Genomic DNA, 110,570 nt, shown 5'->3' on the forward strand with positions numbered 1-110,570 from the left:
TTTCGGCGCAGCGATCATCGCTTCGCTGGTCACGCATGGCGACTGGACTCATTTGCTGTTGGTGATCGGCGTATTCGTCATCGGCCAGCTGCTGGAGGGCTACGTGTTGGTGCCGCGACTGGTTGGCGAAAAGATCGGCCTGCATCCGGTGGCGGTGATCTTCGCGGTGCTGGCAGGGGGTTATCTGTTCGGCTTCCTCGGTGTGCTGTTGGCGTTGCCGGCGGCCTCGGTGATCCTGGTGGTGCTGCGTTATCTCGCCGAGCGCTACAGGATGAGTGATCTGTACACCGAGCAAGGTTCGCTCGATGCCGTACTCGCCGAAGCCGTAGCCGACGATCAGAGCGCCACCGAGCCAACTTCAACCCACGTTGCCAAGGGCGACGACACTCACGAATCATGACCGCGCAGTTGCCGTTGAGTTTGCGCTGGCCACGCCGCCAGCGTTTCGAACATTTCTTTGCCGGCGCCAATGCGGCCGCCGTCGATGCCGCACAATCGCTTGCCCGGCAAGCGGGAGCGCCATGGGTTTACCTGAGTGGGCCTGCCGGCAGCGGCAAAAGCCATTTGCTGCTTGCCGTTTGTCAGTCAGCCCACGAGGCCGGACGCACCGTGCAGTACCTGCCGTTGAAGACGTTGCGCGAACCTGCCGTGGCAATTCGCGGCGTGTCGGGAAGTGAATGCATCGCGCTGGACGATCTGGACACACTGGCCGGTGATCGCGAAGCAGAGCATGCTCTGTTCGATCTTTACAATCGTGCTCGCGCCGAAGGCACTGCGCTGATCTTTGCGGCAGAGGTGGTGCCCACTCAGTTGCCGCTGGCGTTGCCCGATCTGCGCTCGCGCCTGGGTGCATGTACCCAGTTTGCCTTGAAGCCGCTGGACGATGCCGAGCGCCGCGAGGTGCTGAAAAGCTGGGCCGCATCGCGCGGTATCGAGCTCGAAGACACGGTGCTCGACTGGTTGTTCGCACGCTATGCGCGCGATCTGGGCGCCTTGCTCGATCTGCTCGATCGCCTGGACCAGGCGTCACTGGCGGCGCAGCGCCGGGTTACCGTACCTTTTTTGCGCGGGTTTCTGCGCGAAGCGAATCACGCATCCGATTGAGCAGGCGCGGTCGGTGATGCCTTGGAAGGATGATTCGAGCTTCGGCGGTCATCGACTTCGTGGCTGAAATCTCAAGGAGAACAGAATGATCGACCACACCGGCATCATCGCGAGCGACTTTGCCGCGAGCAAGGCGTTCTACACGCGGGCGTTGGCTGCCATCGGCTATGCACTGCTGGCGGAGTTTCCTGCATCGGTCACCGGGCATACGGATGTGGCCGGCTTCGGCGAACCGCCCAAACCGGATTTCTGGGTCAGCCAGGGCACGCCGAACCAGCCGCCCATGCACGTTGCCTTTCGCACTGCCACGCGCGCCCAAGTGGATGCTTTTTATCGCGAAGCCATGGCCGCAGGCGGTCGCGACAACGGTCCGCCCGGCGTGAGGCCGCATTATCACGAGCATTACTACGGGGCTTTCGTGCTCGACCCGGACGGGCACAACATCGAAGCGGTATGCCATTCGCCGCAGTGAGGTAGCCACCCATGATTTGCCGTATCTGGCATGGCCGAACCACCCGCGAAAAAGCGGACGCCTACGCTGCGTTCCTGGAGCAGCGGGCGATTCCGGATTACCGCTCCGTGCGCGGCAATATCGACGTCGCCGTATTGCGTCGCGAAGACGGTGCCGTAACGCACTTCCTTACCGTGACGTACTGGATATCGGAGCAGGCGATCCGTGATTTTGCGGGCGAAGACCTGCTGAAGGCCAAGTATTACCCCGAGGATGCCGACTTCCTGCTGGAGTTCGAGCCGGAAGTCCGCCATTTTGAAGTTGTCGCAAGACAGGCGGTTACCTGACTTAAGCCGCGATACGGTTGTCGGAAAGCGGTTGCGTTCCAAAGCACGGCGCATAAAAAAAGGCGCCGGTGGCGCCTTTTTCTTACGTGCGAAGCCGATCAGGCTTTCAACAAGGACGGCGTTGCATGCGCGCCGATGATTTCGGTCATCGCCTTCACCACATGCAGGTTGCCGGCTATGACGTTGCCGCTTTCCGGGATGCCGTCGCGGCCGGCGAAATCGCTGTACAGGCCGCCTGCTTCACGCACCAGCAACAGGCCGGCAGCCATGTCCCAAGGCTTCAGGCCGGTTTCGAAGAAGCCGTCGTAACGGCCGGCAGCGGTGTAGGCCAGGTCCAGTGCGGCAGAGCCGGAGCGGCGGATGTCCTCGGCCTGGCTTAGCAGGGCGCGGGTCATGCCCAACTGCGCATCCAGATGGGCGCGCTGGCGATACGAGAAACCGGTGCCGATCATCGCTCCGGCCAGGCTTTCGCGCTTGCCGACGCGGATACGGCGGTCGTTGAGGTAGGCGCCATCGCCCTTGCTCGCGGTGAACAGCTCGTCGCGCAGCGGATCGAAGACCACGGCATAGACCGGTTCGCCCTTGTCGAGCAAGGCGATCGAGACGCTGAAATGGGGGATGCCGCGAAGGTAATTGTGCGTACCGTCCAGTGGATCGATCACCCATACCAGAGGCCCTTTGCCCGTGGCTCCGCTTTCCTCGGCGAGGATGGCGTGGGTGGGGTAGGCGCGGCGCAATTCCTTGACGATTTCCGCTTCGGCCAGGCGGTCGACTTCGGAAGCGAAGTCCAGGCGTTGCTTTTCCACGACGTTGAGCCCGTCGATGCGGTTCATGTAACGCAGGATCACGTTACCAGCGGAGCGCGCGGCGCGTACCGCAACGTTGACGGCGGGTCTGGTCATGGCTTTGGCTTGGCAAAAGAGCGGGTTAGCGGCCGGAGATTCTAGCAGAGTGCGGACTGGGGCGGGATCGGCCACACGCGGCCGGGCGGTCTCTACTATCCTTTTCACTGTTTAGCCGCCGAATCCTTGCCGAATGACCCTCTCCCCCGACCTTCTCAACCGCTTCCGCTTCGTGCTGGTGCGCACCTCTCATCCCGGCAATATCGGTAGTGCCGCCAGGGCCATGCGAACCATGGGGTTCGAGCGGATGGACCTGGTGGCGCCGCACCGCTTTCCCGATCGCGAAGCGTCGGCGCTGGCTGCCGGCGCCGACGAGGTGCTGGCGAGGGCGGGGGTGCATGAGCATCTGGTGGAGGGGCTGGCCGGCAGCAACCTGGCCTTCGGTCTGTCGGCACGCAGGCGTGGCGTCAATCTCCCTGAGCTGACACCGCGCGAAGCGGCCATGCAGGCGCTGGCGGCGGCCGAGCGGGGCGAGCAGGTCGCGCTGGTGTTCGGCAATGAACGCACCGGGTTGGAAAACGAGGAATTGGCACGTTGCCACGCGATGGTACGCATTCCCAGCGTGGACGATTTCAGTTCGCTCAACCTGTCCCAGGCCGTGCAGGTGATGGCCTATGAATTGCGCATCGCTTTGCTGGGTGAAAGCGTGCCTGCGCCACCACCCCTGCACGACGAGCCACCCGCGGACGCCGCGCAGATGGAGCGCTTCTTCGAGCACCTGGCGCAGATGCTGGACGATATCGATTTCCACAAGGGGCGTGCGCCCACCACCATCATGTTGCGTTTGCGCAAGCTGTTTCAGCGCGCACAGATGGACGAGCGCGAACTGCGCATGCTACATGGCATTTTTGCCGATGCGCAGCGCATGGCGCGCCTGGCCGGCGAGAAAGAAAAGAAGTAGCGAGGCTCGTTCTACTGTTCGTCGTCTGCCGCTTCGATGCGTGGTGCCGGCGTGACCAGCAGCTTGTCGATGCGCGCGCCGTCCAGATCCACCACCTCGAAACGGATCCCGTGCCAGGCGAATACCTCGCCGGTTTGCGGGATGTGGCCGAGCGCGGCCATCACCATGCCGGCGGCCGTGCGAAAGTCGTGCTCGTCTTCGCCGGGGAGGTGATCCACTTTCAGCAACTCGCGCAGGTCGTCGGTGGAAATGGCACCGTCCACCAGCCAACTGCCGTCTTCGCGTTGCACGATGGGGGAGCTTTCCTCGTTGCCGTGGCCAAGCTGGCTGGCGCCGACCACTGCGGCAAGCAAATCGTTGAGCGTCACTACGCCTTCGATGTCACCGTACTCGTCCACCACCAGGGCCATAGGCGTTTCGGCGTCGCGGAATTCTTCCAGTAAATCCAGCGCGCGGGCGGTGGCGGGTACGTACAGCGGCTTGGCCAGCGTGCGAAACAGATCCAGCTTGCCCGTGGCCATGCCGCCCAGCAGGCTCTTTACCTCGACCACGCCGACGATGTCGCTTTCGTCGCCGCGATAGACCGGGTAGCGGGAATACGGTGTTTCGCGCAGCACCTCCAGGTTTTCCGCCAGGGGGGCATTGATGTCCAGCCAGGCGATGCGGGTGCGCGGGCTCATCACGCTGTCCACGGTGCGATCGCCCAGGCGAAGCACACGGTTCACCATGGCCTGCTCGTCGGCATCCAGCACGCCTTGCTCGGTGCTTTCGGCCACCAGCAGGCGGATTTCTTCTTCGGTAGCGGCGCTCTCGCCGCGGTCTTTCACGCGCAACAGTTTCAGCAGGAGGCTGCTGGATCGGTTGAGCATCCACACGAACGGAGCGGTGGAGCGCGACAGCACCAGCATGGGCATGCCGACGATGCTCGATACCTTTTCCGGCGCCGACAGGGCCAGCCGCTTGGGGACCAGTTCGCCGATCACGATCTGGATGAACGAGATCACCACGAAACCCAGCACGATGCCGATGATCCGCGTGTAGGGCGCCAGCCAACCGATGCTGCCGTCGTGCAGCCATTCGGCGATGCGCGAACCTACCGCATCGCCCGCCACGGCGCCGGTGGTCAGCATGACCAGCGTGATCCCGACCTGGACGGTGGACAGGAAGTGCTCCGGTGCCTCGGCGTGGCGCAGGGCGACCTTGGCGCGCCGGCTGGTGCGGGCCATTTGCTTGAGCCGGCTTTTGCGCGAGGCGACCAGCGCCATTTCCGATAGCGCGAAGAAACCGTTGCACAGGGCGAGGATGAGGACGAGCGCGAGTGTGGTCAGCATCGCGACGGGGGTGTCATTGCGGGCATGGCCCCAGTGTAAGGCACGGCGGCCCGCCGGTGCGGGGCTGGGGGATGGGCAGGACTGCGTGATGCAGCCTTACGAGGCAGTCCTGTAACATGCGCGAAATATTCGTCCTACTACGCCCTCCAAGGCCTTACCTGCATGTTTTCACTCCAGACGATTTTCGGCAAAGGCGACAAGTTTTATGGCCTGCTCGAACAGAGCGCCGACGCCGCCCGCGAAAGCGCCAAGGCCCTGCATGAGCTGGTGACCCAGGCCGACCGCGCCCCGGTCATGGCCGCGTTCGCCGCGGCGCGGGCGCGTGAAAAGGCCCTGGCGGGGCAGATCAGCGAAGAGCTGGTGAACACCTTTGTCACCGCGCTTGACCGCGAGGACATCGAGGCCCTCAACAGCTCGCTGTACAAGATTCCCAAGAGCGTGGAGAAGTTTGCCGAGCGCTATGAAATCGTGGGCAGCCGACTGGCCGGCGTGGATTTCGGTCAACGCGCGCTGGTACTGGCCCAGGCCACCGAGGTCGTGGCGGAAATGATCGGCCAGTTGCGCAAGGGCCTGCACATCGATCCCGTGAAAAAACTGCAGGATCGCCTGCAAACGCTGGAGTCGGAGGGTGACCGCATGCTGCTGGCGCCTTATCGAACGCTTTACATCGAGAGCAATGACGCCATGCGCGCCATGCTGGCGAAGGACCTGTTCGAGCTGCTCGAGAAGGCCATCGACAAATGCCGTGACGTTGGCAACATCGTTTACTCCATCGTTTTGAAGAACTCCTGAGGGAGTGGACGCATGAGCTTGGGTCTCGTGGCCACGGTAGTGCTGATCGCACTCGTCTTCACCTACATCAACGGCTTTCACGACACAGCCAATTCCATTGCCACCGTCGTGGCCACCAAGGTGCTCTCGCCCGGGCAGGCGGTGTTGTTGGCTGCAATTACCAACATGATCGGTGCGCTGTGGGGTACCGCGGTAGCTGCGACCATCGCGGCGGGCATCGTCAATACGGGGGTGGTCGAGGCCGGCCCGCAGTTGTTGATCTGCGCCCTGTTGGCCGCGATCGTGTGGAACCTGATCACCTGGTGGCTGGGCTTGCCATCCAGTTCCAGCCACGCCTTGGTGGGTGCCCTGGTCGGCGCCGCCATTGCCGAATCGGGCGGACGGTTCTCGGCGGTCATCTGGGCCAACGGTGGTGCGCATTGGTGGGAAGGCAAAGGCGTATTGCCGAAAGTGGTGATGCCGATGGTGGTGTCGCCGTTGATGGGTTTCGTGCTCGGCTTCCTGTTGATGGGCAGCCTGTATGCCTTGCTGGCCTGGCTTGCCAGTCGCAAGGGCTTCCTGCGCTATCTGGGGCGCACTCCCTTCGTGAACAGCCTGTTCGGCAAGGCACAGATTCTGTCGGCCAGCGCGATGGGCTTGGCGCACGGCATGAACGATGCGCAAAAGAGCATGGGCATCATTGCGCTGGCACTTGCCGGCGCCACGGCAGCGGGTGATTTCGACGGCCTGCCGTCGTGGCTGTCGTTCCTGCGTATCCATGCCTCGACCGCAGGCGGATTCGTAGTGCCGTCGTGGGTGGCGATAGTTTGCGCGCTGACCATGGCCGCGGGTACTGCCGGCGGCGGCTGGCGCATCATCAAGACACTGGGTCACAAAATGGTGCGGCTGCATCCGATCAACGGCTTTGCCGCCGAAGGCAGCTCGGCGCTGGTGATTCTGGGGGCGTCGGTATTCGGCCTGCCGGTGTCGACCACGCACGTGGTGTCGTCGTCGATCATGGGCGTAGGCGCGGCCAAGCGGTTCAACGCCATCCGCTGGTCGGTGGTCGAGCGCATGGTCTGGGCGTGGATACTCACGCTGCCGGTGACGGCGCTGGTTGCTTATGCGTTTGTTCGCGTGGCCGAATATTTCGGTTAAAAGCTGTCGCCATCGCTGACGATGGCTTGCTCGAGCTGGTCGCCAAGGCTGCCCAGCTCGCCGATCAAGCGCCGCAATTCCTGCTGGTTGAGCAATTCGTAGGGGCGGTTTTCGCACAGGTGCAAATACGGCGAACCGTCCAGGTCGGCAACGGCCAGGAAACCCTTGCGCTGTTCCCAATTGAAGCGCAGGCAACGTTTGGGATCGGTCCCCGAGAGAGGGCCGATGGGCGTGGAGATGCGCAGGTAGCGGCGGCCGCCCTCATCCTCCAGCTCAGTGAGGTAAATGCCCTGATGACGGCCATGCGGCAGCGCCAGGTCGAAGCTGATCAGGTAGGGGTCGTTCTGTTTCAGCGGGTGCAGGCCGCCAATCAGTGAGCGCACGGCTTCGAAGTGATGCATACGGCTGCTCCGGAATGCTTGGATCTCTGCCGGGAGACGGATGGCTGTTACTCTGCCACGACAGTCCAGCTTATGCACTTGTCATGAAACCGGAATACGCGAAGGTTTTCCAGGCGATCGCTGCCATTCCGCCTGGCCGGGTCGCCAGTTACGGCGCCATTGCCGCGCGCGCCGGTCTGCCGGGGCGCGCACGGCTGGTCGGCCGATTGCTGGGCGAAGTGCCTGACGGCATGGTGCTGCCCTGGTTTCGCGTGCTGCGCTCCAGCGGCCACATCGCCATGCCGCCCGGCAGCCGTGGCTTTCGCGAGCAATGCCGGCTGCTGCGCGCCGAGGGGGTGGAGGTGAAGAACGGGCGCGTGCCGTTGTCCCGCTTCGGCCTGGATGCGGATGTGGATCGCGCCGTGTGGGGCATGCCCGGCAGTTGATGGGTAGCGCCGCCGACGTCCTTTGAGGGAAAGATGGGGGTTCAGCTGTCGCTTTGCGAAAGTGAAGCGTTCGATGCGGTTTGCTAGCATGCCAGCGATGCCTGCCAGTCCCCTCGATATCCTCCAGAGCGTTTTCGGTTACGCCAGTTTCCGCGATCCGCAACAAGCCATTGTCGAGCACGTCACCGAAGGTGGCGATGCCTTGGTACTCATGCCCACCGGCGGCGGCAAATCCTTGTGTTACCAGATTCCGGCCTTGCTGCGGCAGGGTACGGGCGTGGTCGTGTCGCCGTTGATCGCCTTGATGCAGGACCAGGTCGACGCTTTGCGGGAAGCCGGGGTATCGGCTGCCTATCTCAACTCCAGCCTCGATGCGCAGCAGCAGCGCGAGGTGGAGCGCCAGTTGCTAGCCGGTGAGCTGAACCTGCTTTACGTCGCGCCGGAACGCCTGCTCACGGTGCGCTTTCTCGAACTGCTCGAGCGCACCGAAGTGGCATTGTTTGCCATTGACGAAGCGCATTGCGTTTCGCAGTGGGGGCACGATTTCCGGCCCGAATACCGCGAATTGACCGTGTTGCACCAGCGCTTTGCGCAGGTGCCGCGCATCGCTCTCACCGCCACGGCCGATCCGCGCACGCGTGAGGAAATTGCCGAGCGGCTGGCGCTGCAGGATGCACGGCAGTTCGTCTCCAGTTTCGATCGCCCGAACATTCGCTATGCGATTGCCTTGCGCCACAACCCGCGCAGCCAGTTGCTGGGCTTCCTCGATGGGCATCGCGGCGACGCCGGCATCATCTACTGTCTCAGCCGCCGCAAAGTCGATGAAACGGCGGCGTGGTTGTCGGAGGCCGGGATTGAGGCGTTGCCGTATCACGCCGGACTGGATGCGGCCACGCGCGCCGCCAATCAGCAACGGTTCCTGCGTGAAGACGGCATCGTGATGGTGGCTACGGTGGCGTTTGGCATGGGTATCGACAAGCCGGACGTGCGCTTCGTTGCGCATCTGGATCTGCCGCGCAGCATGGAAGGGTATTACCAGGAAACCGGCCGTGCCGGCCGCGACGGACTCCCCGCCGAGGCGTGGATGGTCTATGGGCTTGCCGACGTGGTCACGATGAGCCAGATGATCGCCCAGTCCGAATCGGGTGACGATCGCAAGCGTATCGAGCGCTCGAAGCTGGATTCGCTGCTTTCCTATGCCGAAGCCACGCAGTGCCGGCGAGAACTGCTGCTGTCGGCTTTCGGCGAACGTTTTGCGGGCCCATGCGGGAATTGCGACAACTGCCTGCAACCCCCAAAGACCTGGGACGCGACGGTTCAGGCGCAAAAGGCGCTCTCGGCGGTTTATCGCAGCGGGCAGCGCTACGGCTCCGGCCACGTCATCGACATCCTGCGCGGCATTGAAGGCGAGCGCATGAGCCAGCTCGGCCACGACCGGCTCACCACCTTCGGTATCGGCGCCGACATGGACGAAAAGCAGTGGCGTTCGGTATTTCGCCAATTGCTGGCGGCGGGGTTGCTGGCGACCGATCCGGAAGGCTTTGGAACTTTGCGCCTTACGGCGGCCAGCCGCGACGTATTGGTCGGGCAGCGCGCGATCCACATGCGCGAGGAAACCCGGCCTGCTCGCCGGGCCTCGCGTCGCCGCGACAGTCAATTGATCACCGGCGCCAGCCTGGGTATCGAGGCCTACGAGCAGCCGTTGTGGGACGCACTGCGCGCCTTGCGTTCACGCCTGGCCAAACAGCATGGTGTGCCCGCCTATGTCATTTTCCACGACGCGACGCTGCTGGCGATGTTGCGCGCAATGCCTGAGAGCGAAGACGACATGGCTTCGATCAGCGGCATCGGCGATGCCAAGCTGAAGCGTTATGGCCGCGATTTTCTCGATGTGATCAACGCGAAGGAATGATGAGGCAGTGATCGATCATCTTTGATCGGTCGCGCCAAGGCTCGGTCGGCACGGCGTACGGCGCGACCGGCGCGCGCGCATCGAGCCGAGGTCGACACCCGATGGCCTGAAGGTGGCGGTGGCGCGCGCCAGACGAGCACGCGGTAGATCGGGGGACTGGGCCAGGTAGCGCCACCCGCTCAGAAATTGCGGCAGACGCGCCTGGGGCCAGGCGATGCGCAGCGCATCCAGCGCCGCTTCGGCGGTATCGTGGCGCGCCAGTTCGCGAGCCTCGACCAGCGACCGCCACCGATGCCCGTGCCGAACGATCCGGAACAGACCTCGGCTGGTGGGGAAAACGTACTGCGACATCACCGGGAAATACTCCACATCCGACAGTCACAGGATGCGCCGTGACAATGACGCCACGATTATTCCCATGCGTCATTACGATGGCGGCCCGCGGTCGCCCCGATGACGAATGTGGCGCAACCGTTAGGACGGTGTGAAATCAGTCTGTGTGGCACGCCGTCCCAGGCGAGCTGGCAATGCCTTCGCCCGGCGCCAGTGGCGAAAGCATTCCGTCGTGCATGCCCTTTGTCCACCATTGCCAGCCATCGCCGATGTAGCGTGCGCCACTGCCGGAAATGGCAACGTGCAAGGTGTGCGCGCCGCCCTGGATTTTCAGCAGCGCAGTGTCGGTATCAGGGTACGTTGCCTGGACCGTTTGCCCATCCTTGCAGAGGTAACGGGTCCACTCGGGTTGCCGAGTGCCGGCGGGGCCTGATGGTGCGGATGCACAGGCGCTAACGCCCAGTACCAAGGCGGCGAGCGCGTGGTGTCGAATGTTCATCGCAGGCCTCCGCTTTTTCCTGCCATCAGCATAGCTCGCTCGGAATGGCCGGAACTACAGCATGTCCGGTGGCGACGCTTCGGCGAATTCGTCGGCGGATGCTGGGTCGATTTGCGTTGAGGACTGCTTGCGTGCCGGTGCGCCATCGGCGACGTAATAAGCCGTATCGACGCGCGGTAGCGGTTCGCGGCCACGGATCGCATCAGCGATTTTTTCCGCGATCATGATCGTCGGCGCATTGAGATTGCCGGTCGTCACCTGCGGCATGATCGAAGCATCGACGACGCGCAAACCTTCGATGCCGTGTACGCGGCCCTGGCCATCCACGACGCACATATCGTCGTTGCCCATTTGATTGGAGCAGGATGGGTGGTAAGCCGTTTCGGCGTGCGCACGCACGAAAGCATCCAGCTCGGCATCGGTTTTCAGGTTGGCGCTGGGGGAAATCTCGCGCCCGCGATAAGGCGCAAGCGCTGGCTGCTGGAAGATTTCGCGGGTAATGCGGATGCCTGCGCGGAATTCCCGCCAGTCCTGTTCGTGCGACATGTAGTTGAACAGGATGCTCGGATCCTGATGCGGATCTTTCGAACGCACGTGGATGCGACCACGGCTGGGCGACCGCATCGAACCGACGTGCGCCTGGAAGCTATGCACCTTGATCGGATTGGAGCCGTTGTAGTTCACTGCGATCGGCAGGAAGTGATATTGCAGGTTCGGCCATTCGAATTCCTCTCCGCTGCGGATGAATCCGCCAGCTTCGAATTCGTTGCTGGCGCCTATGCCAGTACCGTAGAAAAGCCACTCCGCGCCGATCTTCGCCTGGTTATGCAACTTGAGCGCAGGCGCCAGCGATACCGGTTGCAGGCACTCGTACTGGATATACATTTCCAGGTGGTCCTGCAGATTGGCGCCGACGCCCGGCAAATGGTGTACGAGCGGAATATCCAGGCCGCGTAGCAGCTCGGCCGGGCCAACGCCGGACCGCTGCAGGATTTGCGGAGAAGCGATGGCGCCGCTACACAACAGCACTTCGCACCGCACGTGCGCCTGTTCCACGGCTCCTCGCCGTAGCCAGCGAACACCTACGGCACGTTTACCGGAAAACAGAATGCGGTCGGTCAACGCATGCGTAACGATGGTGAGATTCGGGCGGCCGCGCGCCTGATCGAGATAACCGCGCGCCGTGCTGGCGCGTCGACCGCGCGGCGTGACGGTGCGATCCATCGGGCCAAAACCTTCCTGTTGATAGCCATTGAGGTCGTCGGTGCGTGGGTAGCCTGCCTGAACGCCTGCTTCGACCATGGCGTGGAACAACACGTTGTTGCCTTGCCTGGGTGTGGTAACACTGACCGGCCCGTTGCCACCGTGGTAAGCGTTGGGCCCGATATCGCGTGATTCAGCCTTCCTGAAATACGGCAGGCAATCGAGATAACTCCAGTTCTTCAGGCCCGGACGTTTGGCCCAATGGTCGTAGTCGAGCGCGTTGCCGCGGATGTAGCACATGCCGTTGATCAAGGAGGAGCCGCCCAAGCCTTTGCCGCGTCCGCATTCCATGCGACGGCTATTCATATGCGGCTCCGGATCCGTCTGATACGCCCAGTTGTAGCGGCGCCCCTGCAAGGGATAGGCGAGGGCCGCGGGCATCTGCGTACGAAAGTCGAGCCGGTAGTCCGGGCCGCCGGCTTCCAGCAACAGCACGGTCACGTGGGCATCTTCGGTCAAGCGAGTGGCCAGCACATTACCCGCCGAGCCGGCGCCGATGATGATGTAATCGTATTCCTTGATTTCGGCCACGTTGATTCCTCGTGTAATGGCACGGATTTTTCGTCGCACTGACGAACAGCTTCAAAACACTGATGCGAACGGCCCCAGCTCTACCTGCACCGATTTCACGCGGGTGTAATGCGCCAGCGTGGCGATGCCGTTTTCCCTGCCGATGCCGGATTGCTTGTAACCGCCCACCGGCATTTCCGCGGGGGATTCGCCCCAGGTATTGATCCAGCAGATCCCGGCCTCCAGGCGGTGGATCACGCGGTGAGCGCGTGCCAGGTCGTGGGTGACGACGCCGGCAGCGAGACCGAAATGGGTGGCGTTGGCGCGTGCGATCACTTCGGCTTCGTCACGCCACGAAAGGATGCTCATGACCGGTCCGAAAATCTCCTCGCGTACGATGGTCATGTCGTCCGTGCAATCGGAAAAAACGGTGGGTTGCACATACGCGCCACGTGCGAAAGCGCCATCGACGATGCGATGCCCGCCGGCCAGAAGGCGCGCACCTTCGCGTCGGCCTTGCTCGATCAGCGAAAGCACCTTTTCCAGGTGTGGGAAGCTGGTCAAGGGGCCGAAATTGGTGGAGGGGTTTTGTGGGTCGCCCACGCGGATGCGGGCAACGCGCTCGAGCACGGCCGACTCGAATGCCGGGCGAATGGCCTCGTGCACGAATACGCGCGTGCCGTTGGTGCAAACCTGCCCCGAACTGAAGAAATTGGCCATCACGGCGATATCGGCCGCGCGTTCGATGTCGGCATCGGGAAAGACGATCAACGGGGATTTGCCGCCCAACTCCATCGTCACGTCTTTCAAGGACGAGGCGGCTGCGCTGGCCATCACTTTCTTGCCGGTATCCACGCCGCCGGTGAAGGAAATTTTCTCGATGCGCGGGTGTTCGGTAAGCCATTGGCCAATGGTTCGGCCGGGACCCTGCAAGACGTTGAAAACGCCGGCGGGTACGCCGGCCCGGGTATATATCTCCGCCAGTTGCAATGCGCTGAGCGGAGTGACCTCGCTGGGTTTGAAGATCATCGCATTGCCGGCCGCCAACGCCGGTGCGGATTTCCACAGCGCGATCTGGATCGGGTAATTCCATGCGCCAATACCCGCTACAACACCCAACGGCTCGCGCCTCGTGTAGAAGAAGCTCGATTCGCGCAAGGGAACCTGTTCGCCTTCGATGGCGGGCGCCAGGCCTGCGTAGTACTCGAGCACATCGGCGCCGGTGACAATGTCCACCGTTGAGGTTTCTGCGTAAGGCTTGCCGGTGTCGAGAGTTTCGATGAGGGCGAGCTCGTCGTTGCGCTCGCGCAGCAGATCCACGGCACGGCGCATGATGCGCGAGCGCTGCATGGCGGTCAGTGCGGCCCATTCTTGCTGGCCCTGCTCGGCACTTTGTACGGCAGTTTCTACATCCGCTTGCGAAGCACGCTGTACTTCTGCCAGAACGTCGCCGTTCGCAGGATTGACGGTTTCGAAGGTTTCGTTGCCGGTGGCGTCGACGCGCGCACCGTGGATATAGAGTTGTTGCAGTTCGTAGCGGGGCATTTGCTCATCCTTGATTTCGCCGTTGGCGCGTCAATGCGTGTCGTTTGGCAGGTGGTGATCCAGGTATTCGTAGGCGATTCGCTTGGCTTGCGCGACGTCGAAAGCGCCGCCAGCGAGGCTGCCGCGCAGCCAAAGGCCATCGATCATGGCGGCCAGTCCGCGTGCTGCCATGCGCGCGAGCTCCCGTGGCAAGGTGCGTTGAAACTGGTAACAGAGATTGGAATACAGGCGCCGGTCGTTGGCATGCTGCAACCGGCGCAGCGATGGGTCATGCATGCTGGCTGCCCAGAAGGTGAGCCACACGCGCATGGCGGTGGCGCTGGTCTGGCTTGAATCGAAGTTGCCATCGATGATGGCCCGAAGCTGTGCTTTGGGCGCTGCACCGGCAACCCTGGTGCGGCAGGCCACGGCATCGCGCAGTTCGCGCAGGATCTGCCGCATGGCGGCGTTGAGCAGACCGTCCTTGCCACCGAAGTAATGACTGATGATGCCGGTGGAAAGCCCGGCGCGCCCGGCAATTTCCACGATGGTGGCATCGGCCAGGCCGACCCGGTCGATGGTTTCGAAAGTGGCGCGGATCAATTGCTCGCGCCGGATCGGGGGCATGCCGAGTTTGGGCATCAGTGTGATCTGGTCGAAATGAGGACCTGGCGAGCATATTTTATTTTGATTGAACGTTCAATTATGAAACACTGGGCCAGCTCGGGCCTTTCTACGACAGACCTCGGGCAAGGATCGCTGCGTCCGCTTGCCTTCCAGGAGGCTGGGCGCCCGACGTTGGTTCGCCACGGAGTGCAGGCGCATGAACAAAAAGCACGAGCAAGGAGCGCTGAGGGAAGGGGTGAGGCTCAACCGTCCCGTCTTTTTCAGCTCGGCCATCGTCATCCTGCTGCTGGGTGTGCTGACCGTGCTCTACCCCCAGGCCGCACAACTGTGGCTCGTACGCGTACAGGCGGACATCTCGCGAGTGTTCGGCTGGTACTACATGCTGGTAATGACGGCCTGTCTGGTATTTGTGCTCTGGCTGGCCGCATCGAAATATGGACGCGTCCGGCTGGGCAAGGATCACGAGAGTCCTGCATTCGGCTATGCGTCCTGGACCTCGATGCTGTTCTCGGCGGGCATCGGCATCGCTTTGATCTACTACGGTGCATACGAACCGCTCGATCATTTTTTGTCTCCGCCGCAAGGCGTGGGCGGCACCGCCGAAGCGGCGCGCCAGGCGATGGCAATTACTTTTCTGCACTGGGGGCTGCACGGCTGGGCGCTATATGCGCTGATGGCGACGGCATTGAGCTATTTCGCGTATCGCAAAGATCTGCCGCTAGCTCTGCGTTCGGCGTTGTATCCGATTTTTGGCGAGCGCGTGCGTGGATGGATCGGGCATGCAGTGGATAGCTTCGGCATTCTGGCTACGTTGGTTTCGATGGTGACCAACCTGGGCATTGGCGCATTGCTGCTCAATTCGGGCCTGAACTATCTGTTTGGCATACCGGCGTCACCTCACATTTTGACGCTATTGGTGATCGTCATGATGGTCGTCGCCACGCTCGCTGCCGTATCCGGCGTCGAAAAGGGTATCGCGTGGCTTTCCGATCTGAACGTGCGGTTGCTCTGCGCCTTGTTGCTGTTTGTCCTGGTTTGTGGCCCGACCTTGCATTTGTTCGACGGCATGGTCCAGAACATCGGCGATTACCTCAGCGGTTTCGCAGGCAGCAGCTTCAATCTGTATCTCTATGGGCGCGCGCGCAAATGGCTCGGAGAATGGACCATGTTCTATTGGGCGTGGTGGATTGCGTGGGCACCTTTCGTAGGCATGTTCATCGCGCGTATTTCGCGCGGACGGACGGTGCGAGAGTTGATACTCGGGGTTTTGCTGATACCGCTGGGCTTTACCCTGGCGTGGTTGTCGATCTTCGGCAATACCGCGATCGATCTGGTGATCAATCACGGTGCACAAGCATTGGGCAAAGTCGCGCAATCCGAGCCGCCGATGGCGTTGTTCAAGCTGTTCGAATATTTGCCGTTCACGCGAATCGTCGCCGGCATCACCGTGATCATCGGCTTCGTGCTTTTTCTCACCCCGGTGGATTCGGGGACTTTGATGATCGCCAACCTCTCTAGTCAGGGCGGCACCGGGGAAGAGGATGCGCCGGTGTGGCTTCGAGTGTTCTGGGCAGCGGCCACTACAGTGGTGAGCATAGGTCTGCTTTACGCAAGCGGAGGCGATTTCAGTGCGATGCAGACGGCGGTGGTGTTGTGCGGATTGCCGTTCTCCTTCGTACTGCTGCTCTACGTGCGAGGTTTGGTGAAGGCGCTCGCGGAGGATGTGGATCGAACTGAAGGAAGCTGACGCACCATGGACAGGCGAATGGGGTGTGCCACCTTGCTGTGGATCATCAGCGGGGCTTCGTGGGGGCAGGATGCGTGGAGTGGCAATCTTGCCGTTGCTTCGCAGTATGTTTCGCGAGGTTTTCAGCAAAGTTGGGGCAAGCCGGCATGGCAGGCCGGCCTTGAATTTGAGATGCCGCACGGATGGTATGCGGGAAGTTGGCTATCGACGATATCCCCCTACGCGATCGAGGGTGGGTACGTGGAAATGGATCTCTATGCCGGCAAACGCGGAAATATCGGTGACGTGGGCTACCACGCGACGCTATATGGCTACGTCTATCCCGGCGCCAGGGTCGCAGTCGCGAAGACGCGCTACAACTATTCCGAATTCGTCGTGGGCGCGGACTGGAAGAACTGGTCGCTGGTTTATTCGCTGACAGTGAGTCGCGACTACTTTGGCGACAACAGCCAGACTCTTGGCGTAGGCACTCGATCTCATTCAAGAGGTTCCGGTTATTTGGAGTTGGCGCGCCGCCTTGAGCTCGGCAAGGGGTTCAGTCTCACAGTGCACTATGGCCGGCAGCGCATCAACCATTTCGCCGAATACAACTGGCAGGATGCTGGCGCAACGCTATCGCGGAACATCGCAGGCTTCGACGTAGCCATCGCGTACGGCAGAGCCCGGAATGCCCATGGTGTCTATCGGCGCGTAACGACCGGTGTGCCCGATGAGAACGGGCACCTGCATTTTTCCGATCCTGGCTCCGGTACCTGGTATTTCACCATGGGTCATTCGTTCTAGGGCCTGTTAGCACTATTTTCGTGGCCCGCGCCGGGAGCTGTTTGCACGCCAGCCAAGGAAGAGTGAGGGAGTGTACGTCCGTACACGACCGAGGGATGACGAAGGATGGCGGCCACTCAACGACAACGCGGGCTACGAAAATAGTGCTAACAGGCCCTAGTACGCATGGCTCAATGCAGCGCCGACTGCGCCAGCGACTTGATCTGCGCGGGATCGGTGATGCCGACGGAACGCCCGGTTTCCTTCCCGCCATCAAAGGCGATCAGGGTGCTTTGGGTGGTGATGCCAAGGGCCTTTTTTTCCTTGCCCTGGTTGTCGTAGTCCAGGCGAAGAATCACCAGCTTGTCGAATGCCGGATCTTTCGAGATGGCTTCGATGGTGGGAGCCTGTTTGCGGCAAGTGGGGCACCAGTCGGCGTAGGCGTCCACCAGGATGGGCTTACCTTCGGCCTGGGCGGCTTTGAGGGCGGCAGTGGTGAACGGCTGGATGGGTTGTGCCATCAATGGCGTGGCCAGTATCAGGCCAAACAGGGCCGCGGCGGAAAACTTGCGAAGCGTCGACATGATCAGTTCCTTGGCATTGAGTCCGATGAACTATTCGCTGCCACCGGGGCGAGGGTTACACGGGTAACTTCTTTGCACGCTTCGACGAAGGAAGTTTCAAAGCCGCCGCGAACCTGTGCGTGGCTCGTGCCTCAAGGAGAAATCGGATGCGCAACTTCAGTGACCATCGGTCCCGGCAATGCGCCCGGGGTGTTGCATGAGCGGCAGCCTCAACCCGTGGGTTGCCTATGTGGCAGGCGTGTTGACCATTCTGTCGCCCTGCGTGATTCCGCTGGTGCCGATCGTGCTCGGCAGTGCCGCGCAGCGCCACCGTTGGGGGCCGCTGGCTTTGGCCGTCGGCCTGGTGGCCTCGTTTACGCTGGTGGGATTTGCGGTTGCCACGCTGGGTGCGTCGGTGGGGCTGGACAGCGAAACGATCCGCAAATGGAGTGCTGTATTGCTGCTGCTCGTCGGAATCGTTTTGCTGGTTCCCTGGCTGCAGCATCTTTCCGAGCGCATTTTCAGTCCCGTGGCAAATTGGGCGGGAGAGCGACAGGCACGACTCGAGCGATTCGGCCTGATCGGGCAGTTGGGTATCGGCGTACTGCTTGGCCTGGTCTGGAGTCCATGTGTGGGGCCGACGCTCGGTGCTGCAACGGTGCTGGCTGCGCAGGGCAGGGATCTGGGACAGGTGGCTTTCGTGATGTTGGCTTTCGCGCTCGGCATTGCCACCGTGTTGCTGGTCATGGCCATGGCAACGCAGAGCTTGCTGGCTCGCTGGCGTGGAAAACTCATGAGTGCGGGCGCGCGCGGCAGAAGGGTGCTCGGCGCGCTCATCGCGCTGGTAGGCGTATTCATCCTTACCGGGAGCGATCGTCACGTCGAGGCGTTTATCGTGGGCATATTGCCGGACTGGATCACCAGCCTCACTACGTCGCTTTGATATCTTGCTGCCCGGCCGTTGTCGGCAGGGCAGCATTTTCGTCGGTATCGGGTCAACTCGTGCCGATGATGCGGCCCGACTGCCCATCGATTTTCAGCAATACGCGGTTGCCTTCGGCAGTTTTTGCCTTGACCGTCCAGATGCCGTGATGGAAATCCACGTCGTGTACATCCGTATAGCCCTGTACTGAAAGCGATGCACGTATGTCGCCCTCGCTGATCGTGGAAATCTGCTTGTCCGGATAAGCCTGGCCCGTAATGGGATCGACACGCAGTTTTACTTTCTCGCCATTGCCGCTGCGCGCACGTGCCGTCCAAACGCCATCGCGAAAATCCAGGTCGTGCACGTCGCTGTAGCCTTGTTGCGCGAGTTGCGCGCTCACTTCCTGCTGGGTCAGCGCCTGCGCCTGCTCCTGTGCCATGGCGGCGCCGGCACAGCCCAGTGCGAGCGCGATGGTCAATGAAGCAATCTTTTTCACGAGCGGCTCCTCGTTGCATGCGGGAGCCCCGAGTCTTCAACGCAAAAGATCAACCTTTGATGAAGCAAACATTATTTTGGTCAAGTCGCGTTCATGCCAATTCGTCAGTGCGTGCAAAGTTTCTACAGCGATGCCCACGCGCAATTCGAATGACCTGGCGATGCAAGGGGGAAGGGCATTCGCTGCGTTCATTTTTCAGTTGAGTTGCGAGTTTTCAAAATAGTGATGCAGGTTGCCGCTGGCTTTGCGAGCACCAGAGCCGCCTGGTGCGTGACTGGCGCGTTTGAACGAGGCGCGGTGTCCGGAGTGCAGGGCCGTGTGGCAATGGCCCTGAAATGAAAAAGCCCGCTCGCGAGAGCAGGCTTCGTCATCAATTCAATGGTGGCCGGGGACGGAATCGAACCGCCGACACGGGGATTTTCAATCCCCTGCTCTACCAACTGAGCTACCCGGCCAGGGTATTGCGTTGAGCCGCTCATTAAATCCGAAGCGGCGCCGTGCGTCAAGACTCCGAGTCGGGAGCCACGTAGCCTTGCGGTTTTTGCGCTTCGTTTTCGCCGCCAAACAGGAATTTTTCCATTTCGGCGCCCAGAAACTGGCGGGATTTGGGGTCCAGCGGGTTGAGGCGGTATTCGTTGATCAACATGGTCTGGTGCGCCAGCCATTGTTGCCAGGCGGGCTTGGAGATTTCGGCATAGACGCGTTGACCCAGCGGGCCAGGCCATGGGGCGAAGTCCAGGCCTTCGGCGTCGATGCCCAGTTTGGCGCAGTGAATAGTGCGGCTCATCAGGAGTGCTCTTGAGGCTAGGTTACGGTTCGATGGGTTCGGGCAGCGCCGTCAACAAGGAGCGCACCGGTGCGGGCAGGCCCAGCGCAGACAGCTCTGCGAGGGCAAACCAGCGGCGGTCGTCATTATCGCCGATGGCCAGGGCCGGTGCGGCGCGATCGAACAATAGCGGCTGGATGTGCAGGCGGTAATGGCTGAAGACGTGAATGAAAGGCGTCAGCGATTGTGCGTCATCGATGTGTGCGTTGCGTTGCGCTTCCCGCCATGCGTGATCGGCATTTTCGGCTTCCGGGAGGCTCCACAGGCCGGACCATACGCCCTGCGCACCACGTCGTTGCAGCAACACCCGGCCTTCGTCATCGCGAAGGATCAGCATGACCGTACTGCGCGTGGGAATGGCTTTGCCGGGCTTGGGCGTGGGCAATTGCCCGGTGAGATCGTCACGGTGGGCAACACATTCGCCATGCATCGGGCAGGCTGGGCATTGCGGACGCGTTCGCACGCATACGGTGGCACCAAGATCCATGATTGCTTGCGTATAGTCCGCCGTGCGGCGCGCTGGCGTATGCGCATCGGCGCGTTGCCATAGTTGCTTTTCCACTTCGCGTTCGCCCGGATGGCCGGCAATGCCATGGAAGCGCGTCAATACGCGCTTCACGTTGCCATCGAGAATGGGAAAGCGCAGGCCATGCGCCTGGGCAAGAATGGCGCCCGCCGTGGAACGGCCGATGCCGGGTAGCGCGGCGAGCGCATCAAACTCGCGCGGCAGTTCGCCACCGTGTCGTTCTATGCACAGTTGCGCGGCCTTGTGCAGAAAGCGCGCGCGCCGGTAATAGCCCAGCCCCGACCAAAGGGCCAGTACGGTGTCTTCGTCGGCGGCGGCCAGGTCGCCCAGCGCGGGCAATCGTTCAATGAAACGTTGGAAATAAGGGATGACCGTGACGACCTGGGTCTGCTGCAACATGATTTCCGACAACCACACCCGATAGGCATCGCGCGGGTGTTGCCAGGGAAGATCGTGGCGGCCGTGGCGGTCGAACCAGGCGAGCAGGGCTTCGGCGAAGATGGTCACGGTTGTGGGGCGATGGCTTTGGCGGGAGCGGGTGCACTGGTCGCGGCGGCCGGCGCTGCGTTGCCGGTTTGTACGCTGAGTCCTTCGATGTGGACGTTGCCGATATCGAGCGTGGCCATTTCCAACTGGCCATTGCCTGGCGGTGCGGAGAGCTGCGGCCCAGCCGGATTGGCCAGTTGGTTCCACCATTGCGCCAATGCGAGCGGCGGCAATTCGAGATCGACGTGGTTGTCTTTGCCGAGCAGTTTCAAATGCAGCAACAGAGGATTGTTTTCTCCTGCGGGCGTGAGCGATGCCGAGGCATCGTAGTGGCCGCCTTCGGCTTCATTGAACCTGCCTTGCAACTGCATCGCCACATTGGCGCCACCCATCCAGTGGGCGTGGCCGGTAAGGTACAGCACTGTCGTGCTGTTGTCGGCGGCATGCACGGCAATGTCGTCGAGCATCAGAACGCCGTTGGCGATGCTGGGAACCACGGCCAGCTGCAATTGCAAAGGCGTGCCGTCGGGTTCCTTGCCGGAAAGCTTGACGCCGAAGCGCTGTCCGGCAGCGAGACGCCCGGTATCGAGCGAAACGTCGCTCAACCACTCGTTGTTGTTCTCCACCACGCTCCCGTTGCGGATGCGTACGCCCGTGGCAATGCTCGGAATCTGTCCCGGCACCGCAGCCGACTGCGGCGGCAGCGACATCAGCCAGGCTTGCAATGCGTCCAGGTCAACCCGGGGTGAGTTGATCTGCATACGCGAAATCACCATCGGTCCGCCGAACAAGGTATGCCACGGTAGAACCAGCCGACCGTTGGCGGCCTGCAGAATGGGCATGGCCGGGGTGCCGCCGGCACCGGCTTCGCGCGCGATCAGCGTGATGCCTTCCAGGTGCAGCGCGGGGCGCGGAAACAAGGTGGGGCTGGCCGGGCTGGAAAGCGTCAACTGCAGTCCGGCGTTGGAGGCCTGCTCTTTCAGCATGGCGGTAAAACGATCTGGCTGCAGCAGCAGGTAAAGCGCCGCCAGCACCGTGAGCACCACGCCGCCGAGTACGCTGGCGATAATGACCAGTACCAATCGCAGCGGGCGCGGCACGATCATCAGCTAGGGGAGAACTCAGCGGGAAGCAGGCCGTCGACGTAGGATTCGGCGTCAAATACACGCAGATCCGTAGCAGTTTCGCCGAGGCCGACGAAGCGGATCGGCAGTCCGAATTCGCGTGCCAGTGCGAACACGACCCCGCCTTTGGCCGTACCGTCGAGTTTGGTGACCACCAGGCCGGTAACGCCGACGATCTGGCGGAACTGGCGCACCTGGTTCACCGCGTTTTGGCCGGTGGTGCCGTCGATCACCATCAGCACTTCGTGCGGCGCGCCGGCGTCGAGTTTTTTCAGCACGCGGGCGATCTTGCCCAGCTCATCCATCAGGCCGCCCTGCGTGTGCAGGCGTCCAGCGGTATCGGCAACCAGTACGTCGGCGTGGCGGGAGCGGGCGGCTTGCAGTGCATCGAAGATCACGCTGGCTGCATCGGCGTCCTGACCCTGTGAAATGACCGGGACCTGGTTGCGGTCGCCCCAGGTCTTGAGCTGTTCGACCGCTGCGGCGCGGAAGGTATCGCCTGCCGCCAGCAAGACCTGCTTTCCCTCATCGCGCCAGCGGCGTGCGAGCTTGCCGATGGTGGTGGTCTTGCCTGCGCCATTGATGCCCACGATGAGCACTACGAAGGGGCTGTGCCCGTGGATCTCCAAGGGGCGTTGCACCGGATTGAGCAAATTAACCAGATCCTGACGCAGGGCTTGCAGCAATGCGCCGGCATCGGCGAACTCGCGCTTGTGCATGCGCTTGCGCAGGCTCTCCACCAGCGAAGTGCTGGCCTCGATGCCTACGTCGGCTGTGATCAGGGTGGTTTCCAGCTCGTCCAGCAGGTTGTCGTCCAACTTGGGATGACGGGAAAACAGCGAGGAAATGCCACGGGCAAAGACGCTGCCGGACAGGCGTTCGCGCCAGCTGCGCTTGGCAGCGGGCGCCGTTTCCGGTTCGACGGGCGTTTCCAGGACAGGCTCCGGCGCGGAAGGCGCTTCCGGCGCGGCGGTCTCGACCGGCGCTTGATTCGCTGCTTCCTCGTTTTCCCCGGCGCCGCTATCGGCGGGCTTCTTCTTCCAGAACTTGAGCATGGGGCGCGTGATTCAAAGACAATAGGCGAATGCTATCACCCCGACCCGTACTGTCCGCTGAGGAAGCCGGCGCATGAAGGCCATGCCTGGACGGATCCGCATCATTGGCGGCCACTTGCGCAACTCTCGCCTGGATGTCCCCGACCTGCCCGGGCTGCGCCCGACCGCCGAGAGGGTGCGTGAGACCTTGTTCAATTGGCTGGCGCCGACCATCGCTGGCGTACGGGTGCTGGATCTATGCGCAGGTACCGGGGCGCTGGGTATCGAGGCGCTGTCGCGCGGTGCGGCAGCGGCGCAGTTCGTGGAGCCGGACGGGCGCGCAATGGATGCCCTGCGCAGCAATCTCGCCCGGTTGAAGGCGGATGGCGGCGAAGTGGTGCAGGCCGACGCGCTCGGCTTTCTGCGGCGTCAGCCGCAATCGTTCGGCCTGGTGTTCCTGGACCCGCCGTTTGCATCGCAGCTATGGACGACCCTGGCGCAAAAGCTGGAAGAGGGCGGCTGGCTGGCTCCCGCCGCCCAGGTGTACGTGGAATCTCCCAAGGGCGTGGAGCCTGCGGTCCCGGCCAATTGGGCCCTGCATCGCGAAGGGCATGCCGGGGACGTGCGGTATGCGCTTTATCGCCGCACAGGGCAAGCTCCGATCCGTTAAGCTAGCGCTTTCCCCCGCGAAGCTGTTTTCGTGAACATTCCGCCGGTCAACACTCGCCTTGCCGTTTATCCGGGCACCTTCGACCCGATCACCAACGGCCATGCGGACCTGGTGGCGCGTGCCGCGCCGCTGTTCGAGCGCATCGTCGTTGCCGTGGCAGAAAGTCCGAACAAGGGGCCCGGCTTTACCATCCAGGAGCGCATTTCTCTGGCGCGCCTGGCACTGGCCGACTTGCCGAACGTGGAAGTGCGCGGCTTCGACTGCCTGCTGGCCACCTTTGTCAGCGAGATCGGCGCGGGGGTGATCATCCGCGGACTGCGTGCCGTCTCGGATTTCGAATACGAATTCCAGCTGGCGAGCATGAACCGCCATCTCATTCCCAAGGCCGAAACGCTATTCTTGACGCCGGCCGAGCAATACAGCTTTATTTCGTCCTCGCTGGTGCGCGAGATCGGTCGCCTTGGCGGCGATATTTCCGGCTTCGTGCATCCTGCGGTCCAACAGGCCATGCGGCAGCGCTGGCATAAAAAGCAACCCGAAACCGAAGGGGATAACTATGCGTAAACTCACTCTCGTCGCCACCGCCCTCGCGTTGACCGGCTGCCTGGCACTGTCCGCGTGTAACAACAGCAGCGACAACCAGCAGCAAGCCGCGGCGCAGCCGCAGAAGCTCACCAAGCCGACCGATCCGAACGACATGAAGGCGTGGAATGCCTATCTCGGCCAGATCGTGCAGCAGAACATGCAGGGCATGACCGCTCCGCAGCCGTACCCCTATCTGGTTCCTGCCGGCGACAGTGACGACGCGAAGGACGCTTTCGACCGTCAGCTCAGCAACGTGCAGGACACCGTTGCGCGCGGCGTGCTGCCGGGCAACCTGCTGGTGTTCGCCGGCCCGAGCTCGGGCAAGACGGCCGACCTGCTCACCACCGCCTTCAAGGACGCCAAGCCGGGTTCCTTCAAGGGCGTGATCGTGTTGTTCATTGGCGACCAGGCTGACGAGCAGCGCGTGGATGACGTGCTGAAGCCGACCAACGCCACGATCCGTTTCGTGCAGATGTAATCGCCTGCAGCCTCTCTACGTGAGAGAGGTAGCCATGGAGGGCGTGCCTTGCCATCGGTGCGGGCACGCTCTTTTGTCACAACGTTATAGCCATCTGCTTTTTGTTGCTTCGCACAACAAGCGCCGGCCCGTGTAGACTAATCCGGCATGTCCCTCAAGATCCTCGATACCTGCGTCAACTGCGACGTCTGCGAACCCGTCTGCCCCAACAAGGCGATTTCGCTCGGCGAGGATTACTACGTCATCGATCCTTCACTGTGTACGGAATGCGTCGGTCATCACGACGAACCGCAGTGTGTGGTCGTGTGTCCGGTCGAGTGCATCATCATCGATCCCGCGCACACCGAGACGCACGAGCAGCTTGAGGGCAAATATCACCATCTGATGGAGAGCAAGGGATGAAGCTGGCGCTGCGTTGGCACGTGCTGCTGATCGGTTTTGTGCTGGGAACGAGCGGTGCATTCGCCGCCGACAGCCCCAAACCATCCACGCAGGCGACGCCGCTCGCGCAGCGCCCCGGTCATGCCGGCATTGCCAGCGCCAACGCTCTGGCGACCGAAGCGGGTTTCGAGGTACTGGCCAAGGGCGGCAATGCCTTTGACGCGGCCGTTGCGGTGGCATCCACCCTGTCGGTGGTTGAGCCGGAGAGTTCAGGCATTGGCGGCGGCTTCATGGCGACGATGCACGTGGCCTCCAGCGGCCGCAACGTGTTCATCGATGCACGAGAAACCGCACCTGCCGCGGTCAATCCGAAGGATTATTTGAACCCCGACGGCACGCCCAACCGCGATACGGCATTGAAGGGGCCGCTGTCGGCAGGCATTCCCGGCGAACCGGCGGGTCTGGTCTGGCTGGCCAAGCACTACGGCAAGCTGCCCTTGAGCGCCTCGCTGGCACCGGCCATCCGTACCGCGCGCGATGGCTTCAAGCCCGATAGCCGCCTGCTCGGCGCCATCAAGGAAGAGCAGAAGAATTTGCAGCGCTGGCCGGCATCGGCAGCCGTCTTCCTGCCGAACGGCAAGCCGCCGGCGGAAGGTGATATCTGGCGCGATCCGGACCAGGCACATACTCTGGAACTGTTGGGGCAATTCGGCGATTCCGGTTTCTACAGCGGCGAGACCGCGCGCAAGCTGGTGGATGCGGTGCATGCTGCCGGCGGCAACTGGAGCTTGAAGGATCTCTCCTCGTATCGCGTGAAAGAGCGCACGCCGATCACCATCGACTATCGCGGCTACCAGATCATCACCGCGCCGCCGCCCTCGTCGGGTGGCGTAGCGATTGCCGAAATCCTGAATATTCTTTCCGGCTTCGACCTCAGCCGGCTCGATCAGGTGCACCGCGTGCACCTGGTGATCGAGGCGATGCGCCGTGCCTATCGCGATCACAACGATTACCTTGGTGATCCGGATTTCGTGAAGATGCCGCTGGATATGCTGTTGTCGCCGTATTACGCCGACGGCCTGCGCCAGACCATCCTGCCGGACAAGGCCACGCCTTCGTCGATGCTGGCGCCGACCAATGGCCAGGATCCGGGCATGCACACCACGCATTTCTCGATCATCGATGCCGACGGCAACATGGTGTCGATTACATCGACGGTGAACTACATCCTCGGCTCCACCTTCGTGGCTGGCGGAACCGGCGTGCTGCTCAACGACGAGATGGACGATTTCGCGCTGGTGCCGAACAAACCGAACGTTTACGGCCTGCTAGGCAGCAAGGCCAATGCACCGGAGCCCGGCAAGCGCATGTTGTCGTCGATGTCGCCGAGCATCGTGATCGGGCCGGACCGCACCGCCGTGATCGGCTCGCCCGGCGGCTCCACCATCATCACCCAGGTGCTGGAGGGCGTTCTCGCCTTCATCGATGGCGGTGATGCGCATCAGGTCGTGGCACACAAGCGCTTCCATCACCAATTCATGCCGGACGTCGTTTACGCGGAACCCGGTACATTCGATGCAGCTACCGCTGATGCGCTCACGCGCATGGGCTACACGCTGAAGGACCGCGAGCCCTGGGGTTTCATGAATGTGGTGATCTGGGACCGTCGCAGCAACAAGCTCGATGCGGCAAGCGATCCGCGCCGGCCCGACGGTTTGGGCAAAGTCCAGTAAAAAGCGGTAAGCGGCGATCCACAACACTGCTCTCACATCGAGAGCGGTGTTGAGTGCGATACTTGCGTCATTCCTAACTGCGCTGAAACTTCAGGCGGGACGCACTCATGCAATTGTGGTCGATCAACGGCAACACGCAAAAACTCGATGGCGGCGCCATGTTCGGCAATGCGCCCAAGGCCATGTGGTCGCGCTGGATCGCCCCGGACGAACTCAATCGCATTCCGCTGGCTTGCCGTTGCATGCTGGTGAAGGATCTGGACGGCCGCAACGTGCTGTTCGAGACCGGTATCGGCGCCTTTTTTGAGCCATCGTTGCGCGAACGCTATGGGGTGGTGGAAAGCCATCACGTATTGTTGGACTCGCTGGCCGAAGCGGGTGTATCGCACGAGGACATCGACGTGGTGGTGCTCTCGCACCTGCATTTCGATCACGCCGGCGGATTGCTGGCTGCGTGGGAAGAGGGCAAGACGCCGCGCCTGTTGTTTCCGCACGCGCAATTCCTGGTGGGCGCCCATCACTGGCAACGTGCGTTGAAGCCGCATCCGCGCGATCGCGCCTCGTTTGTTCCGGAGCTGCAGCCGTTGCTGCAACAGAGCGGGCGGCTGGAGCTGGTGGCCGGCGAGCATTCGCAGACGCTGGGCCAGTCGGTGCGCTTCCATTTTTCCGACGGGCATACTCCTGGCCTGATGCTGGCGGAATTCGCTGGCGTAGTTTTTTGCGCCGACCTGATTCCCGGCCGTGCCTGGGTGCATCTGCCCATCACCATGGGCTACGACCGTTTTCCGGAGGCGCTCATCGAAGAAAAGCGCGCCTTCCTGGACGACAAGCTTGCCCGCAACGTGCGCTTGTTCTTTACCCACGACCACGCCTGTGCCATGGCGCGCGTGACACGCGACGAGCGTGGGCGTTATGGTACGGCTGACGAGCAGCCCGAATTACGCGGCGCGATTTGAAATCCTGAGCGCAGGTCACACCCGGAGGTTCGATGAGCGGCGAGCGCAAGCCACCCCTCTCCATCCGCGAATGGCTGTTGCCCGCACTGGGGGCGGTGATCATGCTCATCGGCGTGGGTATCGCGGCGGTCACCGAAAAAGGCCACGTCGACTACCGTGCGCAGATGGAGCGGCATGGAGGGGACGTGCTCAACCTGGGCAGCAACGGCCGCCCCGACGCCGGCGAGCAAGGTTACATGGTGCGCGTGGTCGGGCCCCTGCAGGTCGTTGAAGCGCCGTTGGACCGGCAATTCAATCAGCAAAGCAACCAGCCGGTGCTGATCCGCCACGTGCAGATGTTCCAATGGCACGAGGTGCACTACGGCGGGCCCGCGGCCTATGAGCTGGATTGGGAAGACCAGCCGATCGACTCCAGCCACTTCGAGCATCCCGCAGGCCACGTCAATCCCGGCAAGTTTCCTCTGCAGAGCGAGCAATTCGACGCTGGACTGGTGCGCGTGAACGATTTCATGCTCGATCCGGCCTTGGTGCACGCCTTGGTCGGGAGCCAGCCGGTGTCGCCGGATCTGCGCAGCCTGCCGAGCAATCTCGCTGCCAGCTTCAGCCTGTACAACAACAGCCTGGTGACCAGTGCGGTACCTTCCGCCCCACAATTGGGCGATCTGCGCGTGAGCTGGGAAGCTGTGCCGATCCAGGATGTGACGGTGGTGGCAAAGGTCAGCGGCAACAAACTGATCCCCGCCAGCGACGCTGCCGACGGGGTAGGGTTCGCGGTGCAGTCGGGCGATGTATCGCTGGCGGATATTTTTCCGGACTTGCCCGTGCCGCCCGATTATTCGTGGTTGCGGCGCATCGTCTCGATTCTGTTGGCGACCCTAGGCGCGGCGTTACTGCTGCGCTGGCATTACCAGCGTATCGATGCGGTTCTTGCACCGGCGATCGCTGTGTCGGTGATCGGTGCAGTGGATGCGGTGTTGTGGCTGGGTAACGACAACACACGCGCCCTGGGCTGGTTCTTGCTCTCGCTGATCGGCGTTGCGCTGACCGCGTGGCGGGTGCTCGCCGCGCGGTCGGCTTGAGCACGGCTCAATCGAACAGGTTGGCGTGTTCGATGAACCACAAGCCGGCGAAGAGTTTCGGGTCGATCGAATAGCCCTCGGCGCGGCGCGCGAGCAACCACTTGGCCGCTTCTTTGCGTGGGACTTCGTGCACCACGATGTTTTCGTTTTCGTCACCGCCGCCATCGCCGACCTTGACCAGATCGTGGGCGAGCACGAAGGCGATGATCTCGCTGCTCATGCCTGATGACGTCGGACCTTCGTGCAAGAAGCTGACGTGGCTGCAGCGGTAGCCGGTTTCCTCTTCCAGCTCACGTTGCGCGGCCAGCAGGACGCCTTCGTTTTCGCTGCCGGAGAGGTCCCCGACTAACCCGGCCGGCATCTCGATGGTGAACTGCTGGACGGCTACCCGGTATTGCTCGACGAACAGAATTTTGTCTTCCGGCGTAACGGACAGAATGATGACGGCGCCGCCGGGATTGTTGCGTTCGGCGTATTCCCAGCGGCCCCGGCGGCGCAGGCTGAGCCAGCGTCCTTGATGGAGCGTTTCGACGTGGGTGCCGGCATCAGGAGGTTTGCGATCGAGTGGGTTCATCGAAAGGAATGGCTCGTGAAGAAATGAAAATGCTGCGAGGCGTTCAACGGGGGGATTGTGTTTCGTTGAGCGCGCGCAGGCGATTGCGCGTCAGTGGCCCGAAGCGAAGCCGCTCGCAGAGCGGTTCCAGCGTATCGGGCGAAGGACGACGCAGCAGGGCATCTGCGGTGCCGTCGATAGGGGCATCCAGCGCAATGCGGGTAAGGCGTCGATAAAGCCGGGCCGATTCGCCATGCGCGCGCAGTTTTGCCGCGCAACTGGCCGCGCCGCGCAAGCGCAGGAAAGGTACTTCTTCCACGCGTTCCAGCAGCGCATCGAGGTTGCCGAAATGGCCCAACAAGGCGGCCGCCGTCTTTGCGCCGATACCGGGCACACCGGGAATGTTGTCGACGGCGTCGCCACACAGTGCCAGATAATCCGCGACCTGCTCGGGATGCACGCCCAGTCGCTCGAACACGCCCGCCGGTCCCCAGCGTTGGTTGCGCGCAAAATCCCATTGCTCGTCGTGCTCGCCGAGCAACTGGCCGAAGTCCTTGTCGGCGGAAATGATCACGCTGCGAAAACCCAGGGCACGCAGACTCCACAGGGTGCTGCCGATCAGATCGTCCGCTTCGAAGCTGTGGTCGATCAACACGCGGATGCCGAGCGCCTCGGTGACGGCGCGGCATTGCACGAACTGCCGCTCGAGATCGGGCGGTGGCAGTTCGCGATTGGCCTTGTACTGGGGGTAGATCGCATTGCGGAACGAGGTGGTCAGCGAAGCGTCGAAAGCCACGGCAAGATGCGAGGGCTTTTCGCGTTCCAGCAGCTCGCACAGGAAACGCGTAAAGCCATGCACGGCGTTGACCGGATGGCCGTCGACGTCGTGAAATTCATCCGGCATCGAGTGCCAGGCACGGAACACATACAGGCTGCCATCAACCAGGTGTGTCGTGGGCAGGCTGGAGCGCGTCACGTCAGGCCTTCCACTGGCTGAGCAGATCGTCCAACGCGGGGCGATCGCGATCGGGGATGTCGGTTTGCGGCGTACCGATGTGCACAAAACCGATCACGCATTCGTTGCTGGCCAGGCCAAGCAGCGCGGCCACTTCGGGGTCGTAGGCCGCCCAGCCGGTAAGCCATTGGGCGCCGAAACCCTGGGCATAGGCGCCAAGCAGAATGTTGTAGGCGACGTTGCCGGCGCAGAGCTTCTGTTCGATTTCCGGGATGCCGGCATCGTCGTGCAGGCGACCGACGACCACCATCACCAATGGTGCAAAGGTATAGCGGAAGCGTTCTTTTTCACGCTTGGATTCGGGCAGTTGCGGATCGCGGCGAATGGCACGTTCGGCCAGCTGTTCGCCGAAGCTGAGTTTGTCCTGGCCGCGCAGCTCGATCAACCGGAAGGGTACCAGCTTGCCGTGGTCGGGAACGCGGATTGCTGCCTCGAGCAAGGAGCGCAGCGTGGCAGCATCCGGAGCCGGCTCACCGAGCTGGCGCGAAGGCGCGGAATGACGCTGTTGAAGCAGGGCGAGCGGGTTGGACATGGGGAAAAGTCGGCTTCGGGGCAAACGCCTATCCTACAACCGTGGGTGGGCAGTCACGATGTCTGAAGGTCACGCGGACCATCCGTAAGGCTTTCAGCAAAGCCATTCTTTCCGGCTTGTAGGTGTATGCATGCCAGCCTGAGGTTTATAGCGTGGGCATGGTGCGCTCGTTGCTGGCCGCGTCGGACTCAGGATGATTCTCTTAGCAGCTTGAAGCTGCCGGGCAGCAAGGCTTCCACTGTCGTCTGTCGCGTCGCGCCGGCCACGTTGGCGAGCAGCACGGGCATGGCTGCATCACACAGCTCGGCCAGCACCTGGCGACAGGAGCCGCAAGGTGTAACCGGGTCGGGCGTATCGGCAATCACCGCGATGGCAGTGAAATCACCCGGCTTGCAGCCGGCAGCGATGGCGCTGAACAAGGCGGTGCGCTCGGCGCAATTGCACAAACCATAAGCTGCATTCTCAACGTTGCAGCCTACGAAGAGGCGACCATCGCGGGCTTGCAGAGCGGCGCCGACCTGAAAACGGGAATACGGTGCGTAAGCCAATTCGCGCGCGCTGCGGGCAAGGTCCAACAGGGTGCTGCTGAGGGAAGGCTCGGGCATCGCTGTCTCCGGCGGGCGGGCCGGCCAGTCTAACTCGAAGTTCGGAGGGCCATGGAAGGTTCGCCGGGAGCCGGGCATCGGCTAGGATGGGGCGACTACTGCGCAGGGGATGGTCGATGTCGATTACCGTGTCCGCATTGCGTGAAACCGCCGCCGGCGAGCGACGGGTCGCCATCACGCCGGAAGTGGCAAAGAAACTGCGCGGCAAGGGCCTGCGCGTGCTGCTCGAACGAGGTGCAGGGGCGGCTGCCGGATTTCCTGACGCCAGTTATCCGGATGCGGAATTTGCCGATGCAGCCGACGTAACGAACCAGGCAGACCTGCTCGCCTGTGTGCTGCCGCCGGATGACGGCGTGCTGGCGCGCTTGCGTGAAGGCAGCGTAGTGGTGGGGCAATTGCGCCCGCACGGCGCGACGGCGCGCATCGATATGCTGGCGAACCGCAAATTGACGGCGTTTTCGTTGGAACTGTTGCCGCGTACGACGCGCGCACAGGCGATGGATGTATTGAGCTCGCAGGCTGCGGTGGCTGGCTATCGCGCCATGCTCATGGCGGCGGAGAATTCGCCGAAATTCTTCCCGATGCTGACGACGGCGGCCGGCACCATTCGGCCTTCGCGTGTGCTGGTGATTGGCGCGGGCGTGGCGGGGTTGCAGGCTATCGCCACGGCAAGGCGCCTGGGTGCGCAGATCGAAGGCTATGACGTGCGTCCCGAAACACGGGAGCAGATCGAATCCTTAGGCGCCAAATTTCTGGATCTGGGCGTCAGCGCAGCCGGCAGCGGGGGCTATGCCCGCGAACTGACCGCAGAAGAACGGGCAGCCCAGCAACAGGCTTTGGCCGATCACCTGAAAGTATTCGATGCGGTGGTGACGACAGCGGCGGTACCCGGCCGCGCCGCGCCGAAGATCCTCGGTACGAGCATGGTCGAAGGCATGAAGCCGGGTGCGTTGATTGTCGACCTGGCTGCGGAAAGCGGTGGCAACTGCGAGTTGACGCGTCCGGGGGAACGGGTCGAGCACGGCGGTGTGACGATCCTGGGGCCTTTGAATCTGGCGGCTGGTGCGCCGCTGCATGCATCGGAAATGTATGCGCGCAACATCTACAACTTTGCCGAACTGCTGATCCGCGACGGTGCCTTGCGACCGGATTTCGATGACGAACTGGTTGCCAAGAGCTGCCTTGTGCGCGACGGCGAGATTTTGTTCAAGCCCTGAACTGCGTAGCCCTCGAGAGCATCGAAAGGTCGATCAGCGGCCAGGCATGCCGAAGGCATGCTTGCCGGGCAGCGTGGAGCGCGGCCCTACGTGCTGCAACCATTGGCGCTTTTGATCCGGGCTTTGCTGCTGCCACTGGCGGCGCAGTGCTTCGCGCTGGTCGGGCGGAAGTTGCTGGAAGCGCTTGAACGCATCGTGCAACTGCTGTTGCTTGTCTGGCGACAGTGTGTCGTAGAGATGCTGGTTCTGGCGCGCCTGTTCGCGCTGGGCGGGAGTCATCTGTTGCCAGCGCGCGATACGGTCGCGGATTTCCTGCTGCCGTTCCGGCGGCAGCTTCAACCACCCCTGAGTGCGCTCCAGCATGTGTTCCTGTCGCTTGGGCGGCAAGGTGTCCCATTGCGATTGCAGCGGTTGCAGCATGTTTTGCTGTGCAGGGCTAAGCGTGTTCCACGGGTGCAGCGCACCTTGGTTTTGCGCATACGACGGCGCCGCGGCCAACAGGCCGAATATCAAGGCGAATAGCGAGGGCAGGCAGAGTCGTCGTGGCAGCATGGATCAATGTTTGGCCTGGCCATTGCTGTCGTTGGCAGCAAGCCAGCTGTAAAAGTCGAGATTCTGGTAGAGACCAGGATCGGCCTTGTCGGCGCCGGGCGGAATTTCGGTATCCGCTTCGGCGGTGATCATGGTCGCGGTGGGTGGGTTGCCTGCGCCCTGATGCGGCGCGGGTTGCCAGATCATCAACGCAGCCAGGGCCATGGCCGCCAGTGCGCCGACGGGTAGTAGCAGACGGGCACGACGATGCGGCGAGGCATGCGTCGCGGTGATCTCCAGGGCCGTGCGGCGAGCAGCGCGCAAGCGTCCGGCCGTGACCGGATCGATGCGTTGAGCGGCTTCCTGGTACAGCGCGCGGGCGCGCTTTTCCAATTGCTTGTCGGACGAGTTCATCGCCACGCCTCCAATTCCTCGCGCAGGTGTTGCATGGCCCGCGAAAGATGTGTTTTTACGCTGCCCTCCGAGCAGCCCATGGCCTGTGCCGTTTCCGCGACATCCAGACCTTCCAGGACTCGCAGGATGAACGCCTCGCGCTGCCGTTGCGGGAGTTGCTTCACCGCTGCGGCCATGTCCGCGTAGGACTGATCACCATGCAATTTTTCCAATGGATCCGGACCGGTATCGGCCGGTTCCCAAACAGGCAATTCATCGCCATCGTCATCGTGCCCGCCGCCCAGCCAGCCCACCACGATGGAGCGGACCTTGCGCCGACGCTGCAGATCCACGATGCGCCGGCGCAGGATGCCCCAGAACAGCGGCGTCCATTCTTCGGCCGGCTTGCCGCGGTAATGCTTGACCAGACGGAGCATGGCGTCCTGGACGGCATCCAGCGCGTCTTCCCGGTTGCCCAGGTGCAATTCGGCCATTCGGAAGGCGCGCCGCTCCATGCTGGCCAGGAAAGCGTCCAGGGTGGTAGGCAACGCCCGGCCGTCCTGCCCAAGCAGTTCCGCCTCAAACACCGCCGAGACGCTGTTCATGGCGCCGTTTTCCGAATCGTCAGGGCGAGCATCCCGGGGCTCCATCTGTTCGACTCTCGACATCAACGCATCAGCCCCGCCGGGGTTGACCAGGGGCGCACGGGACAGCTCCCGCGACAGGCTGCAGTCATCTGGGCAACGTGGATCAGCGCGTCCCTCACACCGTATGATGGGGTGGATGTCACTGATTGGCGGGGGAAACACATGCTTGACGGGTTCCTGGCGCTTTACATCTTCATGCTGGCTGCATTTACAGGGTACGAGATCATCGCCCGGGTGCCGGTGATCCTACACACTCCGTTGATGTCCGGCTCGAACTTTATCCATGGAATTGTGCTCGTTGGAGCCATGATTGCGCTAGGGCATGCCCAAACGCCGTTTGAGATGGCGATCGGCTTCATCGGGGTCCTGCTGGGTGCCGGCAATGCCGCCGGCGGCTACGTGGTCACGGAACGGATGCTGGAGATGTTCAAGTCCAGCAAGCCCGGGAAGGGCAGCGGGGAGGCCAAATGATGGCCTGGCTGCAGACCCTGATCGACGCCTGCTACTTCATCGCCGCGCTTTTATTCATTCTCGGGCTCAAACGCATGAGTTCGCCGCGGACTGCCCGCGGCGGCATTGTCTGGGCGGGCTTCGGCATGTTGCTGGCGGTGCTGGCCACCTTGCTGTTGCCGGACATGCAGCACCGGGGGCTGATCATCGCCGCCGTGCTGATCGGCGTGGCCGCGGCCTGGTGGTCCGGCCGGCGGGTGGCGATGACTGCCATGCCGCAAATGGTGGCGCTCTATAACGGCATGGGTGGCGGAGCGGCGGCGGCCATCGGCGCCAGCGAGCTGATCGGGCACGTCCAGGATTTCGCTGCGCCCAACACCTCTCCATTGATGCCTGAAAGCTGGTCGCCGTTGCACGCGGCGACCGCGCTGGCCCCGCTCGGTCCGGTCGCCCTGATCCTGGGCGTGCTGGGTGCATTGATCGGCTCGGTGAGTTTTTCCGGCTCGCTGATTGCCTTCGCCAAGCTGCAGGGCTGGCTCGACCGGCGCTTCGTGTTTCCGGGGCAGCGCGTGGTCAATCTGCTGGTGCTGGCGGCGGCCGTGGCGATCGGCGCTCTGTTGGCCAGCGGCCATTTGACGCTCGCCCTGATCTGCGCGTTCTTCGTGCTCGCCCTGTTGTTTGGCTTGTTGATGACCTTGCCGATCGGCGGCGCGGACATGCCGGTGGTGATATCGCTGTACAACGCGTTCACCGGCTTGGCGGTGGCATTCGAAGGTTACGTGCTGCACAACGAAGCGATGATCATCGCCGGCATGGTGGTCGGTGCCGCCGGTACGTTGTTGACGCAGTTGATGGCCAGGGCGATGAATCGTTCGCTGGGCAACGTGCTTTTCGGCAGCTTTGGTGCGGCAGCAGGTGCAACGGCACAGGCCATCGGCGGCAGCCAGAAGCCGATCGAAGCCGCCGATGCCGCCGTGATGATGGCGTATGCCGAGCGCGTGGTGATCGTGCCCGGTTACGGCATGGCGGTGGCGCAGGCGCAACACAAGGTATGGGAGTTCGCGCAACTGCTGATCGCACGCGGCGTGAAGGTGAAATTTGCCATTCATCCGGTTGCCGGTCGCATGCCGGGCCACATGAATGTGCTCCTGGCCGAAGCGGGCGTGCCTTACGACCTGATCGCCGACATGGAAGACATCAATCCTGAGTTCCCGGCCACGGACGTGGCCTTGGTGATCGGCGCCAATGACGTGGTCAATCCGATGGCCAAGACCGACCCTTCTTCGCCGATCTACGGCATGCCGATTCTTGACGTGGCCGATGCCAGGCAGGTGATCGTGATCAAGCGCGGCAAGGGCACCGGTTTTGCGGGCATCGAGAACGCGCTGTTTTATGCCGACAACGCACGCATGCTTTATGGCGATGGCCAGGCAGCAGCGGGGCAGCTGGTTTCCGAACTGAAAACGCTGGACGGTTAGTCGACCGTCCTTGCGCTGCGCCGGGGCTCGCGCCATGCGGTAAACGCCGCCAGCGCGGCACCGGCAAGGCTCCAGGCCACATCCGCAGGGCTCAGGCTGATGCGCGCAAAATCCAGCAGCATGGGCAGGCCCGCCGTACGCATCGCTTCGACCAGGCTGTAGCCGGTCATCGCGGAGATGTTCACCGCAGACACCAGCACGCGGATATAGGCGCTTGCCACCAGCGTGGCGAGCACGGCAAACGGTGCCGCATGCCACCGACGTCCGTGCACCCATTGGCGAATGGCGATAGCCAACAGCCATCCGGCCGGCAGCGCCAGCCAGGGCAGCGGGCGCCGGAGATATACCGTGGGCACCAGCCAGACCGCCCCGGCCGCCAAGCCGAGCATGACGGAACAGAACAGCGCGAAACATTCGCCGATCAGCTGGCGCAGGAACATGGAGGGCTCACGGTCTGGAAAGCAAAGCGCGCATATTAACGTGTAGGGCCGTATTTCCGAGACGTGCTCCCTTGAGATCGGCCTTTTCAGCCTGATGTGGGAGGACAGGTCCTATCGGCGACCGGCATAATAGAGGGCCGGATGAGCCCGGGACGGGTTTCCACGACACATCACGAGATGGCATGAGCGGTTTCAGTCTTAGCAGTGAACCCTTCACCCTGACGCGGGACTGCAGCGCGGTCATGGTGCCGCAGGGTGAGAGCGTCACGCTTCCGGCCGGACAGGTCGGTTACATCACCCAGGCACTTGGCGGCAGTTTCACCGTTTATGTGGAAGGCAACCTGTTCCGCATTGCCGGCAACGATGCCGATGCCCTGGGCAAGGAGCCGCCGCCGCCGCTGGAACTGGCCGCCGATGCCAGCGATGCCGACGTGGAGAAGCTCGTCTGGCAGCAGTTGCGCACGGTGTTCGATCCGGAAATTCCGATCAATGTCGTCGAGCTTGGCCTGGTCTACGACGTGAGCCTGGAGTCGGTGGGGCAGGACCAGCGCAAGATATACGTCAAGATGACCTTGACCGCACCTGGCTGCGGCATGGGCGACGTGCTGATCGACGATGCGCGGACCAAGTTGGAGTTGATCCCCACCATTGCCGAGGCGGATGTGGATCTGGTGTTCGATCCGCCGTGGAACCACTCGATGATGTCGGAAGCGGCGAAGCTCGAAACCGGCATGCTTTGAAAGCAGGGAACGTGGACGTTTAGGCAAGGAACCGCTGCTGCGCGCAACCTTACGCCTGAACGGGAGCAGGGCGGCGCGATGATTTGCCGTTCCCCGTTCCCCGTTCCCCGTTTAATTCACTTCCTCGAACCGGTTGGCGTCGCGATTCTTGCGCACCTTGGCCGGATTCCACACGCGGCCGTTCATGGTGATGTAGACGCCGTCGGGCAGGGTCTGCACGGCGGCCACCGCGCAACCGACGTTGAACACGGCATCCGAACCCTGGAAGCGCGCCGGATTGAGCGCACCGGTCAGCACGATCACCTTGCCCTTGATGGCGGCCAGTTCCTTGGCGGTCTCCACCATGGTGTCGGTGCCGTGCGTCACCAGCACGTGGCGATGCGGCTGTGCTTCGATGGTTGAACGGATCAGCGCGCGATCGTCGGCATTGATGTGCAGGCTGTCCTTGCGCAGGATCGGAATTACATCGAACTGGAAGGCCACGCCAAGCTGGCTGAGGATCTCACCGATCTGCGGTGCGCCGATCTTGTAGTCCGACTTGTCGTCGAAATAGATCTTGTCGATGGTGCCGCCGGTGGTGACGATGGTCAGGTGCTGCATGATCGGGCTGCCATGGAGGGATGGGTGGGCGCGCATTTTAACCGTTCCGCGACTTTGGCGTAGGCATTACTCCAGCAGCAGGCGGGTGTCTTCTCCGCTGATGTCGGAGAGCCGCAGCAACCCGTGCCCGAGAAACCGGCGCAAGGCTGCGGCGGGACGTTCGTCGCCGCGCGAGGAAGACCACGCCGCCTGGCGCGCCATCAATGCCCCCGCCGCGCAGCGCGCCAGGGTCGTGGCGATGCCGCGTGCCCCGGCTTCCAGGGCGTGGCGGTCCACTTTTTGCGCATCCAGGTGGGTGGCGGTGGCATCGAGGGCCGCATGTACGGCAAACGATGCTTGCGCGTTGTGCGATTCGCCCAGCCAGCCGGCAATCACTTTGCGCAAGGCGGCAAAACTGTTGTTGCCGGCTAATGCACGCAGGCTGTCCAGCGAAAGCACGTTGGTGGTGCCCTCCCAGATGGCGTAGACCTGCGCGTCACGCAGCAATTGCGGCAGTCCCGTATCCTCGATGTAGCCGGCACCCCCGAAGCATTCCAGCGCTTCGGAACACAGGCTCACCGCCATCTTGCCGGTCCACAGTTTCGCCAAGGGGGTGAGCAGGCGCAGCGAGGCGGTTTCCTGCAGCGTTGCCGCATTTTGTTCCACGCGGCCGAGCAGGTGGGCCACTTCGAAAGCCAGCGCAAACGCGCCCTCGAATTCCGCCTGCATGTCGGCCAGCGTCTGGGCATGCAGCGGTTGCTCGATCAACGCACTGCCAAAGGCCCGGCGCCGGCGGGCGTAGTCGCGGGCAAGGTTGATGGCACGCGCCATGCTGGCCACTGCGCAAACGGCATTCCAGGTGCGCGTGGTGTTGAGCATCGGCGCAACCTGGCGCACTCCGTGTGCCAGCTCGCCCATCGGCCACGCCGGCAGGCCGTCGAGATGGATTTCCGCGGTCGGCAATTCGCGCGTGCCGAGCTTGTCTTTCAGGCGATCGATGATCAGTTGCGGCTTGCGCTCGCCAGCGTCGGTGGTTTCCACATAGAACAGTGCGAGCGCGCCGGCACCTTGCGATGCGCCTTCGGGCCGCGCCAGAGCCAGCGCGGCTTCGCCCACGACGGCGGAGCTGAACCATTTGCGGCCGTACAAGCGCCATTGGCCGTCGGCATCCTGTTTCGCCGTGGTTTCGGTGTGGCTTACATCCGAGCCGCCCGTGTTCTCGGTCATCCATTGACCCGAAAGCCAGAAGTTGTGCGTATCGCGACTGAGGAAATGAGGCAGCGCGCGATCCATCAGGGATTTGTTGCCCGACGCCTTCAGCGCCGTGGCCGCGCCGTCGGTCATCGCCAGCGGGCAGGTGTAGAACTCGCTGGCGAGGTGATAGACGTAGACGCGCGCAAATTCGCCCAGGCGGGCGTGTTCGTGATCTTCGTGGCCCGACGCCAGGATGTTGTGGCGCGTGGTGAGTTGGGGGCCTTCCTGCCAGGCGGCGGTCAGTTCGATCCGGTCGACCCGGCGTCCCCACGCGTCCCATTGGGTCAGTACGGGTTGGCGGCGCGTGCTGCGGCTGGCGCGCTCAAAGGCCATCTGTGCGTAATCGCCCAAGGCGTCCAGGTCGGCATCGAGGGCCATGCGGCGCTTGGAAGGGAAGACGCGATCGAGCAAGGCCGTCAACAAGCGGTCGCTGCGGTACGGGTGCGACAGTTGCGGAGCGTCTTGCAGGAATCCCATGACGGCCACCTCGTCGAATTGTCCGGGTCAGTATAGGCACGATCGCCGAGGCTTCCTTGCTGCGCCGCGAAGAGCCTCCTTAAAATCGCGGACTCAACGGCAGAGGCAAGAACATGCGGTTCTCGGAAGTTCTCAACAGCTTGCGCCACGACGGCGATACGTGGATCGCCACGATCAGCGAGGACTGGCTGCAGGGTCGAAGCACGTTTGGCGGCTTGCAGGCTGCGCTGGCGTTGCGAGCCATGCGCGAGCTGGTGCCCGAGGATCTGCCGCTACGCAGCTTGCAGGTGGCCTTCATCGCGCCGATTGCCGAAGGTACCGTGCGAGTGGCTGCAAGGGTATTGCGGCGGGGCAAGAGCGTGATGCAGATCGAAGCGCGGCTGTTGGACGGTGACGACACGGCTTGTCTGGTGATTGGCGTGTTCGGTGCCGCGCGCACTTCCACGTTGCGCGTCCTGCCTGCACAGCCCCAGGTTGAAGCGATGGCCGAACCGCACGTGCTTCGCTATGTGCCAGGCGTGTTGCCGCAATTTACCCAGCATTTCGATGCGTGCTGGCTGCAAGGCGACATTCCTTTCTCGGGCAGCAAGAAGACCGAGCAGGTGGTCGTGGTGGGATTGAAAGACGAGGGCGTCGCAGACGAGGCGCAAGTCGTCGCTTTCGCCGACTTCATTCCGCCGCTTGCACTGTCGATGCTCGACCGGCCGACTCCGGGGAGCTCGCTGACCTGGATGCTGGAATGCTTTGCCGATAGCCGCGGCTTGCCGTTGCAAAACTGGCGCATCGACGCGCAGATGCAGGCGGCGCAGGACGGCTATACCAGCCAGCAAGTGATGTTGTGGGGGCCCGGCGGAGAAGCGGTTGCGCTCAGCCGCCAAAGCATGGTGGTGTTCGGCTAGCCCGAAGTTGCCTTCGGCCTGCGCTTCACGCCGGCACCCAATGCGCCGATCAACACGAGCGTCAGCAGCACCTCGATCAGCGCCACCCCGCGTTCCTGCGCGGAACTCCAGCTTTCGGCCACGCCGTGGCAGAAATAGAACAGGCTGAGAATGCCGGCCAAGAGCAGTGCACGACGTACGTTGCGAATCGCAAGAAACGGCAGCAGCAAAGGCACCACTGCTACAGCCAGGGCGACCCACAACGGAATCTGCTGCGGCGGAAACAGCCACGCATACCAGGCACATTGCAGCGCGATCAGCCCCAGCCAGGCAGTCAGGGCAATGCGTGAGGTTGCCGAAAGCGCCGCGCTCACGAATGGACCGCCAGCTTGCGTGCGGTGTCGGCCAGTCGCCGGCCCAGTGCGCGGGCCAGTTCGCGTTCGTGTTCGCTGATGGTGTTGTCACCCTTGGGCCCCGCCACGTGGCTGGCGCCATAGGGCGTGCCGCCGCTCAGCGTGGCGGTGAGCGCAGGCTCGGTATACGGAATGCCCAGCAGAAGCATGCCGTGATGGAGCAGGGGCAAGGCCATGCTGAGCAGAGTGGATTCCTGGCCGCCATGCATGGTGCTGGTGGCGGTAAACACCGCGGCCGGTTTGCCGACCAGGGCTCCGCTGGCCCATTCGGCACCGGTGCTGTCCAGGAAATGCTTCAGGGGCGCGGCCATGTTGCCGAAGCGGGTGGGGCTGCCCATGGCCAGCCCCGAGCATTCGTGCAGATCCTGCTTGGCCACGTAGGGCGCGCCCTCGTCCGGCTCCGGCGGCTGGGCGACTTCGGTAACTGGGGCAACCGGAGGGACTTGGCGCAGGCGTGCGTGCATACCTGGAATTTCCTCCACGCCCCGGGCGATCAGGCGGGCGAGTTGGGCGGTATGTCCATGACGGCTGTAGTACAGAACCAGAATGTCGCTCATCGGGTTTGGGGCGTTCACGTGGAATGGGGTAGTGTACGGGCGATATCAGGGAAGTAGGCACCATGAACCTGCGCTTCGATCGCGACCGCACCTTGACCTTCGGTCATTTTCTCTGGCAGCGCTTTCTCGACGACAAATGCTTCGAGACGGCCGGTGCGTTGTCCTATACCACCTTGGTGTCGCTGGTACCGCTGACCGTGGCCGTGCTGGCCATGTTCGCAGCGTTTCCGATGTTCGAGGACGCGCGCGACACGTTGATCAATTTCGTCTTCAGCAATTTCGTACCCGCGGCGGGCGAGACGGTGCAGGGGGCGCTGATGGATTTCGCCTCCAACGCGCGCAAGCTCACCGGGATCAGCATCCTGGTGATGCTGTTCAGCGCCGTGTCGATGATGAACAGCATCGAAGACCGCCTCAACCGCATCTGGCAAGTGCATCACCACCGGCCGTGGGGGCCGCGCCTGTTGCTCTACTGGGCGGCGTTGACGCTGGGTCCGGTACTGGTGGTGGGTGGCATCGCGATCACTTCGTATGTGGCGGCGGTGCCGATGTTGCGTAACGCGGGCGAGTCGCTCGGCATCGGCCAGGAGCTGCTCGGAGCGATGCCTTTCGTGGTGACGTTCCTAACGCTATGGCTGCTGTACAGCACGGTTCCCAATCGTCGCGTCAACAAGCGACACACCGCGATAGGCGCTCTGCTGGGCGCGGTGTTGTTCGAAATCGCGCGCTGGGGTTTTACCCACTATGTTCGCAGCGCACAGAACTATCAGCAGATCTACGGCGCGCTGGCCATCATTCCTCTGTTGCTGTTGTGGATCTACCTGTCGTGGGTCATCGTGATCCTGTGTGCCTCCGTGGCCGCTTCGATCTCGGCATTCGAATATCAAAAGCCGTGCGATGCCATGCCGGAGGGCGCCGAGTTTCTCGGCTTGCTGGTGGTGCTGCGCCATTTTGTGGAGGCGCAGCGTGCCGGGCGCGGCGTGGAGCCGGCAGGAATACGCGAGACTGATCCGTGCCTGCGCAGCGACGCCATTGCGACCTACTTCGAAGATCTGTCGCGAGCGGGGCTGATCCAGCGCGGCGAGAAGGGCGATTGGGTATTGATCCGCAGCCTGGACAGCACCGACCTTCTACACGTCTATCGCTACAACCGGTACCGGTTGCCCCTGCATCCTGCCGAGCAGGCGCAGGCCGCGGGGATCCAGCTGCCGCCGGAATTGTTGTCGTTGCTGGTCAAGGTAGCGCACTCGCTGCACGGGACCTTGGGCACACATCTGGACAAGGTTTATCCTGTCGATCCGGTCGCGCTACCCCGGCCTCTCATCGTACAAACGCAGGAATCGGAAACATGAAGTGGTTCGCCCCGTCGCTGTTGTTGGCTGCATGCATGGTTACCGCGCCGATCTGGGCGGCCATGCCGGCACAGCCGTCGCTGAAGGTGACGACACTCGATGGCAAGCCTTACGACCTGGGAACGCAACGCGGGCATTGGGTGATCGTGAACTTCTGGGCAACCTGGTGCGCGCCGTGCATCAAGGAACTGCCCGATATCGCGCATTTCGTAGCCACGCATCCGAACGTCACGGCGATCGGCATTGCGTATGACGATACCGATCCGGCGGATATCCGGGCGTTTCTCGACAAGCATCCGGTGGGCTATCCGGTGGCGCAGGTCACCATGGACAAGCCCCTGAAAGATTTCGACCAACCGCTGGGCTTGCCGACGACCTGGCTGATCGCACCGGACGGCAAGGTGGCGAAGCATTTCATGGGTCCGGTTACGCCTGCCGCATTGAGCGCCATCATCGGGCACTGAGCGATGAGTTGCGCGCGTTTTCTGATCAGCGGCAAGGTGCAAGGCGTGTTCTTCCGTGCCAGCGCGCGCGAGGAAGCGGTCAGGCTCGGCTTGAGCGGGTATGCGCGCAATCTTGCCGATGGCCGCGTGGAAGTGGTGGCCGATGGTCCGGCCGAAGCCGTGCAGGAACTCGAACGCTGGCTGTGGCAAGGGCCGCCCGCCGCTCACGTCGATGAAGTGGCGCGCAGCGAGTATTCGGGGGCGGTGGCGAAGGGATTTGCCGTCGGCTGAAGGTTGAGGCGGCAACTCAGCCGCCGAATGTATCCGGTACCCACAGAGCTTTTTCACCGATGTTTTCGCGCTTGGGTTTGCCTTTCAGCTTTGGCAGCTTTACTGCCGGTATCGGCTTGTCGTGACGCGGTACCTGTTCCAGCAGATGCCGGATCAAGTTGACCCGGCCACGCTTCTGGTCGTTGAAATCGACCACGAACCACGGCGCGTTCGTGGTGTGGGTGCGTTCGATCATCGTGTCGCGCAAGCGGCCGAATTCGGCGTATTTGTTGCGGGACGCCAGGTCGACCGGCGAGAGCTTCCAGCGCTTGAGCGGATCGCGCGCGCGATCCGCGAAACGCTTTTCCTGCTCTTTTTGATCGACCGCCAGCCAGTATTTCAGCAGGATGATGCCGTCGTCGGTAAGCAGCTTTTCAAACACCGGGGCGGCCTGGAGAAAGGCCTCGTATTGATCGTTGGTGCAGAAGCCCATCGCTGGCTCGACCACGGCGCGGTTGTACCAGCTGCGGTCGAACAACACGAGTTCGCCGGCGGCGGGCAGGTGCGGTACGTAGCGTTGGAAATACCACTGCGAGGCTTCCACTTCGTCGGGCTTGCCCAGTGCCGCGATGCGATAGCCGCGGGTATCCATGCTCTCGGTGATGCGCTTGATGGTGCCGCCCTTGCCGGCCGCATCGCGTCCCTCGAACAACACCGCCAGTCGCTTGCCGCTGCGCTGCAGCCAGCGGTGCAGCCCGGCCAGCTCGATCTGCAGGGCTTCCATGGTGTGGTTGTACAGCTTGTCCTGCTTGCTCATGGGGTTCTCCCGGCAAGGCTACAAATCGAGATCCGTCGGAGGCCGGCCGATGCGATAGCGCGCACTGACGGCGAGCATGGCACGACGAAAGTCCGTTGCAAATCCGCGCATGTCGAACAGTGAACTCTTGTTGCGCTGTTGAACCAGATGGTGGCGTAACGTAGCCAGTGCATCGGGATCATTGCCCAATGCAGTCGCCATGCCGATGAAGGACACGCTGTCGGCGGTGATCAGCTCCGGCAGCCCAAGGTGATGCAGCAGGCTGGTAACGGTGCGCCCGGAAATCGTCTCGCCGGAGCGGGTCAGTACGGGGCAGCCTGCCCACAGCGCATCGGATGCGGTAGCGCGGGCGTTGATGGGCAGCGTGTCCAGATACAGGTCGACGTGCGCGTAGCGCGCAAGATAGTCCCCGTAGGACAAGCGGGGCATGAAAATCAGGCGCTCAGGCGCGATATCGAGTGCGCTGGCGGCCTGACGCAGACGCTGGTCTGCATCGGCAGGTCCGCTGAGCAGCCACAGCACGCTGTTGGGCACTTGCTGCAAGATGAGCATGCAGCGGGCGAAAACCGCCGGATTGATGACGTAGGTTTCGTGGAAGCAGGCGAATACCACCGCGTTTCCCGGCAGGCCGCATGCCTCGCGCGAAGGCGGATCGGCCAGCTTGCGCCCAGGATCGTTCGGCTGTGGGCAGCGCGGCAGTCGAATCACTTTTTCGCTGACGTGCTCGCGCAGCTCGTTCGGGATGGTCATCGCATCGGTCAGCAGATAATCCATCCATGGCGCGCCGGAACTGCCCGTATAACCCAACCAGCCGATCTGCACGGGTGCGGGCCGTAGCGACATCAACTCCACGTTGCCACGTCCGCGATAACCGTTGAGGTCGAACAGAATCTCGATCGCGGTGCCGTGGATGAGGGAGGCGACTTGCTTGCGGCTGAGCGACGATACGTCGTGCAAGGTCGCGGCAGCTCCCAGGCGGCGCCGTACCGAGCCGCCATCGTCCGGTGTGGCGGCAAACAAGTGGATATCCAGGTCGCTCTCGGCAAGCGCTTCGATCAACGCGACCAGATGCTGGCCCACGGCCGTTTCGTGGAAGCCGTCGGCAAGCATGCCGATGCGGATCGGGCTGTCCGGCAACGGTACGGTGTGGCGTATGTTGAATTCCTGACGATACGCGGCCGCCTGTTGCTCCAGCGTGGCTGCGTAGGTTTTGGCACAGCGCAATTGGAGTGCAGCGTCGGTATCTTCGGCAAGGAATGCAAAAGGGTGAATGCCTGGCTGACCTTCCGATACGGCGCGCGTTACCTGTTCGCTCAAGCTGTCGATGTCCTGCCAGCGGCACAGGCGTCGACGGGCGAACAGCAACTGGCTCATCACGGGAATCGATTCCGGCGCTCGCGACAGGGCGTCGGCCAAAGCCTCGGCGGCTCCTTCGAGGTCGCCGGCTTCGTCCAGCATCAGGGCGGCCTGAAAGACGTGCTGCACGTTGTTCGGGGCCAGTTTGCCAGCTTGCAGCAGCGAGGCTGCGGCGTCCTTGGGGCGACGCTGCATGTGCATCAAGTGACCCAGCATGGCGTGCGCGAGGTCGGAAGATGGGGCCTGCAGCAGCGCTTGGCGCACCTGTGCTTCGGCTTCCGGCAGGCGCCCCAGTTCCAGTTCCGCGGAAGCAAGATTGAGCCGGATCGACGGGTGTTGCGGCATGTTCTGCGCAGCCAGGGAAAAGGCGTCACGCGCCTGTGCATGCTGGCCCGTTGCCATATAGGCCGTGCCGAGCACCTGTAGCAGGGCAGGATGGCCAGGGGCCTTGGATAGTGCGTTTTTCGCGCGTTCGATAGCGGCCCCCACTTTGCCTTCGGCCATGGCCATGCTGGCAAGGTTGCACTGCACCTCCACGTTGCCCGGCGCCAGTTCGGCGGCGCGGTTCATGGCTACCTGAGCCTCCTTACGGCGGCCGAGGCGAACCAGGGCCACGCCGTACAAGCGGAACAGATCCGCGGACACGGGGAATTGCCGGCGCGCCAGCGCAGCCAGGTTGGCCGCTTCGGCATTGGCGCCCTGCTGCAGCAGTTCGCTGAGTCGTTGCAGGGTCGAGGCGATGTCGTTGGGCAGGGCTTCGGTCATGGAGCTGGGCACACGTCACGGTCGTGATGGATGGTCGAGATATTCGGCAACTCGCTCACGAAACCGCCGTTCCGGTGGCCGGAAGACGGTTCGGGCAAGGCGTTCGGAGATCCCCTTTGATGGCTAAGCGTACCGCGCTCGCGGGATCGCGGAGTGTGTCTCAGCCGCCCGCCAGCGATTTCAGTTCGTCCGCCTGGTGTTCGCGGGTGAGCGTGCCGATCAATTCTTCCAGGTCGCCCTGCATGATTTCGGGCAGGCGGTGCAGGTCCAGCCCGATGCGATGGTCGGTGACCAGGTTGTCTTTGTAGCGATAGGTGCGAATGCGCTGGCTGCGATCGCCGGTACCTACTTGCAGGCGACGCGACTGGGCTTGTTCGGCGGCCTGCTTGGATTGGGCTTCGTCCAGCAGGCGCGCCTTGAGCAGGCTCATGGCGCGGGCGCGATTCTTGTGCTGGCTGCGTTCGTCCTGGCACTCCACCACGATGCCACTGGGCAGGTGGGTGATGCGGATCGCCGAGTCGGTCTTGTTGACGTGCTGCCCACCGGCGCCCGAGGCGCGGAAGGTGTCGATCTTCAAATCCGCCGGTGCGAGTTCGATGGTCTCGATCTCGTCCATTTCAGGCAGGACGGCCACTGTCGCCGTGGACGTGTGGACGCGCCCCTGCGATTCGGTGACCGGCACCCGCTTTACGCAGTGCACGCCGGATTCGAACTTCAACCGGGAGAACGCGCCGCGACCTTCGATGCGGGCGACGATTTCCTTGTAGCCGCCATGTTCGCCGGGATTTTCATTGAGTATCTCCACCTGCCACCGCTGGCGTTCGGCATAGCGTGTATACATGCGCAACAGGTCGCCGGCGAAGATCGCGGCCTCGTCGCCGCCGGAGCCGGCGCGCACTTCCAGGAACAGGTTGGCTTCGTCGCGCGGATCCTTGGGGATCAGCAGCAGTTGCAGGTTGCCGTCCAACTCGGTGGACCGTTGCTCCAGCCGGACGATGTCATCGGCGGCCATCTCGCGCAACTCCGGGTCGTCGAGCATGGCGCGCGCATCGGCCAGCTCGCGTTCAATGCCAGTCTGCTCGCGCATGGCGGCGGCAACCGGTTCGAGCTGGGCGTATTCGCGCGACAGTTCGCGAAAGCGCGTGTTATCGGCCAATACTTCGGCTTGGCCCAGCAATAGGCCGATTTCTTCGTGACGTTCGGCAATGGCTTCGAGTTTGCGGCGGATGGACGGTGTCATAGGCGATAGCATCGCAAGGAGCGGAGGGACGACGGCGTGAGGTATCTGTCGCGGTGATGAAACGTACCGGATGCGGCAGCCAGCCGCCCTCGCTATTCGTCTGCCGTTCCCGCAGTTTCGTCTTCGTCCAGGCCGTACAGCCGGCCGGCGGCGTGCAGCAGTTCGTGGTCGCCGCTGAGCACGGCTTCGCGCAGGCGGGCGCTGGGATGGTGCAACAGCTTGTTGGTCAGCGTGTTGGCGAGGAAAGCCAGCGCTTCGTCCGCCGATTTGCCGCGTGCGATCATCGCGCGGGCCTTTTCCAGCACCTCGTCGCGATAGGTTTCGGCGTGCTGGCGCAAGTCCAGCGCCGGGTTTTTCACGGTGAGCGCGCGACGCCAGGCCATGTAGCGCTCGACTTGCAGGTCGATGATGGCGTCGGCTTCGCGCGCGGCGTTTTCGCGGGAGCGAAGGTTGTCGTCGATGACTTGCCGCAGGTCGTCGATGCCGTAGAGATACACGTCGTCAAGCTCGCCCACGGCCGGCTCGATGTCGCGCGGCACGGCGATATCCACCATGAACATCGGTTTGCGGCGGCGCGCCGCAATGGCTTTTTCCACCATGGGGCGGGTGAGTACCGGCTGCCGGGCGGCGGTGGAGGCGATCACAATGTCCGCTTCGGCAAGGTGTTGCGGAAGATCGTGCAGGGCGATTGCATAGCCGCCGTGGCGGCTCGCAAGGTCCTGCGCATTTTCCAGTGTGCGATTGGCGACGATCAGCCGGCGCACCTGCTTTTCCGCCAGGTGCCGTACGGCCAGTTCGATGGTGTCGCCTGCGCCGATCAACAGCACGCAAGCCTGGCGCAGGTCGGTAAAGACCCTTTCCGCGAGGCGTACGGCGGTAAACGCCACCGATACCGTGTGTGCGCCAATGCGGGTGTCGGTGCGCACGCGCTTGGCCACCGCAAAGGTGTGCTGCAGCAGACGGTCCATCGGTGTCTTCAGGGCGCTGGCGTCGCGGGCCTGCTGATAGGCATCCTTCACCTGGCCGAGGATCTGCGGCTCGCCCAGCACCATGGAGTCCAGGCCGGTGGCCACCCGAAACACATGCCTCACGGCCGCTTCGTCATCATGTCGGTAGAGGAACTCGTCAAGCTTCCCCGGAGTCAGATGATGGTGGCGGTTGAACCACTCCTGCGGCACGTTCTCGGCACCCGCCGCGACGCTTACGTAAAGCTCGGTGCGATTGCAGGTGGAAAGAATCATGGCCTCGTCCACGCCTGGCTGTTGCGCCAGGTCGCGCAGCGCGCTGCCGGTTGCATCGTCGTCAAACGCCACCTGCTCGCGCAGGCTGACCGGCGCTGTGAGGTGGTTGAGCCCAAGGGCGATCAGCTTCATGACGTGATGCGATGGGAGGCGGCGGGCGTTGGCCGGCGTAGACTAGGCATGGCCGGATGTGACCGGAACCGACAGAAGGTGTGGAGGAATAGTGTGCTGAGCGGAGCGGTCAAGTTCAAGCAAGTGCGGCAGTATGTAGCTGTGGGGTTGGTGGCGCTCGCCATGGCGGGTTGTGCTGCGATGCCCGAGCGGACTGGCGTCGCCTCCAAGGCGTCGGCGCAGCCCCTGGCACGGATGACCGTTGCCACGCCTGACCTGGACCACGATCTTCTGGCCCAGCTCATGGCCGGTGAACTGGCGTTGTCCAGCTCCGATCTCAAGGGCGCTTCGCAGGCTTACGGCAAAGCGATGATGATTTCAGGCGATCCCGAAGTCGCCGGCAAGGCGACGGCCTTGGCGATCGCCACCCACGATCCGGACGCTGCCGGCCGCGCCATCGACCGCTGGCAGACATTGGGCGCCACCCCGGCGCAGCTTGCCCAGGCGCGCGCCGAACTGGCTGTGGAGCAAGGGCAGACCGAGCAGGCCCGCCAGCAGCTTTCGCTGCTGCTGGCCAGTGGTGACAAGGACGCCTGGCGGATGTTCGGGCGCGTGCTCATCGGCAGCCGGGACGCAGCCCTGGCCTCCAATCTGCTGGAATCGCTGGCTACGCCGGCCAAGCTGCCGGCCGATCCCAAGGCCTGGCTGGCGATGAGCCAGCTGGGCGAGCAATTAGGGCGCCATGCTTACGCGGAACAGATTGCCGATGAAGCCCTGAAGCGCTTCGGCACCTCCGAGACCTATGCATGGGCCGCGCAGCTCAAGCTCGACAACGGCGACCGCAACGGCGGGCTCACCTTGTTGAAGCAGGCCCAGGTAAAGGATCCCAGCAATATCGGCCTGCGCCTGACCTATGCTTCCTTGCTGGGACAGAGCGGCCAATATGCCCAGGCGTCGAAGATGCTGGAGAAGGGGCCGCAGAACGCCCAGACCTACGCCATGCGCGCCGCCCTGGCGGCCAGTGCCAAGGACAACAAATCCTTGGGGCAGGTGTACCAGCAGCTGTCCCAGGCGCCTGCCGATGTGCGTGAGGCCAGTGCCTATCTGCTGGGGCAGTTGGCCGAAGTGCTTGGTCGCAAAGAGGACGCCTTGAAGTGGTACGACCAGGTATCGGACGACGACACCCATGCTTTCGATGCCGACCTGCGCACGGCGATCCTGCTGCAGGATCTGGGCCGTAGTGCCGAGGCGCATCAACAGCTGGCGGAGATGCAGACCGACTATCTCGATCAACCGGCACAACTGCGGCGCGCCTATGAGGTCGACGCGGATCTGTACTTACGCGACAAGCGCTATGTGGAAGCCACCAATGCTTTCAGCCATGCCTTGCAGGTGGCGCCAGACGATCCCGATCTTTTGTATGGCCGAGGTCTCGCCTACGCGGAGATCGGCAAAATTGATCAGGCGGTGGCGGATTTTCGCCATCTGTTGAAGATCAAGCCGGACGATATCGACGCCAGCAATGCGCTCGGCTTCACCTTGGCCGATGCCGGGCGCGATTTGCCGGAAGCGGAAAAGCTGATCGCCGCCGCGCGCGCCGCCAAGCCGGATGATCCGTCGATTGCCGATTCGTGGGGCTGGCTGCAATACCGTCTCGGTCATCTGAACCAGGCCGCCGAGGTGCTGCGCAATGCGTGGCAGGCGGGCAAAGATGCGGACGTGGGCGTACACCTGGGCGAAGTGCTGTGGAAGCAGGGGCAGCACGATCAGGCGCAGCAGGTCTTTGACCAGGTGCGCCGCATGGATCCCCAAAACCCCACTCTGCAACAAACCTTGAAGCGCCTCGAACCATGAAGTCATCGCTACGTTTTTTCGCGGCGTTCGCACCGCTGCTGCTCGCTGCGTGCGCGCCCAGGCAAGTCATCCGCAACCCGGGCGATGCCGTTTCGCTGGCGCAACAGGCAGAACGCGAGCAGCAATTGGCGAACACCGACCATTGGACCTTGCAAGGCAAGCTTGGCCTGTCCAACGGCAAAAAGGCAGGGTCCGGCGCGCTGACCTGGATCCAGAATGGCGACCACTACGATTTCACTCTCAGCATGCCGATTACCGGCGAGAGCTTTCGTCTCACCGGCGGCCCGGACGGAGCCTTGCTGGAAGGCTTGCAGGGCGGCCCCCTGCGCGGGCCCAATGCCGAGGCGTTGATGCGTCAGGCCCTGGGCTGGGATGTTCCGCTGGATGAATTGCGCGCATGGGTCCTTGGTGTGCGCATGCAGGGCGCGAACGCGGAACTCAGCTTTGGCGACGACAAGTTGCCCTCGTTGTTGCAGCAGGATGGCTGGGCGGTGAGCTATCGAGCATGGGATGCGACTCGCCAGCCGCCTTTGCCCAAGAAGGTGTTTGCCGACAAGCCGCCTTATTCGGTGCGGTTGTCGATTGGTTCCTGGACGATGCAATAAGCGCGCACGATCATGTCTTTCCGTATTGAGCCAGCCAACAGGGCGCACGTCAAAGCCATTTGCGCCATCGAGCGTGCCGCCGTCGAAATGTTTCGCACGCACCGCGCGTGGCGGTTTTATTCAGCCGTGTCGATTCCGCCCGAGCAACTGGAGGAGGAAATCCAGCGCGGCCTCGTGTGGGTGGCCATATTGGACGGGCATGCCGACCCCGTCGGTTTCATCTGGTTGGATACCGAGCACGGCGGCGACGTCGCGGGCATTGCCGAGATTGACGTATTGCCCGAATACGGGCGGCGCGGCGTGGGCGCGGCCTTGCTGGAGCACGCCTGTGATTGGGCGCGTGCAGCCGGATACCGGCGCGTGGATCTGGGTACCTTGGCAGATGTGCCCTGGAATGCACCTTTCTACGCCAAGCATGGTTTCGTGGCGGTCGACAAGCACGATGCTGCCTTTGCCTACGCGCGTGAGCGAGATCGGGAAAATGGATTTCCCGACGAGCTGCGGGTATTCATGTCGCGTCCGCTGTCGCCGCCCGATGCGCTCGAATGGAGTGTGTGGCCGGCACCGGCCAAGCTGGATCTGTTGGCAAACCTGATCGGGGTGAGCGAGGACGGGCAACCCGAAATTCAGCAGGTGATGCGTCTGCTCGATTGGAGCGACGAGGTTCGCGTACGTGCTCGCGCCGACGAAACGATCCATTCGGAAAGCGCAGTTGCCATGCGTGCCGCGCAGTGGTTGCGTGAAAGCTTCGGCGCGCGCGCTGGGGTGGATATCGTCATCGAAAAACGCATCGACGTGGCCGATGGCCTCGATCGCGCCAGCTCCGTGACTGCGACCGTGCTGCTTGCCTTGAATCACGTGTGGCGCTGCGGCTTGGGCGTCGACGAGTTGGCGGACCTGGGGCGAGAGCTTGGTCCGGACGTGCCGATGTTCGTGCGTGGCCGGTCCGCCTGGGTTACGGGCGCGGGTGCGCGCATCAAGCCGATCAAGCTTCCGCGGCGCTGGTACGTACTGGTTGACGCGCACGAAAACGTGCCGCACGAGGAAATATTTCAAGCAACTGAATTGACACGCATTGCGGCCCCCGCCACAATTTCATCCTTTGCTTCCGGCGAAACGTTGGAGAACGTGTTCGAGCAAGTCGTTCGCACGCGCTACCCGCGGGTCGCTGCGGCATTGGACTGGCTCGGAAGCCACGGCCACGCGCGGCTTTCCGGCAGCAGTGGTTGTGCTTTTCTCGAAACGGCAACGCCCGAGCGGGCTGAGGCAGTCGCCAGGCGCTGTCCGGCTACGTTCACGGCCCGGGTGGTCGAGGGTGTAGGTCTGTCGCCGTTGCATCGGGCGCTCGCGCGCCACGCTGCAACAGGCTAGCCAGCCGCCGGGAAGCAAACGACAAAACGAGTAATACTGGGGCGTCGCCAAGCTGGTTAAGGCACGGGATTTTGATTCCCGCATGCGTAGGTTCGAATCCTACCGCCCCAGCCATTCACACAATGGCCTGGTTTCTGAGGAAACAACCGTGGATACGTCCAGCCCGATGCTGTTTGCCGGCAACGCTCACCGTGCCTTGGCCGAAGATGTCGCTCATCGACTGGGAGTGCCGCTAGGCAAGGCCCTCGTCGGCAAGTTCAGCGACGGCGAAGTGCAGATCGAAATCGAAGAGAACGTCCGCCGGCAGGAAGTGTTCGTGCTGCAGCCGACCGGCGCGCCAAGCGCCGAGAACCTGTTCGAGCTGCTGACCCTGGTCGACGCGCTCAAGCGTGCCTCCGCCGCCAGCGTCACCGCGGTCATCCCGTACTTCGGCTACGCCCGCCAGGACCGCCGCCCGCGTTCCGCCCGCGTGCCGATTACCGCCAAGCTGGTCGCCCGCCTGATTGGCACCGCTGGTGTGGATCGCGTACTGACGGTGGACCTGCACGCCGACCAGATCCAGGGTTTCTTCGACGTGCCCGTGGACAATGTCTACGCCTCGCCGATCCTGCTGGCCGACATCTGGCGCAACTACAGCATGGACGACCTGATCGTGGTCAGCCCGGACGTGGGTGGCGTAGTCCGCGCCCGCGCCATCGCCAAGCGCCTGGACGATGCCGACCTGGCCATTATCGACAAGCGCCGTCCCAAGGCCAATGTGGCCACGGTGATGAACATCATTGGCGACGTCGAGGGCAAGACCTGCGTCATGGTGGATGACATCGTCGACACCGCCGGCACGCTGTGCGCCGCCGCCGCCGCCCTGAAGGAGCGCGGCGCCCGCAAGGTAGTGGCCTACTGCGTGCACCCGGTGCTGTCGGGCGCTGCGATCCGCAATATCGAAGGCTCCCAGCTCGATCAGCTGGTGGTCACCAACACCCTGCCGTTGCGCGACGAAGCCAAGGCTTGCGCCAAGATCCGCCAGCTCTCGGTGGCCGAGCTGCTGGCCGAGACGATCCGCCGTATCGCCTTCGGCGAGTCGGTAAGTTCGCTCTACATCGACTAAGTCGCTATGCCTCCTCTCCCTGCCGGGGAGGGGATAGAGGTGAGGGGTGGGGCTCGTCCCGAGCTTCCCTGAAGCTTCGCTTCCTGGTGCCTCGGTGGCTGCTGAGTCGCTCTCCCCGGCGCGGAGGGCACGCCAAAGCGCGCCATTTTCTGTATACTTACCCGCTTTTCCGTCCGTCAGGGCGGGCAATCCGGCTCCTCTGGTCGCGGGGGAGTCAGTCTGGCTGCCGCGAGGCGGCTTTCCAAACTCAAGGCAATACTGACATGGCAAAGACTCATGAGATTCTGGCTCAGAGCCGCAAGGACGAGGGGAAAGGTGCGAGCCGCCGCCTGCGTCGCGCGGCTTTCGTGCCGGCCGTCGTTTACGGTGCGGGCCAGCCCGCTGAAAGCATCCAGATCGAGCACAACACCATCCTGCTCGCCGCCAAGCACGAGTGGTTCTTCTCCTCGGTGCTCGACCTGAACGTCGACGGCAAGGTGCAGAAGGTGCTGGTGCGCGACTGGCAGAAGCATCCGTTCAAGCAGCAGATGCTGCACATGGACTTCCTGCGCATCAACGAGAACGAAGCGATTCGCGTGAATGTGCCGCTGCACTTCCTGAACCAGGAAAAGTCAGCCGCCGGCAAGACCGCTGGCGTGGTGATCTCGCACAACCTCAACGAAGTGGAAGTGTCCTGCCTGCCGAAGGATCTGCCGGAGTTCATCGAACTCGACCTGGTCGACCTCAAGCCTGGCGACATCGTTCACCTGTCGCAGCTCAAGCTGCCGGCCAACGTTGAAATTCCGGCCCTGCACCTGGGCGCCGATCACGACGTGGCCGTGGTGACCGCTGCGTTCGTGCAGGAAGAAGTCGACGCGGCGCCGGCAGCCGAAGGTGCCGAAGCCGAGGCCAAGCCGGCCGGCGACGCCGCAAAGAAGTAAGCCTTTGCTTGCCTTTCCCTCTCTCTGCGCGGGAGAGGGCGGGGTAGGTGGCTAACTGATAGATGGCGGGTCTACGACTCATTGTCGGACTGGGCAACCCCGGTACCGAATACCTCAGAACCCGGCACAATGCCGGGTTCTGGTTTGTTGACGCCCTGGCATCGGGGCAGGGCGAGCGCTTCGGTTTCGACGGCAAGCTGCACGGCGAAACCTGCAAGGTGCGCATCGGTGGCGAGCCGGTGTGGTTGCTGAAGCCCGCCACGTTCATGAACAAGAGCGGCATCGCTGTCGCCTCCGCGCTGCGCTATTACAAGATCGAGCCGGAAGAATGCCTCGTTGCACACGATGAGCTGGACCTTTCGGCTGGCACAGTACGCTTGAAGTTCGATGGCGGTCATGGCGGCCAGAACGGCCTGCGCGACATCATCACGCACATCGGTCACGGCAAATTCCATCGTTTGCGCGTCGGCATCGGTCATCCCGGGCATCGCGACCAAGTGACGCCATGGGTGTTGGGTCGTCCCTCCGCCAAGGATGAAGACGCCATCATCGACGGCATTGGGCGGACGCTGGACGTGTTGCCGCTGGCGGTTGATGGGCAATTCGACAAAGCGATGCAGCAGCTTCACACGCCCGAAAAACGTTAAACGGTCGGCTGGGCGTTTTACCATTCCGTTCTCAGATTTCTTATTCCTGGACTTCGAACCATGGGCATCAAATGCGGCATCGTCGGCCTGCCTAACGTCGGCAAATCCACCCTGTTCAACGCCTTGACCAAGGCAGGCATTGCCGCGGCGAATTTCCCGTTCTGCACTATCGAGCCGAACGTTGGGGTGGTGCCGGTACCGGATGCGCGCCTGCAGGCGCTGTCGGATATCGTCAATCCGCAGAAGGTCATTCCGACCGCGGTGGAATTTGTCGACATCGCGGGCCTGGTGGCTGGCGCATCGAAGGGCGAAGGGCTGGGCAATAAGTTCCTGGCGCACATCCGCGAAGTGGATGCGATCACTCACGTCGTGCGCTGTTTCGAACACAGCGACATCGTGCACGTGGCGGGCAAGGTCGATCCCATCGCGGATATCGAAACCATCGATACCGAGTTGGCGCTGGCCGACCTGGATTCGGTCGAGAAGGCACTGAACCGCGCCGAACGCGCAGCCAAGGCCAACGACAAAGAGGCTGTGGCCAAGAAGCCGGTGCTGCAGAAGCTTGCGGCCGGTCTCAATGAAGGCAAGAGCGCACGCAGCCTTGGCCTGGATGACGAAGAAAAAGCGCTCGTGCGCGATCTTTTCCTGCTTACCCTCAAGCCGCTGATGTACATCGCCAACGTGCGTGAAGACGGTTTTGAAAACAATCCGCATCTGGATGCCGTGCGTGCTCGTGCTGTCACGGAAGGGGCCGAGGTGGTGCCGGTATGCGCCGCGATCGAAGAAGAGATGGCTCAACTCGACGACGCCGATCGCGACGAATTCCTGAAGGATCTCGGCCTGGAAGAACCCGGCCTCAACCGCGTGATCCGCGCCGGTTACAAGTTGCTCAACCTGCAAACCTACTTCACCGCAGGCGTGAAGGAAGTGCGCGCCTGGACCATCAAGCGTGGCTTTACCGCACCGCAGGCGGCGGGGGTCATCCACACCGATTTTGAGCGCGGTTTCATCCGTGCCGAAACGGTGAGCTACGACGACTTCATCCAGTACAAGGGCGAGTCCGGTGCGGCGTCTGCGGGGCGTTTGCGCAAGGAAGGCAAGGATTACGTGGTGAAGGACGGCGACGTGCTGCACTTCCTGTTCAATGTGTAATCGTCGATTTCGATAGCATCAAAGCCCCGCACTTGCGGGGCTTTTTTTATGCGCAGATGCTGGCTGCACCTTAGATGTGCCAGGGTGGGGCCATGTCTCAACCGATTTTGAGGGTGCGGCTCGCGCGTCCGGACGATGCACCGGCGATCGCCGTCCTGATACGTCGCGTAGCGCGTCGCTGGATCCTGCCGGATCAGTCGCGCGAAGCTGGGCAGGCATTCATTTCCCGCATCAATGCGAAGTCCTTGCGCGAAAAAATCTGCACAGGCCAGCGTTTTTACCTGGGCTACCTGGCCGACGTGCTGGTGGGTGTTTCGGGCATGCGGGACGATTGTCACCTGGTCCATCTTTTCGTCGGGACGCGCTATCAGGGGCAGGGCATTGCCCGGCGCTTGTGGCAGCGAACCATGCGGGATGCCGTGCGCCGGGCCGGTACGCGCCGCTTTACGCTCAACGCCACGCGTTGTGGTGTGCCGGTGTATCTGCGACTGGGCTTTCGCGCGACGGGGCCTGAGCAGATTGCGCATCATGGCCTGCGCGTCACGCCGATGAAAATGATTCTGCCGACGCCGGGCCGCAAGCGGGCATAATGCAGCTTTCCGGCCGTTGATTCCGGATGTTGGAGATCGCATGTCAGGCCAGCAGCACGAAGTGACTTTCCGTTTTCTTGCCCAGCCCACCGACGTCAATTTCGGCGGCAAGGTGCATGGCGGCATGGTGATGAAATGGATCGATCAGGCCGGCTATGCCTGCGCGGTGGGTTGGAGCGGGGCGTATTGCGTGACGGCGGCGGTCAGCGGCATCCAGTTCGTCAAGCCGATCCTGATTGGCGACTTGGTCAGTGTGCGGGCCAAGCTGATTCATACCGGCCGTTCCAGTATGCAGATGGCCGTGGATGTCCTGGCGCGCGACCTGCGCACGGGCGAGGAGCGCCTGGCGACCAGCTGCGTGATGGTGTTCGTGGCTTTGGACAAGCCGGATGGCAAGCCTACGCCGGTGCCGCAATGGACGCCGCGCGACGACAATGAGCGCCGCCTGCAAGAGAAGGCGCTGCATCTGCTGGAGCTCTCCAAGAGCATGGAGCAGCTGGTTGATACGCGCGGTGCCGGAAACGACTGAGCAGCTTCATCGGTTTGATCGGAAAAAACTCGAAAAAACCGCTGTTCAGTGTCGTCAAGGTGTTGACACATACGCCTCCGATCCACACAATAGCCGTTCTTTGTTGGAGGGATACCCAAGCGGCCAACGGGGGCAGACTGTAAATCTGCTGGCTTACGCCTTCGGTGGTTCGAATCCACCTCCCTCCACCAGTCACTGTCCAGGGTAACCGGGCGGTGCTGGAAAACAGGCTGCAAGGGCGAACGGAAGTACGCTGTTGCGGTTTGATTGACGAGTTCCGCGCAGGGCGGGAGTAGTTCAATGGTAGAACCTCAGCCTTCCAAGCTGATGGTGCGGGTTCGATTCCCGTCTCCCGCTCCATTGATCTCGTCGCTGTGATTTTTTTGCTCATGTAGCTCAGTCGGTAGAGCACTTCCTTGGTAAGGAAGAGGTCGCTGGTTCGATTCCAGTCATGAGCACCACCGCATACGGCTTTCGCGGTATCGCCTGATCAACCAAGTTTCTTCATCACTCACTGACTCCATCGGGATCTAACGCTCATGGCAAAGGGTAAATTCGAACGCACCAAGCCGCACGTGAACGTGGGCACGATTGGTCACGTGGATCACGGCAAGACGACGCTGACGGCGGCGCTGACGAAGGTCGGTGCAGAGCGTTTTGGTGGTGAATTCAAGGCGTACGACGCGATCGACGCAGCGCCGGAAGAGAAGGCGCGCGGCATCACGATCTCGACGGCGCACGTGGAATACGAATCGCCGAACCGCCACTACGCACACGTGGACTGCCCGGGCCACGCCGACTACGTGAAGAACATGATCACGGGTGCGGCGCAGATGGACGGCGCGATCCTGGTGTGCTCGGCCGCTGACGGCCCGATGCCGCAGACGCGCGAACACATCCTGCTGTCGCGCCAGGTGGGCGTGCCGTACATTGTCGTGTTCCTGAACAAGGCCGACATGGTGGACGACGCCGAGCTGCTGGAGCTGGTGGAGATGGAAGTGCGTGAACTTCTGTCCAAGTACGAATTCCCGGGCGACGACACCCCGATCGTTCATGGTTCGGCCAAGCTGGCGCTGGAAGGCGACCAGTCGGAAATCGGCGTGCCGGCGATCATCAAGCTGGTGGACGCGCTGGACAGCTACATTCCGGAGCCGGTGCGCGTGCTGGACAAGGCATTCCTGATGCCGGTGGAAGACGTGTTCTCGATCTCCGGCCGCGGTACGGTGGTGACCGGTCGCGTGGAGACGGGCATCATCAAGGTCGGTGACGAAATCGAAATCGTGGGCCTGAAGCCGACGGTGAAGACGACGGTGACCGGCGTTGAAATGTTCCGCAAGCTGCTGGATCAGGGTCAGGCGGGCGACAACGTGGGCCTGCTGTTGCGCGGCACGAAGCGTGAAGACGTGGAGCGCGGCCAGGTGCTGGCCAAGCCGGGTTCGATCACCCCGCACACCGAGTTCGAAGGCGAGATCTACGTGCTGTCGAAGGAAGAAGGTGGTCGTCACACCCCGTTCTTCAGCAACTACCGTCCGCAGTTCTACTTCCGCACCACCGACGTGACCGGCGCGATCAAGCTGCCGGAAGGCGTTGAAATGGTGATGCCGGGCGACAACGTGAAGATCTCGGTGACGCTGATTGCCCCGATCGCGATGACCGAAGGCCTGCGTTTCGCGATCCGCGAAGGTGGCCGCACGGTCGGCGCCGGCGTCGTCGCCAAGATCACCAAGTAAGCAGTAAAATGGGAAGTCGCCCGTGATGCGGGCTGTAAAGCGCGAGGGCGGGGCATCCGCCAGGCCCTTGCAGCGCAAAGCGCAGCTTTACGGCAGGCAAAGCGAGCGACTTCACTTTTAATTACCAGAACGTACGCCAGTAGCTCAATTGGCAGAGCAGCGGTCTCCAAAACCGCAGGTTGGGGGTTCGAGTCCCTCCTGGCGTGCCATCTTTTTTCGAGGAACGATGGCGGGTGTGTCGTTGCGGGCCCAGGGGCCGGTCGATTCATCCGTACGATGCGCATGAATACCAAGGCTGAACAGACCAAAGGCACGAGCGGCGCCGATATCGGCAAGCTAGTGCTGGCCGTGCTGGTGCTGGCGGCCGGCATCGTCGGATACACCTATCTCGGCAACACCGGGGCGTCTTCGCCGGTGCGCCTGATCACCATCCTGCTGGCTGTGATCGTGGCGGTGGCTATTGCCGCATTCACCGGTCCGGGCCGGCGCGCCCGCCATTTCATGGCGGAATCGCAGTTCGAAATGCGCAAGGTTGTCTGGCCCACGCGTGACGAAACCATCAAGACTACCGGCGTCATCATGGTCGTAGTGGTCGTTTTGTCGATCTTGCTGGGACTTATTGATCTTTTCCTGAAGTCGGTCGTGCTCGACTGGCTGCTCAAGCTGGGTTCGTGAGGAGCGTGCGATGAGCAAGCGTTGGTATGTCGTCCATGCCTATTCCGGCTTCGAAAACCAGGTGAAGAAGGCGCTGGTGGAGCGCATCGCGCGCACCGGTATGGAAGAGAAGTTCGGCGAAGTGCTGGTACCCACCGAAGAAGTGGTGGAAATGCGCAGCGGCCAGAAGCGCCGCAGCGAGCGCAAATTCTTCCCGGGCTATGTGCTGGTGCAGATCGAGACCGATACCGAGGGCAAGGCCCCGCGTATCGATGACGAATGCTGGCATCTGGTGAAGGAAACTCCGAAGGTCATGGGGTTTATCGGCGGCACCGCCGATCGGCCGTTGCCCATTCGCGACAGCGAAGCGGACACCATTCTCAGCCGCGTCCGCGAGGGCGTGGAAAAGCCCAAGCCTAAGGTGCTGTTCGAGCCAGGCGAGATGGTTCGCGTCACCGATGGTCCGTTCAACGACTTCAACGGCGTGGTCGAGGAAGTCAACTACGAAAAGAGCCGCCTCCGCGTGGCGGTGCTGATTTTCGGCCGCTCAACCCCGGTCGAGCTGGAGTTCGGGCAGGTCGAGAAGGCCTAAAACGGCTTTTCGGCACAGGGCTTGCTTAAAGCCCCTTTCATCTCTAAACTACGCGGTTCACGCCGGGGTCTTTTGACTCGGCGTGTCCGTATTTCTGGATTTCGCAGGATCGCGAGGTCCCCTCCCACCAGGGATTGTGCACAGCGAGGAGCCGCAAGGCGCTTGAACTCGCGAGGAAACTCCAATGGCAAAGAAAGTTGTCGGTTATATCAAGCTGCAGGTCAAGGCCGGTCAGGCCAACCCGTCGCCGCCCGTGGGCCCGGCCCTCGGTCAGCGCGGCCTGAATATCATGGAATTCTGCAAGGCGTTCAATGCAGCCACGCAGAAGATGGAGCCGGGTCTGCCGATCCCGGTGATCATCACCGCCTACTCGGACCGTAGCTTCACCTTTATCACCAAGACCCCGCCGGCCTCCGTGCTGATCAAGAAGGTCACCGGTATCGCCAAGGGCTCGTCCAAGCCGAACACCGACAAGGTGGGCAAGATCAGCCGCAAGCAGCTGGAAGACGTTGCGAAGCAGAAAGAGCCGGATCTGACGGCTGCCGATCTGGACGCCGCGGTGCGCACCATTGCCGGTAGCGCCCGCAGCATGGGTTTTGTGGTGGAGGGCTAAGAACATGGCAAAGCTCACGAAGCGTATGAAGGCCGCCCAGGCGGCAGTGCAGCCGGGCAAGATCTACGGCCTGGAAGAAGCCCTCAAGATCGTCAAGGACAACGCCAAGGCCAAGTTCGCCGAGTCGGTGGACGTGGCGGTGCGTCTGGGCATCGATGCGAAGAAGTCCGACCAGGGCGTGCGCGGCTCCTCGCTGCTGCCGCACGGCACCGGCAAGACCGTCAAGGTTGCGGTGTTCTGCCCGGCCGGTGAAAAGGCCGAAGCCGCCAAGGCGGCCGGCGCCGATGCCGTCGGCATGGACGACCTGGCCGAGCGCATGCAGGCCGGTGATCTCGACTTCGGTCGCGTGATCGCTACGCCGGACGCCATGCGCGTGGTCGGTAAGCTGGGTCAGCTGCTCGGCCCCCGTGGCCTGATGCCGAACCCGAAGGACGGCTCGGTCACCGCCGACGTCGTCACGGCCGTCAAGAACGCCAAGGCAGGCCAGGTGAAGTTCCGTAACGACAAGGCGGGCATCATCCACGCCACCATCGGCAAGGCCAGTTTTGAAGCCAACCAGTTGGCCGACAACCTGAACGCGCTGATCGGCGATCTGCTGAAGGCCAAGCCGGCCACGGCCAAGGGCCAGTTCCTGCAGAAGATCGCGCTGTCCAGCACGATGGGCGTGGGCGTGCCGGTCGATACCTCGACCCTGTCTGCGACCTCGGCCAAGTAACAAGTTCAAGTCCTGCGTGGAGATCGTTTTCCGCGCAGGCAGTTTTTGAGGGTAGCCCCGGCTTCGGCCGGAGCCGCCGTCAAAGACCGCAGGCGCGACCAGCGCGCGACGACGACGGGCAGGGAGCTCGATCTGGCAAAGGAATCGCCGTCGCCGCCAACGGGGTCGCTTAAATCACCAGCCTGCGTAGATGGTGCTGCCCCTTCTGGAATTGCTCTGGAAAGGCCACCACCCGGGACCTCGAGTCCCCGATGTCAAGGACGGCATCGCTCAGGACCGCACGCGGCAGGAGCCGTAAGCGGAGTTCACAAGAGGAGTGAAACATGGCTCTGAATCTCTCTCAGAAGCAAGAAGTAGTCGCCGAACTGGCTGAAATCGCCGCGAAGGCTCACTCCTTGGTCGCTGCCGAGTATGCAGGCACCACGGTCGAACAGATGACCGCGATGCGCAAGAAGGCTCGCGAATCCGGCGTTTTCTTGAAAGTTGTCAAGAATACGCTCGCCGCGCGCGCTGTGGCTGGTACCGAGTTCGAGGTCGTCAAGGACGCCCTGACCGGTCCGCTGCTGTATGCATTCTCGACGGAAGAACCCGGCGCTGCCGGTCGTCTGATCAAGGAATTCGCCAAGAGCAACGACAAGCTGAAGGCGAAAGTTGTATCGGTGGAAGGCAAGTTGCTGCCGGCTGCGCACGTTGAAGTGCTGGCCTCGCTGCCGACCCGCGAACAGGCACTGGCCATGCTGGCCCGCGTGCTGGCCGAACCCGCTGCGATGTTTGCCCGCGCCGTCAAGGCCGTGGCCGACAAGCAGGGTGGTGGCGAAGCCGCACCGGCCGAAGCCGAGTCCGCCTAAGTTCGACGCCGATCTAAACCGAATCCATTTCCAGAGGTAAATCAAAATGTCCCTTTCCAACGAACAGATCGTTGAAGCCGTTGCCGCCAAGTCGCTCATGGAAGTGATGGAGCTGGTCAAGGCCATCGAAGAAAAGTTTGGCGTGTCCGCCGCTGCCCCGGTTGCCGTGGCTGCTGGTCCGGCCGCTGCCGGCCCGGCTGCTGAAGAGCAGACCGAATTCGACGTCATCCTGAAGAGCGCCGGCGACAAGAAGGTCGACGTGATCAAGGCCGTCCGCGCCATCACCGGCCTGGGCCTGAAGGAAGCGAAGGACCTGACCGAAGCCGGTGGCGTCGTGAAGGAAGCCGCTTCGAAGGATGATGCTGCGAAGTTCAAGAAGGACCTCGAAGCTGCCGGCGCCACGGTCGAACTGAAGTAATTGGCGCTCTTGCGCGCCGTCAGTTTGACCTAGCGTCAAGCCAAGCCTGGGGATGTAAATCCCCGGGCTTTGGCCGCTTCAAGAACCTAGCTCCAGCAGAACATTTGTACGGAGCTGTTCGCGGGCCATGGATGGTCCGTCGTGAACCAGGCGCTTTGTGCCTGGTTCATCGGAGCCCGGTCCGCACCGGGCGAGTTTAAAAAGGGCAGGAGCTCTCTTTAAGCACAACAGGCACGGACGCTCTGGATGTAGGGCATCGCGAATAGGGTTTTGCAAGCAAGAGCCGCTATTCACGATCCCCCAGATCCAAGCTTTCCCAATTTAGCCGGTGCGTGCACCACCGGCGCCACAGCGAACCGAGGCGTCACCGACCATGACCTACTCGTTTACCGAGAAGAAGCGCATCCGCAAGGATTTCGGCAAGCGTCCGCCCGTACTGGGCGTACCCAACCTGCTGACGATCCAGACCGATTCCTACCGTGAATTCCTGCAGGAGTACGTTGCTCCCAAGCAGCGCGAAGACAAAGGTCTGCACGCCGCATTGAAGTCCGTGTTCCCGATCGTGAGCTATTCGGGTAACGCCGCCCTTGAATATGTCGACTACCGTCTCGGTGAGCCGCCGTTCGACGAACGCGAGTGCCGCAATCGCGGCATGACGTTCGGCGCGCCGCTGCGCGTCACCGTGCGCCTGGTGATCTACGACAAGGACAGTCCGGCCTCCAAGAAGGCCGTGAAGTACGTGAAGGAGCAGGAAGTCTACATGGGCGAAATTCCGCTCATGACCGACACCGGCACTTTCATCATCAACGGTACCGAGCGCGTGATCGTATCGCAGCTCCACCGTTCGCCGGGCGTGTTCTTCGACCACGACCGCGGCAAGACGCACAGTTCGGGCAAGCTGCTGTTCTCTGCGCGCGTGATTCCTTACCGCGGCTCGTGGCTCGATTTCGAGTTCGATCCCAAGGATGCGCTGTTCACCCGTATCGACCGTCGCCGCAAGCTGCCGGTGACTGTGTTGCTGCGTGCGCTGGGCTACAGCAACGAAGAGATGCTCGGCATCTTCTTCGAGCACAACGTATTCCATCTGGGTAAGAAGGGCGGTACCACGCTGGAGCTCGTCGCCGAGCGCCTGCGCGGTGAAACGCTGAGCTTCGACCTGATGATCGGCGACAAGGTGCTGGTGGAAGCCGGCAAGCGTATTACTGCGCGCCACGTGCGCCAGCTTGCCGCTGAAAACATCACGGCGCTGGAAGTGCCGGACGACTATCCGGTCGGCCGCATCCTGGCCACCGATGTCGTCGACCCGAAGACCGGCGAGCTGCTGGCGTCGGCCAACGACGAAATCAGTGCCGAACAGCTGGAGAACTTCCGCAAGGCCGGCATCGAAACGCTGCCGACCCTGTACGTGAACGATCTGGATCGCGGTGCGTACATCTCGCACACCTTGCGCATCGACAACACCAAGACGCAGCTCGAAGCGCTGGTGGAAATCTATCGCATGATGCGTCCGGGCGAGCCGCCGACCAAGGAAGCTGCGCAGAACCTGTTCTTCAACCTGTTCTTCACCTTCGACCGCTACGATCTGTCGGCCGTGGGCCGCATGAAGTTCAATCGTCGCGTCGGCCGCAAGGACATTCTCGGTCCGGGCGTGCTGTACGACTACAAGTACTTCGGTGAGCGGAAGGACGAAGAGGCGCAGTCGCTGGTGGCCTCGCAAGGCGACAGTTCCGACATCCTCGACGTGCTGAAGGTGCTGATCGAAATCAAGAACGGTCACGGCACCGTCGACGACATCGATCACCTGGGCAACCGCCGCGTGCGTTCGGTGGGCGAAATGGCGGAAAACACCTTCCGCATCGGCCTGGTGCGCGTGGAGCGCGCCGTGCGCGAGCGCCTGTCGCTGGCCGAGGCCGATGGCCTGACCCCGCAAGACCTGATCAATGCCAAGCCGGTGGCGGCAGCTGTGAAGGAATTCTTCGGCTCCTCGCAGCTTTCGCAGTTCATGGACCAAAACAACCCGCTGTCGGAAGTGACGCACAAGCGCCGCGTTTCCGCACTGGGCCCGGGCGGCCTGACCCGCGAACGTGCCGGCTTCGAAGTGCGCGACGTGCATCCGACCCACTACGGCCGCGTCTGTACCATCGAAACGCCGGAAGGTCCGAACATCGGCCTGATCAACTCGCTTGCCGTGTATGCGCGCACCAACCAGTACGGCTTCCTCGAGACGCCGTACCGCAAGGTCGTGGACGGCAAGGTCACCAACCAGGTGGATTACCTGTCGGCGATCGAAGAGGGCGATCACGTCATCGCGCAGGCGAACTCGCCGCTCAGCAACGGCGGCTTCACCGAAGACTTCGTGTCCTGCCGCTTCCGCGGCGAATCCGAACTGCGTCCGTCGGCCGAAATCAACTACATGGACGTTTCGCCCATGCAGACCGTGTCGGTGGCAGCGGCGCTGGTGCCGTTCCTCGAGCACGACGACGCCAACCGCGCGTTGATGGGCGCGAACATGCAGCGTCAGGCCGTACCGACCCTGCGTTCGCAGACCCCGCTGGTGGGTACTGGTATCGAGCGCGCCGTGGCGCGTGACTCGGGCGTTATCACCAGTGCCAAGCGCGGAGGTGTGATCGATCAGGTCGACGCAGCCCGTATCGTGGTGCGTGTGAACGAAGAAGAAGTCGGCGACAACGATGCCGGCGTCGATATCTACACGCTGACCAAGTACACCCGCTCCAACCAGAACACCAATCTCAACCAGCGCCCGCTGGTGAACGTGGGTGACGTGGTGGCCAAGGGCGACACGCTGGCCGACGGTTCGTCGACCGATCTGGGCGAGCTCGCGCTCGGCCAGAACATGCTGATCGCGTTCATGCCGTGGAACGGCTACAACTTCGAAGACTCGATCCTGCTCTCCGAGCGCGTCGTGCAGGAAGACCGCTACACCTCGATCCACATCGAGGAGCTGTCCTGCATTGCTCGCGACACCAAGCTGGGTGCCGAGGAAATCACCGCCGACATCCCGAACGTGGGTGAGCAGGCGCTGGCTCGCCTCGACGAATCCGGCATCGTGTACATCGGCGCGGAAGTGAAGGCCGGCGACATCATGGTCGGCAAGGTCACACCGAAGGGTGAAAGCCAGCTCACGCCGGAAGAAAAGCTGCTGCGTGCGATCTTCGGCGAGAAGGCATCCGACGTGAAGGACAGCTCGCTGCGCGTGCCGCCGGGCATGGACGGTACGGTTATCGACGTGCAGGTGTTCACGCGCGACGGTATCGAGAAGGACAAGCGCGCACGCCAGATCGAGGAAATGGAAATCAAGCGAATCCGCAAGGACTTCGACGACCAGTTCCGCATCCTCGAAGGCGCGATCTACAACCGTATGCGCGCGCAGTTGCTCGGCAAGGTCGCCAACAGCGGTCCGCAGGGTCTCAAGCGCGGTGCGGAAATCACCAACGAATACCTCGATAGCCTGAAGAAGGACGAGTGGTTCAAGATCAACGTCAAGGACGAGGAAGTCACCGAATTCCTCGAGCGCGCGTCCGACCAGGTCAAGCGTCATCGCGAGGAGTTCGACAAGCGCTTCAAGGAGAAGCAGGGCAAGATCACCCAGGGCGACGATCTCGCTCCGGGCGTGCTCAAGATGGTCAAGGTGTTCCTGGCCGTTAAGCGCCGCATCCAGCCGGGCGACAAGATGGCCGGTCGCCACGGCAACAAGGGTGTGGTGTCCAACGTGGTGCCGGTCGAAGACATGCCGTACATGGCTGACGGCACCTCGATCGACATCTGCCTGAATCCGCTGGGCGTGCCCTCGCGTATGAACATCGGCCAGATTCTGGAAGTGCACTTGGGCTGGGCCGCGAAGGGCTTGGGCAAGAAGATCCAGCAGATGCTCGAAGCGAAGGCCAAGGTGGCGCAGATCCGCGAGTTCCTCGACCAGATCTACAACCACCACGTGTCCGGTGCCGTGCAGCACGTCGACCTGAAGTCGCTCACCGACGAGGAAATCCTCGCCCTGGCGAACAACCTGCAGGAAGGCGTGCCGATGGCGACGCCGGTGTTCGACGGCGCCGAGGAAGTCGAGCTGAAGGCGATGCTGAAGCTGGCGGATCTGCCCGAGTCGGGCCAGACCACGCTGTTCGACGGCCGTACCGGCGAGGCGTTCGATCGTCCGGTCACCGTTGGCTACATGCACTACCTGAAACTCAACCACTTGGTCGACGACAAGATGCACGCCCGCTCGACGGGTCCGTATTCGCTCGTTACGCAGCAGCCGCTGGGTGGCAAGGCGCAGTTCGGCGGTCAGCGTTTCGGCGAAATGGAAGTCTGGGCGCTGGAAGCTTACGGCGCGGCGTACACCCTGCAGGAAATGTTGACGGTGAAATCCGACGACGTGCAGGGCCGCAACCAGATGTACAAGAACATCGTCGACGGCAACCACGAGATGGCGGCGGGCATGCCGGAATCCTTCAACGTGCTCGTGAAGGAAATCCGTTCGCTTTGCATCGACATCGACCTGGAAGAGATCAAGTAACCCGCGGGTTACAGGAGCTTATGCAATGAAAGATTTGCTCAATCTATTCAATCAGCAGCGCACCACGCCGGAGTTCGATTCGATCAAGATCGCACTGGCGTCGCCGGAGCTGATCCGCTCGTGGTCGTACGGCGAAGTGAAAAAGCCGGAAACGATCAACTACCGCACCTTCAAGCCGGAACGTGACGGCTTGTTCTGCGCCGCCATCTTCGGTCCGACCAAGGACTACGAGTGCCTGTGCGGCAAGTACAAGCGCATGAAGCATCGTGGCGTGGTCTGCGAAAAGTGCGGCACCGAAGTCACGCTGGCCAAGGTGCGTCGTGAGCGCATGGGCCACATCGAGCTGGCCAGCCCGGTCGCGCACATCTGGTTCTTGAAGTCGCTGCCGTCGCGCATCGGTTTGATGCTCGACATGACGCTGCGTGATATCGAGCGCATCCTGTACTTCGAAGCCTTTGTGGTAATCGATCCAGGTTTGACGGCGCTCGAGCGCGGTCAGTTGCTGAGCGAAGACCAGTACCTCGAAGCCGTCGAAGAACACGGCGACGAATTCGACGCCCGTATGGGCGCCGAAGCGGTATTCGAACTGCTGAAGTCGCTCGACTTGCCGGGTGAAGTCATTCGCCTCAAGGAAGAGATCGGGTCGACCAATTCGGAAACCAAACTCAAGCGCCTCACCAAGCGCGTGAAATTGATCGAAGCGTTCCTGGAATCGGGCAACCGTCCGGAATGGATGGTCATGACCGTGCTGCCCGTGCTGCCGCCGGACCTGCGTCCGCTGGTGCCGCTCGATGGCGGCCGTTTCGCGACCTCCGATCTGAATGACCTGTATCGCCGCGTCATCAACCGCAACAACCGTCTGAAGCGTCTGCTCGAGCTCAATGCGCCCGACATCATCGTGCGCAACGAGAAGCGCATGCTGCAGGAGTCGGTTGACGCCCTGATGGACAACGGCCGCCGTGGCCGCGCCATCACCGGCACCAACAAGCGCGCGCTGAAGTCGCTCGCCGACATGATCAAGGGCAAGCAGGGCCGCTTCCGCCAGAACCTGCTCGGCAAGCGCGTGGACTACTCCGGTCGTTCGGTGATCGTGGTCGGTCCGACCCTGCGCCTGCATCAGTGCGGCCTGCCGAAGAAGATGGCGCTGGAACTGTTCAAGCCCTTCATCTTCGCCAAGCTGCAGAACCGTGGTGAAGCCACCACGATCAAGGCCGCGAAGAAGCTGGTCGAGCGCGAAGAAGGCCAGGTGTGGGACATCCTCGAAGAGGTGATCCGCGAACATCCCGTGTTGCTCAACCGCGCACCGACCCTGCACCGTCTCGGCATCCAGGCATTTGAGCCGAAGCTGATCGAAGGCAAGGCCATCCAGCTGCATCCGCTCGTGTGTACCGCGTTCAACGCGGACTTCGACGGTGACCAGATGGCCGTGCACGTGCCGCTGTCGATCGAAGCGCAGCTGGAAGCGCGCGCGTTGATGATGTCCTCCAACAACATCCTGTCGCCCGCCAACGGCGAGCCGATCATCGTGCCGACCCAGGACGTGGTGCTGGGCCTGTACTACATGACGCGCGAGCTGGTGAATGCCAAGGGCTCCGGCATGGTGTTCTCCAGCATCGCCGAAGTGCGCCGTGCGTACGACAACCGCGTGGTCGAGCTGCACGCCAAGATCAAGGTGCGCCTGAAGCAGGTGCAGATCCACGACAACGGCGAGCGCACCAGCAGCATTTCGCTGGTGGACACCACCGTGGGCCGCGCGCTCCTGGCCGAAATCATGCCGGAAGGCCTGCCGTTCGAGCTCGCGAACACCGAGCTGTCGAAGAAGGCCATCTCGCGCCTGATCAACCAGAGCTACCGTCGTCTGGGCTTGAAGGACACCGTGGTCTTCGCCGACCACCTGATGTACACCGGCTTCCGGTTCGCCACGCGCGCCGGTATCTCGATCGGTATCGATGACATGATCATCCCGGCCGAGAAGAAGCCGATCCTGGAAGAAGCCGAGAAGGAAGTGGTGGAAATCCAGGAGCAGTACCAGTCGGGTCTAGTTACCGCCGGCGAGCGCTACAACAAGGTGGTCGACATCTGGTCGCGCACCAACGAACTGGTCGCCAAGGCGATGATCGACGGTATCGGTACCGACAAGGTGACCGATGCCGAAGGCAAGACGGTGAACCAGAAGTCGATGAACTCGCTGTACATCATGGCTGACTCCGGTGCTCGTGGTTCGGTGGCGCAGATTCGTCAGCTGGCCGGTATGCGCGGCCTGATGGCGCGTCCGGACGGTTCGATTATCGAAACGCCGATCAAGGCCAACTTCCGCGAAGGCCTGAACGTTCTGCAGTACTTCAACTCGACGCACGGTGCTCGTAAGGGTCTGGCGGATACGGCGTTGAAGACCGCGAACTCCGGTTACCTGACCCGCCGACTGGTGGACGTGGCGCAGGACGTGGTCATCACCTCGACCGATTGCGGTACCGAGGAAGGCCTGATCATGCAGCCGATCGTGGAAGGCGGCGACGTGGTCGAGCCGTTGCGCGAGCGCGTGCTCGGTCGCGTGGTGGCCGAAGACGTCTACGCGCCGGGCGGCGATGACGAGCCGATCGTTACGCGTAACACGCTGCTGGACGAAGCCCTGGTCGAGAAGCTCGACAAGGCCGGCGTGCAGTCGATCTCGGTGCGTTCGTCCATCACCTGTCACGCCAGCCACGGCGTTTGCGCGCTGTGCTATGGCCGCGACCTTGCTCGCGGTCACCTGGTGAACATGGGTGAAGCCGTGGGCGTGGTGGCGGCGCAGTCGATCGGCGAGCCGGGCACCCAGCTGACCATGCGTACGTTCCACATCGGTGGTGCGGCGTCGCGTGCGGCTGCAGTCGACAACGTGTCGGTGAAGACCACCGGTACCTTGAAGTTCAACAACCTCAAGACCGTGCAGCACAGCCAGGGACACCTGGTGGCCGTGTCGCGTTCGGGCGAAGTGTCGGTGATCGACGCCAACGGCCGCGAGCGTGAGCGCTACAAGGTGCCTTACGGCGCAACCATTTCCGTCAAGGACGGCGCGCCGGTCAAGGCGGGCCAGGTCGTGGCGAACTGGGATCCGCATACCCATCCGATCGTGTCGGAAGTGGCCGGTACCGTGCGCTTCATCGACTTCATCGATGGCGTCACCGTGCAGAGCCAGACCGACGAGCTGACCGGCCTGGAGTCGGCGGTGGTGACCGATCCGAAGCGTCGCGGTACCGCGGCCAAGGATCTGCGCCCGATCGTGCGCCTGGAAGACAGCAAGGGCCGCGAGCTCAAGCTGCCGGGCACCGACGTTCCGGCGCAGTACTTCCTGCCGGCCGGTGCGATCGTGTCGATCCAGAACGGCGCCGAAGTGGGCGTGGGTGACGTGGTCGCCCGTATCCCGCAGGAAACCTCCAAGACCCGCGACATCACCGGCGGTCTGCCGCGCGTGGCGGACTTGTTCGAAGCCCGCAAGCCGAAGGAACCGGCCATCCTGGCCGAGCGTTCGGGTGTGGTCAGCTTCGGCAAGGACACTAAGGGCAAGCAGCGCCTGATCATCAAGGACGTGGACGGCAACGAGCACGAAGAGCTGATTCCGAAGTGGCGTCAGGTCATCGTGTTCGAAGGCGAGCACGTGGAGAAGGGCGAAACCATCGTGGACGGCGAGCCCAATCCGCACGACATCCTGCGCCTGCTGGGTGTCGAGCCGCTGGCCGCCTACCTGGTCAAGGAAATCCAGGACGTGTACCGCCTGCAGGGTGTGAAGATCAACGACAAGCACATCGAAACGATCATTCGCCAGATGCTGCGCAAGGTCGAGATCACCGAGCCGGGCGAAAGCCATTACTTGCGTGGCGAGCAGGTGGAGCGCGTACGGATCAACGCCGAAAACGACCGGGCGGAGGCGCGCAACGAGCGTCGTGCCGACTTCCAGTCGGTGCTGCTGGGCATCACCAAGGCGTCGTTGGCCACCGAATCGTTTATCTCGGCGGCTTCGTTCCAGGAGACCACTCGCGTTCTTACCGAAGCGGCGGTCCGTGGCACGCGCGACACCTTGCGTGGTTTGAAGGAAAATGTTATTGTCGGCCGTCTAATCCCTGCCGGTACGGGTCTGGCGTATCACGCACAGCGTCATCGCCAGGGCGGTTTGACCGCCTCGGAACTGGAAACCCTTTCCGGATCCAGCCAGGTCTCCTTCGCGGAGGCGCCGGTAGGCACTGATGCAGGTGTCGAGTAAGCCCCGAACGGCTTTACTCACCGACAAACGAAATGAGGCGCATGGAATGCGCCTCGTGTTCGGGTCAAGGATGGCGGGCTCGCTCTTACCTGGTGATTTCTTGCCTGAGGTAAGGCGCCCATGTTAAATTCCCGCTTCTCGGCAGACCGGGTTATTCGGTCTGCCTTTATGTTTCCCAGGAATAGCTAGGCATGACGACAGTCAATCAGCTGGTGCGCAAATCCCGCAGCCCGAAGAGCTACAAGAGCGCTTCGCCGGCCCTGCAAAGCAGCCCGCAACGCCGCGGCGTCTGCACGCGCGTGTATACGACCACCCCGAAAAAGCCGAACTCGGCCCTGCGTAAGGTCGCCAAGGTGCGCCTGACCAATGGTTACGAGGTCATCAGCTACATCGGTGGTGAAGGCCACAACCTGCAGGAGCACTCGGTGGTGCTCATTCGTGGTGGCCGTGTGAAGGATCTGCCGGGTGTGCGTTACCACACCGTGCGCGGCAGCCTTGACTGCGCCGGTGTGACCAAGCGCCGCCAGGCTCGCTCGAAGTACGGCGCCAAGCGCCCGAAAAAGGCCTAATTTATTGAAGAGTGCGGCCAGGACGGCTGCTTTCCCGGCGGGCAGGGTTGCTCGCAAAGATAACGGACAACAAACATGTCGCGTAAAGGTTCACATCCCGCCCGTCTGGTTCTGCCCGATCCCAAGCACGGCAGCCAGCTCATCGCCCGTTTCATCAACATGGTGATGAAGAGCGGCAAGAAGTCGGTGGCCGAAGCCATCGTCTACGGCGCCCTGGATCACCTGGGTGAAAAGCACGCCGAGCCGGTGCAACTGGTCGAGAAGGCGCTGGGCAATATCGCCCCGGCCGTCGAGGTGAAGTCCCGTCGTGTCGGCGGCGCCACCTATCAGGTGCCGGTCGAAGTGCGTCCGGGTCGCCGTATGGCGCTGGCCATGCGCTGGGCGATCGAAGCTGCGCGCAAGCGCGGTGAGACGTCCATGCCGCGCAAGCTGGCTGCTGAATTGCTGGAAGCCTCGGAAAATCGCGGCGGCGCGATCAAGAAGCGCGAAGAAACGCACCGTATGGCGGAAGCCAACAAGGCCTTCTCGCACTATCGTTGGTAAGCAGTACCGTACGGATTCGAGGTTAGTACCGTGGCACGCACCACTCCCATCGAGCGCTACCGCAATTTCGGCATCATGGCCCACATCGATGCCGGAAAGACGACCACCACCGAGCGCATCCTGTTCTACACCGGCGTCAGTCACAAGATTGGCGAAGTGCACGACGGCGCAGCGACGATGGACTGGATGGAGCAGGAGCAGGAGCGTGGCATCACCATTACGTCGGCGGCAACGACGGCGTTTTGGAAGGGTATGGATCGTTCCCTGCCCGAGCATCGCTTCAACATCATCGACACGCCAGGGCACGTGGACTTCACCATCGAAGTGGAGCGCTCGCTGCGCGTGCTCGATGGTGCCGTGTTCGTGCTTTGTGCCGTGGGTGGCGTGCAGCCGCAGTCCGAAACCGTGTGGCGCCAGGCCAACAAGTACGGCGTGCCGCGCCTCGCCTTCGTCAACAAGATGGATCGCACCGGTGCGAACTTCGATAAGGTCGTGGACCAGTTGAAGTCGCGCCTGGGTGCTCATCCGGTGCCGATGCAGGTGCCGATCGGCGCCGAAGACAACTTCGAAGGCGTGATCGACCTGATCAAGATGAAGGCGATCGTCTGGGATATGGAATCCCAGGGCATGAAGTTCGAATACCAGGACATTCCGGCCAACCTGAAGGATGCTGCCAGCAAGGCGCGTAACTTCATGGTTGAGTCGGCGGCAGAGACCTCCGAAGAGTTGATGAACAAGTACCTGGAAGAGGGTGACCTCTCCGAGGAAGACGTCATCACCGGTCTTCGCGCGGGAACGCTGGCCAACAAGCTGATTCCGGTGTTCTGCGGCACGGCCTTCAAGAACAAGGGCGTGCAGGCCATGCTTGACGCCGTGATCCAGTTGTTGCCTTCGCCGGCCGATCGCCCGCCGGTCAAGGGCATCGACGAGAACGAGAAGGAAGCGAGCCGTCCCGCGGACGACAGCGCTCCGTTCTCTTCGCTCGCGTTCAAGATCATGACCGATCCGTTTGTCGGGTCGCTTACCTTCTTCCGCGTCTACTCGGGCACGCTGAACTCCGGTGATGGCGTGTACAACCCGGTGAAGTCGAAGAAAGAGCGCATCGGCCGCATCCTGCAGATGCACGCCAATGAGCGCCAGGAAATCAAGGAAGTTCGCGCAGGCGATATCGCCGCCGCGGTCGGCCTGAAGGACGTTACCACTGGCGATACGCTGTGCTCACAGGATCACGTCATCACCCTGGAGCGCATGACGTTCCCGGAGCCGGTGATTTCGATGGCGGTCGAACCGAAGACCAAGTCGGATCAGGAGAAGATGGGTATCGCCCTCGGCCGCTTGGCCGCGGAAGATCCGTCGTTCCGCGTTCGCACGGACGAAGAGTCGGGTCAGACCATCATCTCCGGCATGGGCGAGCTGCACCTGGACATCCTCGTTGATCGCATGAGGCGCGAATTCAACGTGGAGGCCAACGTCGGCAAGCCGCAGGTGGCTTATCGCGAAACCATCCAGGGTGCTTACAAGGCGGACTTCAAGCACGCCAAGCAGTCCGGCGGTAAAGGTCAGTACGGTCACGTGGTCATCGAGTTCTCCAAGATGACCGACGAAGACCACAAGAATCCGGACGTGAAGGACGACTTCCTGTTCGTCAATGAGATTACCGGTGGCGTGGTTCCCAAGGAATACATTCCGTCGGTGGAAAAAGGTCTGCGCGAATCTATCACCAGTGGTCAGCTTGCCGGCTTCCCGGTGGTGGGCGTAAAGGCGAAGTTGGTGTTCGGTTCGTACCACGACGTCGACTCGTCGGAAATGGCTTTCAAGATCGCTGCCCATGGCGCGTTTCGCGAGCTCTTCAAGGAGGGCGCGAAGCAGTCGCAGCCGATCCTGCTCGAGCCGATCATGAAGGTCGAAATCGTGACGCCCGAGGATTACCTCGGCGACGTCATGGGCGATGTGAGCCGTCGTCGCGGTGTGTTGCAGGGCTCCGACGATACGCCATCTGGCAAGACCATCAACGCGATGATTCCGCTCGGTGAGATGTTCGGTTACGCCACGGCGCTTCGCTCGCAGACACAAGGTCGAGCCACGTTTACGATGGAATTCGATCACTACGAACCGGCGCCGAACAACATCGCCGAACAGGTCATGAAGAAAGCCTGATAAGGCTCTCTTTACTAAAAACAACATAGTTCTTTTTCAGAGGTTCAAGCCATGGCAAAGGGTAAATTCGAACGCACCAAGCCGCACGTGAACGTGGGCACGATTGGTCACGTGGATCACGGCAAGACGACGCTGACGGCGGCGCTGACGAAGGTCGGTGCAGAGCGTTTTGGTGGTGAATTCAAGGCGTACGACGCGATCGACGCAGCGCCGGAAGAGAAGGCGCGCGGCATCACGATCTCGACGGCGCACGTGGAATACGAATCGCCGAACCGCCACTACGCACACGTGGACTGCCCGGGCCACGCCGACTACGTGAAGAACATGATCACGGGTGCGGCGCAGATGGACGGCGCGATCCTGGTGTGCTCGGCCGCTGACGGCCCGATGCCGCAGACGCGCGAACACATCCTGCTGTCGCGCCAGGTGGGCGTGCCGTACATTGTCGTGTTCCTGAACAAGGCCGACATGGTGGACGACGCCGAGCTGCTGGAGCTGGTGGAGATGGAAGTGCGTGAACTTCTGTCCAAGTACGAATTCCCGGGCGACGACACCCCGATCGTTCATGGTTCGGCCAAGCTGGCGCTGGAAGGCGACCAGTCGGAAATCGGCGTGCCGGCGATCATCAAGCTGGTGGACGCGCTGGACAGCTACATTCCGGAGCCGGTGCGCGTGCTGGACAAGGCATTCCTGATGCCGGTGGAAGACGTGTTCTCGATCTCCGGCCGCGGTACGGTGGTGACCGGTCGCGTGGAGACGGGCATCATCAAGGTCGGTGACGAAATCGAAATCGTGGGCCTGAAGCCGACGGTGAAGACGACGGTGACCGGCGTTGAAATGTTCCGCAAGCTGCTGGATCAGGGTCAGGCGGGCGACAACGTGGGCCTGCTGTTGCGCGGCACGAAGCGTGAAGACGTGGAGCGCGGCCAGGTGCTGGCCAAGCCGGGTTCGATCACCCCGCACACCGAGTTCGAAGGCGAGATCTACGTGCTGTCGAAGGAAGAAGGTGGTCGTCACACCCCGTTCTTCAGCAACTACCGTCCGCAGTTCTACTTCCGCACCACCGACGTGACCGGCGCGATCAAGCTGCCGGAAGGCGTTGAAATGGTGATGCCGGGCGACAACGTGAAGATCTCGGTGACGCTGATTGCCCCGATCGCGATGACTGAAGGCCTGCGTTTTGCGATCCGCGAAGGTGGCCGCACGGTCGGCGCCGGCGTCGTCGCCAAGATCACCAAGTAAGTCGCTATACGGAAACCGCCTGCCATGCAGGCGGTTTCTTGCAAGTGCTTGTCCTATGGCGAAAGATCCGCTATAGTCGCCAAGTTGACTCGCCACGCAACTGTCATGTTGGGTGGCCTACCGCGAAATGAGGCACAGGAAGTGCTTCGAGTTCGCTAACAAGGATGTTGCGAGGATCTCCTGGTTCTAGAGCCAAGGCTCTGTTTCTTCATGGATTTCCGCGAATGTTATATGTCTGGGCAGGCCGGCATACGGCCTGCCCGGCGTTTTGGAGTCTTCCGGATGAAGAAATGATCCGGCGGGTTCGTTGTAAGACTTGCAGTGCGTTATGGGTTGTGCGAGGCGGTGAGAAGCCACCTCGATTCACAGAATTGTTCTTTAGATAACAGGACACGGTTATGGCGAACCAAAAGATTCGCATTCGGCTCAAGGCGTTCGATCATCGTCTGATCGACCGTTCGGCCAGCGAAATCGTCGAGACGGCCAAGCGCACCGGCGCTACGGTTCTCGGTCCGATTCCGCTTCCGACCAAGATCGAGCGCTACACCATTCTGGTGTCGCCGCACGTCGACAAAGACGCTCGCGATCAGTACGAAACCCGCACCCACAAGCGCGTGCTGGACATCGTCGATCCCAACGACAAGACCGTGGACGCGCTCATGAAGCTTGATCTCGCCGCTGGCGTTGACGTTCAGATCAAGCTCGGTTGAGCGATAGACAGGATACGAACATGAGTATCGGACTGGTTGGCCGCAAGTGCGGCATGAGCCGACTCTTCACCGAAGACGGACGCTCGATTCCGGTGACGCTGATTGAAGCGACCCCGAATCGCGTGACGCAGGTGAAGACGGAAGATAACGATGGATACAGCGCGGTGCAGGTCGCCGTGGGCGTCAAGCGCGCCAGCCTGTTGACGGCTGCTGAAAAGGGTCACTACGCCAAGGCGAAAGTCGAGCCGGGTCGTGGCCTGTGGGAATTCCGCCTGAATGCGGCAGACGCTGGCAAGTACGCCGTCGGCGCCGAAATCAGCGCGAGCGAAGTGTTCCAGGTTGGCCAGATTGTCGACGTCGCTGGCGTCAGCAAGGGTAAGGGCTTCCAGGGCACCATCAAGCGCCACAACTTCAAGATGGGTGACGCCACCCACGGTAACTCGCTGTCGCATCGCGCGCCGGGTTCTATCGGTCAGCGTCAGACTCCGGGTCGTGTGTTTCCCGGCAAGAAGATGTCCGGTCACATGGGCGCGGTGAACCGCACCCAGCAGGGGCTGGAAGTGGTCAAGATCGACGCAGAGCGTCATCTGATTGCGGTGAAGGGCGCGGTACCGGGTGCAACCGGTGGCGACGTCGTCATTCGCCCGACCACCAAGGGTTGAGGAGAGACGGCATGGAACTGAATGTTATTGGCGCCAAGTCGCTCAGCGTGTCGGACGACGTGTTCGGCGGCGAGTTCAAGCAGGCCCTGATTCACCAGGTGGTCGTTGCCTATCAGGCAGGCGGTCGCGCTGGTACCAAGGCTCAGCTCTCGCGCGGCGAACTGTCCGGTACCACCAAGAAGTTCAAGAAGCAGAAGGGCGGTGGCGCCCGTCACGGTGACTACCGTGCCCCGATCTTCGTGGGCGGTGGTGTGACGTTCGCAGCCAAGCCCCGCAGCTATGAGCAGAAAGTCAACCGCAAGGCTTATCGCGTGGCGATCCGCTCCATCCTTTCGGAGCTGAATCGTCAGGGTCGTTTGAAGATTGTCGAGAGCTTCGGCATCGACGCTCCGAAGACCAAGGCGATGATCGCCAAGTTGGCCGAGCTGCAGGTTTCCGGTCGCGTGCTGCTGGTGTCGGAAGACGCCAACGAAGCGCTGTTCCTGGCTTCGCGCAACATCCCGTACCTCCACGTGCTGGATTCGGTTGCGTTGAACCCGGTCAGCCTGGTCGGCTCCGACTACGTGGTCATGACCGTCGATGCGGTCAAGAAGGTCGAGGAGTGGCTGGCATGAGCAACGAACGCATTCTCAATACGCTGCGCGCGCCGCACATTTCCGAAAAGGCTGCTCGTCTTGCCGAGAGCAACCAGTACGTTTTCGTGGTGGCTCCCGAAGCAACCAAGGCTGATGTCCGCGATGCGGTCGAGAAGATGTTCGACGTCAAGGTCGAGCAGGTAAACCTCGTCAACGCCAAGGGCAAGGTCAAGTCCTTCCGTTTCCGCGCAGGCAACCGTCAGGGCAAGCGCAAGGCTTACGTCCGTCTCGCCGAAGGCCAGACGATCGACGTGTCGGCGAAGCCCTGAGCCAGGAGTTTTGACAGATGGCACTAATTAATCACAAGCCAACCTCGCCGGGTCGCCGCGACGCCGTTAGCGTCCGCACCGAGGGGCTGCACAAGGGCGCACCGTACGCGCCGCTGACCGAAAGCCAGTCGAAGACGGGTGGTCGCAACCACTTTGGTCGCATCACCACGCGTCATCGCGGCGGCGGTCACAAGCAGGCTTACCGCATCATCGATTTCAAGCGCGACAAAGAAGGCATCGCTGCCAAGGTTGAGCGCTTGGAATACGATCCGAACCGCACTGCGCACATTGCGCTGCTGTGCTACGCCGACGGCGAGCGCCGCTACATCATCGCGCCGGCAGGCGTGGCGGTGGGTGATCGCCTGGTTTCGGGTCACGATGCTCCGATCAAGGTCGGCAACTGCCTGCCGCTGCGCAATATCCCGGTCGGTTCGACTGTGCATTGCGTGGAAATGAAGCCGGGCAAGGGTGCGCAGATTGCGCGTTCCGCTGGTGCTTCGGTGCAGTTGATCGCCCGCGAATCCGGTTACGCCACCCTTCGTCTGCGCTCCGGCGAAATGCGCCGCGTGCCGGTCGATTGCCGCGCCACCATCGGTGAAGTCGGCAACTCCGAGCACAGCCTGCGCAAGCTCGGCAAGGCCGGTGCTACCCGCTGGAAGGGCATTCGCCCGACCGTCCGCGGTGTGGTGATGAACCCGGTCGACCATCCGCACGGCGGTGGTGAAGGCCGTACCTCCGGCGGCCGTCATCCGGTCAGCCCGTGGGGCACGCCGACCAAGGGCTACAAGACCCGTAACAACAAGCGCACGCAGCAGTTCATCGTGCGTCGTCGCAAGTAATTAGGAAACCGTCATGCCGCGTTCATTGAAGAAAGGTCCGTTCGTTGACCTTCACCTCGTGAAGAAGGTGGAAGCTGCGGTTTCCACCAATTCCAAGCGCCCGATCAAGACCTGGTCGCGTCGCTCCATGATCCTGCCGGAAATGGTGGGATTGACCATCGCCATCCACAACGGTCGCCAGCACGTGCCGGTGCTCGTCAACGAGAACATGGTCGGGCACAAGCTCGGCGAGTTCGCGGTGACCCGCACTTTCAAGGGCCATGGCGGCGATAAGAAGGGCAAGTGATGAGCACCGAAGCCAAAGCGATCCTGCGCAGCGCTCGCATTTCAGCGCAGAAGGCACGCCTGGTGGCTGACCTGGTCCGCGGTTTGCCCGTGGGCCGTGCCAGCGACGTGCTCCAGTTCACCAACAAGAAGGCCGCGCACATTGTTCGCAAGGTGCTGCTGTCGGCCGTCGCAAACGCCGAGAACAACCTCGGCGCCGACGTCGACGAGCTGAAGGTCTCGCGCATTTTCGTGGACGAAGGTCCGGCGATGAAGCGCATGTATGCCCGCGCCAAAGGCCGTGGCTCCCGCATCCTGAAGCGCACCAGCCACATCACTGTGGTCGTTGGTAACTAAGAGGACGTAGACGATGGGTCATAAAGTTCATCCCACCGGTATCCGCCTCGGCATTGCCAAGGACTGGAACTCGAAGTGGTACGCCAACAAGGGCGAATATGCCCAGTACCTCGCTGCCGACCTGAAGGTCCGCGAGATGCTGCGCAAGAAGCTGGCTGCTGCCGGTATCTCGAAGATTCAGATCGAGCGCCCGGCCAAGACTGCCCGCGTGACGATCTTCACTGCCCGTCCGGGCGTGGTGATCGGCAAGAAGGGCGAAGACATCGAAAAGCTGCGCAAGGAAGTCAGCACGATGATGGGCGTTCCGGCGCACATCAACGTCAACGAAGTGCGCAAGCCCGAGCTCGATGCTCAGCTGGTGGCCGAGTCGATCGCTCAGCAGCTCGAGCGCCGCATCATGTTCCGCCGCGCGATGAAGCGTTCCGTGGGCAATGCAATGCGCCTGGGTGCCCTGGGTATCAAGATCAACGTGTCCGGTCGTTTGAACGGCGCCGAGATTGCCCGCTCCGAATGGAGCCGTGAAGGTCGCGTGCCGCTGCACACATTGCGTGCGGACATCGATTACGGCACCGCCGAGGCGAAGACCCAGTACGGCATCATCGGCATCAAGGTCTGGATCTACAAGGGCGAAATCTTCGACTTGTCCCAGATTGGCCAGGAGCCGAAGGAAGAGCAGTCTGCGCAGCCGCGTCGTGAGCGCGAGGGTGGCGAAGGCCGTCGTGAAGGTCGTCGCGATCGCGATGGTGGCGAAGGCCGCCGCGAGCGGACCAAGTAAGGAGAGTTGCTATGTTGCAACCCAAGCGAACCAAATACCGCAAGCAGTTCAAGGGCCGTAACGACGGTCTGGCTTTCAGCTCCAACCTCGTCAGCTTTGGCGAGTACGGTCTCAAGGCCACTACGCATGGTGCTCTCACCGCGCGTCAGATCGAAGCAGCACGTCGTTGCATCACGCGTTTTGTGAAGCGCGGCGGCAAGCTGTGGATCCGTGTGTTCCCGGACAAGCCGATCACCAAGAAGCCGATCGAAGTCCGAATGGGCGCCGGTAAGGGTGGCGTGGAGTACTGGGTCGCACCGATCCAGCCGGGCCGCATGCTTTATGAAATCGAGGGTGTCGACGAGGCCACCGCGCGCGAGGCGTTCCGCCTGGCCGCTGCCAAGTTGTCGGTGCAGACCCAGTTTGTATCCAGGGCGGTGATGTGATGGCCATCAAAGACCTAACGACCAAGTCGGCCGAAGAGCTGAAACAGCACCTGCTGGACCTTCGCAAGGAGCAGTTCAATCTGCGCATGCAGAAGGGCACCGGTCAGCTCAGCCAGCCGCACCAACTGCGCCGCGTCCGGCGCGATATCGCCCGCACGAAGTTCGTGCTCGGCGGCAAGAAGTAAGAGGCGGCCGAGATGAGCGACAACAACAAGCAAGTGCGTACCCTCGAGGGTCGCGTTATCAGCAACAAGATGGAAAAAACGGTTACCGTGCTGGTCGAGCGCCAGGTGCAGCATCCGCTGCTGGGCAAGATCGTGCGCCGGTCCACCAAGCTCCACGCGCAGAACGACCTGGGCGCGAACGAGGGCGACGTGGTACGCATCGCGGAATGCCGTCCGCTTTCCAAGACCAAACATCACCGCGTGGTCGAAATCGTCACGCGCGCCGAAGCGTAAGGGGAGGGTGCAGCCATGATCCAGATGCAAAGCACGCTTTCCGCCGCCGACAACAGCGGCGCCAAGGAACTGATGTGCATCAAGGTGCTCGGCGGCTCCAAGCGCCGTTACGCCGCGATCGGTGACGTGATCAAAGTCACCGTGAAAGATGCCATCCCGCGTGGCAAGGTGAAGAAGGGCGAGGTCTACAACGCCGTGGTGGTTCGTACCGCCAAGGGCGTGCGCCGCGCCGACGGTTCGCTGATCCGTTTCGACGGTAACGCAGCCGTACTCCTCAACAACAAGCTCGAGCCGATCGGCACCCGTATTTTCGGGCCCGTGACTCGTGAGCTGCGCGGCGAGAAGTTCATGAAGATCGTCTCGCTCGCACCCGAAGTGCTCTGAGGCGGAGAAGAAACATGAACCGTATCCGCAAGGGTGATCAGGTCATCGTGATCACCGGTAAAAACAAAGGTCAGCGCGGCGACGTGCTGCGCGTTGAGGGCGATCGCGTGTTCGTCTCCAACGTCAATCTGGTCAAGCGTCACACCAAGCCGAATCCGCAGGCCCAGCAGGCCGGTGGCATCGTCGAGCGTGAAGCTTCGATCCATATCTCCAATGTGCAGCTGTTCAACCCCGCCACGAACAAGGGTGAACGCGTTGGTGCCAAGACGCTCAGTGATGGGCGCAAGGTCCGCGTGTACCGTTCGTCTGGCGAGGTCGTGGACGCGTAAGGAACACAAGTCATGACGCGCCTTGAAAACTTTTACAAAGAACAGGTCATCAAAAAGCTCACCGAGCGTTTTGGTTACCAGAACGTGATGCAGGTTCCCCGCATCACCAAGATCACGCTGAACATGGGCGTGGGCGAAGCCGCGGGCAACAAGAAAGTGCTCGAGAACGCCGTTGCCGACATGGCCAAGATCGCCGGCCAGAAGCCGATCACGACCAAGGCGCGCGTGTCCGTGGCCTCGTTCAAGATCCGCGACGGTTGGCCGATCGGTTGCAAGGTCACGCTGCGCCGTGCGCAGATGTGGGAATTCCTTGATCGCCTGATCAACATCTCGCTGCCCCGCGTCCGCGACTTCCGCGGCGTGTCGGGTCGCGCCTTCGATGGCCGTGGCAACTACAACTTCGGCATCAAGGAACAGATCATCTTCCCGGAAATCGACTTCGACGCCGTCGACGCGATGCGCGGTATGGATATCTCCATCACCACCACCGCCAAGTCTGACGAAGAAGCCAAGGCGCTGCTGGAAGCCTTCAGCTTCCCGTTCCGCAACTAAGAGATCGCGAGAGATTTATGGCAAAGACCTCCATGGTTAACCGCGATATCAAGCGGACCAAGCTCGTCAAAAAGTACGCCGCCAAGCGCGCCGAACTGAAGGCGATCGTGCTGAACCCGAAGTCTTCTTATGAAGAGAAGATGGACGCGCAGGCCAAGCTGCAGAAGCTGCCGCGTGACGCCAGCCCGAGCCGCCAGCGCAACCGTTGCGAACTGTCGGGCCGCCCGCGTGGCGTGTACCGCAAGTTCGGCCTCGGCCGTAACAAGCTGCGCGAAGCCACCATGCGTGGCGACGTGCCGGGCCTGCGCAAGGCCAGCTGGTAAAACCCGGCAACCCCCGCCCGAAGGGCGGGGTAGCCAAACCCGGCGGCATGGTGACGTGCCGCCGTCGATGCGACTTTGAAGCATCGGTATTCGCAAAAATCGGAAAAGGCTGCTATGATCGTCTGTCTGCATATCGCAGACCGGCGTCGTGCCGGCTCACAATCTAGAATTGATTTCCGGTTTTATCGGATATCGGTGCACTCTGAAGGAAGTTTTCATGAGCATGACTGATCCCATCGCCGATCTGTTTACGCGCATCCGCAATGCCCAGGCAACGGGCAAGCAGGCAGTAAGCATTCCGTCGTCGAAGTTGAAGGTGGCGCTGGCCGACCTTCTCAAGAACGAGGGCTATATCCTCGACGCCAAGACCTCCACCCAGGAGGGCAAGCCGGTGCTCGAGATCAAGCTCAAGTATTTCGAAGGCCGTCCGGCCATCGAGCGCATCGAGCGCGTCAGCCGCTCCGGCCTGCGTGTGTACCGTGGCAAGGGTGACCTGCCGAAGGTGCTTGGCGGCCTGGGTATTTCGATCATCTCGACTTCTGCCGGTCTGCTGACCGACGCGCAGGCTCGTGCCAAGGGCATGGGCGGCGAAGTCATCGGCCTGGTCGCGTAAGGAGCTCCCGATGTCACGTGTTGCCAAGAAACCCATTTCCCTGCCCAAGGGCGTTGAGCTCAAGGTGGCGGAAGACAGCATCGCCGTGAAGGGCCCGAAGGGCGCCTTGTCCATCCATGCCCTGCCGGGCGTTTCGGTGGCCAACGACAACGGCACGATCAACATCCATGTCGCCGAAGGCGCGGATGACAAGTTCGGCGGCACCGCTCGCGCGCTGCTGGCCAACATGATCAAGGGCGTGTCCGATGGTTATGAGCGCAAGCTGGAGCTCGTCGGCGTGGGTTACCGCGCTTCGATGACCGGCAAGGCTCTGAACCTCAGCCTCGGCTTCTCCCACCCGGTTGTCTTCAATGCCCCGGAAGGGATCACCCTCGAGACCCCCTCGCAGACCGAAATCCTGATCAAGGGTTCGGACAAGCAGTTGGTGGGCGAGGTGGCTGCCAAGATTCGCGGTTACCGTCCGCCGGAACCCTACAAGGGCAAGGGCGTTCGCTACGCTGGCGAGAAGATCACCATTAAGGAAGCCAAGAAGGCATAAGCGGTTCCTGGCGAAGACTCGGTCACACGTGACCAGAACTCTTCAAAAGAGCTGCATAAAAGCCGATCCGCTTTCTGGAGACACATGATGAACAAGAATGAAGCTCGTCTGCGCCGCGCCAAGTCCACGCGCTCCCACATCCGCAAGCTCGCGGTGGCTCGCCTGTCCGTGCATCGCACTGGCCAGCATCTCTACGCCCAGGTGTTCGACGCCTCGGGTGAGAAGGTGGTAGCCGCTGCCTCGACCGTGCAGAAGTCGCTGGCCGAGGGCCTGAAGGGCACCAAGAACCTGGCCGCTGCTGCTGCAGTGGGCAAGGCGATTGCCGAGCGCGCCAAGGCAGCCGGTATCGAGGCCGTTGCGTTCGATCGTTCCGGTTTCCGCTATCACGGTCGCATCAAGGCTCTGGCCGATGCCGCCCGCGAAGCTGGCCTGAAGTTCTAAGAATCAGGGAATGCGAGGCGGGGACTAGTCAAAGCCCCCATCTCCATTCCCGATTCCGAAGCTCTACTAAAACAACTCCAAGCGGCTTAGCCGCAAGTAAAAGTCCCGGATGGTCCGGGCATACGGAAAAAGATATGTCTTCTACCGATCGTGAAAATTCAGACGGCCTGCTCGAGAAGCTGATCGCTGTCAACCGCGTGGCCAAGACCGTCAAGGGCGGCCGCCAGATGAGCTTCACCGCGCTGACCGTGGTCGGTGATGGCGAGGGCAAGGTCGGCTTCGGCTATGGCAAGGCGCGCGAAGTGCCGGTTGCCATCTCCAAGGCCATGGACCGCGCTCGCCGCAACATGGTGAGCATCGATCTGAACAACGGCACCCTGTGGTACGCCATCAAGGCCAACCACGGTGCAGCTCGTGTGTTCATGCAGCCGGCCTCCGAAGGTACCGGCGTGATCGCCGGCGGTGCCATGCGCGCTGTGCTGGAAGTGGTTGGTGTGAAGAACGTGCTGGCCAAGGCTGTCGGTTCGCGTAACCCGATCAACCTGGTCCGCGCCACCATCAAGGGCCTGCAGGCCGTTGCCTCGCCGAAGCAGATTGCTGCCAAGCGTGGCAAGACCGTGGAAGAGGTGTTGGGCAATGGCTAACGATAAGACTGTTCGCGTCCGCCTGGTCAAGGGCCTGCGCGGTGTACAGAGCCTTCATCGCCTGAGCGTCAAGGCGCTCGGCCTGAACAAGCTCAACGACGTCCGTGAATTGAAAGACAGCCCGCAGGTGCGCGGTCTGATCAACACGGTCTATTACCTCGTGCGGGTTGAGGAGTAAGCATCATGCGTCTTAACGACATCAAGCCGGCTGTTGGTTCGCGCAAGACGCGCCTGCGCGTCGGTCGCGGTATCGGTTCGGGCCTGGGCAAGACCGCTGGCCGCGGCCACAAGGGTCAGCATGCCCGCGCCGGCGGCACCCACAAGTACGGTTTCGAAGGCGGCCAGATGCCGCTGCAGCGCCGCCTGCCGAAGGTCGGCTTCCGCTCCAAGATGAAGGCTGGGAGCCAGGAAGTGTTCCTGTACCAGCTGGCGACGCTGAAGGCCGACGTGATCGACCCGGTCGTGCTGCATCAGGCTGGCCTGATCGACAGCCGCGCCAAGAAGGTGAAGGTTGTTGCCAAGGGCGAGATCGGTCGCGCGGTGAAGCTGTCGGGTCTACTGGCTACGGCCGGTGCCAAGACGGCCATCGAAGCCGCCGGCGGCAGCGTGGAGTAATCACACGTGGCCGCAGCCAAGGGCACATCGGTCGGATCGCTTGGTAAGTTGACCGAGCTGCGTCAACGCATCTTCTTCGTGATTGGTGCGTTGATCGTGTACCGCCTCGGCTCGTTCATCCCGGTGCCGGGTGTGAATCCGGATGCCATGGCCAATCTGATTGGCCAGAGCGGTGGCCTGCTGGACATGTTCAACATGTTCTCGGGCGGCTCGCTGGGGCGTTTTTCGGTGTTTGCGTTGGGCGTGGTGCCCTACATCTCCGCATCGATCGTGGTGCAGATGATGGGGTCCGTGATCCCCAGCCTGCAGGCATTGCGCAAGGAAGGGCAGGCTGGCCAGCGCCAGCTCACCACGTATACCCGTATCGGCACGGTTGGCCTGTCGGCCTTCCAGGCCTTCGGTATCGCCATGGCCTTGATGAAGCAGTCCAGTGGCGGCATGCCGGTGGTCTACATGCCGGGTTTCGGCTTCATCCTGTCCTCGGTGGTGGGTTTGACGGCCGGCTCGATGTTCCTGATGTGGCTGGGCGAGCAGATGACGGAGCGCGGTATCGGCAACGGTATTTCGTTATTGATCTTCGCGGGCATCGTTGCGGGTCTGCCGGGTGCGGTGACACATACCCTGTCCATGTCCAGCAACGGCGAGCTGAGCACGATCAAATTGATCATGGTGGTAGCGCTGGTGTTGGGCGTTACGGCTTTCGTGGTGTTCATGGAGCGGGCGCAGCGGCGCATCACCGTGAATTACGCGCGGCGGTCGGGCGGTCAGCGTTCGTATATGAACCAGACCTCGCATCTGCCGCTCAAGATCAACATGTCGGGCGTGATCCCGCCCATCTTCGCGAACAGTCTTTTGATGTTCCCGGCGATGGCTGCGAGCTGGGGCAATGCTGGCCATCAGTCGCGCTGGTTGCAGGATTTGGTGCAGGCGCTGACCCCCGGCGAACCGTTGTACGACATCGTTTACGCAGTACTGGTGATCACTTTCGCCTTTTTCTATACGGCGATCGTGTTCAACTCGCAGGAAACGGCCGACAACCTCAAGCGATCTGGCGCGCTGATCCCGGGCATCCGCCCCGGCCGCTCGACCGCTGACTACATCGATGCCGTGATGACCCGTTTGACCGGTGTGGGCGCTATCTACCTCGTACTGGTCTGCTTGGTGCCAACGTTCATGCAGAACGCCTGGCACGTTCCGTTCTACTTCGGCGGTACCTCGCTGCTGATCGTAGTGGTGGTGGTGATGGACTTTACGGCTCAGGTGCAGGCGCATCTGGTCAGCCATCAGTACGAAGGTTTGCTCAAAAAGGCCAATCTGCGCCGCGGCTGAGGCGGCAGATGGGTTCCGGGTGGAAGGCGGTGGCGCTTCGGTGCCACGGGACTTTCCTAACAGTTTGATTAAGGTTAGAATTGCGCGTTTACCGCGCAAGAAAGCATCGGAGAAAGTACATCATGGCGCGCATTGCGGGTGTCAATTTGCCGGTCCAGAAGCACGTCTGGGTTGGCCTGCAGAGCATCTATGGGATCGGCCGCAGCCGGGCCAAGAAGGTCTGCGCGGACGCGGGTGTGGTTCCGACCACGCCTATCAAGTCCCTGAGTGAAGGCGAGGTGGAGAAAATCCGCCACGAAATCGCCAAATACGTGGTGGAAGGCGATCTGCGCCGCGAAGTCGGCATGGCCATCAAGCGTCTGATGGATCTGGGTTGCTACCGCGGTCTGCGCCACCGTCGTGGCCTGCCGGTGCGCGGCCAGCGCACGCGCACCAACGCACGCACCCGCAAGGGTCCGCGTCGCGCGATCAAGAAGTAATTGATCGCTTACTGAGAGATTTGGATTCCGAACATGGCAAAGCCAGTTAAGACCAAGAAGAAAGTCAAGCGCGTAGTCACCGATGCGGTGGCCCACGTGCAGGCATCCTTCAACAACACCATCGTGACCATCACCGACCGTCAGGGCAACGCGCTGTCGTGGGCGACTGCCGGCGGCGCGGGTTTCCGCGGTTCGCGCAAGTCCACCCCGTTCGCTGCCCAGGTCGCTGCCGAAAAGGCCGGCCGTGCCGCTGGCGACTACGGCGTGAAGACGGTGGAAGTGCGGATCAAGGGTCCCGGCCCGGGCCGTGAGTCGGCAGTGCGTTCGCTGAACGCCCTCGGCTACAAGGTTCTCAACATTATCGATGTCACGCCGATTCCGCATAACGGCTGCCGTCCCCCCAAGAAGCGTCGCGTCTAAGGAGACCGCCATGGCACGTTATCGTGGAGCTACCTGCAAACTCGCGCGTCGCGAAGGTTCGGACCTGAGCCTGAAGAGCCCGGCGCGCGCTATCGATTCCAAGTGCAAGCTTGAGAACAAGCCCGGCCAGCATGGCGCCAACAAGCGCATGCGCATGTCCGACTATGCCGTTCAGTTGCGCGAGAAGCAGAAGGTCAAGCGCATCTACGGTGTGCTCGAGCGCCAGTTCAGCAACTACTACTCCAAGGCGTCGACCCTCAAGGGCAACACCGGCGAGAACCTGTTGCGCCTGCTCGAGAGCCGTCTGGACAACGTCGTTTACCGCATGGGTTTTGCGGTGACCCGCGCCCAGGCTCGTCAGCTGGTGTCGCACAAGGGCATCCTGGTCAATGGCAAGAAGGTCAACATCCCGTCCTACCAGGTTCGTCCGGGCGACGAGATTGCCGTGACCGAGCGCGCTCGCACCCAGTTGCGCGTGCAGGAAGCCGGCACCGTGTTCGACACCATGGATCTGCGTCCGCAGTGGGTCGAAGTGGATAGCAAGAAGTTCGCCGGCACCTTCAAGAACGTGCCGGATCGTGCGGATCTGCCGACCGACATCAACGAAGCGCTGATCGTCGAGCTTTATTCGAAGTAATCAACCGGAGCCCTGCATGGCAGTTTCGTCAACTAGCGTGCTGCGGCCTCGCGGCCTCAGCGTCGAGCAGCTCGGACCGAATCGCGCCAAGGTCGTGGTGGAGCCGCTCGAGCGTGGTTTTGGTCACACCCTGGGCAATGCGCTGCGTCGCGTGCTGCTTTCCTCGATCCCTGGCAGTGCCATCGTCGAGGTGGAAATTGATGGCGTGCTGCACGAGTACACCACCCTCGAGGGTCTGCAGGAGGACGTGATCGAAGTCCTGCTGAACCTCAAGGAAGTGGCAATTCGTCAGCACACGGGTGACGAAGTCACCCTGACCTTGGCCAAGAAGGGCAAGGGCGTAGTCACGGCCGGCGATATCACCGTCGATCATTCGGTGGAGATCATCAACCCGGAACACGTGATTTGCCACTTGACCAAGGACATCGCGCTGAATATGCGCCTGAAAGTGCGTCGCGGCGTCGGCTACCAGCCGGCCAGCCTGCGTCAGCACCCGGACGACGAAGCACGTCCGATCGGTCGCCTGCAGCTCGATGCCTCGTTCGCGCCGGTGTTGCGCGTGGCTTACGAAGTGGATGCGGCTCGTGTTGAGCAGCGCACCAACCTCGACAAGCTGGTGCTGGACATCGAAACCAACGGCACCATCGGTGCGGAAGACGCGGTTCGCAAGGCCGCCGAAATCCTCAACGACCAGCTGTCGGTGTTCGGTGACTTCTCGCGCCGTGAAAGCGCCACCGACAAGGCGGAGAAGGGCGGGTTCGATCCGCTGCTGCTCCGTCCGATCGACGACCTGGAACTCACCGTTCGTTCGGCTAACTGCCTGAAGGCCGAGAGCATCTACTACATCGGCGATCTGGTACAGAAGACCGAAGTGGAGCTGCTCAAGACGCCGAATCTCGGCAAGAAGTCGCTCACGGAAATCAAGGATGTCCTCGGCGTGCGTGGTCTCGCCCTGGGCATGAAGCTCGAAAACTGGCCGCCGCCGGGCCTCTCGCACGGCATGCAGCTGGGCTGATGTAACTCAGCAGCCGCAGTCTTAAGACTGCGGCTGTTGGTGTAATACGGGAAGCGGAATGTTGCTTCCCGTAGTGTCACCGGAGCCGATAACGGCTCGTTATTGCAAGCACTTAAAACCACAGCGGGTAACCCGCGGGAAGCCGGCCATCAGGACCGGTTTTTCATAACAACAGACATTAAGAGAGTCTCATCATGCGTCACATGAAATCCGGGCGTAAGCTCAATCGCACCAGCAGCCATCGCGAAGCGATGTTCAAGAACATGGCCTCGTCGCTGATCAAGCACGAGCTGATCCGCACGACCCTGCCCAAGGCCAAGGAACTGCGCCGCATCGCCGAACCGCTGATCACCCTGGCCAAGGTTGATGGCGTGGCCAACCGCCGTCTGGCTTTTGCTCGCCTGCGCGACAAGCAGGCCGTAGGCAAGCTGTTCGTGGAACTCGGCCCGCGTTACCGCGAGCGTCCCGGCGGCTACCTGCGCATCCTGAAGTGCGGCTTCCGCCCGGGCGACAACGCGCCGATGGCGTACGTCGAGCTGGTGGATCGCCCGCACACCGAGGCTGTCGACGCCGAATAATCCGCACTGGCGGTATTTGGACGTCCAAAATATGAAACCCGGCCGGGCAACCAGCCGGGTTTCGCGTTTTCGGGAACTCGGAAAGATCGCTGCTGACAGCGTCATCCGGAGCGGGTAATGTCAGCGTCCCGCCCCTGCCATGCGCTCTGCCATGAATCCCCTTCGGTGGTCCTACCGCGTCAGCTTTCTCGCCGGGTTTCTGATCTGCGTCGCCCTGCTCGCGTTTGCCTTGTACGCGGAGTACGTGCTCGGCATGGACCCCTGTCCGTTGTGCATTTTCCAGCGCATCGGGTTCATCTTCATGGCCGTGTTTTTCCTGGTGGGGGCCATCCACGGCCCACGCGAGGGCGGCCGCTGGTTCTATACCGGACTGGTCCTGCTGGGTGCGTTGTTTGGCATCGCGGTGGCTGGCCGCCATTTGTGGATCCAGTCGCTGCCATCGGATCAGCTGCCGTCTTGCGGCCCGAACCTGGGCTACATGTTCGATGCCTTCCCGTTCACCAAGGTGCTCAAGATGGTGTTCACCGGTTCGGGTGAATGCGCCAAGGTCGAGCCCATTCTCGGCTTGCCGATGCCTTTCTGGACCTTGCTGTGGTACATCCTTCTATCGGTATGGGCCATTCGCGCGACCCTGCAACGCGCCGCGCCGAGGTTGCGTCTATGAATCAGCCAGCCAAAACCGAACGCCAGGAAAACTGGAATCCGATGTCCTGGCAGCGGCGCGTGGCGCTGCAGCAGCCGCACTACGAAGATGGCACCGAACTGGCTCACGCGATCGCCGAGCTGGCACAACTGCCACCACTGGTGACATCGTGGGAAGTGCTTGGGTTGAAGCATGCGTTGGCCGAAGCGCAGGAGGGCAAGCGCTTTCTGCTGCAAGGCGGCGACTGCGCAGAAAGCTTTGCCGACTGCACCAGCCCGATCATTTCCAATCGCCTGAAAGTGCTGCTGCAAATGAGCCTGGTGCTGGTGCACGGTCTCAAGCAACCGGTATTGAGGGTTGGGCGTTTCGCCGGGCAATACGCCAAGCCGCGTTCAACCGACACCGAGACACGCGATGGCGTGACCTTGCCGAGTTTCCGCGGTGACGTTGTCAACGGCCCCGAGTTTACCCCCGAGGCGCGGCGCCCCGATCCGCAGCGGTTGATTCGTGCGCATGCGCATTCCGCACTGACCATGAATTTCGTGCGCGCGCTCATCGATGGCGGTTTCGCGGATCTGCACCATCCCGAATACTGGGATCTGGCCTGGGTGGAGCACTCGCCGCTCGCTGCCGAATATCGGCGCATGGTGAAGGGCATCGGCGACTCGTTGCGCTTCATGGAGACGCTGGCCGGGCCGATCGCAGGTTTTACCCGGGTGGATTTCTTTACCTCGCACGAAGCCCTGCTGCTGCATTACGAACAGGCTTTGACGCGCCAGGTGCCGCGCCATCGCGGCTGGTTCAACCTGTCTACGCACTTCCCGTGGATCGGCATGCGCACGGCTGCGCTGGACGGTGCGCACGTGGAATATTTCCGCGGCATCCGCAATCCGATTGCGGTGAAGATCGGTCCGTCGGTCACGGCGGAACAACTATTGCCGCTGGTCGAGGCCTTGAATCCCGAGGACGAGCCGGGCCGGCTCACCTTGATCCATCGCATGGGCCACGCGCAGATTGGCACCGCCTTGCCGCCTCTGCTCGAGGCCGTGAAACGCGAGGGTCGGCGAGTGCTGTGGGTGGCCGATCCCATGCATGGCAATACGGAAAGTACCTCGATCGGTTACAAGACCCGTCGCTTCGACAACATCCGCAGCGAGCTGGATCAGGCGCTGGATATCCATGCCGCAGCCGGCACGCGCCTGGGTGGCGTGCATCTGGAGCTGACCGGCGAGGACGTCACCGAATGCATGGGAGGCGCGCGCGACCTGAGCGAAGCCGATCTGCAGCGCGCCTACAAGTCCACCGTGGACCCGCGCTTGAATTACGAGCAATCGCTGGAGCTGGCGATGCTGATCGTGCGCAAGTCGGGCAGCATGGCCTGACGCCACATCACAGCCTGCGCGCATCAGTGCGCAGGCTGTGCCGCTTCCTTGGCGATGCGTTGCTCGAGGTTGTGCTGGCCCACGACTGCGTAAGCCTTGCACGCTTGATTGTCGACCAAGGGGTCGCGCTCCTCTCCGGCTTTGCGCGCCGCGGCACGTTCGAGGAAATCGACGGCGTCCGGATGTGGCGTGACCAGGATGTCGCAAGGCAAGGCCGCAACCGTCTTCAGCGTTTGACGGAACCCGGCCAAGCGCTCCGGGTGGGCCGGATCGTTGTAGCGGTATCCATCGACGCTGAGCAATGAAAGGCTGTCCACATAGGCAATGGACAGGCAGCGCCGTTCTTCGCACGACGTCCACGTCCAACTGGTGCTGCCAGGTGTATGCCCGGGCGTGTAGTGCGCCTGCACTGCCAGTGGTCCGACGCGCACCGTTTCGTTGTCCGTCACGCTGCGCACGTGAGCGATCTTCGGATAGAACGGCGCTAGGCCGTGTTGCGGATCATCCGGATCATCGCCCCCCAGCATGATGGCCTTGGCGCCTTCCTCGCTGGCGGCCACTTCCGCACCGCTGTCGTGCGCGATGGCAGCAATCGCGCCGGCATGATCGACGTGCGCGTGCGTGTTCAAGATCAGCTTGATGTCCTGCACCTTGAAGCCCAGCGCGCGGATGTTACTTTCGATCAGCTTGGCGTTTTCGGGCAGCGTTCCGTCGATCAGGATGTTGCCTCGTGGAGAGGTGATCAGGATGGCGCTCAGCCCTTTGCTGCCGACGTAATACGTGTTCCCGTAAATGCGGAACGGTTTTTGCGGTGCGGTCCAGTCGGCGTCGTATGCATGGACACCCGCGGCCACGGCCGCACAGCAAATGGCCACTGCCAGGAGCGACCGTCCCCGATTTCTGTTCACGTGCTTTCCCTGCTCAATGAGATGCGGCGAGTGTGGCGAGCCTCGCGCGGGAAAGCAGGACCGTTTCCTGCATCAGGCGTGGCGTTTTGCGGGCACGATGTGGAAGACCGCGCCACGTGCGGTCTTCCACTGCTATTTCGTCACCGGGGCATAAGATTGAGCGTCCACCGTCGGCAAAAACGCCGGCGGTTGCCATGCATGCGTGTGCTGCTCGAAGCCGTAGGCAATCGAGATCAGCGTCGGCTCGCTCCATTTGGTGCCAAAGAACACGATGCCCACCGGCAGGTTGTGAGCCCAGCCGGCTGGTACGGTGATCGATGGATAGCCTGCAACCGCGGCAGGTTGCGATGCACCTCCGATCGTCGGATTGCCGCTGACGACGTGATCGCCCAATACCAGATCCGTCAGGTAGGCCGGTCCCCACGAGGGCGCCAGCAGCGCGTCCAGATGATTGGCCGCCAGTGCCGCATCAATGCCTTCCGGCCCGGAAAATTGCTTCGCCTTGGCCAGGGCGTCGGTGTATGCCTTGTCGGTCAGCGGACCTTTGGCCTGTGCCTGTTCGAACAGGTCTTGCCCGAACCAGGGCATTTCCCGATTTGCCTCGCGCGTATTGAAAGCGATCAAATCGGCCAGTGTCTTCACCTGCAATTGCGGCCGGGTGGCGAGATACGCGTTGACGTCGTGTTTGAAGTCGTAAAGCATCACGGTCATCTCCGGATCGCCCAGATCGGCCAGGTGCGGCAGGGTGACCGGGTCGACGATGATGGCGCCCTGTGCCTTCATCGCGGCGATCGCTTCGTCGAGCACGCGATCGGCATTCGGTTCGTTGCCGGCCAGCTGCCGCACGACGCCGATGCGTTTGCCGCGCAGGCCGTTGGGATCGAGAAAGCGCGTGTAATCGGTGGCGTGCTTGTCGGCATCGGCGGTGGCGGGATCGTGTGGATCGCTGCCGGCCATGGCCGTGAGCAGGATGGCGGCATCGGTTACCGAGCGTGCCATGGGGCCGGCCGTGTCCTGGTTGTGGCTGATTGGGATGATGCCGTCGCGGCTCACCAGACCCAGCGTTGGCTTGATGCCGACGATGCCGTTCATCGATGCAGGGCAAATGATCGAGCCATCCGTTTCGGTACCTACCGCAACCGGCACCAATCCAGCGGCCACTGCCACCGCGGAACCGGAACTGGATCCGCAAGGGTTGCGGTCCAGTGCGTAAGGATTGCGGGTCTGCCCGCCGCGCCCAGTCCAGCCGCTGCTGGCATGGCTGGAACGAAAGTCTGCCCATTCGCTCAGGTTGGTCTTGCCCAGGATCACGGCGCCGGCTTTGCGCAACCGTGTCACCAAAGCGGCATCTTCGGGCGCGGGTGCACCCATCAGGGCCAATGAGCCTGCCGTGGTCAGTGTGCGGTCACCGGTGTCGATGTTGTCCTTCAGCAGGACCGGGATGCCGTAGAGTGGGCCATGTGTGGAGGTTCGCCTGGCATCGAGCGCGGTGGCGATCTTCAATGCATCGGGATTGAGTTCCAGCACGGCGCGCAGCATGGGGCCGGACTGGTCGATCCGCTGGATGCGGTTGATATCGGCCTGTACCAGGCTTTTGCTGGTCAGTTTCCCGGCGTCCATGTGCTGCTGGAGCTGGGCAATGGACTGCCACGTCAGCGCGTCATGGTCCTGCGCGGCGAGTGGTGCAAAAGGGATGGCGGCAAGCGCGAGTGCGGTGCACAACAGCGACCGATGAAACATGGCAACCTCCGAAAGCGAACCCGATGTGCGACGTGACACGATGCCGCAGCATAACTGCATGCCGTGCGCTTGGCGCGTGTGGCGCACCTATACTTCCACGCGATGACGACCAACGTGCCAGCCTCGGCTTGCCCCGTTTTGCGATGGCTTCTGTCGCTCGCCTGCTTGTTAGGCGCCGGCGCGGTCCATGCCACCGGTCAGCCGCCCGTTCCCGATACGCTGCAGCAACGCATTGCCGCTTGTACTACCTGTCATGGCTTGCACGGGGAGGGCTCGCAAGACGGCGGTTTCTTCCCGCGGCTTGCCGGCAAGCCGGCTGCCTATCTGGCTTTGCAGGTGCAAAATTTCCAGCGTGGGCTGCGCAAGTACGCGCCGATGGAATACACCGTGCGCCAGCTCAGTCCCGCCTACGTGCACGAGATAGCCGTCTATTTCGCCGCGCAACAGGTACCGTATCAACGCAAACCGGTGCCTGATCTCGCGCCCGCGGTGTTCCAGCGGGGCGGGCAATTGGTGCAGGCCGGCGATCCCGCATTGAAAGTGCCGCCATGCCAGGCCTGCCATGGCAAGACGTTGACGGGAACGGAACCTTCCGTGCCGGGTTTGGCCGGCTTGCCGTACGACTACATCAGCTCTCAGCTTGGCTCGTGGCGTACGGGTACACGTGCATCCGCAGCTCCCGACTGCATGGCCGAGATTGCCAACCGCCTTGCCCCTTCGGATATCACCGCCGTCGCCGCGTGGCTCGCCAGCCAGCAAGTGCCGCCGGACGCGCATCCCCAGCCAGCCGGCTCGATCACGCCGCCCTTGCATTGCGGCGTGCTCGAAGGGCAGGGGGGCGGAACGTGAAGTCGCTGCGTCTGCTTTGGGTACCGACCGTGTTTGCCATCATGGTCATCGCCGCGTGGTGGTGGCATCACCAGCGCTCGTCGGTTGGCCCGAAGGCCGAAGACCCGGCGGTGGCTGCTGCGATGAAAGATGCAAAGGTGATCGCACGGGGCCGATATCTCACTCTGGCTGGCGATTGTGTTTCGTGCCACAGCGTAGCTGGCGGACAACCCTATGCGGGTGGTCGCGCATTGCTCACGCCGTTCGGCAATATTCCCGTGCCGAACATCACTCCCGATCCTGAAACGGGGCTGGGAAACTGGCGTTTCGAGAATTTCTGGCGCGCTTTGCATACCGGTATGGGAATCGGGGGCGAGCCGCTTTACCCGGCTTTCTCCTATACGTCGTTCACCAAAATCACTCGCGAAGATGCGGTCGCGATCTTCGCTTACTTGCAAACCTTGCCGCCGGTGCATCAACCCCCAGAGCCACTTGGATTGCGGTTTCCTTACAACGTCCGCGGCGCGTTGACGGCATGGCGCGCCATGTATTTCAAGTCCGGCACCTACCAACCTGATCCCAAGCAGTCGGCAGCGTGGAACCGTGGTGCGTATCTCGTGCAGGGGCTGGGGCATTGCAACGAATGCCACGCCGCGCGCGATACCTGGGGCGGCATCGACACACGCGCCTCATTGGCGGGTGGGGAAATCCCCGCGCAAAATTGGTATGCACCCGATCTGAGCATGCAAGCCCACGGCGGATTGCACGGCTGGACTGGGCAGGACATCGTCGATCTGCTCAAGACCGGACAGTCGTCCAAGGGAGTGGCATTCGGCCCCATGGCCGATGTCGTGGCGAGCAGCACGCAATATCTGAGCGACGCGGACCTGCATGCCATGGCCGACTATCTTCAATCGCTCCCGGCGCGGCAGCCGCAAGTCGACGATGCGCTCAGAGTGTCGAGCAAGGCCGTGGCTGATCGCGGTGCGGCCATTTACGGGCAAGGCTGCGCGGCTTGCCATGGCACGGATGGCCAGGGAGTGCCCGGCGTGTACCCGCCACTGGACGGCAATGCATCGGTGTTGGAACCCATCGGAGTCAATGCGACACGGGCCGTGCTGCTGGGCGGCTTCGCGCCATCGACCGCGGCAAATCCGCGGCCGTATTCCATGCCGCCGTATGCGCAACAGCTGAGCGATGCCGACGTGGCTGCCGTGGTTACCTACATTCGCCAGGCGTGGTCCAATCGCGTTACGCCGGTGCTGGAGCGCGACGTGATCAAATACCGGCACACGCCGGTCGATTGAGCTTATTTGGCTGCCGCAGCTTGCTGCGCGTTCTGGGTGACGTTCACTTGCTGCCCTTCATTTAGCGAATCGGGCGGGCTGAGTACCAGGCGATCCTGCTCAGTCAGGCCTTCGCTGATTTCAACTTTGGCGCCGAAATCGCGTCCCAAGGTCACCGGTTGAAGATGGATGTGTCCGGTGTCGTCCACCAGGGCAACGCGCAAGCCTTCGGCACGGAACAGCAGCACGTTGGCGGGCACGGTGAAGTCCCTCGTCGGTGTCGAAACACCGAGCTTTACGTTGGCGTATACGCCGGGCACCAAGTCACGTGCGGCGTTGTTCACGTCGATTTCCGTGCGCAGCGTGCGGGTATTGGGATCGAGCGCATCGGCCGTGCGAGCAACCGTTCCGGTGATCGGCTTGGCCCCGTAGGTATTGAGTTCCACTTGTGCAGGCATGCCGATGCGTACGCTGGCGGCATAGGCCTCAGGCACGTCGACATAAATGCGCAATTGGCTGGTGTCGGCAATGACGAACAAATCGGCTCCGGACGAGCCTGCGTCCACCAGCGCACCGACGTCGAGGTTGCGCTGAGTGATCACGCCGTCGAAGGGTGCCAGGATGTGCTTGAAATCCTCCAGGTTCTGCAAGTGCGCGACGTTTGCCTGGTCCGCTTCGACGGTGGCGACGTCGGCGTTGTACTGGGCGTTGTACTGATCGCCGGTCTGCGCAGCCACCAGTCCTTGCGTCACCAGCTTGTGATAGCGATCGGCGGTGACTTTCGCGAAGTTCTCGTTCGCGATGTCCGTGCGCATTTGCGCTTTGCCTTGCAGCAGTTGATTGTCGACATCGGGCGTATCCAGGTCGGCCAGCAACTGGCCTTTTTTCACCTTGGCGCCGATATCGACATACCACTTGGCCACATAGCCGGTAGTGCGCGCATAGATCTGCGCATCCTGCCAGGAGGCGACCGTGCCGGGGAGTATCAGCGCCTGGTCCTTGGGTGCGGCCTTGGGCGTCATGATGGCCACGGTAGGAACGGCATTGCGATCCGTTTCGGTGATCAGCGCGTGGCGCGCGTGGACGCGCCGCACGATGCCCAATGCCGCCAGCACGACCAGCACGATACCCAGTCCGATGAGCACGAGCCTCGCGCCTCGCGAAGGTTTGGCAGGTGGGCGTTGAATGTTGGGGCTGGACATGTCCGGGATCTCACGCTGTTGCCGCATCGCGGCCGTGGTGGTGGCTGCGGTGCATCAAGCTGAAAAAGGTAGGCACGAAGAACAAGGTGGCGGCGGTAGCCAACAGCAGGCCGCCGATAACGGCGCGACCCAGCGGTGCGTTCTGTTCGCCGCCTTCGCCAAGGCCCAACGCCATCGGAACCATGCCGATGATCATGGCGAAAGCCGTCATCAACACCGGGCGGAAACGCTGGAAGCCTGCCTCGATGGCTGCGCGTATCGGATCGTCGTGAATCGCCAGCCGTTCGCGCGCAAAGCTGATCACCAGGATCGAATTGGCGGTGGCCACACCCATGCACATGATCGCACCCATCAGGGCCGGTACCGACAGCGGCGTGTTGGTGAGGAACAGCATCCACACCAGGCCGGCCAGCGCAGCGGGCAGGGCGGCGATGATGATCAGCGGATCCAGCCAGCTTTGGAAATTCACCACGATCAGCAGATACACCAGCACGATCGCGAACAGCAGGCCGCCAAGCAAGCCCTTGTAGGACGCCTGCATGGTTTGCACCTGGCCACGGATATCGATATTGACGTCACGCGGCAAGTGCTTGGAATGCGCGTCCACCACTTTCTGTACGTCGCGCGCGACGCTGCCGAGGTCGGTTTTGTCGACCGAGCCGTAGAGATCCATGGTGGGCCGGGTGCTGTAGTGGGTGACAACGGCCGGTCCGTCGCTGCGCGAGAAACTGGCTAGGTTTTCCAGAATCTGGCTGGCTGCGCCGTTGCTCGAACTGCTGCTTGCGGGCGAACCGGTGAGGCTGGTGATCGGAAGATTTTTCAGCTCCTGCAGCGTATCGATGCGGTATTGCGGCGTCTGCGTCGTAACGCTGTAGCTGATCCCGGTACGAGGATCGACCCAGAAGGTGGGAGTCACTTGCTGCGAGCCGGCGAGCGCCGTCAGCAGGTTGCTGGCGACGTCGTCGGTGGTCAAGCCGACCAGGCTGGCGCGCGTGCGGTCCACGTTGACGTCGATCTGCGGCAGATTGAGCGCCTGTTGGATGCGCAAGTCGACCAGGCCAGGGACCTTCAGCAAATCGCCGTAGAGTTCCTTGGCCACCTGCGCCGATGCGCTGGCGTCGTGGCTGGAGACTTGCACGTCGATCGGCGCCGGGGCACCAAAATTGAGAATCTGTCCCACGATGTCCGCAGGCAGGAACGAAAACACCACGCCAGGGTACTTTTGCCGCAATTGCTGGCGAAGGCTGCGCACGTAGTCGATGGTGGGGTGATGGCCCTCGTTGAGCGTCACGAAGACGTCGCCGTCGGATGTACCCACGACACCGGTATTGCTGTAGGACAGGTTGATGCCGCTGTAAGGGATGCCAAGCGTATCGACGATGCTGGCCAGTTCCTGATTGGGAATGGTTTGCCGTATCACGCTCTCGATGCCGTCGGCGAGCCGCGCCGTTTCCTCGATGCGCAAGCCGGTTTGCGCGCGAAAATGCAGCTTGATCTGGCCGCCATCCACATAAGGGAAGAAATCCCGCCCCAACCATGGCACCAACGCGCCGACTGACAAGGCGCAACTGGCGAAAAACAGGATCGCGAACAGGCCGCGATGCCGCTCAGTGGTTTCCAGCGCGCCGCGATAACCCGTGCGCACGCGCTCGAAGCCGCGTTCGAAACCGCGCTGGAATCGCCCCAGCGGTCCGGTGGGCTGCGCATCGTGCTGGTGCTTTTTCAGCCAGTACATCGATAACGTCGGCACCAAGGTTCGGGACAACACATACGAGGCCAGCATGGCGAACACCACGGCCTCGGCCAGCGGTGCGAACAGATACTTGGCTACGCCGCCGAGGAAGAAGATCGGCACGAACACGATGCATATCGACAGTGTCGACACGAAAGCCGGTATGGCGATTTGGTGCGCACCTTCCATGATGGCGTCGTAGACTTCCTTGCCTTCTTCCAGGTGCGAGTTGATGTTTTCGATCGTCACCGTGGCATCGTCGACCAGGATGCCCACGGCCAGCGCGAGGCCGCCGAGGGTCATGATGTTGATGGTTTCGCCCAAAGCCGACAGGGCAATGATCGAGGCGAGAATGGACAGCGGTATCGAGATCGCGATGATCAGCGTCGAGCGCCACGAGCCGAGGAACAGCAAAATCATCAGGCCGGTGAGTCCCGCGGCGATCGCGCCCTCGCGAATCACGCCGTTGATGGCGGCGCGCACGAACAGCGATTGATCCGATAGTGCATGGATTTGCAGGTTGCGCGGGACGGCAGCACGGATCGCCGGCAGCATGTGCTTGAGGCTGTCGACGATGTCCAGGGTGGAGGCATCGCCGATCTTCAGGATCGACATCAGCACCGCACGTTGCCCGTTCACGCGGACAATGTTGGTCTGCGGCGGCGAGCCGTCGTGCACGTGGGCGACGTCGCGAATATAGGTGGTGACGCCGTTGACGGTGCGCAGCGGCGCATTGTTCAACTCTTCGATCTGCTGCGGGCTGCCGTTGAGCCGGATGCTGTATTCCGTATCGCCGATTTTTTCCGTGCCCGCCGGCAAAATCAGATTCTGGTTGGCGATCGCGGTGACCACGTTGCTGGGCGAAAGGCCGTGCGCGAGCAGCGCCTGCGGGTTGAGGTCCACCTCCACCTGGCGTTGTTTGCCGCCGTACGGATAAGGCGTGGCCGCACCGCGGACCGAGGTTACGAAGGTGCGGACAATCTGGTTGGCGTCATCGAAAATGGTGATTTCCGACAGCTCGTGCGACGACAGCGCAAACTGCAGAACCGGCACGGTCGACGCGTTGTAGACCAGGATCAGGGGCGGCGTGGTGCCCGGCGGCATCGAGTGCAACACGGTTTGCGAAATCGCCGTGACCTGCGCCACCGCCATGTCGATCTTTACGTTAGGCTGGAAAAACACCTTGACCAGGCCGACCCCGTTGAGCGATTGCGTCTCGGTGTGCTCGACATCGTTGACCGTGGTGGTGAGCGAACGCTCGAAGCCGCTCACGATGCGGTTGTTCATGTCTTCGGCGGGCAGCCCCGTGTACTGCCACACCACCGAGACCACCGGAATGTCGATGTTCGGAAAAATGTCGATGGGCGTGCGAAGGATCGCCAGCGGCCCCAGGATCAATAGCAGCAGCGCCAGAACGATGAAGGTGAGCGGTCGCTCGAGCGCGATTTTGACGATCCACATAACCGATGTTTTCCATCAGCCTGACGGACGGCGGCGCCATCCCCAAAGGCTGACATAGAGGTTGCCCGGAAGATAGCAGCCTAGACAATTTTCACGGTGGCAACCATATGCCGTAGGCAATGCACATTTCCGTACGTAATTGCGGATCTTGCGCTGGGAATCTCCATGGGCTTTCAGGGCTGACAACTTGCATGTATTTCGAAAGTTCATGCCTGATCAAAACGAAGCGGCTCGCCGCGGCTACAGCGTCTTCGATACGTGCGCGGCGAGGGCTCTCCACGGCTCGATGCTCCAGTGGCCACGGGCCTGGCCCGACGGCGACGGCAGGACAAACACCGGTACCTGCGCGAACAGGTTCGGCTGCAAACCGTATTCGGGCGTGGCTCCCAGCGCAGCGCGCGCGGCGTTTTTGCTGGTAAAGGCCAGCATACCGGGCGCGTAGCGTTCGATTTTGGCGGCTAGTGCGGGTACGTCGAAGGCGTCGCGAGGCAATTGGTTGTCGTTGCCGACGTGGCGCTTGGCCAGGTCGGTGAGGCCCATGCCGAACTCTGGTAGCAGCGGAAATTCGCGCGGCGCCAGTTGGCGCGGCGTCAGGCCGCACTGGAACAGGGCGCGCCAGAATGCATTGCCGGGATGGGCATAGTAGGCGCCGTCCGCGGCGGAACGCTTGCCGGCGGCCGTGCCGCAAAAGACCAGCCGCAGGCCGAGCCGCAGCACGTCGGGCAAGATCGGGGCTTGGACTGTTTTGGGCATGATCCGGGTAAAACGGCGGCCGGGCGCGGATCCCCACTTTACCGAACGCTGCAGTACAGCAGGAGCTGTGCGCGGTGCATCGACAGCTCTCGCGTGCAGCCGCTATAAAGACCGGCATTAGGACGCCTCGGCCGAGGCCAGGGCGTCCCCGGAACTTTGGGGAAGTCGGTGAGCGAAGAAATCCTGATCAATGTGACCCCGCGCGAGACTCGAGTCGGCGTGGTGGAGAACGGCATGCTGCAGGAACTGCACGTGGAGCGGACCTCCCGGCGCGGTTACGTGGGCAATGTCTACAAGGGACGCGTCCAGCGTGTGATGCCCGGCATGCAGGCCGTCTTCGTGGACATCGGCCTGGAGCGGGCGGCTTTCCTGCACGCCTCGGACATTGTTCGCCCGCCCTTGCCGGAGGCGGCCGAAGTGCCCTCGGCGGGCGGCGGCAATGGCCACGTACCCTCGATCAGCGAACTGGTGCACGAGGGGCAGGAAATCGTGGTGCAGGTAGTGAAAGATCCGATCGGCACCAAAGGCGCCCGGCTTTCCACGCATCTGTCGATCCCCTCGCGCTACCTGGTGCTGCTGCCGCACGCCCGCACCCTGGGCATTTCCACGCGCATCGAGGACGAGATCGAACGCCAGCGCCTGAAAGACGTGCTGACCCCGCTGATTGGCGAAGACGTGCCCGGCAATGCCCGGCTCGGCTACATCGTGCGCACCAATGCCGAAGGCCAGTCGGCCGAATCGCTGGCCTTCGACGTCACCTACCTGGGCAAGGTCTGGCGCGTGGTGCAGGAAAACATCGCCAAGGCCAAGGTGGGCGAGCGCGTCTACGAAGAGCTTTCGCTGCCGCTGCGGGCGCTGCGCGACCTGCTCAACGACGACATCGAAAAAGTGCGCGTGGATTCGCGCGAGACCTTCGAGAAGGTCGCCAAGTTCGTGCACAAGTTCATGCCGAGCCTGGACGATCGCGTAGAGCACTATGCCGGTGAGCGGCCGATTTTCGACCTTTACGGCGTGGAAGACGAAATCCAGCGCGCGCTGCGCAAGGAAGTGCCGCTGAAATCCGGCGGCTATCTGATCGTCGATCAGACCGAGGCGATGACGACCATCGACGTGAACACCGGCGGCTACCTCGGCACGCGCAACCTGGAAGAGACGGTTTACCGAACCAACCTGGAAGCTGCCCAGGCGGCGTCGCGTCAGCTTCGCCTGCGCAATCTCGGCGGCATCATCATCATCGACTTCATCGACATGACCGACGAGGAGCACAAGCGCCAGGTCATCCGCATGCTTGAGAAAGGGCTTAGCCGCGACCACGCCAAGACCACCGTCTATCCGATGTCGCAACTGGGGCTGGTGGAGATGACGCGCAAGCGCACGACCGAAAGCCTGGAACGCCAGCTGTGCGAGCCGTGTCCCGCGTGCATGGGGCGCGGCACGGTGAAAACCGCCGAGACGGTCACCTACGAAATCTTCCGCGAAATCACCCGTGCGGTGCGTCAGTTCAACGCGCAGAAACTGCTGGTGATGGCCAGTCCCAAAGTGGTCGGACGCATCCTTGAAGAAGAATCCACGGCCGTAGCTGAACTGGAAGAGTTCATCTCCAAAAGCATACGCTTTCAGGCCGAGGAACATTACTCGCAGGAACAGTTCGATGTCGTCCTTCTTTAAAACGAGCGCCGGCGCTTGGTAAGCGCTCGGCGCTCATCGTGGCTGCATCGCATCGCGCGCGGGCTCGGCTGGACCGCGGGCGTGCTGGTCATTGCGCTCGCTCTCTCGGCGGCGCTGGCGCAGGTGTTGCTGCCGTTGCTGGCCAAGCATCCGCAATGGGTGGCGAAGGAGTTGAGCAACGCACTGCAACGCCAAGTCAGCTTCACCTCGCTGGAGGGGCGCTGGGAGCCGTCCGGCCCGCGTTTCATCATGCGCGATTTCTCCGCGGCGCAAGAAGACGGCAGCAGCCCGCTTCGCGTGCCCGAGGTGGATCTCAAGCTGGATTTCGGCGGTTGGCTGTTCCCTTCGCGGCATCTGCTGAATCTGGAGACGCGCGGTCTCGAGCTCGATCTGAGTCGCGATGCGGACGGCGGCTGGCACGTCAACGGTTTTGGCGTGGCGGGCGGTTCGCAGCGCCAGAACGTGTCTTTTGGACGTCTGTCAGTCGAATTGTGGCTGGACGATCTGCGCGTCGACATCAACGATACGCGTTTGAACCAGCAGTACACACTGGTCGCCGACCAACTGCGCATTACTCATCAAAGCGGCCACGTGCGCGTAGGCGCGCGTCTGCACCGGCTCGGTGCCGCCGGCGAGCTGCAAGCGGCCGGAAGGTTCCGCGACGACGGCTCCAGCGGCCAGTTCTGGCTGGCCACTCAGCACGCCGATCTGCATGGGATGCTGATCGGCGTCGATCTGGGCGGCTACACCGTGAACAGTGGCAGCGGCAATCTTGCGGCCTGGTTGGATTGGCGACAGGGCAAGATCGTGCGCGACCTGTTTCAGTTCGATCTGCAGGATCTGGCCGTCACCAATCCTGCCGGTGTCAAGGCGGGCGTATCGGTGTGGAGCGGAATCGCCGAGCTTTCCGGCCACGACAACGGTTATGCCGTTCGCTGGGCCGGCGATGACGGCAGCGCGCTGGTGGCCGAGTTAGATCAGTTCGGAACGCCGCAGGCAAAACTCGACGTGAGGGCGAGCAATCTGCAACTCGCGCCGCTGGCGCCCTGGCTGGGATTGAAGCCGGGCTTGTCGCCAGGCCTCGCGCAGTGGCTCGCCACGGGCCAACCGCACGGCCTGGTGCAGCAGGCCACCGTGCATTGGAATGCGGGCACCGGGTTGCAGTGGCTGGATGCCAGTTTCGATCATTTGGGCATCGCCTCGGTAGGCAAGTTGCCGGGCATGGATCAACTGCATGGCGAAGTGCGAGGCGATGCTGAAGCGATAGCGCTGGAGTTGCCGGCTCAGGCAGCCTCGATCAATTTCGCACACACCTTCCGCCAACCGTTCGTGCTGAGTCAGCTCGCGGGTGACCTGGCGTTCTGGCACGACGAGGACGCCACCCACATCGGCATCGCCGACCTGGATTTCGAAGGGCAAGGCTACGGCGGCAATGCGCAAGGCGAGATTCAATTGCCCAACGATGGAGGGCGGCCGTTCCTGGATGTCTACGCCGACCTGACGCATGCAGACATGTCTGCCGCCAAACTGTTCTGGCCGGTCAGTTCCATGCCGCCGCCGGCCATCGCCTGGCTGGATCAGGCTTTCGTCGCCGGCAGGATCGACGATGCGGCCATACTCATTCGCGGCAACCTTGCCGATTGGCCGTTTCACCACAACGAAGGCCGTTTCGAAGCGCGCGCGCAGATCGACGATCTGTCGCTCAGTTACGGCAAGAGCTGGCCGGTGGCCGAGCACATCCAGGCGGTGGCCAACTTCATCGATGCCGGCATGCTGGTGCAGGCAAGCGCAGGGGATTCGCTGGGCGTGAAGGTGAGCAACGCCGTAGCGGTGATTCCCGAACTGGCGCACACCACGCTCGATCTCAACGTCAGCGGCAACGGCAATGCGTCGGATTTGATCAACTTCATCAGCAAGAGCCCCATCGCCAGCAAGCAGGCGGATGTGCTGGCCAAGCTGCAACTCGGCGGTACCGGCAGTTTCGATTTCCATCTGTCGCTGCCGATGCACGATATGCAGCATAGCTTTCTGCTCGACGGAAATGCACAGCTGGCCGACGTGGATGTGAGTGCGCCGGAGTGGAACCTGCAATTGAGCAAGCTCAACGGACCGGCCACGTTCGACGGACACGGATTCCACGCCGGTCCGCTTAGCGGGGGATTCCGCGGCGAACCCTCGCAGATGGATATGGCCATCGCACAGGCCACCGGCGATCCGAATACCGTCTTCGCCGCAACGGTGAACGGCAGCTACACCGTGCCGGAACTGCTGCAGGGATACCCGCAATTGAAGTGGCTGGGCGATGTCGCCGATGGGCGCGGCCAGTTCACCATCGGCTACCAGATTGCGCGCGCCACGGGCGGCGACGCCGACGTGCAGACGCTCAGCATCGATTCGCCGATGTCCGGCATCGGCTTGAATTTCCCTGTGCCGTTGAACAAGTCGCCGGAAAGCAGCTTGCCGCTGCACGTGACGATGAACGTGCCTACCGCCGGCAGCACGCTGCAAGTCGCGCTGGGATCGGTGATGCGCGGACGCTTGCGTCTGCCTGCCGGCGATCAGGTGCCGCTGGCGGCTACCTTCGCTTTCGGCGATCAGATGCCTGACAGCCTTCCCGTTCAAGGCATGCGCATTCGCGGCGACGCGCCGGAGCTGGACGTATCGGGTTGGGTGAAGCAATCCATTGCGGGCAGCTCGGGAAGCAACGGCATGGCCTTGGAAACCATCGACGTAAGCACCGAGCATGCAGAGATGTTCGGCCGCGATTTCGACCAGATGCACATCCTCGCCACGCCCAAGGCCGACACGCTGGAACTCGACGTCGACAGCAAATCCGCGGCGGGCCATTTCAGCGTGCCGACCAAGGATCTGGGCAAGCGCGGTATCACCGCGCGCCTGCAGCGGATGTATTGGCCGAAGGAGCCGACGGCGCTACCCAAGAAACCAGGCGCCGCACCGGTGCCGTTGCAGGATCCTGCCAACACCGGCATCGACCCTTCGAGCATGCCGCCGCTGCACATCTGGGTGCACGACCTGCGTCTGGACGATGCCAGGCTGGGCGAGGCGCGCCTGGAGACGTGGCCGGAGGCGAACGGCATGCACATCGACGAGCTGTCGACTCAGTCCCGAAGCGTGCAGATCAACGGGACCGGCGATTGGAACGGATCGCCTGCCAACAGCAGCACGCATCTGCGCGTGGATTTCGGCGCCGACAATCTCGGTGACATGCTCAAAGCGTTTGGCTACGAAGGGTTCTTCGAAGGCGGCAAGACGCGTGCCGAGCTCAATGCCACCTGGCCGGGCGGCCCCTGGTCGTTCGAGCTGGGCAACATGGATGGCGGCTTGAAAGTGGATGTCACCCACGGGCGCATTCCCAAAGTATCGCCAGGTGTCACCGGACGCCTGTTCGGCCTCGCCTCCGTTGCCGAATTTCCCCGCCGCCTGTCGCTGGATTTCGGCGATGTGTTCGGCAACGGCTTCGGTTTCGATGCGATCACCGGCGATTTCAAGTTGAAAGACGGCAATGCGGTGACCAACAACCTGAAAATCCACGGGCCCGCCGCGGAAATAACCATCACCGGCCGCACCGGCCTGCGTGCCAAAGACTACGATCAGCAAGTCGTCGTGCTGCCGCACGTCGGCAGCAGTCTGCCGATCGTCGGCGCGGTGATCGGCGGCCCGATCGGCGCGGCAGCCGGTCTGGCGGTGCAGGGCGTGCTGGGCAAAGGACTCAGCCACGTGGCCACGCAGCGTTATCACGTTGGCGGGACCTGGGATAAACCGGTCATTACCTCGGGGGGCGGCAATGGGGCCTCCGTGCCGGCGTCGGCCAGTTCCAGTGCGGGGCCGGCCCAGGCCGCGTCCGTCGCTCCGGCGGCAGCCACTTCGGCGGCCCATTGAGGCGGGCTTGTCGCGCGCCTCTTTAAGCTCCAGGATCTGCCCACACGTTTGTCTATTCCAGCGCACTATGACGGTAGCCATTGCATGAATTCTTTGATCGCACAGGCCGAGAGTCGCCTGCTCAGCCCCGGCGGCCTGGCTACGGGTGACCTTGATCGCGTGTTCTCCCAGCTGATGGGTCCTGGCATCGACGCCGCGGATCTTTATTTCCAGCACTCGCGCAGCGAATCCTGGGTGCTGGAAGAGGGCATCGTGAAAGACGGCAGCCATTCCATCGAGCAAGGCGTCGGGGTGCGCGCCATCAGCGGCGAGAAGACCGGTTTCGCCTATTCCGACGAAATCGTGCTGCCGCAGTTGCTGGATGCGTCCCGCGCGGCCCGCGCCATCGCCCAGGGCGGTACGGGGGCGGGCAAGCCGCTGGCGCTGCATGGCGCCAAGGCGCTTTACCCTGCCATCGACCCGGTGGACAGTCTGCCCAATGCCGACAAGATCGCCGTGCTGCGTGAAGTGGATGCCTATGCGCGCTCGCGCGATCCGCGCGTCAAGCAAGTCATCGTCAGTTTGAATGCCACCCTCGATACCGTGCTGATAGCCGCCTCGGATGGCACCCTGGCAGCCGATGTACGCCCGCTGGTGCGGGTAAACGTGCAGGTCATCGTCGAGCACAACGGTCGTCGCGAGCAGGGTTACGCAGGTGGCGGTGGCCGTTACGGCTATCGCGAACTGTTGGAAAACGGTCGCGCCATGGCGTTTGCCGACGAAGCGGTACGCCAGGCGCTGGTGAATCTGGATGCCGTGGATGCGCCTGCCGGCACCATGACGGTAGTGCTCGGTCCGGGTTGGCCGGGGGTGTTGCTGCACGAAGCGATCGGCCACGGGCTGGAAGGCGATTTCAACCGCAAGGGCAGTTCCGCTTTCGCCGGACGCATCGGCCAGCGCGTTGCTGCCCCCGGCGTCACGGTGGTGGACGACGGCACGCTGCCGGGCCGCCGCGGTTCGCTCAGCGTGGATGACGAAGGTACGCCCACCGAATGCACCACCTTGATCGAGGACGGCATTCTGAAGGGCTACATGCAGGACAAACTCAATGCCCGCTTGATGGGCATGGCACCCACCGGCAACGGCCGCCGCGAATCCTTCGCGCAATTGCCGATGCCGCGCATGACCAATACCTACATGCTGGCCGGCCAGCACGATCCGCAAGAGATCATCCGTTCGGTGAAGAAGGGTCTTTATGCCGTGAATTTCGGCGGCGGCCAGGTCGACATCACCAATGGCAAATTCGTCTTTTCAGCGAGCGAGGCCTATCTGATCGAAGACGGCAAGATCACCGCGCCAGTCAAAGGCGCCACCCTGATCGGCAGCGGCCCGGACGTGCTGACGCACGTATCGATGATCGGCAACGATCTCGAACTGGACGAAGGCGTGGGCGTTTGCGGCAAGGATGGGCAAAGCGTACCGGTCGGCGTAGGCCAGCCGACGCTGCGGGTGGAAGGCATGACCGTTGGCGGCACCGCCTCCTGAGTACGATGCCATGCATGCAGCGCCTGTCTCGATGGGATGGCGGCACGCTCTGATCGTCGGCGGCACCGGCATGCTTGCCGGTGCTTCGCGCTTTATCGCGGCACGTACGCAAACCACGTCCTTGCTTGCGCGCACGCAGGCATCGCTCTCGTCGTTGCGGCAAAGTCTTCCGGCCCACCTGGATGTCGCCACGACGGCGGTCGATTATCGATCGGCACAAGCGTTCAGCGAGGCGATTCGCATCCGCGTGGAGGCTGCCGGTGCGCCGGACGTCGTGCTTGCGTGGATTCACGCCGAGCATGCGGCACAAGCGCTGGCTGCCCAACTTGCTTCCTACGGAAGCACGTTGCGGTTCTTTCACGTACTGGGCAGTGCCAGCGCCAGCCCCGCGGCTTCATTGCTGCGGCGTCGCATGCACTACGACGCGCTGCCGGGGCTTTCTTATC

General features: G+C 62.4%; 118 protein-coding genes, 6 tRNA genes and 1 pseudogene (2 of these 125 cut by a window edge). 89 read left to right on the plus strand and 36 right to left on the minus strand.

The genetic code is table 11. The features are described 5' to 3' along the window. The 4 genes from ISS99_RS12655 to ISS99_RS12670 form a co-directional block, all read left to right on the plus strand. Nucleotides 1–400, plus strand: partial view of an AI-2E family transporter gene (locus ISS99_RS12655; RefSeq protein ID WP_204632660.1) — the 3' portion only. 722 nt of this gene lie to the left of the window's left edge; the window shows 400 of its 1,122 coding nt (coding positions 723–1,122); the start codon falls outside the window, past its left edge; it ends in the stop codon at nt 398–400. Continuing rightward, entirely contained in the window at nt 397–1,104 is a 708-nt protein-coding gene (gene hda / locus ISS99_RS12660; protein WP_204631980.1) for a DnaA regulatory inactivator Hda, read from the plus strand. The genes ISS99_RS12655 and hda overlap by 4 nt, the downstream gene beginning before the upstream one ends. Nucleotides 1,105–1,189: 85 nt before the next feature. Continuing rightward, the gene (locus ISS99_RS12665; protein WP_204631981.1) at nt 1,190–1,576 is read left to right on the plus strand and encodes a VOC family protein; all 387 of its coding nucleotides are present in this window, start codon (nt 1,190–1,192) and stop codon (nt 1,574–1,576) included. A gap of 11 nt (nt 1,577–1,587) precedes the next feature. Further along, nucleotides 1,588–1,902, plus strand: a complete 315-nt coding sequence (locus tag ISS99_RS12670) for an antibiotic biosynthesis monooxygenase family protein (protein ID WP_204631982.1) — start codon at nt 1,588–1,590, stop codon at nt 1,900–1,902. A gap of 98 nt (nt 1,903–2,000) precedes the next feature. On the opposite strand, the gene ISS99_RS12675 is transcribed toward ISS99_RS12670, so the two are convergent. Then, the gene (locus ISS99_RS12675; protein WP_204631983.1) at nt 2,001–2,804 is read right to left on the minus strand and encodes an inositol monophosphatase family protein; all 804 of its coding nucleotides are present in this window, start codon (nt 2,802–2,804) and stop codon (nt 2,001–2,003) included. A gap of 133 nt (nt 2,805–2,937) precedes the next feature. On the opposite strand from ISS99_RS12675, the gene ISS99_RS12680 reads away from it, so the two are divergent. Further along, nucleotides 2,938–3,705, plus strand: a complete 768-nt coding sequence (locus ISS99_RS12680) for an RNA methyltransferase (protein ID WP_204631984.1) — start codon at nt 2,938–2,940, stop codon at nt 3,703–3,705. A gap of 11 nt (nt 3,706–3,716) precedes the next feature. Here the strand turns inward: ISS99_RS12680 and ISS99_RS12685 are convergent, their stop codons facing one another. Next, nucleotides 3,717–5,036 (minus strand): hemolysin family protein, encoded by a 1,320-nt coding sequence (locus ISS99_RS12685; RefSeq protein WP_204631985.1) that lies wholly within the window; start codon nt 5,034–5,036, stop codon nt 3,717–3,719. 162 nt (nt 5,037–5,198) lie between these two features. On the opposite strand from ISS99_RS12685, the gene ISS99_RS12690 reads away from it, so the two are divergent. After that, nucleotides 5,199–5,828 carry a DUF47 domain-containing protein gene (locus ISS99_RS12690; protein ID WP_204631986.1) on the plus strand — a complete coding sequence of 210 codons (630 nt, stop codon included), beginning with the start codon at nt 5,199–5,201 and terminating at the stop codon, nt 5,826–5,828. A gap of 12 nt (nt 5,829–5,840) precedes the next feature. Next, nucleotides 5,841–6,965 (plus strand): inorganic phosphate transporter, encoded by a 1,125-nt coding sequence (locus tag ISS99_RS12695; protein WP_204631987.1) that lies wholly within the window; start codon nt 5,841–5,843, stop codon nt 6,963–6,965. On the opposite strand, the gene ISS99_RS12700 is transcribed toward ISS99_RS12695, so the two are convergent. Continuing rightward, nucleotides 6,962–7,366 carry a hypothetical protein gene (locus ISS99_RS12700; RefSeq protein WP_204631988.1) on the minus strand — a complete coding sequence of 135 codons (405 nt, stop codon included), beginning with the start codon at nt 7,364–7,366 and terminating at the stop codon, nt 6,962–6,964. The two genes, ISS99_RS12695 and ISS99_RS12700, sit on opposite strands and share 4 nt — an antisense overlap. An 83-nt stretch (nt 7,367–7,449) precedes the next feature. On the opposite strand from ISS99_RS12700, the gene ISS99_RS12705 reads away from it, so the two are divergent. Then, complete coding sequence (locus tag ISS99_RS12705; protein ID WP_204631989.1) at nt 7,450–7,791, plus strand: MGMT family protein; 342 nt, start codon at nt 7,450–7,452, stop codon at nt 7,789–7,791. 97 nt (nt 7,792–7,888) lie between these two features. Further along, entirely contained in the window at nt 7,889–9,703 is a 1,815-nt protein-coding gene (gene recQ, locus ISS99_RS12710; RefSeq protein WP_204631990.1) for a DNA helicase RecQ, read from the plus strand. A 15-nt stretch (nt 9,704–9,718) separates the two neighbouring features. Here recQ and ISS99_RS12715 read toward each other — a convergent pair whose 3' ends face one another. From ISS99_RS12715 to betI, 5 genes and pseudogenes are all read right to left on the minus strand, one after another. Continuing rightward, nucleotides 9,719–10,054 carry a hypothetical protein gene (locus ISS99_RS12715; protein ID WP_204631991.1) on the minus strand — a complete coding sequence of 112 codons (336 nt, stop codon included), beginning with the start codon at nt 10,052–10,054 and terminating at the stop codon, nt 9,719–9,721. A gap of 139 nt (nt 10,055–10,193) precedes the next feature. Continuing rightward, nucleotides 10,194–10,535, minus strand: a complete 342-nt coding sequence (locus ISS99_RS12720; RefSeq protein WP_204631992.1) for an MliC family protein — start codon at nt 10,533–10,535, stop codon at nt 10,194–10,196. 126 nt (nt 10,536–10,661) lie between these two features. Next, a pseudogene (gene betA, locus ISS99_RS12725) lies at nt 10,662–12,320 on the minus strand (choline dehydrogenase); the annotation flags it as partial. A 60-nt stretch (nt 12,321–12,380) separates the two neighbouring features. Beyond that, nucleotides 12,381–13,853 carry a betaine-aldehyde dehydrogenase gene (betB, locus tag ISS99_RS12730; protein ID WP_204631994.1) on the minus strand — a complete coding sequence of 491 codons (1,473 nt, stop codon included), beginning with the start codon at nt 13,851–13,853 and terminating at the stop codon, nt 12,381–12,383. Nucleotides 13,854–13,883: 30 nt separating this feature from the next. Continuing rightward, nucleotides 13,884–14,474: a transcriptional regulator BetI gene (betI, locus tag ISS99_RS12735; RefSeq protein WP_204631995.1), complete on the minus strand. Its 591-nt coding sequence runs from the start codon at nt 14,472–14,474 to the stop codon at nt 13,884–13,886. A gap of 181 nt (nt 14,475–14,655) precedes the next feature. Here betI and ISS99_RS12740 point away from each other — a divergent pair, with 181 nt between their 5' ends. After that, entirely contained in the window at nt 14,656–16,206 is a 1,551-nt protein-coding gene (locus tag ISS99_RS12740) for a BCCT family transporter (protein WP_204631996.1), read from the plus strand. Nucleotides 16,207–16,212: 6 nt separating this feature from the next. Continuing rightward, the gene (locus tag ISS99_RS12745; protein WP_239537919.1) at nt 16,213–16,989 is read left to right on the plus strand and encodes a TorF family putative porin; all 777 of its coding nucleotides are present in this window, start codon (nt 16,213–16,215) and stop codon (nt 16,987–16,989) included. 170 nt (nt 16,990–17,159) lie between these two features. Here ISS99_RS12745 and ISS99_RS12750 read toward each other — a convergent pair whose 3' ends face one another. After that, nucleotides 17,160–17,552 carry a thioredoxin family protein gene (locus ISS99_RS12750; protein ID WP_204631997.1) on the minus strand — a complete coding sequence of 131 codons (393 nt, stop codon included), beginning with the start codon at nt 17,550–17,552 and terminating at the stop codon, nt 17,160–17,162. 196 nt (nt 17,553–17,748) lie between these two features. Here ISS99_RS12750 and ISS99_RS12755 point away from each other — a divergent pair, with 196 nt between their 5' ends. After that, the gene (locus ISS99_RS12755) at nt 17,749–18,474 is read left to right on the plus strand and encodes a cytochrome c biogenesis CcdA family protein (RefSeq protein ID WP_204631998.1); all 726 of its coding nucleotides are present in this window, start codon (nt 17,749–17,751) and stop codon (nt 18,472–18,474) included. 52 nt (nt 18,475–18,526) lie between these two features. On the opposite strand, the gene ISS99_RS12760 is transcribed toward ISS99_RS12755, so the two are convergent. From ISS99_RS12760 to ftsY, 6 genes are all read right to left on the minus strand, one after another. After that, nucleotides 18,527–18,952: a PepSY domain-containing protein gene (locus ISS99_RS12760; RefSeq protein ID WP_284343722.1), complete on the minus strand. Its 426-nt coding sequence runs from the start codon at nt 18,950–18,952 to the stop codon at nt 18,527–18,529. 379 nt (nt 18,953–19,331) lie between these two features. Then, nucleotides 19,332–19,407 (minus strand) — tRNA-Phe (locus ISS99_RS12765). A gap of 47 nt (nt 19,408–19,454) precedes the next feature. Then, nucleotides 19,455–19,739 (minus strand): oxidative damage protection protein, encoded by a 285-nt coding sequence (locus tag ISS99_RS12770; protein WP_204631999.1) that lies wholly within the window; start codon nt 19,737–19,739, stop codon nt 19,455–19,457. A gap of 22 nt (nt 19,740–19,761) precedes the next feature. Further along, nucleotides 19,762–20,811, minus strand: coding sequence for an A/G-specific adenine glycosylase (gene mutY / locus ISS99_RS12775; protein ID WP_284343723.1), 1,050 nt, complete (start codon nt 20,809–20,811; stop codon nt 19,762–19,764). Further along, nucleotides 20,808–21,896 carry an AsmA family protein gene (locus ISS99_RS23315; protein WP_239537920.1) on the minus strand — a complete coding sequence of 363 codons (1,089 nt, stop codon included), beginning with the start codon at nt 21,894–21,896 and terminating at the stop codon, nt 20,808–20,810. Before ISS99_RS23315 ends, mutY begins: the two co-directional genes overlap by 4 nt. Continuing rightward, nucleotides 21,896–22,969 carry a signal recognition particle-docking protein FtsY gene (gene ftsY / locus ISS99_RS12780; RefSeq protein WP_204632001.1) on the minus strand — a complete coding sequence of 358 codons (1,074 nt, stop codon included), beginning with the start codon at nt 22,967–22,969 and terminating at the stop codon, nt 21,896–21,898. Before ftsY ends, ISS99_RS23315 begins: the two co-directional genes overlap by 1 nt. Before the next feature lie 73 nt (nt 22,970–23,042). Here ftsY and rsmD point away from each other — a divergent pair, with 73 nt between their 5' ends. The 7 genes from rsmD (at nt 23,043) to ISS99_RS12815 (ending at nt 28,830) form a co-directional block, all read left to right on the plus strand. Further along, complete coding sequence (rsmD, locus tag ISS99_RS12785; RefSeq protein WP_204632002.1) at nt 23,043–23,618, plus strand: 16S rRNA (guanine(966)-N(2))-methyltransferase RsmD; 576 nt, start codon at nt 23,043–23,045, stop codon at nt 23,616–23,618. A 36-nt stretch (nt 23,619–23,654) separates the two neighbouring features. After that, nucleotides 23,655–24,182 carry a pantetheine-phosphate adenylyltransferase gene (gene coaD / locus ISS99_RS12790; protein ID WP_204632663.1) on the plus strand — a complete coding sequence of 176 codons (528 nt, stop codon included), beginning with the start codon at nt 23,655–23,657 and terminating at the stop codon, nt 24,180–24,182. Next, nucleotides 24,175–24,681, plus strand: a complete 507-nt coding sequence (locus tag ISS99_RS12795) for a hypothetical protein (protein WP_204632003.1) — start codon at nt 24,175–24,177, stop codon at nt 24,679–24,681. Before coaD ends, ISS99_RS12795 begins: the two co-directional genes overlap by 8 nt. A gap of 147 nt (nt 24,682–24,828) precedes the next feature. Next, nucleotides 24,829–25,083, plus strand: coding sequence for a YfhL family 4Fe-4S dicluster ferredoxin (locus ISS99_RS12800; protein ID WP_204632004.1), 255 nt, complete (start codon nt 24,829–24,831; stop codon nt 25,081–25,083). After that, a complete protein-coding gene (gene ggt, locus ISS99_RS12805; RefSeq protein WP_204632005.1) occupies nt 25,080–26,795 on the plus strand; it encodes a gamma-glutamyltransferase in 1,716 nt (571 codons plus the stop codon). Before ISS99_RS12800 ends, ggt begins: the two co-directional genes overlap by 4 nt. Nucleotides 26,796–26,902: 107 nt before the next feature. Beyond that, on the plus strand, nt 26,903–27,751 hold the full coding sequence (locus ISS99_RS12810; protein ID WP_204632006.1) for an MBL fold metallo-hydrolase: 849 nt from the start codon (nt 26,903–26,905) through the stop codon (nt 27,749–27,751). Between the two features lie 32 nt (nt 27,752–27,783). Continuing rightward, entirely contained in the window at nt 27,784–28,830 is a 1,047-nt protein-coding gene (locus tag ISS99_RS12815; protein ID WP_204632007.1) for a TMEM43 family protein, read from the plus strand. A 7-nt stretch (nt 28,831–28,837) separates the two neighbouring features. Here ISS99_RS12815 and ISS99_RS12820 read toward each other — a convergent pair whose 3' ends face one another. From ISS99_RS12820 to cdd, 4 genes are all read right to left on the minus strand, one after another. Beyond that, the gene (locus ISS99_RS12820; RefSeq protein ID WP_204632008.1) at nt 28,838–29,404 is read right to left on the minus strand and encodes an NUDIX hydrolase; all 567 of its coding nucleotides are present in this window, start codon (nt 29,402–29,404) and stop codon (nt 28,838–28,840) included. Nucleotides 29,405–29,447: 43 nt separating this feature from the next. Further along, nucleotides 29,448–30,386, minus strand: coding sequence for a 5'-3' exonuclease (locus ISS99_RS12825; protein ID WP_425490481.1), 939 nt, complete (start codon nt 30,384–30,386; stop codon nt 29,448–29,450). After that, nucleotides 30,361–30,930 (minus strand): nitroreductase family protein, encoded by a 570-nt coding sequence (locus ISS99_RS12830; RefSeq protein ID WP_204632009.1) that lies wholly within the window; start codon nt 30,928–30,930, stop codon nt 30,361–30,363. The genes ISS99_RS12825 and ISS99_RS12830 overlap by 26 nt, the downstream gene beginning before the upstream one ends. 188 nt (nt 30,931–31,118) lie before the next feature. Then, entirely contained in the window at nt 31,119–31,535 is a 417-nt protein-coding gene (cdd, locus tag ISS99_RS12835) for a cytidine deaminase (RefSeq protein ID WP_204632010.1), read from the minus strand. 116 nt (nt 31,536–31,651) lie between these two features. Here cdd and ISS99_RS12840 point away from each other — a divergent pair, with 116 nt between their 5' ends. Beyond that, nucleotides 31,652–32,752, plus strand: coding sequence for an NAD(P) transhydrogenase subunit alpha (locus ISS99_RS12840; RefSeq protein ID WP_204632011.1), 1,101 nt, complete (start codon nt 31,652–31,654; stop codon nt 32,750–32,752). 33 nt (nt 32,753–32,785) lie between these two features. Here ISS99_RS12840 and ISS99_RS12845 read toward each other — a convergent pair whose 3' ends face one another. From ISS99_RS12845 to ISS99_RS12855, 3 genes are read right to left on the minus strand one after another with little or no spacing between them, the layout of a single operon-like run. Then, entirely contained in the window at nt 32,786–33,304 is a 519-nt protein-coding gene (locus ISS99_RS12845) for a DUF3106 domain-containing protein (protein ID WP_204632012.1), read from the minus strand. Between the two features lie 3 nt (nt 33,305–33,307). Continuing rightward, nucleotides 33,308–33,697, minus strand: a complete 390-nt coding sequence (locus ISS99_RS12850; protein ID WP_204632013.1) for a hypothetical protein — start codon at nt 33,695–33,697, stop codon at nt 33,308–33,310. Continuing rightward, entirely contained in the window at nt 33,694–34,281 is a 588-nt protein-coding gene (locus ISS99_RS12855; protein WP_239537921.1) for an RNA polymerase sigma factor, read from the minus strand. Before ISS99_RS12855 ends, ISS99_RS12850 begins: the two co-directional genes overlap by 4 nt. Nucleotides 34,282–34,485: 204 nt before the next feature. On the opposite strand from ISS99_RS12855, the gene ISS99_RS12860 reads away from it, so the two are divergent. Continuing rightward, nucleotides 34,486–34,794 (plus strand): NAD(P) transhydrogenase subunit alpha part 2, encoded by a 309-nt coding sequence (locus tag ISS99_RS12860; protein ID WP_204632014.1) that lies wholly within the window; start codon nt 34,486–34,488, stop codon nt 34,792–34,794. After that, nucleotides 34,794–36,251, plus strand: a complete 1,458-nt coding sequence (locus ISS99_RS12865; protein ID WP_204632666.1) for an NAD(P)(+) transhydrogenase (Re/Si-specific) subunit beta — start codon at nt 34,794–34,796, stop codon at nt 36,249–36,251. The genes ISS99_RS12860 and ISS99_RS12865 overlap by 1 nt, the downstream gene beginning before the upstream one ends. On the opposite strand, the gene ISS99_RS12870 is transcribed toward ISS99_RS12865, so the two are convergent. Beyond that, a complete protein-coding gene (locus ISS99_RS12870) occupies nt 36,248–36,691 on the minus strand; it encodes a hypothetical protein (protein WP_204632015.1) in 444 nt (147 codons plus the stop codon). The genes ISS99_RS12865 and ISS99_RS12870 overlap by 4 nt on opposite strands. 182 nt (nt 36,692–36,873) lie before the next feature. On the opposite strand from ISS99_RS12870, the gene sufT reads away from it, so the two are divergent. Further along, nucleotides 36,874–37,431, plus strand: coding sequence for a putative Fe-S cluster assembly protein SufT (gene sufT / locus ISS99_RS12875; protein ID WP_204632016.1), 558 nt, complete (start codon nt 36,874–36,876; stop codon nt 37,429–37,431). Nucleotides 37,432–37,542: 111 nt separating this feature from the next. On the opposite strand, the gene ISS99_RS12880 is transcribed toward sufT, so the two are convergent. After that, on the minus strand, nt 37,543–38,031 hold the full coding sequence (locus ISS99_RS12880) for an asparaginase domain-containing protein (protein WP_204632667.1): 489 nt from the start codon (nt 38,029–38,031) through the stop codon (nt 37,543–37,545). Between the two features lie 66 nt (nt 38,032–38,097). Then, nucleotides 38,098–39,741 (minus strand): acyl-CoA dehydrogenase family protein, encoded by a 1,644-nt coding sequence (locus ISS99_RS12885; protein WP_204632017.1) that lies wholly within the window; start codon nt 39,739–39,741, stop codon nt 38,098–38,100. A 113-nt stretch (nt 39,742–39,854) separates the two neighbouring features. Here ISS99_RS12885 and ISS99_RS12890 point away from each other — a divergent pair, with 113 nt between their 5' ends. Beyond that, nucleotides 39,855–40,640, plus strand: coding sequence for an acyl-CoA thioesterase (locus ISS99_RS12890; protein ID WP_204632018.1), 786 nt, complete (start codon nt 39,855–39,857; stop codon nt 40,638–40,640). Here ISS99_RS12890 and ISS99_RS12895 read toward each other — a convergent pair. Next, nucleotides 40,637–40,993 (minus strand): DUF2069 domain-containing protein, encoded by a 357-nt coding sequence (locus ISS99_RS12895; RefSeq protein WP_204632019.1) that lies wholly within the window; start codon nt 40,991–40,993, stop codon nt 40,637–40,639. The two genes, ISS99_RS12890 and ISS99_RS12895, sit on opposite strands and share 4 nt — an antisense overlap. Beyond that, nucleotides 40,990–41,589 (minus strand): NAD(P)H:quinone oxidoreductase, encoded by a 600-nt coding sequence (wrbA, locus tag ISS99_RS12900; RefSeq protein WP_204632020.1) that lies wholly within the window; start codon nt 41,587–41,589, stop codon nt 40,990–40,992. Before wrbA ends, ISS99_RS12895 begins: the two co-directional genes overlap by 4 nt. 62 nt (nt 41,590–41,651) lie before the next feature. On the opposite strand from wrbA, the gene ISS99_RS12905 reads away from it, so the two are divergent. Genes ISS99_RS12905 through ISS99_RS12915 form a run of 3 tightly spaced genes read left to right on the plus strand, consistent with a single transcriptional unit; the run spans nt 41,652 to nt 43,675 of the window. Beyond that, complete coding sequence (locus tag ISS99_RS12905) at nt 41,652–42,941, plus strand: YihY family inner membrane protein (RefSeq protein WP_204632021.1); 1,290 nt, start codon at nt 41,652–41,654, stop codon at nt 42,939–42,941. Next, nucleotides 42,938–43,405: a TlpA family protein disulfide reductase gene (locus ISS99_RS12910; RefSeq protein ID WP_204632022.1), complete on the plus strand. Its 468-nt coding sequence runs from the start codon at nt 42,938–42,940 to the stop codon at nt 43,403–43,405. Before ISS99_RS12905 ends, ISS99_RS12910 begins: the two co-directional genes overlap by 4 nt. A 3-nt stretch (nt 43,406–43,408) precedes the next feature. Further along, nucleotides 43,409–43,675, plus strand: a complete 267-nt coding sequence (locus ISS99_RS12915; RefSeq protein ID WP_204632023.1) for an acylphosphatase — start codon at nt 43,409–43,411, stop codon at nt 43,673–43,675. Nucleotides 43,676–43,691: 16 nt separating this feature from the next. Here ISS99_RS12915 and ppk2 read toward each other — a convergent pair whose 3' ends face one another. The 4 genes from ppk2 to hemA all read right to left on the minus strand — a co-directional run bounded on the left by ppk2 (nt 43,692) and on the right by hemA (nt 49,205). Continuing rightward, nucleotides 43,692–44,471, minus strand: coding sequence for a polyphosphate kinase 2 (ppk2, locus tag ISS99_RS12920; RefSeq protein ID WP_204632024.1), 780 nt, complete (start codon nt 44,469–44,471; stop codon nt 43,692–43,694). A gap of 18 nt (nt 44,472–44,489) precedes the next feature. Further along, nucleotides 44,490–46,592 carry an O-linked N-acetylglucosamine transferase, SPINDLY family protein gene (locus ISS99_RS12925; RefSeq protein ID WP_204632025.1) on the minus strand — a complete coding sequence of 701 codons (2,103 nt, stop codon included), beginning with the start codon at nt 46,590–46,592 and terminating at the stop codon, nt 44,490–44,492. Nucleotides 46,593–46,752: 160 nt separating this feature from the next. Beyond that, nucleotides 46,753–47,832, minus strand: a complete 1,080-nt coding sequence (prfA, locus tag ISS99_RS12930; protein ID WP_204632026.1) for a peptide chain release factor 1 — start codon at nt 47,830–47,832, stop codon at nt 46,753–46,755. 92 nt (nt 47,833–47,924) lie between these two features. Next, a complete protein-coding gene (gene hemA / locus ISS99_RS12935) occupies nt 47,925–49,205 on the minus strand; it encodes a glutamyl-tRNA reductase (protein ID WP_204632027.1) in 1,281 nt (426 codons plus the stop codon). A gap of 93 nt (nt 49,206–49,298) precedes the next feature. Here hemA and ISS99_RS12940 point away from each other — a divergent pair, with 93 nt between their 5' ends. The 56 genes from ISS99_RS12940 (at nt 49,299) to ISS99_RS13215 (ending at nt 93,122) form a co-directional block, all read left to right on the plus strand. Beyond that, the gene (locus tag ISS99_RS12940) at nt 49,299–51,038 is read left to right on the plus strand and encodes a tetratricopeptide repeat protein (protein ID WP_338081586.1); all 1,740 of its coding nucleotides are present in this window, start codon (nt 49,299–49,301) and stop codon (nt 51,036–51,038) included. Continuing rightward, nucleotides 51,035–51,643 carry a lipoprotein insertase outer membrane protein LolB gene (lolB, locus tag ISS99_RS12945; RefSeq protein WP_204632029.1) on the plus strand — a complete coding sequence of 203 codons (609 nt, stop codon included), beginning with the start codon at nt 51,035–51,037 and terminating at the stop codon, nt 51,641–51,643. The genes ISS99_RS12940 and lolB overlap by 4 nt, the downstream gene beginning before the upstream one ends. A gap of 12 nt (nt 51,644–51,655) precedes the next feature. Continuing rightward, the gene (ispE, locus tag ISS99_RS12950; RefSeq protein ID WP_204632030.1) at nt 51,656–53,014 is read left to right on the plus strand and encodes a 4-(cytidine 5'-diphospho)-2-C-methyl-D-erythritol kinase; all 1,359 of its coding nucleotides are present in this window, start codon (nt 51,656–51,658) and stop codon (nt 53,012–53,014) included. A 37-nt stretch (nt 53,015–53,051) separates the two neighbouring features. Beyond that, nucleotides 53,052–53,128 (plus strand) — tRNA-Gln (locus tag ISS99_RS12955). A 52-nt stretch (nt 53,129–53,180) separates the two neighbouring features. Then, nucleotides 53,181–54,119, plus strand: a complete 939-nt coding sequence (locus ISS99_RS12960) for a ribose-phosphate diphosphokinase (RefSeq protein WP_204632668.1) — start codon at nt 53,181–53,183, stop codon at nt 54,117–54,119. Between the two features lie 263 nt (nt 54,120–54,382). After that, entirely contained in the window at nt 54,383–55,039 is a 657-nt protein-coding gene (locus tag ISS99_RS12965; protein ID WP_204632031.1) for a 50S ribosomal protein L25/general stress protein Ctc, read from the plus strand. Between the two features lie 62 nt (nt 55,040–55,101). Next, nucleotides 55,102–55,686, plus strand: a complete 585-nt coding sequence (gene pth, locus ISS99_RS12970) for an aminoacyl-tRNA hydrolase (RefSeq protein ID WP_204632032.1) — start codon at nt 55,102–55,104, stop codon at nt 55,684–55,686. A 60-nt stretch (nt 55,687–55,746) separates the two neighbouring features. Then, on the plus strand, nt 55,747–56,838 hold the full coding sequence (gene ychF / locus ISS99_RS12975; protein WP_204632033.1) for a redox-regulated ATPase YchF: 1,092 nt from the start codon (nt 55,747–55,749) through the stop codon (nt 56,836–56,838). Nucleotides 56,839–56,930: 92 nt separating this feature from the next. After that, nucleotides 56,931–57,428, plus strand: a complete 498-nt coding sequence (locus tag ISS99_RS12980) for a GNAT family N-acetyltransferase (protein ID WP_204632034.1) — start codon at nt 56,931–56,933, stop codon at nt 57,426–57,428. A 40-nt stretch (nt 57,429–57,468) separates the two neighbouring features. Beyond that, a complete protein-coding gene (locus tag ISS99_RS12985; protein WP_204632035.1) occupies nt 57,469–57,957 on the plus strand; it encodes an acyl-CoA thioesterase in 489 nt (162 codons plus the stop codon). A 105-nt stretch (nt 57,958–58,062) separates the two neighbouring features. Next, nucleotides 58,063–58,148: transfer RNA gene (locus ISS99_RS12990), tRNA-Tyr, on the plus strand. Nucleotides 58,149–58,243: 95 nt separating this feature from the next. Further along, nucleotides 58,244–58,317, plus strand: a tRNA-Gly gene (locus ISS99_RS12995). 25 nt (nt 58,318–58,342) lie between these two features. Further along, nucleotides 58,343–58,418, plus strand: a tRNA-Thr gene (locus ISS99_RS13000). A 78-nt stretch (nt 58,419–58,496) separates the two neighbouring features. Beyond that, complete coding sequence (gene tuf / locus ISS99_RS13005) at nt 58,497–59,687, plus strand: elongation factor Tu (protein WP_204632036.1); 1,191 nt, start codon at nt 58,497–58,499, stop codon at nt 59,685–59,687. 133 nt (nt 59,688–59,820) lie between these two features. Next, nucleotides 59,821–59,896 (plus strand) — tRNA-Trp (locus ISS99_RS13010). Between the two features lie 73 nt (nt 59,897–59,969). Beyond that, nucleotides 59,970–60,362 (plus strand): preprotein translocase subunit SecE, encoded by a 393-nt coding sequence (gene secE, locus ISS99_RS13015; RefSeq protein ID WP_204632037.1) that lies wholly within the window; start codon nt 59,970–59,972, stop codon nt 60,360–60,362. A gap of 10 nt (nt 60,363–60,372) precedes the next feature. Continuing rightward, the gene (gene nusG / locus ISS99_RS13020) at nt 60,373–60,933 is read left to right on the plus strand and encodes a transcription termination/antitermination protein NusG (RefSeq protein WP_204632038.1); all 561 of its coding nucleotides are present in this window, start codon (nt 60,373–60,375) and stop codon (nt 60,931–60,933) included. Between the two features lie 184 nt (nt 60,934–61,117). Further along, nucleotides 61,118–61,546: a 50S ribosomal protein L11 gene (gene rplK, locus ISS99_RS13025; protein ID WP_204632039.1), complete on the plus strand. Its 429-nt coding sequence runs from the start codon at nt 61,118–61,120 to the stop codon at nt 61,544–61,546. Nucleotides 61,547–61,550: 4 nt separating this feature from the next. After that, nucleotides 61,551–62,261 carry a 50S ribosomal protein L1 gene (gene rplA / locus ISS99_RS13030; protein ID WP_204632040.1) on the plus strand — a complete coding sequence of 237 codons (711 nt, stop codon included), beginning with the start codon at nt 61,551–61,553 and terminating at the stop codon, nt 62,259–62,261. A gap of 323 nt (nt 62,262–62,584) precedes the next feature. Further along, nucleotides 62,585–63,109: a 50S ribosomal protein L10 gene (rplJ, locus tag ISS99_RS13035; protein WP_204632041.1), complete on the plus strand. Its 525-nt coding sequence runs from the start codon at nt 62,585–62,587 to the stop codon at nt 63,107–63,109. Between the two features lie 46 nt (nt 63,110–63,155). Beyond that, a complete protein-coding gene (gene rplL / locus ISS99_RS13040) occupies nt 63,156–63,527 on the plus strand; it encodes a 50S ribosomal protein L7/L12 (protein ID WP_204632042.1) in 372 nt (123 codons plus the stop codon). 373 nt (nt 63,528–63,900) lie between these two features. Beyond that, on the plus strand, nt 63,901–68,058 hold the full coding sequence (rpoB, locus tag ISS99_RS13045) for a DNA-directed RNA polymerase subunit beta (RefSeq protein WP_204632043.1): 4,158 nt from the start codon (nt 63,901–63,903) through the stop codon (nt 68,056–68,058). A 25-nt stretch (nt 68,059–68,083) separates the two neighbouring features. Then, on the plus strand, nt 68,084–72,295 hold the full coding sequence (gene rpoC, locus ISS99_RS13050) for a DNA-directed RNA polymerase subunit beta' (protein ID WP_204632044.1): 4,212 nt from the start codon (nt 68,084–68,086) through the stop codon (nt 72,293–72,295). Between the two features lie 191 nt (nt 72,296–72,486). Then, nucleotides 72,487–72,864 carry a 30S ribosomal protein S12 gene (rpsL, locus tag ISS99_RS13055; protein WP_192557867.1) on the plus strand — a complete coding sequence of 126 codons (378 nt, stop codon included), beginning with the start codon at nt 72,487–72,489 and terminating at the stop codon, nt 72,862–72,864. A gap of 75 nt (nt 72,865–72,939) precedes the next feature. Beyond that, nucleotides 72,940–73,407 (plus strand): 30S ribosomal protein S7, encoded by a 468-nt coding sequence (gene rpsG, locus ISS99_RS13060; protein ID WP_128899618.1) that lies wholly within the window; start codon nt 72,940–72,942, stop codon nt 73,405–73,407. 30 nt (nt 73,408–73,437) lie between these two features. Beyond that, nucleotides 73,438–75,564 (plus strand): elongation factor G, encoded by a 2,127-nt coding sequence (gene fusA, locus ISS99_RS13065; RefSeq protein WP_204632045.1) that lies wholly within the window; start codon nt 73,438–73,440, stop codon nt 75,562–75,564. Between the two features lie 51 nt (nt 75,565–75,615). After that, nucleotides 75,616–76,806 (plus strand): elongation factor Tu, encoded by a 1,191-nt coding sequence (gene tuf / locus ISS99_RS13070; protein ID WP_204632036.1) that lies wholly within the window; start codon nt 75,616–75,618, stop codon nt 76,804–76,806. A gap of 398 nt (nt 76,807–77,204) precedes the next feature. After that, nucleotides 77,205–77,516, plus strand: coding sequence for a 30S ribosomal protein S10 (rpsJ, locus tag ISS99_RS13075; protein ID WP_014402136.1), 312 nt, complete (start codon nt 77,205–77,207; stop codon nt 77,514–77,516). Between the two features lie 20 nt (nt 77,517–77,536). After that, the gene (gene rplC, locus ISS99_RS13080) at nt 77,537–78,178 is read left to right on the plus strand and encodes a 50S ribosomal protein L3 (RefSeq protein WP_204632046.1); all 642 of its coding nucleotides are present in this window, start codon (nt 77,537–77,539) and stop codon (nt 78,176–78,178) included. A gap of 11 nt (nt 78,179–78,189) precedes the next feature. Next, nucleotides 78,190–78,792, plus strand: coding sequence for a 50S ribosomal protein L4 (gene rplD / locus ISS99_RS13085; RefSeq protein ID WP_204632047.1), 603 nt, complete (start codon nt 78,190–78,192; stop codon nt 78,790–78,792). Continuing rightward, nucleotides 78,789–79,082, plus strand: coding sequence for a 50S ribosomal protein L23 (gene rplW, locus ISS99_RS13090; protein WP_126673174.1), 294 nt, complete (start codon nt 78,789–78,791; stop codon nt 79,080–79,082). The genes rplD and rplW overlap by 4 nt, the downstream gene beginning before the upstream one ends. A 17-nt stretch (nt 79,083–79,099) precedes the next feature. Continuing rightward, entirely contained in the window at nt 79,100–79,921 is an 822-nt protein-coding gene (gene rplB / locus ISS99_RS13095; RefSeq protein WP_204632048.1) for a 50S ribosomal protein L2, read from the plus strand. 13 nt (nt 79,922–79,934) lie between these two features. After that, the gene (gene rpsS / locus ISS99_RS13100; protein ID WP_115477112.1) at nt 79,935–80,207 is read left to right on the plus strand and encodes a 30S ribosomal protein S19; all 273 of its coding nucleotides are present in this window, start codon (nt 79,935–79,937) and stop codon (nt 80,205–80,207) included. Further along, on the plus strand, nt 80,207–80,542 hold the full coding sequence (gene rplV / locus ISS99_RS13105) for a 50S ribosomal protein L22 (RefSeq protein ID WP_192678504.1): 336 nt from the start codon (nt 80,207–80,209) through the stop codon (nt 80,540–80,542). Before rpsS ends, rplV begins: the two co-directional genes overlap by 1 nt. A gap of 13 nt (nt 80,543–80,555) precedes the next feature. Next, nucleotides 80,556–81,317 (plus strand): 30S ribosomal protein S3, encoded by a 762-nt coding sequence (rpsC, locus tag ISS99_RS13110; protein ID WP_204632049.1) that lies wholly within the window; start codon nt 80,556–80,558, stop codon nt 81,315–81,317. Nucleotides 81,318–81,328: 11 nt separating this feature from the next. Then, nucleotides 81,329–81,742, plus strand: a complete 414-nt coding sequence (rplP, locus tag ISS99_RS13115; protein WP_126673170.1) for a 50S ribosomal protein L16 — start codon at nt 81,329–81,331, stop codon at nt 81,740–81,742. Next, nucleotides 81,742–81,927, plus strand: a complete 186-nt coding sequence (gene rpmC / locus ISS99_RS13120) for a 50S ribosomal protein L29 (RefSeq protein ID WP_109723395.1) — start codon at nt 81,742–81,744, stop codon at nt 81,925–81,927. Before rplP ends, rpmC begins: the two co-directional genes overlap by 1 nt. Nucleotides 81,928–81,939: 12 nt before the next feature. Next, nucleotides 81,940–82,200 carry a 30S ribosomal protein S17 gene (gene rpsQ / locus ISS99_RS13125; protein ID WP_204632050.1) on the plus strand — a complete coding sequence of 87 codons (261 nt, stop codon included), beginning with the start codon at nt 81,940–81,942 and terminating at the stop codon, nt 82,198–82,200. Between the two features lie 15 nt (nt 82,201–82,215). Continuing rightward, nucleotides 82,216–82,584, plus strand: a complete 369-nt coding sequence (gene rplN, locus ISS99_RS13130) for a 50S ribosomal protein L14 (protein ID WP_115477106.1) — start codon at nt 82,216–82,218, stop codon at nt 82,582–82,584. 14 nt (nt 82,585–82,598) lie between these two features. Continuing rightward, a complete protein-coding gene (gene rplX / locus ISS99_RS13135; protein ID WP_204632051.1) occupies nt 82,599–82,913 on the plus strand; it encodes a 50S ribosomal protein L24 in 315 nt (104 codons plus the stop codon). A 12-nt stretch (nt 82,914–82,925) separates the two neighbouring features. After that, entirely contained in the window at nt 82,926–83,465 is a 540-nt protein-coding gene (gene rplE, locus ISS99_RS13140; RefSeq protein ID WP_204632052.1) for a 50S ribosomal protein L5, read from the plus strand. Between the two features lie 17 nt (nt 83,466–83,482). Further along, nucleotides 83,483–83,788, plus strand: coding sequence for a 30S ribosomal protein S14 (rpsN, locus tag ISS99_RS13145; RefSeq protein ID WP_192556441.1), 306 nt, complete (start codon nt 83,483–83,485; stop codon nt 83,786–83,788). Between the two features lie 217 nt (nt 83,789–84,005). Further along, nucleotides 84,006–84,401 (plus strand): 30S ribosomal protein S8, encoded by a 396-nt coding sequence (gene rpsH, locus ISS99_RS13150; protein WP_204632053.1) that lies wholly within the window; start codon nt 84,006–84,008, stop codon nt 84,399–84,401. Between the two features lie 10 nt (nt 84,402–84,411). After that, nucleotides 84,412–84,939, plus strand: coding sequence for a 50S ribosomal protein L6 (gene rplF / locus ISS99_RS13155; protein WP_204632054.1), 528 nt, complete (start codon nt 84,412–84,414; stop codon nt 84,937–84,939). An 87-nt stretch (nt 84,940–85,026) separates the two neighbouring features. Further along, the gene (gene rplR, locus ISS99_RS13160) at nt 85,027–85,380 is read left to right on the plus strand and encodes a 50S ribosomal protein L18 (RefSeq protein ID WP_204632055.1); all 354 of its coding nucleotides are present in this window, start codon (nt 85,027–85,029) and stop codon (nt 85,378–85,380) included. A 134-nt stretch (nt 85,381–85,514) separates the two neighbouring features. Next, complete coding sequence (gene rpsE, locus ISS99_RS13165; RefSeq protein ID WP_128899633.1) at nt 85,515–86,024, plus strand: 30S ribosomal protein S5; 510 nt, start codon at nt 85,515–85,517, stop codon at nt 86,022–86,024. Further along, the gene (gene rpmD / locus ISS99_RS13170; protein WP_204632056.1) at nt 86,017–86,202 is read left to right on the plus strand and encodes a 50S ribosomal protein L30; all 186 of its coding nucleotides are present in this window, start codon (nt 86,017–86,019) and stop codon (nt 86,200–86,202) included. The genes rpsE and rpmD overlap by 8 nt, the downstream gene beginning before the upstream one ends. Nucleotides 86,203–86,207: 5 nt before the next feature. After that, on the plus strand, nt 86,208–86,639 hold the full coding sequence (gene rplO / locus ISS99_RS13175; RefSeq protein WP_204632057.1) for a 50S ribosomal protein L15: 432 nt from the start codon (nt 86,208–86,210) through the stop codon (nt 86,637–86,639). A gap of 6 nt (nt 86,640–86,645) precedes the next feature. Continuing rightward, nucleotides 86,646–87,968 (plus strand): preprotein translocase subunit SecY, encoded by a 1,323-nt coding sequence (gene secY / locus ISS99_RS13180; protein WP_204632058.1) that lies wholly within the window; start codon nt 86,646–86,648, stop codon nt 87,966–87,968. Nucleotides 87,969–88,090: 122 nt separating this feature from the next. Beyond that, entirely contained in the window at nt 88,091–88,447 is a 357-nt protein-coding gene (gene rpsM, locus ISS99_RS13185) for a 30S ribosomal protein S13 (RefSeq protein WP_204632059.1), read from the plus strand. Between the two features lie 33 nt (nt 88,448–88,480). Next, on the plus strand, nt 88,481–88,867 hold the full coding sequence (gene rpsK / locus ISS99_RS13190; RefSeq protein ID WP_115477094.1) for a 30S ribosomal protein S11: 387 nt from the start codon (nt 88,481–88,483) through the stop codon (nt 88,865–88,867). A gap of 10 nt (nt 88,868–88,877) precedes the next feature. Then, complete coding sequence (gene rpsD, locus ISS99_RS13195; protein WP_204632060.1) at nt 88,878–89,504, plus strand: 30S ribosomal protein S4; 627 nt, start codon at nt 88,878–88,880, stop codon at nt 89,502–89,504. Between the two features lie 16 nt (nt 89,505–89,520). Next, nucleotides 89,521–90,519 (plus strand): DNA-directed RNA polymerase subunit alpha, encoded by a 999-nt coding sequence (locus tag ISS99_RS13200; protein ID WP_204632061.1) that lies wholly within the window; start codon nt 89,521–89,523, stop codon nt 90,517–90,519. Nucleotides 90,520–90,713: 194 nt separating this feature from the next. Then, nucleotides 90,714–91,097: a 50S ribosomal protein L17 gene (gene rplQ, locus ISS99_RS13205; protein ID WP_204632062.1), complete on the plus strand. Its 384-nt coding sequence runs from the start codon at nt 90,714–90,716 to the stop codon at nt 91,095–91,097. A gap of 151 nt (nt 91,098–91,248) precedes the next feature. Further along, the gene (locus ISS99_RS13210) at nt 91,249–91,761 is read left to right on the plus strand and encodes a disulfide bond formation protein B (protein ID WP_204632063.1); all 513 of its coding nucleotides are present in this window, start codon (nt 91,249–91,251) and stop codon (nt 91,759–91,761) included. Beyond that, on the plus strand, nt 91,758–93,122 hold the full coding sequence (locus ISS99_RS13215) for a class II 3-deoxy-7-phosphoheptulonate synthase (protein ID WP_204632064.1): 1,365 nt from the start codon (nt 91,758–91,760) through the stop codon (nt 93,120–93,122). The genes ISS99_RS13210 and ISS99_RS13215 overlap by 4 nt, the downstream gene beginning before the upstream one ends. A gap of 23 nt (nt 93,123–93,145) precedes the next feature. Here ISS99_RS13215 and bla read toward each other — a convergent pair whose 3' ends face one another. Together bla and ISS99_RS13225 are read right to left on the minus strand one after the other, a co-directional pair. Beyond that, nucleotides 93,146–94,030 carry a subclass B3 metallo-beta-lactamase gene (bla, locus tag ISS99_RS13220; protein ID WP_284343726.1) on the minus strand — a complete coding sequence of 295 codons (885 nt, stop codon included), beginning with the start codon at nt 94,028–94,030 and terminating at the stop codon, nt 93,146–93,148. Between the two features lie 132 nt (nt 94,031–94,162). After that, the gene (locus ISS99_RS13225; protein ID WP_204632065.1) at nt 94,163–95,770 is read right to left on the minus strand and encodes an amidase; all 1,608 of its coding nucleotides are present in this window, start codon (nt 95,768–95,770) and stop codon (nt 94,163–94,165) included. Between the two features lie 102 nt (nt 95,771–95,872). Between ISS99_RS13225 and ISS99_RS13230 the strand changes: the two genes are divergently transcribed. Together ISS99_RS13230 and ISS99_RS13235 are read left to right on the plus strand one after the other, a co-directional pair. Next, entirely contained in the window at nt 95,873–96,619 is a 747-nt protein-coding gene (locus tag ISS99_RS13230) for a c-type cytochrome (RefSeq protein WP_204632670.1), read from the plus strand. After that, nucleotides 96,616–97,905 carry a c-type cytochrome gene (locus tag ISS99_RS13235; RefSeq protein ID WP_284343727.1) on the plus strand — a complete coding sequence of 430 codons (1,290 nt, stop codon included), beginning with the start codon at nt 96,616–96,618 and terminating at the stop codon, nt 97,903–97,905. The genes ISS99_RS13230 and ISS99_RS13235 overlap by 4 nt, the downstream gene beginning before the upstream one ends. A gap of 2 nt (nt 97,906–97,907) precedes the next feature. On the opposite strand, the gene ISS99_RS13240 is transcribed toward ISS99_RS13235, so the two are convergent. The 3 genes from ISS99_RS13240 to ISS99_RS13250 all read right to left on the minus strand — a co-directional run bounded on the left by ISS99_RS13240 (nt 97,908) and on the right by ISS99_RS13250 (nt 103,032). Next, complete coding sequence (locus tag ISS99_RS13240; protein ID WP_204632066.1) at nt 97,908–99,029, minus strand: efflux RND transporter periplasmic adaptor subunit; 1,122 nt, start codon at nt 99,027–99,029, stop codon at nt 97,908–97,910. Nucleotides 99,030–99,096: 67 nt separating this feature from the next. Continuing rightward, a complete protein-coding gene (locus tag ISS99_RS13245; protein ID WP_204632067.1) occupies nt 99,097–102,279 on the minus strand; it encodes an efflux RND transporter permease subunit in 3,183 nt (1,060 codons plus the stop codon). A gap of 240 nt (nt 102,280–102,519) precedes the next feature. Beyond that, nucleotides 102,520–103,032, minus strand: a complete 513-nt coding sequence (locus tag ISS99_RS13250) for a mismatch-specific DNA-glycosylase (protein ID WP_204632068.1) — start codon at nt 103,030–103,032, stop codon at nt 102,520–102,522. 168 nt (nt 103,033–103,200) lie between these two features. On the opposite strand from ISS99_RS13250, the gene rng reads away from it, so the two are divergent. The 4 genes from rng to ISS99_RS13270 form a co-directional block, all read left to right on the plus strand. After that, on the plus strand, nt 103,201–104,700 hold the full coding sequence (rng, locus tag ISS99_RS13255) for a ribonuclease G (RefSeq protein ID WP_204632069.1): 1,500 nt from the start codon (nt 103,201–103,203) through the stop codon (nt 104,698–104,700). Between the two features lie 15 nt (nt 104,701–104,715). Further along, the gene (locus tag ISS99_RS13260; protein WP_239537924.1) at nt 104,716–108,600 is read left to right on the plus strand and encodes a YhdP family protein; all 3,885 of its coding nucleotides are present in this window, start codon (nt 104,716–104,718) and stop codon (nt 108,598–108,600) included. 84 nt (nt 108,601–108,684) lie between these two features. Continuing rightward, on the plus strand, nt 108,685–110,124 hold the full coding sequence (gene tldD / locus ISS99_RS13265) for a metalloprotease TldD (RefSeq protein WP_204632070.1): 1,440 nt from the start codon (nt 108,685–108,687) through the stop codon (nt 110,122–110,124). Between the two features lie 10 nt (nt 110,125–110,134). Beyond that, nucleotides 110,135–110,570, plus strand: partial view of a Rossmann-fold NAD(P)-binding domain-containing protein gene (locus tag ISS99_RS13270; RefSeq protein ID WP_204632071.1) — the 5' portion only. 149 nt of this gene lie beyond the right edge of the window; 436 of the gene's 585 nt are visible here — the first part of the coding sequence; its start codon is at nt 110,135–110,137; its stop codon lies beyond the right edge, outside the window.

Origin of the sequence: Dyella mobilis (assembly GCF_016904945.1) — a bacterium.
Taxonomy (GTDB): Bacteria; Pseudomonadota; Gammaproteobacteria; order Xanthomonadales; family Rhodanobacteraceae; genus Dyella_B; species Dyella_B mobilis.

Coding starts and splice junctions, on each gene's coding strand:
- ISS99_RS12755 (WP_204631998.1), top strand. CDS start 17,749: ATGAGCGGCAGCCTCAACCCGTGGGTTGCCTATGTGGCAGGCGTGTTG.
- recQ (WP_204631990.1), top strand. CDS start 7,889: ATGCCTGCCAGTCCCCTCGATATCCTCCAGAGCGTTTTCGGTTACGCC.
- rplB (WP_204632048.1), top strand. CDS start 79,100: ATGGCACTAATTAATCACAAGCCAACCTCGCCGGGTCGCCGCGACGCC.
- rpsC (WP_204632049.1), top strand. CDS start 80,556: ATGGGTCATAAAGTTCATCCCACCGGTATCCGCCTCGGCATTGCCAAG.
- rplE (WP_204632052.1), top strand. CDS start 82,926: ATGACGCGCCTTGAAAACTTTTACAAAGAACAGGTCATCAAAAAGCTC.
- rpmD (WP_204632056.1), top strand. CDS start 86,017: ATGGCTAACGATAAGACTGTTCGCGTCCGCCTGGTCAAGGGCCTGCGC.
- rplK (WP_204632039.1), top strand. CDS start 61,118: ATGGCAAAGAAAGTTGTCGGTTATATCAAGCTGCAGGTCAAGGCCGGT.
- ISS99_RS12770 (WP_204631999.1), bottom strand. CDS start 19,739: ATGAGCCGCACTATTCACTGCGCCAAACTGGGCATCGACGCCGAAGGC.
- ISS99_RS12870 (WP_204632015.1), bottom strand. CDS start 36,691: ATGTTCCTGCGCCAGCTGATCGGCGAATGTTTCGCGCTGTTCTGTTCC.
- ISS99_RS12980 (WP_204632034.1), top strand. CDS start 56,931: ATGTCTCAACCGATTTTGAGGGTGCGGCTCGCGCGTCCGGACGATGCA.
- ISS99_RS12670 (WP_204631982.1), top strand. CDS start 1,588: ATGATTTGCCGTATCTGGCATGGCCGAACCACCCGCGAAAAAGCGGAC.
- ISS99_RS12985 (WP_204632035.1), top strand. CDS start 57,469: ATGTCAGGCCAGCAGCACGAAGTGACTTTCCGTTTTCTTGCCCAGCCC.
- rpmC (WP_109723395.1), top strand. CDS start 81,742: ATGGCCATCAAAGACCTAACGACCAAGTCGGCCGAAGAGCTGAAACAG.
- ISS99_RS12715 (WP_204631991.1), bottom strand. CDS start 10,054: ATGTCGCAGTACGTTTTCCCCACCAGCCGAGGTCTGTTCCGGATCGTT.
- rplD (WP_204632047.1), top strand. CDS start 78,190: ATGGAACTGAATGTTATTGGCGCCAAGTCGCTCAGCGTGTCGGACGAC.
- betB (WP_204631994.1), bottom strand. CDS start 13,853: ATGCCCCGCTACGAACTGCAACAACTCTATATCCACGGTGCGCGCGTC.
- ISS99_RS12750 (WP_204631997.1), bottom strand. CDS start 17,552: ATGTCGACGCTTCGCAAGTTTTCCGCCGCGGCCCTGTTTGGCCTGATA.
- sufT (WP_204632016.1), top strand. CDS start 36,874: ATGAGCGGTTTCAGTCTTAGCAGTGAACCCTTCACCCTGACGCGGGAC.
- ISS99_RS12815 (WP_204632007.1), top strand. CDS start 27,784: ATGAGCGGCGAGCGCAAGCCACCCCTCTCCATCCGCGAATGGCTGTTG.
- ISS99_RS12885 (WP_204632017.1), bottom strand. CDS start 39,741: ATGGGATTCCTGCAAGACGCTCCGCAACTGTCGCACCCGTACCGCAGC.
- ISS99_RS12800 (WP_204632004.1), top strand. CDS start 24,829: ATGTCCCTCAAGATCCTCGATACCTGCGTCAACTGCGACGTCTGCGAA.
- ISS99_RS12810 (WP_204632006.1), top strand. CDS start 26,903: ATGCAATTGTGGTCGATCAACGGCAACACGCAAAAACTCGATGGCGGC.
- pth (WP_204632032.1), top strand. CDS start 55,102: ATGGCGGGTCTACGACTCATTGTCGGACTGGGCAACCCCGGTACCGAA.
- ISS99_RS13225 (WP_204632065.1), bottom strand. CDS start 95,770: ATGTTTCATCGGTCGCTGTTGTGCACCGCACTCGCGCTTGCCGCCATC.
- ISS99_RS13230 (WP_204632670.1), top strand. CDS start 95,873: ATGACGACCAACGTGCCAGCCTCGGCTTGCCCCGTTTTGCGATGGCTT.
- ISS99_RS12860 (WP_204632014.1), top strand. CDS start 34,486: ATGCTTGACGGGTTCCTGGCGCTTTACATCTTCATGCTGGCTGCATTT.
- ISS99_RS12960 (WP_204632668.1), top strand. CDS start 53,181: ATGCTGTTTGCCGGCAACGCTCACCGTGCCTTGGCCGAAGATGTCGCT.
- rplJ (WP_204632041.1), top strand. CDS start 62,585: ATGGCTCTGAATCTCTCTCAGAAGCAAGAAGTAGTCGCCGAACTGGCT.
- ISS99_RS13250 (WP_204632068.1), bottom strand. CDS start 103,032: ATGCCCAAAACAGTCCAAGCCCCGATCTTGCCCGACGTGCTGCGGCTC.
- nusG (WP_204632038.1), top strand. CDS start 60,373: ATGAGCAAGCGTTGGTATGTCGTCCATGCCTATTCCGGCTTCGAAAAC.
- rpsH (WP_204632053.1), top strand. CDS start 84,006: ATGAGCATGACTGATCCCATCGCCGATCTGTTTACGCGCATCCGCAAT.
- rpsK (WP_115477094.1), top strand. CDS start 88,481: ATGGCAAAGCCAGTTAAGACCAAGAAGAAAGTCAAGCGCGTAGTCACC.
- cdd (WP_204632010.1), bottom strand. CDS start 31,535: ATGCCCGAGCCTTCCCTCAGCAGCACCCTGTTGGACCTTGCCCGCAGC.
- rpsL (WP_192557867.1), top strand. CDS start 72,487: ATGACGACAGTCAATCAGCTGGTGCGCAAATCCCGCAGCCCGAAGAGC.
- ISS99_RS12905 (WP_204632021.1), top strand. CDS start 41,652: ATGAACCTGCGCTTCGATCGCGACCGCACCTTGACCTTCGGTCATTTT.
- rplX (WP_204632051.1), top strand. CDS start 82,599: ATGAACCGTATCCGCAAGGGTGATCAGGTCATCGTGATCACCGGTAAA.
- rsmD (WP_204632002.1), top strand. CDS start 23,043: ATGAAGGCCATGCCTGGACGGATCCGCATCATTGGCGGCCACTTGCGC.
- tuf (WP_204632036.1), top strand. CDS start 75,616: ATGGCAAAGGGTAAATTCGAACGCACCAAGCCGCACGTGAACGTGGGC.
- rplP (WP_126673170.1), top strand. CDS start 81,329: ATGTTGCAACCCAAGCGAACCAAATACCGCAAGCAGTTCAAGGGCCGT.
- ISS99_RS12820 (WP_204632008.1), bottom strand. CDS start 29,404: ATGAACCCACTCGATCGCAAACCTCCTGATGCCGGCACCCACGTCGAA.
- ggt (WP_204632005.1), top strand. CDS start 25,080: ATGAAGCTGGCGCTGCGTTGGCACGTGCTGCTGATCGGTTTTGTGCTG.
- hda (WP_204631980.1), top strand. CDS start 397: ATGACCGCGCAGTTGCCGTTGAGTTTGCGCTGGCCACGCCGCCAGCGT.
- rplW (WP_126673174.1), top strand. CDS start 78,789: ATGAGCAACGAACGCATTCTCAATACGCTGCGCGCGCCGCACATTTCC.
- ispE (WP_204632030.1), top strand. CDS start 51,656: ATGTCTTTCCGTATTGAGCCAGCCAACAGGGCGCACGTCAAAGCCATT.
- rplC (WP_204632046.1), top strand. CDS start 77,537: ATGAGTATCGGACTGGTTGGCCGCAAGTGCGGCATGAGCCGACTCTTC.
- ISS99_RS12865 (WP_204632666.1), top strand. CDS start 34,794: ATGGCCTGGCTGCAGACCCTGATCGACGCCTGCTACTTCATCGCCGCG.
- ISS99_RS12695 (WP_204631987.1), top strand. CDS start 5,841: ATGAGCTTGGGTCTCGTGGCCACGGTAGTGCTGATCGCACTCGTCTTC.
- rplF (WP_204632054.1), top strand. CDS start 84,412: ATGTCACGTGTTGCCAAGAAACCCATTTCCCTGCCCAAGGGCGTTGAG.
- ISS99_RS12745 (WP_239537919.1), top strand. CDS start 16,213: ATGGACAGGCGAATGGGGTGTGCCACCTTGCTGTGGATCATCAGCGGG.
- ISS99_RS12910 (WP_204632022.1), top strand. CDS start 42,938: ATGAAGTGGTTCGCCCCGTCGCTGTTGTTGGCTGCATGCATGGTTACC.
- ISS99_RS12965 (WP_204632031.1), top strand. CDS start 54,383: ATGGCAAAGACTCATGAGATTCTGGCTCAGAGCCGCAAGGACGAGGGG.
- ISS99_RS12680 (WP_204631984.1), top strand. CDS start 2,938: ATGACCCTCTCCCCCGACCTTCTCAACCGCTTCCGCTTCGTGCTGGTG.
- rplQ (WP_204632062.1), top strand. CDS start 90,714: ATGCGTCACATGAAATCCGGGCGTAAGCTCAATCGCACCAGCAGCCAT.
- rplV (WP_192678504.1), top strand. CDS start 80,207: ATGAGCACCGAAGCCAAAGCGATCCTGCGCAGCGCTCGCATTTCAGCG.
- tuf (WP_204632036.1), top strand. CDS start 58,497: ATGGCAAAGGGTAAATTCGAACGCACCAAGCCGCACGTGAACGTGGGC.
- ISS99_RS12720 (WP_204631992.1), bottom strand. CDS start 10,535: ATGAACATTCGACACCACGCGCTCGCCGCCTTGGTACTGGGCGTTAGC.
- rplO (WP_204632057.1), top strand. CDS start 86,208: ATGCGTCTTAACGACATCAAGCCGGCTGTTGGTTCGCGCAAGACGCGC.
- betI (WP_204631995.1), bottom strand. CDS start 14,474: ATGCCCAAACTCGGCATGCCCCCGATCCGGCGCGAGCAATTGATCCGC.
- rplR (WP_204632055.1), top strand. CDS start 85,027: ATGAACAAGAATGAAGCTCGTCTGCGCCGCGCCAAGTCCACGCGCTCC.
- ISS99_RS12850 (WP_204632013.1), bottom strand. CDS start 33,697: ATGAACTCGTCCGACAAGCAATTGGAAAAGCGCGCCCGCGCGCTGTAC.
- rpsD (WP_204632060.1), top strand. CDS start 88,878: ATGGCACGTTATCGTGGAGCTACCTGCAAACTCGCGCGTCGCGAAGGT.
- ISS99_RS12855 (WP_239537921.1), bottom strand. CDS start 34,281: ATGAACAGCGTCTCGGCGGTGTTTGAGGCGGAACTGCTTGGGCAGGAC.
- rpsN (WP_192556441.1), top strand. CDS start 83,483: ATGGCAAAGACCTCCATGGTTAACCGCGATATCAAGCGGACCAAGCTC.
- ISS99_RS12890 (WP_204632018.1), top strand. CDS start 39,855: ATGCGGTTCTCGGAAGTTCTCAACAGCTTGCGCCACGACGGCGATACG.
- hemA (WP_204632027.1), bottom strand. CDS start 49,205: ATGAAGCTGATCGCCCTTGGGCTCAACCACCTCACAGCGCCGGTCAGC.
- rpsM (WP_204632059.1), top strand. CDS start 88,091: ATGGCGCGCATTGCGGGTGTCAATTTGCCGGTCCAGAAGCACGTCTGG.
- ISS99_RS12740 (WP_204631996.1), top strand. CDS start 14,656: ATGAACAAAAAGCACGAGCAAGGAGCGCTGAGGGAAGGGGTGAGGCTC.
- ISS99_RS12795 (WP_204632003.1), top strand. CDS start 24,175: ATGCGTAAACTCACTCTCGTCGCCACCGCCCTCGCGTTGACCGGCTGC.
- rplA (WP_204632040.1), top strand. CDS start 61,551: ATGGCAAAGCTCACGAAGCGTATGAAGGCCGCCCAGGCGGCAGTGCAG.
- tldD (WP_204632070.1), top strand. CDS start 108,685: ATGAATTCTTTGATCGCACAGGCCGAGAGTCGCCTGCTCAGCCCCGGC.
- rpoB (WP_204632043.1), top strand. CDS start 63,901: ATGACCTACTCGTTTACCGAGAAGAAGCGCATCCGCAAGGATTTCGGC.
- ISS99_RS13245 (WP_204632067.1), bottom strand. CDS start 102,279: ATGTGGATCGTCAAAATCGCGCTCGAGCGACCGCTCACCTTCATCGTT.
- secE (WP_204632037.1), top strand. CDS start 59,970: ATGAATACCAAGGCTGAACAGACCAAAGGCACGAGCGGCGCCGATATC.
- ISS99_RS12700 (WP_204631988.1), bottom strand. CDS start 7,366: ATGCATCACTTCGAAGCCGTGCGCTCACTGATTGGCGGCCTGCACCCG.
- ppk2 (WP_204632024.1), bottom strand. CDS start 44,471: ATGAGCAAGCAGGACAAGCTGTACAACCACACCATGGAAGCCCTGCAG.
- ISS99_RS13210 (WP_204632063.1), top strand. CDS start 91,249: ATGAATCCCCTTCGGTGGTCCTACCGCGTCAGCTTTCTCGCCGGGTTT.
- rplL (WP_204632042.1), top strand. CDS start 63,156: ATGTCCCTTTCCAACGAACAGATCGTTGAAGCCGTTGCCGCCAAGTCG.
- prfA (WP_204632026.1), bottom strand. CDS start 47,832: ATGACACCGTCCATCCGCCGCAAACTCGAAGCCATTGCCGAACGTCAC.
- ISS99_RS12915 (WP_204632023.1), top strand. CDS start 43,409: ATGAGTTGCGCGCGTTTTCTGATCAGCGGCAAGGTGCAAGGCGTGTTC.
- rpsG (WP_128899618.1), top strand. CDS start 72,940: ATGTCGCGTAAAGGTTCACATCCCGCCCGTCTGGTTCTGCCCGATCCC.
- ISS99_RS12830 (WP_204632009.1), bottom strand. CDS start 30,930: ATGTCCAACCCGCTCGCCCTGCTTCAACAGCGTCATTCCGCGCCTTCG.
- lolB (WP_204632029.1), top strand. CDS start 51,035: ATGAAGTCATCGCTACGTTTTTTCGCGGCGTTCGCACCGCTGCTGCTC.
- rpsQ (WP_204632050.1), top strand. CDS start 81,940: ATGAGCGACAACAACAAGCAAGTGCGTACCCTCGAGGGTCGCGTTATC.
- ychF (WP_204632033.1), top strand. CDS start 55,747: ATGGGCATCAAATGCGGCATCGTCGGCCTGCCTAACGTCGGCAAATCC.
- ISS99_RS13200 (WP_204632061.1), top strand. CDS start 89,521: ATGGCAGTTTCGTCAACTAGCGTGCTGCGGCCTCGCGGCCTCAGCGTC.
- ISS99_RS23315 (WP_239537920.1), bottom strand. CDS start 21,896: ATGATCGTGCCGCGCCCGCTGCGATTGGTACTGGTCATTATCGCCAGC.
- rpsE (WP_128899633.1), top strand. CDS start 85,515: ATGTCTTCTACCGATCGTGAAAATTCAGACGGCCTGCTCGAGAAGCTG.
- ISS99_RS12685 (WP_204631985.1), bottom strand. CDS start 5,036: ATGCTGACCACACTCGCGCTCGTCCTCATCCTCGCCCTGTGCAACGGT.
- rplN (WP_115477106.1), top strand. CDS start 82,216: ATGATCCAGATGCAAAGCACGCTTTCCGCCGCCGACAACAGCGGCGCC.
- ISS99_RS12690 (WP_204631986.1), top strand. CDS start 5,199: ATGTTTTCACTCCAGACGATTTTCGGCAAAGGCGACAAGTTTTATGGC.
- ISS99_RS12675 (WP_204631983.1), bottom strand. CDS start 2,804: ATGACCAGACCCGCCGTCAACGTTGCGGTACGCGCCGCGCGCTCCGCT.
- ISS99_RS13215 (WP_204632064.1), top strand. CDS start 91,758: ATGAATCAGCCAGCCAAAACCGAACGCCAGGAAAACTGGAATCCGATG.
- rpsS (WP_115477112.1), top strand. CDS start 79,935: ATGCCGCGTTCATTGAAGAAAGGTCCGTTCGTTGACCTTCACCTCGTG.
- ISS99_RS12705 (WP_204631989.1), top strand. CDS start 7,450: ATGAAACCGGAATACGCGAAGGTTTTCCAGGCGATCGCTGCCATTCCG.
- ISS99_RS12665 (WP_204631981.1), top strand. CDS start 1,190: ATGATCGACCACACCGGCATCATCGCGAGCGACTTTGCCGCGAGCAAG.
- ISS99_RS12880 (WP_204632667.1), bottom strand. CDS start 38,031: ATGCAGCACCTGACCATCGTCACCACCGGCGGCACCATCGACAAGATC.
- wrbA (WP_204632020.1), bottom strand. CDS start 41,589: ATGAGCGACATTCTGGTTCTGTACTACAGCCGTCATGGACATACCGCC.
- ftsY (WP_204632001.1), bottom strand. CDS start 22,969: ATGCTCAAGTTCTGGAAGAAGAAGCCCGCCGATAGCGGCGCCGGGGAA.
- ISS99_RS12845 (WP_204632012.1), bottom strand. CDS start 33,304: ATGCTGCCACGACGACTCTGCCTGCCCTCGCTATTCGCCTTGATATTC.
- ISS99_RS12840 (WP_204632011.1), top strand. CDS start 31,652: ATGTCGATTACCGTGTCCGCATTGCGTGAAACCGCCGCCGGCGAGCGA.
- ISS99_RS12925 (WP_204632025.1), bottom strand. CDS start 46,592: ATGACCGAAGCCCTGCCCAACGACATCGCCTCGACCCTGCAACGACTC.
- rpsJ (WP_014402136.1), top strand. CDS start 77,205: ATGGCGAACCAAAAGATTCGCATTCGGCTCAAGGCGTTCGATCATCGT.
- rpoC (WP_204632044.1), top strand. CDS start 68,084: ATGAAAGATTTGCTCAATCTATTCAATCAGCAGCGCACCACGCCGGAG.